This window comes from Mycobacterium sp. RTGN6, assembly GCF_033804605.1.
Lineage (GTDB): Bacteria > Actinomycetota > Actinomycetes > Mycobacteriales > Mycobacteriaceae > Mycobacterium.
The window spans coordinates 114,482-226,643 of the sequence record NZ_JAPZKZ010000001.1; the positions used below are offsets into that span (position 1 = coordinate 114,482).

The 112,162-nt window shown below is 67.3% G+C and carries 111 protein-coding genes, 2 tRNA genes and 2 pseudogenes (1 of these 115 only partly in view); 68 read left to right on the forward strand and 47 right to left on the reverse strand.

Translation table 11 applies throughout. The features are described 5' to 3' along the window. Positions 1–93: 93 nt before the first annotated feature. Positions 94–783: a DUF998 domain-containing protein gene (locus SLQ33_RS00490; RefSeq protein ID WP_319451823.1), complete on the forward strand. Its 690-nt coding sequence runs from the start codon at positions 94–96 to the stop codon at positions 781–783. Here the strand turns inward: SLQ33_RS00490 and SLQ33_RS00495 are convergent. Continuing rightward, positions 780–1,094 carry a type II toxin-antitoxin system VapB family antitoxin gene (locus tag SLQ33_RS00495; protein WP_319451824.1) on the reverse strand — a complete coding sequence of 105 codons (315 nt, stop codon included), beginning with the start codon at positions 1,092–1,094 and terminating at the stop codon, positions 780–782. The genes SLQ33_RS00490 and SLQ33_RS00495 overlap by 4 nt on opposite strands. A 170-nt stretch (positions 1,095–1,264) precedes the next feature. Between SLQ33_RS00495 and hrcA the strand changes: the two genes are divergently transcribed. The 8 genes from hrcA (at position 1,265) to era (ending at position 8,489) form a co-directional block, all read left to right on the forward strand. Beyond that, complete coding sequence (gene hrcA, locus SLQ33_RS00500; protein ID WP_319451825.1) at positions 1,265–2,296, forward strand: heat-inducible transcriptional repressor HrcA; 1,032 nt, start codon at positions 1,265–1,267, stop codon at positions 2,294–2,296. A 57-nt stretch (positions 2,297–2,353) separates the two neighbouring features. Beyond that, complete coding sequence (gene dnaJ / locus SLQ33_RS00505) at positions 2,354–3,496, forward strand: molecular chaperone DnaJ (protein WP_319451826.1); 1,143 nt, start codon at positions 2,354–2,356, stop codon at positions 3,494–3,496. Between the two features lie 6 nt (positions 3,497–3,502). Further along, a complete protein-coding gene (locus SLQ33_RS00510) occupies positions 3,503–4,252 on the forward strand; it encodes a 16S rRNA (uracil(1498)-N(3))-methyltransferase (RefSeq protein WP_319451827.1) in 750 nt (249 codons plus the stop codon). A gap of 100 nt (positions 4,253–4,352) precedes the next feature. Further along, complete coding sequence (locus tag SLQ33_RS00515; protein WP_319451828.1) at positions 4,353–5,387, forward strand: PhoH family protein; 1,035 nt, start codon at positions 4,353–4,355, stop codon at positions 5,385–5,387. A gap of 4 nt (positions 5,388–5,391) precedes the next feature. After that, complete coding sequence (gene ybeY, locus SLQ33_RS00520) at positions 5,392–5,928, forward strand: rRNA maturation RNase YbeY (RefSeq protein ID WP_319451829.1); 537 nt, start codon at positions 5,392–5,394, stop codon at positions 5,926–5,928. Next, a complete protein-coding gene (locus tag SLQ33_RS00525; RefSeq protein ID WP_319451830.1) occupies positions 5,925–7,205 on the forward strand; it encodes a hemolysin family protein in 1,281 nt (426 codons plus the stop codon). The genes ybeY and SLQ33_RS00525 overlap by 4 nt, the downstream gene beginning before the upstream one ends. Then, positions 7,202–7,516 (forward strand): cytidine deaminase, encoded by a 315-nt coding sequence (locus tag SLQ33_RS00530; protein ID WP_319451831.1) that lies wholly within the window; start codon positions 7,202–7,204, stop codon positions 7,514–7,516. The genes SLQ33_RS00525 and SLQ33_RS00530 overlap by 4 nt, the downstream gene beginning before the upstream one ends. 73 nt (positions 7,517–7,589) lie before the next feature. Continuing rightward, positions 7,590–8,489, forward strand: a complete 900-nt coding sequence (era, locus tag SLQ33_RS00535) for a GTPase Era (RefSeq protein WP_319451832.1) — start codon at positions 7,590–7,592, stop codon at positions 8,487–8,489. Between the two features lie 6 nt (positions 8,490–8,495). Here era and SLQ33_RS00540 read toward each other — a convergent pair whose 3' ends face one another. Both SLQ33_RS00540 and SLQ33_RS00545 read right to left on the reverse strand, forming a co-directional pair. Continuing rightward, entirely contained in the window at positions 8,496–8,981 is a 486-nt protein-coding gene (locus SLQ33_RS00540; protein WP_319451833.1) for a CAP domain-containing protein, read from the reverse strand. A gap of 11 nt (positions 8,982–8,992) precedes the next feature. Continuing rightward, positions 8,993–10,438 carry an amidase gene (locus SLQ33_RS00545; protein ID WP_319451834.1) on the reverse strand — a complete coding sequence of 482 codons (1,446 nt, stop codon included), beginning with the start codon at positions 10,436–10,438 and terminating at the stop codon, positions 8,993–8,995. A 71-nt stretch (positions 10,439–10,509) separates the two neighbouring features. Between SLQ33_RS00545 and recO the strand changes: the two genes are divergently transcribed. From recO to SLQ33_RS00560, 3 genes are read left to right on the forward strand one after another with little or no spacing between them, the layout of a single operon-like run. After that, positions 10,510–11,355 carry a DNA repair protein RecO gene (recO, locus tag SLQ33_RS00550; protein ID WP_319451835.1) on the forward strand — a complete coding sequence of 282 codons (846 nt, stop codon included), beginning with the start codon at positions 10,510–10,512 and terminating at the stop codon, positions 11,353–11,355. Next, a complete protein-coding gene (locus tag SLQ33_RS00555; protein WP_319451836.1) occupies positions 11,300–12,187 on the forward strand; it encodes a decaprenyl diphosphate synthase in 888 nt (295 codons plus the stop codon). The genes recO and SLQ33_RS00555 overlap by 56 nt, the downstream gene beginning before the upstream one ends. Further along, entirely contained in the window at positions 12,184–12,633 is a 450-nt protein-coding gene (locus tag SLQ33_RS00560) for a hypothetical protein (RefSeq protein WP_319451837.1), read from the forward strand. Before SLQ33_RS00555 ends, SLQ33_RS00560 begins: the two co-directional genes overlap by 4 nt. A 3-nt stretch (positions 12,634–12,636) precedes the next feature. Here SLQ33_RS00560 and SLQ33_RS00565 read toward each other — a convergent pair whose 3' ends face one another. Next, positions 12,637–13,032 (reverse strand): Fur family transcriptional regulator, encoded by a 396-nt coding sequence (locus SLQ33_RS00565; protein WP_319451838.1) that lies wholly within the window; start codon positions 13,030–13,032, stop codon positions 12,637–12,639. Then, positions 13,029–13,382, reverse strand: coding sequence for a metalloregulator ArsR/SmtB family transcription factor (locus SLQ33_RS00570; RefSeq protein ID WP_319451839.1), 354 nt, complete (start codon positions 13,380–13,382; stop codon positions 13,029–13,031). The genes SLQ33_RS00565 and SLQ33_RS00570 overlap by 4 nt, the downstream gene beginning before the upstream one ends. 30 nt (positions 13,383–13,412) lie before the next feature. Between SLQ33_RS00570 and SLQ33_RS00575 the strand changes: the two genes are divergently transcribed. Both SLQ33_RS00575 and SLQ33_RS00580 read left to right on the forward strand, forming a co-directional pair. Further along, positions 13,413–14,855: a glycine--tRNA ligase gene (locus tag SLQ33_RS00575; RefSeq protein WP_319451840.1), complete on the forward strand. Its 1,443-nt coding sequence runs from the start codon at positions 13,413–13,415 to the stop codon at positions 14,853–14,855. 157 nt (positions 14,856–15,012) lie between these two features. Then, positions 15,013–15,900 (forward strand): hypothetical protein, encoded by an 888-nt coding sequence (locus SLQ33_RS00580; RefSeq protein WP_319451841.1) that lies wholly within the window; start codon positions 15,013–15,015, stop codon positions 15,898–15,900. A 69-nt stretch (positions 15,901–15,969) separates the two neighbouring features. On the opposite strand, the gene SLQ33_RS00585 is transcribed toward SLQ33_RS00580, so the two are convergent. Both SLQ33_RS00585 and SLQ33_RS00590 read right to left on the reverse strand, forming a co-directional pair. Then, positions 15,970–17,949, reverse strand: coding sequence for a TPM domain-containing protein (locus SLQ33_RS00585; protein ID WP_319451842.1), 1,980 nt, complete (start codon positions 17,947–17,949; stop codon positions 15,970–15,972). After that, the gene (locus tag SLQ33_RS00590) at positions 17,949–18,917 is read right to left on the reverse strand and encodes a GlxA family transcriptional regulator (protein WP_319451843.1); all 969 of its coding nucleotides are present in this window, start codon (positions 18,915–18,917) and stop codon (positions 17,949–17,951) included. The genes SLQ33_RS00585 and SLQ33_RS00590 overlap by 1 nt, the downstream gene beginning before the upstream one ends. A 60-nt stretch (positions 18,918–18,977) precedes the next feature. Between SLQ33_RS00590 and SLQ33_RS00595 the strand changes: the two genes are divergently transcribed. The 4 genes from SLQ33_RS00595 (at position 18,978) to SLQ33_RS00610 (ending at position 23,691) form a co-directional block, all read left to right on the forward strand. After that, the gene (locus tag SLQ33_RS00595) at positions 18,978–20,060 is read left to right on the forward strand and encodes a hypothetical protein (RefSeq protein WP_319451844.1); all 1,083 of its coding nucleotides are present in this window, start codon (positions 18,978–18,980) and stop codon (positions 20,058–20,060) included. 39 nt (positions 20,061–20,099) lie between these two features. Further along, the gene (locus SLQ33_RS00600) at positions 20,100–21,359 is read left to right on the forward strand and encodes a deoxyguanosinetriphosphate triphosphohydrolase (protein ID WP_319451845.1); all 1,260 of its coding nucleotides are present in this window, start codon (positions 20,100–20,102) and stop codon (positions 21,357–21,359) included. Positions 21,360–21,390: 31 nt separating this feature from the next. After that, positions 21,391–23,319, forward strand: coding sequence for a DNA primase (dnaG, locus tag SLQ33_RS00605; protein WP_319451846.1), 1,929 nt, complete (start codon positions 21,391–21,393; stop codon positions 23,317–23,319). 66 nt (positions 23,320–23,385) lie between these two features. After that, positions 23,386–23,691: a hypothetical protein gene (locus SLQ33_RS00610; RefSeq protein ID WP_319451847.1), complete on the forward strand. Its 306-nt coding sequence runs from the start codon at positions 23,386–23,388 to the stop codon at positions 23,689–23,691. Here the strand turns inward: SLQ33_RS00610 and SLQ33_RS00615 are convergent. Further along, positions 23,688–23,936: a hypothetical protein gene (locus SLQ33_RS00615; RefSeq protein ID WP_319451848.1), complete on the reverse strand. Its 249-nt coding sequence runs from the start codon at positions 23,934–23,936 to the stop codon at positions 23,688–23,690. The genes SLQ33_RS00610 and SLQ33_RS00615 overlap by 4 nt on opposite strands. A gap of 158 nt (positions 23,937–24,094) precedes the next feature. On the opposite strand from SLQ33_RS00615, the gene SLQ33_RS00620 reads away from it, so the two are divergent. Beyond that, a tRNA-Asn gene (locus SLQ33_RS00620) sits at positions 24,095–24,170 on the forward strand. 20 nt (positions 24,171–24,190) lie between these two features. Here SLQ33_RS00620 and SLQ33_RS00625 read toward each other — a convergent pair. The 3 genes and pseudogenes from SLQ33_RS00625 to SLQ33_RS00635 all read right to left on the reverse strand — a co-directional run. Further along, a pseudogene (locus SLQ33_RS00625) lies at positions 24,191–25,222 on the reverse strand (PGRS repeat-containing protein); the annotation flags it as partial. 599 nt (positions 25,223–25,821) lie between these two features. Further along, positions 25,822–26,190: a DsrE family protein gene (locus tag SLQ33_RS00630; protein ID WP_319451850.1), complete on the reverse strand. Its 369-nt coding sequence runs from the start codon at positions 26,188–26,190 to the stop codon at positions 25,822–25,824. Between the two features lie 125 nt (positions 26,191–26,315). Further along, entirely contained in the window at positions 26,316–27,383 is a 1,068-nt protein-coding gene (locus tag SLQ33_RS00635; protein ID WP_319451851.1) for an alpha/beta fold hydrolase, read from the reverse strand. 90 nt (positions 27,384–27,473) lie between these two features. Here SLQ33_RS00635 and SLQ33_RS00640 point away from each other — a divergent pair, with 90 nt between their 5' ends. Then, positions 27,474–27,953, forward strand: coding sequence for an LppP/LprE family lipoprotein (locus tag SLQ33_RS00640; RefSeq protein ID WP_319451852.1), 480 nt, complete (start codon positions 27,474–27,476; stop codon positions 27,951–27,953). A gap of 6 nt (positions 27,954–27,959) precedes the next feature. Here SLQ33_RS00640 and SLQ33_RS00645 read toward each other — a convergent pair whose 3' ends face one another. Continuing rightward, the gene (locus tag SLQ33_RS00645; protein ID WP_319451853.1) at positions 27,960–29,918 is read right to left on the reverse strand and encodes an acyl-CoA dehydrogenase; all 1,959 of its coding nucleotides are present in this window, start codon (positions 29,916–29,918) and stop codon (positions 27,960–27,962) included. Between the two features lie 101 nt (positions 29,919–30,019). Between SLQ33_RS00645 and SLQ33_RS00650 the strand changes: the two genes are divergently transcribed. Then, on the forward strand, positions 30,020–30,751 hold the full coding sequence (locus SLQ33_RS00650; RefSeq protein WP_319451854.1) for a VIT1/CCC1 transporter family protein: 732 nt from the start codon (positions 30,020–30,022) through the stop codon (positions 30,749–30,751). A 32-nt stretch (positions 30,752–30,783) separates the two neighbouring features. Then, the gene (locus SLQ33_RS00655) at positions 30,784–31,206 is read left to right on the forward strand and encodes an ester cyclase (RefSeq protein ID WP_319451855.1); all 423 of its coding nucleotides are present in this window, start codon (positions 30,784–30,786) and stop codon (positions 31,204–31,206) included. On the opposite strand, the gene SLQ33_RS00660 is transcribed toward SLQ33_RS00655, so the two are convergent. Further along, positions 31,195–32,079 (reverse strand): helix-turn-helix transcriptional regulator, encoded by an 885-nt coding sequence (locus SLQ33_RS00660; protein WP_319451856.1) that lies wholly within the window; start codon positions 32,077–32,079, stop codon positions 31,195–31,197. The two genes, SLQ33_RS00655 and SLQ33_RS00660, sit on opposite strands and share 12 nt — an antisense overlap. 155 nt (positions 32,080–32,234) lie before the next feature. Here SLQ33_RS00660 and SLQ33_RS00665 point away from each other — a divergent pair, with 155 nt between their 5' ends. The 4 genes from SLQ33_RS00665 to SLQ33_RS00680 are packed head-to-tail and all read left to right on the forward strand — an operon-like array spanning position 32,235 to position 34,793. After that, complete coding sequence (locus SLQ33_RS00665; protein ID WP_319451857.1) at positions 32,235–33,011, forward strand: SDR family oxidoreductase; 777 nt, start codon at positions 32,235–32,237, stop codon at positions 33,009–33,011. Between the two features lie 17 nt (positions 33,012–33,028). Beyond that, positions 33,029–33,763: an SDR family oxidoreductase gene (locus SLQ33_RS00670; protein WP_319451858.1), complete on the forward strand. Its 735-nt coding sequence runs from the start codon at positions 33,029–33,031 to the stop codon at positions 33,761–33,763. Positions 33,764–33,786: 23 nt separating this feature from the next. Then, positions 33,787–34,011 (forward strand): hypothetical protein, encoded by a 225-nt coding sequence (locus tag SLQ33_RS00675; protein ID WP_319451859.1) that lies wholly within the window; start codon positions 33,787–33,789, stop codon positions 34,009–34,011. Next, complete coding sequence (locus tag SLQ33_RS00680; protein ID WP_319451860.1) at positions 34,008–34,793, forward strand: hypothetical protein; 786 nt, start codon at positions 34,008–34,010, stop codon at positions 34,791–34,793. The genes SLQ33_RS00675 and SLQ33_RS00680 overlap by 4 nt, the downstream gene beginning before the upstream one ends. Before the next feature lie 2 nt (positions 34,794–34,795). Here the strand turns inward: SLQ33_RS00680 and SLQ33_RS00685 are convergent, their stop codons facing one another. Both SLQ33_RS00685 and SLQ33_RS00690 read right to left on the reverse strand, forming a co-directional pair. Next, positions 34,796–35,206 carry a DUF6632 domain-containing protein gene (locus tag SLQ33_RS00685; RefSeq protein ID WP_319451861.1) on the reverse strand — a complete coding sequence of 137 codons (411 nt, stop codon included), beginning with the start codon at positions 35,204–35,206 and terminating at the stop codon, positions 34,796–34,798. Positions 35,207–35,293: 87 nt separating this feature from the next. Continuing rightward, on the reverse strand, positions 35,294–35,740 hold the full coding sequence (locus SLQ33_RS00690) for a MarR family winged helix-turn-helix transcriptional regulator (protein ID WP_319451862.1): 447 nt from the start codon (positions 35,738–35,740) through the stop codon (positions 35,294–35,296). 102 nt (positions 35,741–35,842) lie between these two features. On the opposite strand from SLQ33_RS00690, the gene SLQ33_RS00695 reads away from it, so the two are divergent. Together SLQ33_RS00695 and SLQ33_RS00700 are read left to right on the forward strand one after the other, a co-directional pair. Then, positions 35,843–37,879 carry an ATP-binding cassette domain-containing protein gene (locus SLQ33_RS00695; RefSeq protein ID WP_319451863.1) on the forward strand — a complete coding sequence of 679 codons (2,037 nt, stop codon included), beginning with the start codon at positions 35,843–35,845 and terminating at the stop codon, positions 37,877–37,879. Continuing rightward, a complete protein-coding gene (locus tag SLQ33_RS00700; RefSeq protein ID WP_319451864.1) occupies positions 37,876–38,709 on the forward strand; it encodes an energy-coupling factor transporter transmembrane protein EcfT in 834 nt (277 codons plus the stop codon). Before SLQ33_RS00695 ends, SLQ33_RS00700 begins: the two co-directional genes overlap by 4 nt. Here SLQ33_RS00700 and SLQ33_RS00705 read toward each other — a convergent pair. The 3 genes from SLQ33_RS00705 to SLQ33_RS00715 form a co-directional block, all read right to left on the reverse strand. Continuing rightward, positions 38,706–40,040: an ABC transporter substrate-binding protein gene (locus tag SLQ33_RS00705; RefSeq protein WP_413467540.1), complete on the reverse strand. Its 1,335-nt coding sequence runs from the start codon at positions 40,038–40,040 to the stop codon at positions 38,706–38,708. The two genes, SLQ33_RS00700 and SLQ33_RS00705, sit on opposite strands and share 4 nt — an antisense overlap. 91 nt (positions 40,041–40,131) lie before the next feature. Next, on the reverse strand, positions 40,132–40,959 hold the full coding sequence (locus tag SLQ33_RS00710; protein WP_319451865.1) for a carbohydrate ABC transporter permease: 828 nt from the start codon (positions 40,957–40,959) through the stop codon (positions 40,132–40,134). Then, positions 40,946–41,836, reverse strand: coding sequence for a sugar ABC transporter permease (locus SLQ33_RS00715; protein ID WP_319451866.1), 891 nt, complete (start codon positions 41,834–41,836; stop codon positions 40,946–40,948). The genes SLQ33_RS00710 and SLQ33_RS00715 overlap by 14 nt, the downstream gene beginning before the upstream one ends. A gap of 38 nt (positions 41,837–41,874) precedes the next feature. On the opposite strand from SLQ33_RS00715, the gene SLQ33_RS00720 reads away from it, so the two are divergent. The 4 genes from SLQ33_RS00720 to SLQ33_RS00735 are packed head-to-tail and all read left to right on the forward strand — an operon-like array spanning position 41,875 to position 45,997. After that, the gene (locus SLQ33_RS00720; RefSeq protein ID WP_319451867.1) at positions 41,875–43,392 is read left to right on the forward strand and encodes a TldD/PmbA family protein; all 1,518 of its coding nucleotides are present in this window, start codon (positions 41,875–41,877) and stop codon (positions 43,390–43,392) included. Beyond that, positions 43,389–44,759, forward strand: a complete 1,371-nt coding sequence (locus SLQ33_RS00725) for a TldD/PmbA family protein (protein ID WP_319451868.1) — start codon at positions 43,389–43,391, stop codon at positions 44,757–44,759. Before SLQ33_RS00720 ends, SLQ33_RS00725 begins: the two co-directional genes overlap by 4 nt. Before the next feature lie 8 nt (positions 44,760–44,767). Beyond that, a complete protein-coding gene (locus tag SLQ33_RS00730) occupies positions 44,768–45,586 on the forward strand; it encodes a carboxymuconolactone decarboxylase family protein (protein ID WP_319451869.1) in 819 nt (272 codons plus the stop codon). 6 nt (positions 45,587–45,592) lie between these two features. After that, a complete protein-coding gene (locus SLQ33_RS00735; protein WP_319451870.1) occupies positions 45,593–45,997 on the forward strand; it encodes a RidA family protein in 405 nt (134 codons plus the stop codon). Positions 45,998–46,001: 4 nt separating this feature from the next. On the opposite strand, the gene SLQ33_RS00740 is transcribed toward SLQ33_RS00735, so the two are convergent. After that, on the reverse strand, positions 46,002–46,826 hold the full coding sequence (locus SLQ33_RS00740; protein ID WP_413467542.1) for an LLM class flavin-dependent oxidoreductase: 825 nt from the start codon (positions 46,824–46,826) through the stop codon (positions 46,002–46,004). 122 nt (positions 46,827–46,948) lie between these two features. On the opposite strand from SLQ33_RS00740, the gene SLQ33_RS00745 reads away from it, so the two are divergent. Together SLQ33_RS00745 and SLQ33_RS00750 are read left to right on the forward strand one after the other, a co-directional pair. Next, the gene (locus tag SLQ33_RS00745) at positions 46,949–47,245 is read left to right on the forward strand and encodes a hypothetical protein (RefSeq protein WP_319451872.1); all 297 of its coding nucleotides are present in this window, start codon (positions 46,949–46,951) and stop codon (positions 47,243–47,245) included. Positions 47,246–47,348: 103 nt separating this feature from the next. Then, a tRNA-Ile gene (locus SLQ33_RS00750) sits at positions 47,349–47,422 on the forward strand. Positions 47,423–47,465: 43 nt separating this feature from the next. Here the strand turns inward: SLQ33_RS00750 and SLQ33_RS00755 are convergent. Beyond that, positions 47,466–47,822, reverse strand: a pseudogene (locus tag SLQ33_RS00755) (tyrosine-type recombinase/integrase); the annotation flags it as partial. 140 nt (positions 47,823–47,962) lie between these two features. Between SLQ33_RS00755 and SLQ33_RS00760 the strand changes: the two are divergent. After that, a complete protein-coding gene (locus tag SLQ33_RS00760) occupies positions 47,963–48,337 on the forward strand; it encodes a VOC family protein (protein WP_319451873.1) in 375 nt (124 codons plus the stop codon). Positions 48,338–48,865: 528 nt separating this feature from the next. Here SLQ33_RS00760 and SLQ33_RS00765 read toward each other — a convergent pair. Next, the gene (locus SLQ33_RS00765) at positions 48,866–49,315 is read right to left on the reverse strand and encodes a DUF6319 family protein (protein WP_319451874.1); all 450 of its coding nucleotides are present in this window, start codon (positions 49,313–49,315) and stop codon (positions 48,866–48,868) included. Positions 49,316–50,644: 1,329 nt separating this feature from the next. Here SLQ33_RS00765 and SLQ33_RS00770 point away from each other — a divergent pair. Both SLQ33_RS00770 and SLQ33_RS00775 read left to right on the forward strand, forming a co-directional pair. Further along, entirely contained in the window at positions 50,645–52,084 is a 1,440-nt protein-coding gene (locus tag SLQ33_RS00770) for a hypothetical protein (protein WP_319451875.1), read from the forward strand. A 114-nt stretch (positions 52,085–52,198) separates the two neighbouring features. Beyond that, entirely contained in the window at positions 52,199–52,825 is a 627-nt protein-coding gene (locus SLQ33_RS00775) for a dihydrofolate reductase family protein (RefSeq protein WP_319451876.1), read from the forward strand. Between the two features lie 3 nt (positions 52,826–52,828). Here SLQ33_RS00775 and SLQ33_RS00780 read toward each other — a convergent pair whose 3' ends face one another. Next, positions 52,829–53,755: a transglycosylase SLT domain-containing protein gene (locus SLQ33_RS00780; RefSeq protein WP_413467544.1), complete on the reverse strand. Its 927-nt coding sequence runs from the start codon at positions 53,753–53,755 to the stop codon at positions 52,829–52,831. Between the two features lie 14 nt (positions 53,756–53,769). Then, positions 53,770–54,396 carry a DJ-1/PfpI family protein gene (locus SLQ33_RS00785; RefSeq protein WP_319451877.1) on the reverse strand — a complete coding sequence of 209 codons (627 nt, stop codon included), beginning with the start codon at positions 54,394–54,396 and terminating at the stop codon, positions 53,770–53,772. Positions 54,397–54,591: 195 nt separating this feature from the next. Between SLQ33_RS00785 and SLQ33_RS00790 the strand changes: the two genes are divergently transcribed. The 6 genes from SLQ33_RS00790 (at position 54,592) to SLQ33_RS00815 (ending at position 60,923) form a co-directional block, all read left to right on the forward strand. Continuing rightward, the gene (locus SLQ33_RS00790; RefSeq protein ID WP_319451878.1) at positions 54,592–54,762 is read left to right on the forward strand and encodes a hypothetical protein; all 171 of its coding nucleotides are present in this window, start codon (positions 54,592–54,594) and stop codon (positions 54,760–54,762) included. A gap of 577 nt (positions 54,763–55,339) precedes the next feature. Beyond that, positions 55,340–55,798 (forward strand): hypothetical protein, encoded by a 459-nt coding sequence (locus SLQ33_RS00795; protein ID WP_319451879.1) that lies wholly within the window; start codon positions 55,340–55,342, stop codon positions 55,796–55,798. A gap of 52 nt (positions 55,799–55,850) precedes the next feature. Further along, complete coding sequence (locus tag SLQ33_RS00800) at positions 55,851–58,244, forward strand: AAA family ATPase (protein WP_319451880.1); 2,394 nt, start codon at positions 55,851–55,853, stop codon at positions 58,242–58,244. A 48-nt stretch (positions 58,245–58,292) separates the two neighbouring features. Next, positions 58,293–58,502: a hypothetical protein gene (locus SLQ33_RS00805; protein ID WP_319451881.1), complete on the forward strand. Its 210-nt coding sequence runs from the start codon at positions 58,293–58,295 to the stop codon at positions 58,500–58,502. A 43-nt stretch (positions 58,503–58,545) separates the two neighbouring features. Beyond that, positions 58,546–59,391 (forward strand): SDR family oxidoreductase, encoded by an 846-nt coding sequence (locus SLQ33_RS00810; protein WP_319451882.1) that lies wholly within the window; start codon positions 58,546–58,548, stop codon positions 59,389–59,391. Next, positions 59,388–60,923, forward strand: coding sequence for an FAD-binding protein (locus tag SLQ33_RS00815; RefSeq protein WP_319451883.1), 1,536 nt, complete (start codon positions 59,388–59,390; stop codon positions 60,921–60,923). The genes SLQ33_RS00810 and SLQ33_RS00815 overlap by 4 nt, the downstream gene beginning before the upstream one ends. A gap of 69 nt (positions 60,924–60,992) precedes the next feature. Here the strand turns inward: SLQ33_RS00815 and SLQ33_RS00820 are convergent, their stop codons facing one another. Beyond that, complete coding sequence (locus SLQ33_RS00820; protein ID WP_319451884.1) at positions 60,993–63,878, reverse strand: MMPL family transporter; 2,886 nt, start codon at positions 63,876–63,878, stop codon at positions 60,993–60,995. A gap of 73 nt (positions 63,879–63,951) precedes the next feature. Next, on the reverse strand, positions 63,952–65,055 hold the full coding sequence (locus tag SLQ33_RS00825; protein WP_319451885.1) for a dihydrodipicolinate reductase: 1,104 nt from the start codon (positions 65,053–65,055) through the stop codon (positions 63,952–63,954). Between the two features lie 186 nt (positions 65,056–65,241). Between SLQ33_RS00825 and SLQ33_RS00830 the strand changes: the two genes are divergently transcribed. From SLQ33_RS00830 to SLQ33_RS00840, 3 genes are all read left to right on the forward strand, one after another. After that, positions 65,242–66,225 (forward strand): LLM class flavin-dependent oxidoreductase, encoded by a 984-nt coding sequence (locus tag SLQ33_RS00830; RefSeq protein ID WP_319451886.1) that lies wholly within the window; start codon positions 65,242–65,244, stop codon positions 66,223–66,225. Positions 66,226–66,236: 11 nt separating this feature from the next. After that, positions 66,237–67,328: a dihydrodipicolinate reductase gene (locus SLQ33_RS00835; RefSeq protein WP_319451887.1), complete on the forward strand. Its 1,092-nt coding sequence runs from the start codon at positions 66,237–66,239 to the stop codon at positions 67,326–67,328. A 120-nt stretch (positions 67,329–67,448) separates the two neighbouring features. Then, a complete protein-coding gene (locus SLQ33_RS00840) occupies positions 67,449–68,645 on the forward strand; it encodes a cytochrome P450 (RefSeq protein ID WP_319451888.1) in 1,197 nt (398 codons plus the stop codon). Here SLQ33_RS00840 and SLQ33_RS00845 read toward each other — a convergent pair. Continuing rightward, a complete protein-coding gene (locus SLQ33_RS00845) occupies positions 68,642–69,943 on the reverse strand; it encodes a TetR/AcrR family transcriptional regulator (RefSeq protein WP_413467545.1) in 1,302 nt (433 codons plus the stop codon). The two genes, SLQ33_RS00840 and SLQ33_RS00845, sit on opposite strands and share 4 nt — an antisense overlap. A 374-nt stretch (positions 69,944–70,317) precedes the next feature. Here SLQ33_RS00845 and SLQ33_RS00850 point away from each other — a divergent pair, with 374 nt between their 5' ends. After that, positions 70,318–71,574, forward strand: a complete 1,257-nt coding sequence (locus tag SLQ33_RS00850; RefSeq protein WP_319451889.1) for a cytochrome P450 — start codon at positions 70,318–70,320, stop codon at positions 71,572–71,574. 8 nt (positions 71,575–71,582) lie between these two features. Here SLQ33_RS00850 and SLQ33_RS00855 read toward each other — a convergent pair whose 3' ends face one another. After that, the gene (locus SLQ33_RS00855; protein WP_319451890.1) at positions 71,583–72,101 is read right to left on the reverse strand and encodes a hypothetical protein; all 519 of its coding nucleotides are present in this window, start codon (positions 72,099–72,101) and stop codon (positions 71,583–71,585) included. A 306-nt stretch (positions 72,102–72,407) separates the two neighbouring features. Between SLQ33_RS00855 and SLQ33_RS00860 the strand changes: the two genes are divergently transcribed. Continuing rightward, positions 72,408–74,135, forward strand: coding sequence for a hypothetical protein (locus SLQ33_RS00860; RefSeq protein WP_319451891.1), 1,728 nt, complete (start codon positions 72,408–72,410; stop codon positions 74,133–74,135). A gap of 66 nt (positions 74,136–74,201) precedes the next feature. On the opposite strand, the gene SLQ33_RS00865 is transcribed toward SLQ33_RS00860, so the two are convergent. Genes SLQ33_RS00865 through SLQ33_RS00885 form a run of 5 tightly spaced genes read right to left on the reverse strand, consistent with a single transcriptional unit; the run spans position 74,202 to position 80,242 of the window. Continuing rightward, on the reverse strand, positions 74,202–75,674 hold the full coding sequence (locus tag SLQ33_RS00865; RefSeq protein WP_319451892.1) for a sodium:solute symporter: 1,473 nt from the start codon (positions 75,672–75,674) through the stop codon (positions 74,202–74,204). Positions 75,675–75,701: 27 nt separating this feature from the next. Next, the gene (locus tag SLQ33_RS00870; protein WP_319451893.1) at positions 75,702–77,318 is read right to left on the reverse strand and encodes a thiamine pyrophosphate-binding protein; all 1,617 of its coding nucleotides are present in this window, start codon (positions 77,316–77,318) and stop codon (positions 75,702–75,704) included. Then, positions 77,311–78,270 (reverse strand): agmatinase, encoded by a 960-nt coding sequence (speB, locus tag SLQ33_RS00875; protein ID WP_319451894.1) that lies wholly within the window; start codon positions 78,268–78,270, stop codon positions 77,311–77,313. The genes SLQ33_RS00870 and speB overlap by 8 nt, the downstream gene beginning before the upstream one ends. After that, entirely contained in the window at positions 78,267–79,826 is a 1,560-nt protein-coding gene (locus SLQ33_RS00880) for a purine-cytosine permease family protein (protein WP_319451895.1), read from the reverse strand. Before SLQ33_RS00880 ends, speB begins: the two co-directional genes overlap by 4 nt. 17 nt (positions 79,827–79,843) lie before the next feature. Continuing rightward, positions 79,844–80,242 carry a YybH family protein gene (locus tag SLQ33_RS00885; RefSeq protein ID WP_319451896.1) on the reverse strand — a complete coding sequence of 133 codons (399 nt, stop codon included), beginning with the start codon at positions 80,240–80,242 and terminating at the stop codon, positions 79,844–79,846. A gap of 227 nt (positions 80,243–80,469) precedes the next feature. Here SLQ33_RS00885 and SLQ33_RS00890 point away from each other — a divergent pair, with 227 nt between their 5' ends. Beyond that, positions 80,470–81,363 carry an Lrp/AsnC family transcriptional regulator gene (locus SLQ33_RS00890; protein ID WP_319451897.1) on the forward strand — a complete coding sequence of 298 codons (894 nt, stop codon included), beginning with the start codon at positions 80,470–80,472 and terminating at the stop codon, positions 81,361–81,363. On the opposite strand, the gene SLQ33_RS00895 is transcribed toward SLQ33_RS00890, so the two are convergent. From SLQ33_RS00895 to SLQ33_RS00905, 3 genes are read right to left on the reverse strand one after another with little or no spacing between them, the layout of a single operon-like run. Continuing rightward, positions 81,356–81,823, reverse strand: a complete 468-nt coding sequence (locus tag SLQ33_RS00895; protein ID WP_319451898.1) for a DUF5078 domain-containing protein — start codon at positions 81,821–81,823, stop codon at positions 81,356–81,358. The two genes, SLQ33_RS00890 and SLQ33_RS00895, sit on opposite strands and share 8 nt — an antisense overlap. Next, on the reverse strand, positions 81,810–84,737 hold the full coding sequence (locus SLQ33_RS00900) for an MMPL family transporter (RefSeq protein WP_319451899.1): 2,928 nt from the start codon (positions 84,735–84,737) through the stop codon (positions 81,810–81,812). The genes SLQ33_RS00895 and SLQ33_RS00900 overlap by 14 nt, the downstream gene beginning before the upstream one ends. Continuing rightward, positions 84,734–85,165 carry an MmpS family protein gene (locus SLQ33_RS00905; RefSeq protein WP_319451900.1) on the reverse strand — a complete coding sequence of 144 codons (432 nt, stop codon included), beginning with the start codon at positions 85,163–85,165 and terminating at the stop codon, positions 84,734–84,736. The genes SLQ33_RS00900 and SLQ33_RS00905 overlap by 4 nt, the downstream gene beginning before the upstream one ends. Before the next feature lie 213 nt (positions 85,166–85,378). Between SLQ33_RS00905 and SLQ33_RS00910 the strand changes: the two genes are divergently transcribed. Further along, positions 85,379–85,762: a DUF732 domain-containing protein gene (locus SLQ33_RS00910; RefSeq protein WP_319451901.1), complete on the forward strand. Its 384-nt coding sequence runs from the start codon at positions 85,379–85,381 to the stop codon at positions 85,760–85,762. Positions 85,763–85,774: 12 nt separating this feature from the next. Here the strand turns inward: SLQ33_RS00910 and SLQ33_RS00915 are convergent, their stop codons facing one another. After that, the gene (locus SLQ33_RS00915) at positions 85,775–86,974 is read right to left on the reverse strand and encodes a cytochrome P450 (protein WP_319451902.1); all 1,200 of its coding nucleotides are present in this window, start codon (positions 86,972–86,974) and stop codon (positions 85,775–85,777) included. Positions 86,975–87,127: 153 nt separating this feature from the next. Here SLQ33_RS00915 and SLQ33_RS00920 point away from each other — a divergent pair, with 153 nt between their 5' ends. From SLQ33_RS00920 to SLQ33_RS00930, 3 genes are read left to right on the forward strand one after another with little or no spacing between them, the layout of a single operon-like run. Continuing rightward, the gene (locus SLQ33_RS00920) at positions 87,128–87,748 is read left to right on the forward strand and encodes a TetR/AcrR family transcriptional regulator (RefSeq protein WP_319451903.1); all 621 of its coding nucleotides are present in this window, start codon (positions 87,128–87,130) and stop codon (positions 87,746–87,748) included. Continuing rightward, on the forward strand, positions 87,745–88,578 hold the full coding sequence (locus SLQ33_RS00925) for a MaoC/PaaZ C-terminal domain-containing protein (RefSeq protein ID WP_319451904.1): 834 nt from the start codon (positions 87,745–87,747) through the stop codon (positions 88,576–88,578). Before SLQ33_RS00920 ends, SLQ33_RS00925 begins: the two co-directional genes overlap by 4 nt. Continuing rightward, a complete protein-coding gene (locus tag SLQ33_RS00930) occupies positions 88,575–89,507 on the forward strand; it encodes an LLM class flavin-dependent oxidoreductase (protein WP_319451905.1) in 933 nt (310 codons plus the stop codon). Before SLQ33_RS00925 ends, SLQ33_RS00930 begins: the two co-directional genes overlap by 4 nt. Before the next feature lie 3 nt (positions 89,508–89,510). On the opposite strand, the gene SLQ33_RS00935 is transcribed toward SLQ33_RS00930, so the two are convergent. Together SLQ33_RS00935 and SLQ33_RS00940 are read right to left on the reverse strand one after the other, a co-directional pair. Further along, the gene (locus SLQ33_RS00935) at positions 89,511–92,039 is read right to left on the reverse strand and encodes a glycogen/starch/alpha-glucan phosphorylase (RefSeq protein ID WP_319451906.1); all 2,529 of its coding nucleotides are present in this window, start codon (positions 92,037–92,039) and stop codon (positions 89,511–89,513) included. Positions 92,040–92,141: 102 nt separating this feature from the next. Beyond that, positions 92,142–92,555, reverse strand: coding sequence for a hypothetical protein (locus SLQ33_RS00940; RefSeq protein WP_319452522.1), 414 nt, complete (start codon positions 92,553–92,555; stop codon positions 92,142–92,144). A 137-nt stretch (positions 92,556–92,692) separates the two neighbouring features. Between SLQ33_RS00940 and SLQ33_RS00945 the strand changes: the two genes are divergently transcribed. Then, positions 92,693–92,956: a hypothetical protein gene (locus tag SLQ33_RS00945; RefSeq protein ID WP_319451907.1), complete on the forward strand. Its 264-nt coding sequence runs from the start codon at positions 92,693–92,695 to the stop codon at positions 92,954–92,956. 6 nt (positions 92,957–92,962) lie between these two features. Here the strand turns inward: SLQ33_RS00945 and SLQ33_RS00950 are convergent, their stop codons facing one another. Beyond that, positions 92,963–93,703 carry an SDR family oxidoreductase gene (locus SLQ33_RS00950; RefSeq protein WP_319451908.1) on the reverse strand — a complete coding sequence of 247 codons (741 nt, stop codon included), beginning with the start codon at positions 93,701–93,703 and terminating at the stop codon, positions 92,963–92,965. A 65-nt stretch (positions 93,704–93,768) separates the two neighbouring features. Here SLQ33_RS00950 and SLQ33_RS00955 point away from each other — a divergent pair, with 65 nt between their 5' ends. The 6 genes from SLQ33_RS00955 (at position 93,769) to SLQ33_RS00980 (ending at position 100,137) form a co-directional block, all read left to right on the forward strand. Beyond that, positions 93,769–94,305 (forward strand): hypothetical protein, encoded by a 537-nt coding sequence (locus SLQ33_RS00955; protein ID WP_319452523.1) that lies wholly within the window; start codon positions 93,769–93,771, stop codon positions 94,303–94,305. Then, positions 94,296–94,505: a hypothetical protein gene (locus SLQ33_RS00960; RefSeq protein ID WP_319451909.1), complete on the forward strand. Its 210-nt coding sequence runs from the start codon at positions 94,296–94,298 to the stop codon at positions 94,503–94,505. Before SLQ33_RS00955 ends, SLQ33_RS00960 begins: the two co-directional genes overlap by 10 nt. 41 nt (positions 94,506–94,546) lie before the next feature. Further along, a complete protein-coding gene (locus tag SLQ33_RS00965) occupies positions 94,547–95,617 on the forward strand; it encodes a dihydrodipicolinate reductase (protein WP_319451910.1) in 1,071 nt (356 codons plus the stop codon). Between the two features lies 1 nt (position 95,618). Beyond that, positions 95,619–97,370, forward strand: a complete 1,752-nt coding sequence (locus SLQ33_RS00970; protein WP_319451911.1) for an Hsp70 family protein — start codon at positions 95,619–95,621, stop codon at positions 97,368–97,370. 10 nt (positions 97,371–97,380) lie between these two features. Beyond that, positions 97,381–99,126 (forward strand): acyl-CoA dehydrogenase family protein, encoded by a 1,746-nt coding sequence (locus SLQ33_RS00975; protein ID WP_319451912.1) that lies wholly within the window; start codon positions 97,381–97,383, stop codon positions 99,124–99,126. Positions 99,127–99,240: 114 nt separating this feature from the next. Next, the gene (locus SLQ33_RS00980) at positions 99,241–100,137 is read left to right on the forward strand and encodes a slipin family protein (protein WP_319451913.1); all 897 of its coding nucleotides are present in this window, start codon (positions 99,241–99,243) and stop codon (positions 100,135–100,137) included. On the opposite strand, the gene SLQ33_RS00985 is transcribed toward SLQ33_RS00980, so the two are convergent. The 3 genes from SLQ33_RS00985 to SLQ33_RS00995 all read right to left on the reverse strand — a co-directional run bounded on the left by SLQ33_RS00985 (position 100,114) and on the right by SLQ33_RS00995 (position 101,754). Next, on the reverse strand, positions 100,114–100,734 hold the full coding sequence (locus SLQ33_RS00985; protein ID WP_319451914.1) for a hypothetical protein: 621 nt from the start codon (positions 100,732–100,734) through the stop codon (positions 100,114–100,116). The two genes, SLQ33_RS00980 and SLQ33_RS00985, sit on opposite strands and share 24 nt — an antisense overlap. A gap of 94 nt (positions 100,735–100,828) precedes the next feature. Beyond that, positions 100,829–101,137 (reverse strand): hypothetical protein, encoded by a 309-nt coding sequence (locus tag SLQ33_RS00990; RefSeq protein ID WP_319451915.1) that lies wholly within the window; start codon positions 101,135–101,137, stop codon positions 100,829–100,831. Then, positions 101,128–101,754 (reverse strand): DJ-1/PfpI family protein, encoded by a 627-nt coding sequence (locus tag SLQ33_RS00995; protein WP_319452524.1) that lies wholly within the window; start codon positions 101,752–101,754, stop codon positions 101,128–101,130. The genes SLQ33_RS00990 and SLQ33_RS00995 overlap by 10 nt, the downstream gene beginning before the upstream one ends. A 92-nt stretch (positions 101,755–101,846) precedes the next feature. Between SLQ33_RS00995 and SLQ33_RS01000 the strand changes: the two genes are divergently transcribed. Continuing rightward, entirely contained in the window at positions 101,847–102,809 is a 963-nt protein-coding gene (locus SLQ33_RS01000; protein WP_319451916.1) for a GlxA family transcriptional regulator, read from the forward strand. A 3-nt stretch (positions 102,810–102,812) separates the two neighbouring features. Here SLQ33_RS01000 and SLQ33_RS01005 read toward each other — a convergent pair whose 3' ends face one another. Next, positions 102,813–103,901, reverse strand: coding sequence for an SAM-dependent methyltransferase (locus tag SLQ33_RS01005; protein WP_319451917.1), 1,089 nt, complete (start codon positions 103,899–103,901; stop codon positions 102,813–102,815). A 94-nt stretch (positions 103,902–103,995) separates the two neighbouring features. On the opposite strand from SLQ33_RS01005, the gene SLQ33_RS01010 reads away from it, so the two are divergent. Beyond that, positions 103,996–104,769, forward strand: coding sequence for an SHOCT domain-containing protein (locus SLQ33_RS01010; protein ID WP_319451918.1), 774 nt, complete (start codon positions 103,996–103,998; stop codon positions 104,767–104,769). Here SLQ33_RS01010 and SLQ33_RS01015 read toward each other — a convergent pair. Together SLQ33_RS01015 and SLQ33_RS01020 are read right to left on the reverse strand one after the other, a co-directional pair. Continuing rightward, the gene (locus tag SLQ33_RS01015; RefSeq protein ID WP_319451919.1) at positions 104,766–105,389 is read right to left on the reverse strand and encodes an MBL fold metallo-hydrolase; all 624 of its coding nucleotides are present in this window, start codon (positions 105,387–105,389) and stop codon (positions 104,766–104,768) included. The two genes, SLQ33_RS01010 and SLQ33_RS01015, sit on opposite strands and share 4 nt — an antisense overlap. Next, a complete protein-coding gene (locus SLQ33_RS01020) occupies positions 105,389–106,474 on the reverse strand; it encodes an S-(hydroxymethyl)mycothiol dehydrogenase (RefSeq protein WP_319451920.1) in 1,086 nt (361 codons plus the stop codon). Before SLQ33_RS01020 ends, SLQ33_RS01015 begins: the two co-directional genes overlap by 1 nt. Before the next feature lie 63 nt (positions 106,475–106,537). On the opposite strand from SLQ33_RS01020, the gene SLQ33_RS01025 reads away from it, so the two are divergent. The 6 genes from SLQ33_RS01025 to SLQ33_RS01050 all read left to right on the forward strand — a co-directional run bounded on the left by SLQ33_RS01025 (position 106,538) and on the right by SLQ33_RS01050 (position 111,784). After that, entirely contained in the window at positions 106,538–108,142 is a 1,605-nt protein-coding gene (locus SLQ33_RS01025; RefSeq protein ID WP_319451921.1) for a helix-turn-helix transcriptional regulator, read from the forward strand. A 90-nt stretch (positions 108,143–108,232) separates the two neighbouring features. Next, positions 108,233–109,315: a class I SAM-dependent methyltransferase gene (locus SLQ33_RS01030; RefSeq protein WP_319451922.1), complete on the forward strand. Its 1,083-nt coding sequence runs from the start codon at positions 108,233–108,235 to the stop codon at positions 109,313–109,315. Between the two features lie 143 nt (positions 109,316–109,458). Then, the gene (locus tag SLQ33_RS01035) at positions 109,459–110,097 is read left to right on the forward strand and encodes a DUF4189 domain-containing protein (RefSeq protein ID WP_319451923.1); all 639 of its coding nucleotides are present in this window, start codon (positions 109,459–109,461) and stop codon (positions 110,095–110,097) included. Between the two features lie 10 nt (positions 110,098–110,107). Then, positions 110,108–110,932, forward strand: coding sequence for a serine hydrolase domain-containing protein (locus tag SLQ33_RS01040; RefSeq protein ID WP_319451924.1), 825 nt, complete (start codon positions 110,108–110,110; stop codon positions 110,930–110,932). A 116-nt stretch (positions 110,933–111,048) separates the two neighbouring features. Continuing rightward, a complete protein-coding gene (locus tag SLQ33_RS01045) occupies positions 111,049–111,561 on the forward strand; it encodes a DUF3145 domain-containing protein (protein ID WP_319451925.1) in 513 nt (170 codons plus the stop codon). Positions 111,562–111,622: 61 nt separating this feature from the next. Further along, positions 111,623–111,784 (forward strand): hypothetical protein, encoded by a 162-nt coding sequence (locus tag SLQ33_RS01050; RefSeq protein ID WP_319451926.1) that lies wholly within the window; start codon positions 111,623–111,625, stop codon positions 111,782–111,784. Between the two features lie 4 nt (positions 111,785–111,788). Here SLQ33_RS01050 and SLQ33_RS01055 read toward each other — a convergent pair whose 3' ends face one another. Continuing rightward, positions 111,789–112,076: a DUF1905 domain-containing protein gene (locus tag SLQ33_RS01055; RefSeq protein WP_319451927.1), complete on the reverse strand. Its 288-nt coding sequence runs from the start codon at positions 112,074–112,076 to the stop codon at positions 111,789–111,791. An 11-nt stretch (positions 112,077–112,087) separates the two neighbouring features. Continuing rightward, positions 112,088–112,162, reverse strand: partial view of a diacylglycerol kinase gene (locus SLQ33_RS01060; protein WP_319451928.1) — the final stretch only. The gene runs 822 nt beyond the window's last position; the window shows 75 of its 897 coding nt (coding positions 823–897); its start codon lies off the right edge, out of view; it ends in the stop codon at positions 112,088–112,090.

Sequence of the window (112,162 nt, forward strand, 5' to 3'; positions counted from 1 at the left end):
TCGAGTAGTGCTCGCAGCAGCGTCGATCTCGCATCGCTGACGGCTGCGCTAATTTGCTGCGCGACGTAGCGCGCTGCTCTAGCGTTGACACCCGTGGGGGGCTCGTCAACTAGTCGTGCCGTGGCGGCCGGTGCGACGCTGTGGGTCGTCGCAGCGGTCTGGTACTTCGTCGCGGAGGCGATCGCCGCCGCGGCCCTCCCTGGCTACGACTACGTCGTCGACTACGTCAGCGTGCTCGGCGCCCCTTACGTGTCGCCGCGAGCTGCGCTGATGAACGCCGCGTTCGTCGTGCAAGGGCTGTTCTTCCCGGCGGCCGCGATGTTGGTGATGAGCCGAACTGGGGTCCGAAAGTCGTTGCCGTTCCTCGTGTTCGCGACGCTCACCGGTGTGGGCAACGTACTCGTCGGTGTCATCCCCGCAGGAATCGGTTCGGATTGGCATCTGGCCGGGGCGGTGTTGGCGATTGCCGGCGGCAGCGCCGCGATCCTCACAGGCACGCTGGTGCTCTGGCGTGAGATTGCCTCCACGACATACATGCTGGCGTCGGTCGCGCTCGGCGCCACCGGCCTGTTCAGCGGCACGATGCTGGCAGTACACGCGCTGCCGATCGGACTCTGGGAACGCGGCGGCATCTACCCGATCCTCGTCTGGCAGACGCTCACCGCGTACGCGGTCTGTCGTCGAGCCAGCACCGCGCGATCGCGACCGCGAGCAAATTCCAACTCGACACCAGCACGTCGGCTACCGCCAGGCACGCTCGCGGTGGGGGACGGCAGCGACTAAGTCTGCTCGGCCAGCGGCCGGTCCATGTCGAACACCCGCGCGTGCAGCACGGTGCGGTTGCGCAGCGCGGCCCGGACGGCGCGGTGCAGCCCGTCCTCGAGATAGACGATGCCTTCCCAGCGCACCGCGTGGGGGAACAGATCGCCGTAGAAGGTGGAGTCCTCCGAGAGCAGTCGGTCCAGCGCCAGCACGGTCGTCGTCGTCACCAACTCGTCGAGCCGAATTTGCCGAGGCGGGATCTGCGCCCACTGCCGATAGGAAAGGCCGTGGTCGGGATACGGTTTGCCGTCACGAACACCCTTGAAGATCACTGGCGCCGCTTCGCTGATTCAGTCCCCCGAAACCTCGGTTTGGGCATGTCAATGAGGTTAATCCCACATCGGCACGTTGTCCTCACCATCGGGTCAGCGCGCCGCCCGGCGTGCTGGGTCGGTGTCGGCGCAGCTGGTAACCGTAAAATGGGTGCGAATGGAGGTGAACGATGAGTAGTGCCGACGACCGTCGGTTCGAAGTGCTGCGCGCTATCGTCGCCGACTTCGTGACCACCAAGGAGCCCATCGGCAGCAAGGCGCTCGTCGAGCGGCACAACCTCGGCGTGTCCAGCGCCACCGTGCGCAACGACATGGCGGTGCTCGAGGCGGAGGGTTATATCGCCCAACCGCACACCAGCTCGGGCCGCGTGCCCACCGAGAAGGGCTACCGAGAGTTCGTCGACCGGCTCGACGACGTCAAGCCACTGTCGACCAGCGAACGCCGCGCCATCTTGTCCTTCCTCGAGTCCGGCGTCGACCTCGACGACGTGTTGCGGCGCGCGGTGCGGCTGCTGGCGCAGCTCACCAGGCAGGTCGCGATCGTCCAGTACCCGACGCTGTCGTCGGCCTCGGTGCGGCACCTCGAGGTGGTCGCGATGACGCCGGCGCGCCTGCTGCTGGTCGTCATCACCGACGCCGGCCGCGTCGATCAGCGCATCGTCGAACTCGGCGACGCCCTCGACGAACATCAACTCGGCCAGCTGCGGGACCGCCTCGCTTCGGCCCTTGAGGGCAAGCCGCTGTCGGCGGCGACCATCGCGGTGTCTGACCTGGCCGTCCAGCTCAACGGGGAGGGCGGGCTCGGGGACGCCGTCGGCAGGGCCGCGACGGTGCTGGTGGAGACGCTCGTCGACCACACCGAGGAACGCCTGCTACTCGGTGGCACCGCCAACCTGACCCGCAACACCGCGGACTTCGGGGGTTCGCTGCGTTCGGTGCTCGAGGCGCTCGAGGAGCAGGTCGTGGTACTCAAGCTGCTGGCCGCCCAGCAGCAGGCCGGTAAGGTCACGGTGCGCATCGGCCATGAAACCGAGGCCGAGCAAATGGCGGGCACGTCGGTGGTGAGCACCGTCTACGGCAGTTCGGGCAAGGTCTACGGCGGGATGGGTGTGGTGGGACCCACCCGTATGGACTATCCGGGAACCATCGCTAACGTCGCCGCAGTTGCTCTATACATCGGCGAGGTCTTGGGCACCCGCTGACGGGTGCGAGTAACCGCCGCCACAGCGGCTTGAAGAGGCATTGAGAAGGGTTGAGGCGTGGCACGCGACTACTACGGCCTGCTCGGGGTGAGCAAGGGCGCGAGTGACTCGGAGATCAAGCGCGCCTATCGCAGGCTCGCTCGCGAGCTGCACCCGGACGTCAACCCCGACGAGGGCGCCCAGGCGCGTTTCAAGGAGATCAGCGCCGCCTACGAGGTACTGAGCGATCCCGAGAAGCGCCGGATCGTCGACCTTGGCGGCGACCCGCTGGCCACCGCGGGCGGTCCGGCTGGCGGTGGGTTCGGCGGATTCGGTGGGCTCGGCGACGTCTTCGAGGCGTTCTTCGGCGGCGGCGCGGGTACGCGCGGGCCGGTCGGGCGGGTCCGGCCCGGATCGGACTCGCTGCTGAGGCTGCGGCTCGACCTGGCCGAATGTGCGACCGGGGTGGCCAAGCAGGTCACCGTCGACACGGCCATCCTCTGCGACCTGTGCCATGGCAAGGGCACGCATGGCAACTCGACGCCCGTCACCTGCGACACCTGTGGTGGCCAGGGCGAGGTGCAGTCGGTGCAACGGTCGCTGCTCGGCCAGGTGCTGACGTCGCGGCCGTGTCCGGTCTGCGCAGGCGTCGGCGAGGTGATTCCCGACCCGTGTCACCGGTGCGGCGGCGACGGCCGCGTCCGGGCCCGGCGCGAGGTCAGCGTCAAGATCCCGGCAGGCGTCGGCGACGGCATGCGGGTCCGATTGGCCGCGCAAGGCGAGGTCGGCCCCGGTGGTGGGCCGGCAGGAGACCTTCACGTCGAGATCCACGAACGCCCGCACGACGTGTTCATCCGCGACAACGACGACCTTCACTGCACGATCTCGGTGCCCATGGTCGACGCGGCGTTGGGCACCACCGTGACCGTGGACGCGATCCTCGACGGTCCCACGGACGTCACCATTCCGGCGGGCACGCAGCCCGGTGCGGTCATCTCGATGCGTGGGCACGGCATGCCGAACGTCCGGACGGGGGTGCGCGGCAACCTGCACCACCACGTCGAGGTCGTCGTGCCCGCCCGGCTCGACCACCAGGACATCGAGATCTTGCACAAGCTCAAGGAGCACCGCACCCGGGACGCGGCCGAGGTGAAGTCGGCCAACGCGGCGTCGGGTGGAGGGTTGTTCAGCCGCCTGCGTGAGACGTTCACCGGCCGCTGAGTTCGCGTGAGTCGCGCTCTGTTCTACGTCGACGCGCTTCCTGCCGTCGGTGGGTTGGCTGTCGTCGACGGTGACGAGGGATTTCACGCCTCCAACGTGCGGCGCATCCGGCCGGGCGAGGAGCTCGACCTCTCCGATGGTGTTGGCACGGTTGCGCACTGCACCGTTGAGGACGCGGTCAAGGGCAGGTTGTCGGCACGGGTCGACAGCGTGCGCACGGTCGCCACGCCGACGCCGCCCGTCACCGTCGTGCAGGCGCTGCCCAAGTCCGAGCGCTCCGAGTTGGCGGTCGAATTGGCCACCGAGGCCGGCGCCGACGAGTTCCTGGCGTGGCAGTCCGAGCGGTGCGTCGCCCGGTGGGACGGGGCTGATCGCATCGACAAGGGGCTGCGACGCTGGCGTGCGGTGGCCCGGTCGGCGGCTCGGCAGTCGCGACGCCCGTACATTCCCGAGGTCAGCGCGGTGGTGTCCACGCCTGAGTTGGTGGGGCGCGTCGAGGTTGTCGTGGCATCGGGGGGAGTGGTGTTGGCCCTGCACGAGTCCGCCACCGAGCCACTGGCGGACGTCACGCTCGGGCAGGCCGATTCGCTGATGGTGATCGTCGGACCCGAGGGTGGAATCAGCGACGACGAGCTCGCCGATTTGCGCACCGCAGGGGCGCTGGCGGTGCGGTTGGGGCCGAGCGTGCTGCGGACGTCGACCGCCGCAGCCGTCGCGCTGGGTGCGCTGGGGGCGTTGACGCCGCGGTGGCGGTAGCCGGAGCCAGGGTTAACCATTGGGGCGTGACGGTCGTCGGCGGTAAACTGGCAGACGAGCACAACCGGCTAGAACAAAGGAAGCAGGCACAGACCTCCACGTGACATCCCGCGAGACAAGCGCCGCCGCGTCGACCGTACGCAGCAGCATCAATGTTCCGCCCGACCTCGTGGTGGGCCTGCTCGGTTCCGCCGACGAGAATCTGCGCGCGCTCGAACGACTCCTGACCGCCGACGTGCACGTGCGCGGCAACGCCGTGACGCTGTCCGGCGATCCCGCCGACGTGGCGCTGGCCGAGCGCGTCGTCTCCGAGCTGGTGGCCATCGTCAACGGTGGTCAGACGCTTACTCCCCAGACCGTCCGACAGAGCGTGTCCATGTTGACCGGCGACGGAGACGAGTCACCCGCCGAGGTGCTGACGCTCGACATTCTCTCGCGGCGCGGCAAGACGATTCGGCCCAAGACGCTGAACCAGAAGCGCTACGTCGATGCCATCGACAAGCACACCATCGTGTTCGGCATCGGCCCGGCGGGCACCGGCAAGACGTATCTCGCGATGGCCAAGGCAGTCAACGCGCTGCAGACCAAGCAGGTGTCGCGCATCATCCTGACCCGCCCCGCGGTGGAAGCCGGTGAGCGCCTTGGGTTCCTGCCCGGCACGCTGTACGAGAAGATCGACCCATACCTGCGGCCGCTGTACGACGCGCTGCACGACATGATGGATGCCGAGCTCATCCCAAAGTTGATGAGCGCCGGGGTCATTGAGGTCGCGCCGCTGGCATTCATGCGGGGCCGCTCGCTCAATGACGCCTTCATCATTCTCGACGAGGCGCAGAACTCCACCGCCGAGCAGATGAAGATGTTCCTGACCCGCTTGGGTTTTGGGTCGAAGATCGTCGTGACGGGTGACGTCACGCAGGTCGACCTGCCAGGGGGTGCCACGTCCGGACTGCGGGCGGCGGCGCGCGTCCTCAGCGACATCGACGACATCCACTTCGCCGAGCTCACCAGCGCCGACGTCGTCCGACACAAGTTGGTGTCCGAGATCGTCGACGCCTACGCCAGATCCGAGGAACCGACGGCGATGAACCGGGCCGAGCGCCGAGCCTCACCCGGCCGACCGCGACGGTCATAGCACCATGACCATCGAGGTATCCAACGAGTCGGGCATCGACGTCTCCGAGACCGAGCTCGTCAGCGTGGCACGGTTCGTCATCGCGCGAATGGACGTCAACCCCGCCGCCGAACTGTCGATGGTGCTGCTCGACACCGCGGCGATGGCCGACCTGCACATGCGGTGGATGGACCTGCCTGGCCCCACCGACGTGATGAGCTTCCCGATGGACGAGCTCGAGCCCGGCGGCCGCCCCGACGCGCCGGACCCCGGCCCGTCGATGCTCGGCGACATCGTGTTGTGCCCCGAGTTCGCGGCTACCCAGGCTGAGAAGGTCGGACATTCGTTGGGTCAGGAGTTGGCCCTCTTGACGGTTCACGGTGTGCTGCACCTGCTGGGCTACGACCACGCCGAACCGGACGAGGAGAAGGAGATGTTCGCCCTGCAACGCCAACTACTGGAGGAGTGGGTGGCTGATCAGGTCGAGGCCTATCACGTCGACCGGCAGAGCGAAAAGGACCGACGACTGCTCGACGGGTCGCGGTACTTCGACGAACAGTGACCGGATTGGCTCCACTTCTCGGCGCGGTCGCGCTCATCCTGCTCGGCGGGTTGTTCGCGGCCATCGATGCCGCCATCAGCACGGTCTCCATGGCGCGTATCGAGGAGTTGGTCCGCGACGAGCGCCCGGGTGCGGTGCGCCTGCTGCGCGTCGTCGACGAACGCCCCCGTTACATCAATCTCGTAGTGCTGCTTCGTATTACGTGCGAGACGGCCGCGACGGTGCTGCTGGTGGCGTACCTGTTCGAAGGCCTTGGGCTGCGCTGGGGGCTGGTCGGCGCGGCGGGGATCATGGTGGTGGTCAGCTTCGTCGCGGTCGGCGTCGGACCACGAACGCTCGGGCGTCAGCATGCCTACTCGATCGCCTTGTTGGCCGCGCTTCCGCTGCAGGCGATCTCGGTGCTCTTGGCGCCGATCAGCCGACTGCTGGTGCTGATCGGCAACGCGTTGACGCCGGGGCGCGGGTTCCGCAACGGCCCGTTCGCCTCCGAGATCGAATTGCGGGAAGTCGTCGACCTGGCGCAGCAGCGTGGCGTCGTGGCGGATGACGAACGGCGGATGATCCAGTCGGTGTTCGAGCTCGGTGACACACCCGCACGCGAGGTGATGGTGCCGCGCACCGAGATGGTGTGGATCGAATCGGACAAGACCTCGCGTCAAGCCACGTCGCTGGCCGTGCTTAGCGGGCACTCCCGAATCCCCGTGATCGGCGAGAACGTCGACGACGTCGTCGGTGTGGTCTATCTCAAGGACCTGGTGCAGCAGGCGTATTCGGCCAACGACGGCATCGACACCAGGGTCGGCGAGTTGATGCGCCCGCCGGTGTTCGTGCCCGACTCCAAGCCGCTGGACGAACTGCTGCGGGAGATGCAACGCGACCGCAACCACATGGCGCTGCTTGTCGACGAGTACGGCGCGATCGCAGGCCTGGTCACCATCGAGGACGTGTTGGAGGAGATCGTCGGCGAGATCGCCGACGAGTACGATACCGACGAGGTGGCCCCGGTGGAGGAGTTGGGCGACAAGAACTTTCGAGTGTCGGCGCGGCTGTCGCTCGAGGATCTGGCCGAGCTCTACGAACTCGAGCTCGACGACGAGCTCGACGTCGACACGGTCGGCGGATTGCTTGCGCACGAACTCGGCCGGGTGCCGCTGCCCGGGGCCGAAGTGACCTGGGATAGGTTGCGGCTGCGCGCGGAAGGCGGCGCCGACCACCGCGGTCGGGTGCGCGTCGGCACCGTGCTGGTCACGCCCGCCGAACCCGAGGGGGAGTCATGAGCCTCGATGCCGAGGACTCGAAGCTGGTGGTGCTCGCACGCGGCGCGATGGCCCGCGCCGAGGCGGGAAGTGGCGCCGCGGTGCGGGATCTCGATGGCCGTACCTACGCGGCGGCGCCCGTCCCCCTCGACGCGCTGACGTTGACGGCGCTGCAGGCCGCGGTCGCCGCGGCGGTGTCCAGCGGCGCCGCGGGACTGGAGGCCGTCGTGCTGGTCGGCGGCTCTGAAGACGACGCGGGAGTGGCCGCGGTGCGCGAACTGTCCGCCGACGCTGCCGTCATCGTCACCGACCGCGCGGGAAACCTCCAATGATCGCCGAAACTGCGGGGAGATCACCAAATTACGGATTTTCGCGATCTCACCGCAGTCTCGACGAGGCTGCGTGATGACCGAATTCCGCTCCGGCTTCGTCTGTTTCGTCGGACGGCCCAACACCGGTAAGTCGACGTTGACCAACGCGCTCGTCGGCGCGAAGGTCGCCATCACGTCGAACCGGCCGCAGACCACGCGCCACACCATCCGCGGCATTGTGCACCGCGAGGACTTCCAGATCATCCTCGTCGACACCCCCGGTCTGCACCGCCCGCGCACGCTGCTGGGGGAGCGACTCAACGAGTTGGTCAAGGGCACCTACTCCGAGGTCGACGTCATCGGCCTCTGCATCCCGGCCGACGAGACGATCGGACCAGGAGATCGCTGGATCTACCAGCAGATCCGCACCATCGCGCCCAGGACCACACTCGTCGTGATCGTGACGAAGACCGACAAGGTGAGCAAGGAGAAGGTCGCCGCGCAGCTGCTGTCCGTCAGCGAATTGACCGACGGCACGGCGGAGATCGTGCCCGTCTCGGCCACCACGGGTGAACAGATCGACGTGCTCATCGACGTGCTCGTCGCGCAGCTGCCACCCGGGCCGGCGTTCTATCCCGATGGCGAGCTGACCGACGAGCCCGAGGAAGTGCTGATGGCCGAGCTCATCCGCGAGGCCGCGCTCGAAGGCGTGCGCGACGAATTGCCGCACTCGCTGGCCGTGGTGATCGACGAGGTGAACCCGCGCGAGGGCCGTGACGACCTCATCGACGTGCACGCCATCCTGTACGTCGAACGCGACAGCCAGAAGGGCATCGTGATCGGCAAGGGTGGTGCGCGACTGCGAGAGGTCGGCACCGCCGCCCGCGTTCAGATCGAGAAGCTGCTCGGCACCAAGGTCTATCTCGACCTACGCGTCAAGATCGCAAAGAACTGGCAGCGCGACCCCAAACAGCTTGGCCGGCTGGGCTTTTAGGCGTGGCTATCCGGGCTGGCCGTACACCGCGACGGCGACGCTGCGGTCCAGGCTGTTCACCGACCAGACGCCGATCTGGGAGTTCGCGCAGTTCGACATGATCGCCATGTAGTCGGGCCGGTAGTACCACTGGTTCATGATGTCGACGCCGTTGATCGCCAGCGCCGGGTTGATCGCGACGGTCTCGGAGACGACGCCCGTGAAGCCGGCGGCATTCGCCCGGCTCTGGGCCGTCGAACCGTCCGAGCCGATGTCGCCGTCGAGGGCGCGGTTGTTCAGCACGTCGTTGGCGTGCCACTCGGCGGCCAGCCGTAGCTGCGGATTGATCTTGATTTCCGTCGAACAGCCGTGCTGATGCTGGACGGTGTAGACGTTCGCCACCACGCCGTCGTTGAGCCGCTTGTTGTCGGCGTTTGCCGTCGGCATGGCAACTATGGCGGCACCCGTGACGGCGAGCACCGGGAGCACCCGCCAAACAACGCTGACCTTCATGTATGTGGACACTACGCGACGGAGTCGTTCCACCAAACCTCTGGCTGCTTGGTAACCCACCCGCTGATGGCCTCGAGTTCGGCAGCGAGCGAGATCAACATGGGCTCGCTGTTCGCCGGACCCATCAGCTGCACGCCGATGGGCAGCCCCTCGGAGGTGAAGCCGGCGGGGACGTTGACCGACGGCCAGCCGACCAGATTCCATGGCCACGTCACGGGACAGGCCTTGATCATGGCCCGGTCAGTGGACAGTCCGCCGCGCCGGTCGAAGTCGTGCACACCCGGCGGGGGCAACGCAGTGGTCGGGGCCAGCACCACGTCGGCCACGTTGAAGATCCACCCGATCCGGCGCTGAGTCTGGGCTTCGCGGGCCCTGGCCTTGCGCAGCGCTTGCTGGGAGAGCAGCAGCCCCATCCGCATATTGCTCGTGGTGCGCTTATCCAGCGCGACCGTCGGCCCGAGCCGGTCCGCCCAATCCAGTAGCCCCGACGTCGACCGCGACAGGAAGTTCCACGACATGCGCAGTCCGTAATCGGGATCGGCGGGCGTGATGCTGTGCCCGAGGTCCTGAAGCTGGCTGGCGACCGAATCCAGGGCGGCGTGAATCTCGGGGTGCAGTTTGGCCCGGAACCCGTTGAACGGGAACTTCGTGGACACCGCGACCGTCAGTGGGCCCGGCGCCTGGCCGACGTACTCCGACGCGCGCACCGCGGGCGGTTTGTGCAGATCGCCATCGGCGTTGCCGGACGCGGCGTCGAGCACCAACGCCGCGTCGGTGACCGTGCGGGCGAGCACGCCATTGACGGTGATGCCGTTGAACGCCTCTGGCAGCGGCCACGTCGAGATGCGGCCGCGCTGCGGCTTGATCCCGACGAGGTGCGTCCACGCGGCCGGAATGCGGACGCTGCCCGCGCCGTCGGACCCGATCGCCGCTGTCACGAGTCCCGCGGCGACGGCGGCCGCGCTGCCGCCCGACGAACCGCCCGGCGTGTGTTCGCGCGACCACGGATTGCGGGTGTGGCCGAACGCCGGGCCGCTGGTGAACGGCCACTGCCCGAGCTCGCACGTATTGGTCTTGCCGACGATGATCGCTCCCGCGGCCCGTAGCCGGCGCACCACCTCGGCGTCCGCCGCCGCGGGCGCACCTTCGTACGACGTGCCGAACCGCGTCGGCACCCCTGCCACGTCGACGTCGTCCTTGACGGCGATGGGAATGCCGAGCAACGGAAGCTCTTCTCCCGCGGCGCGTTTGCGGTCAGCCTCCGCAGCGTCGGCGAGGGCCTGGGTGCGGAGCACCACGCGGAAGGCGTTGAGCGTGGGTTGGCTCTGCTCGATCGCGTCCAATGCGCGGGTGACGAGGTCGACGGAAGTGGCCCTGCCGCTAGCGAGCCGATATAGCTGCTGCGTCAGGGTAGGAAAGTTTCCGGTTTTAGCGGAGGAGGACGGAGACTGGACCATGTTGATACCGAGGATAATCGGTGCGGCCGAGCCTCACGGACGATGTCGGCTCACGGTGCAAGACTGTCGGGATGCGGTTGTACCGGGATCGGGCGGTGGTGCTGCGACAGCACAAGCTCGGCGAGGCCGACCGGATCGTGACCCTACTCACCCGCGATCATGGTCTGGTCCGCGCCGTGGCCAAGGGCGTGCGTCGCACCCGCAGCAAGTTCGGGGCGCGGCTGGAGCCGTTCGCGCACATCGACGTCCAGTTGCACCCCGGCCGGAACCTCGACATCGTCACCCAGGTGCAGGCCATCGATGCGTTCGCCAGCGACATCGTCAGCGACTACGGCCGCTACACCTGTGGGTGTGCGGTGCTGGAGACCGCCGAGCGGCTCGCGGGCGAGGAACGGGCTCCCGCACCCGCGTTGCACCGCCTCACCGTCGGCGCGTTGCGGGCGGTGGCCGACGACAACCGGCCGCGGGAGTTGGTGCTCGACGCCTATCTGTTGCGGGCGATGGGGATTGCTGGTTGGGCACCCGCCCTCACCGAGTGCGCCCGCTGCGCGGCGCCCGGCCCGCATCGGGCGTTCCACGTCGGCGCGGGTGGCAGCGTGTGCGTGCACTGTCGCCCGTCGGGCTCGGTCACGCCGCCGCAGGGAGTGCTCGACCTGATGAGCGCGTTGCACGACGGCGACTGGGAGGTCGCCGAGGCGTCCTCGTCGTCACACCGCAGCCAGGCCAGCGGACTGGTGGCCGCCCACCTGCAATGGCATCTCGAGCGCCAGCTGCGGACGTTGCCGCTGGTCGAGCGGGTCTATCGGATCGATCGCACGGTCGCTGACCAGCGTGCAGCCCTGGTCGGGCAGGATATTGCGCATGGCATCCAAGCGAGCGGGGAAGACCAGCTACCCACAGCTGCCGCCGGCGCCTGACGACTATCCGACCTTCCCTGACACGTCGACGTGGCCGGTGGTGTTCCCCGAGCTGCCGCCAAGGACCAACGGCCCGTTCTCCCGCCCGCCGCAGCACACGTCGAAGGAGTCGGCACCGCTGATTCCCCAGGGCCAGGTGCCCAACCACGTGGCCGTCGTCATGGACGGCAACGGCCGCTGGGCCACCCAGCGCGGGCTCGGTCGCACCGAGGGGCACAAGATGGGCGAGGCGGTGCTGATCGACATCACCTGCGGCGCCATCGAAATCGGCATCAAGCACCTGACGGTGTATGCGTTCTCGACCGAGAACTGGAAGCGCAGCACCGAGGAGGTGCGCTTCCTGATGGGGTTCAACCGCGAGGTGGTGCGGCGGCGCCGGGAGAACCTCAACGCGATGGGCGTGCGGATGCGCTGGGTCGGTTCGCGACCTCGCATGTGGCGCAGCGTCATCAAGGAATTCGACATCGCCGAGCAGATGACGGTGAACAACGACGTCATCACGATCAACTACTGCGTCAACTACGGCGGGCGGACCGAGCTCGTCGAAGCGGCCAGGCAGATTGCCGAGGAAGCCGCGGCGGGCAAGCTCAACCCGAGCCGCATCTCCGAGGCCACGATCGCCAAGCACCTGCACCGCAACGACATTCCGGACGTCGACCTGTTCATCCGCACCTCGGGCGAGCAGCGGGCCAGCAATTTCATGCTTTGGCAGGCGGCGTACGCCGAGTACGTCTTCCAGGACAAGCTCTGGCCGGACTACGACCGCCGCGACCTTTGGGAGGCGTGCGTGGAGTACGTCAACCGGAACCGGCGCTTCGGGCGAGCCGAATGACGAGCCTCCAGCAGCGGCTCTCGGCGGTGCTCGCCGAGGTGACCACCTTGATCGACGAAGACGACGACGGGCTGACCGTCAGCCACGACGGCACGGTGGCGTCATTGCGGGTGGTGACGATCGCGGACGGGTTGGAGATGGTGTCCCTGACCCAGCCGTTGGCGTGGGATCTGCCGCTGACCAACAAGACTCGCGAAACCGTCGCCGAGCACGCGAGCAAGACGATGCTCGGCACCGTCGTGCTGGTGGAGAAGACCGTCGAGGCTCCCGTCAACGGGGAGACGCAGAAGGGGGCGAAGCGTCGGTCGCCCGCGAAGAAGACGGGGGACGTGCTGCTGCGCTACAACTTTCCCGCCACCGGGTTGAGTGACGAGGCGCTGCGCACGCTGATCCTGTTGGTGCTCGCCACCGGACAGGACGTGCGCGACGCCCTTGCGCCGAGCTAGCGCTCACCCCTTCGCGCAGTCACCACACACGCCGAAGATCTCGATGGTGTGGCTGACGTCTGAGAAGCCATGCTCGCGAGCGACTTCGGCGGCCCACGTCTCGGCCGCGCCGCCCGCGACCTCGACGGTGGCGCCACACGCCCGGCACACCAGGTGATGGTGGTGGTGCGCCGAGCAGCGCCGGTACACCGACTCACCGGTGTCGGTGCGCAGCGTGTCGACGAGGTCGGAGGCCGCCATGGACTGCAACGTGCGGTACACGGTGGTCAGTCCGATGTTCTCGCCTCGGCGGCGCAGCTCGTCGTGAAGCTCCTGCGCCGAGCGGAACTCGTCGACGTTCTCCAGTAGCGCCGAGATCGCCGCGCGTTGCCGTGTCGCGCGAACTACCGTGCCGCTCAACGGGGTTCGGGGTCCGTGTACTCGGCGGCATGTGCGACCGCGGCCAACACGATCTCCGCGAGATGGTGGTCGACCAGCCGGTAGTGCACCTCGCGGCCGGTGCGTTCGCCCGCGACTACGCCCGCGGCCTTGAGGATGCGCAGGTGTTGGCTCACCAGTGGTTGCGGCACCGCAAGGGCGTCGACGAGCTCGTGCACGCAACGTGACGACTCGCGCAGTTGGAGCACGATCGCGATCCGCACCGGCGCTGCGAGTGCCCGCAGCAGTTCCCCCGCGGTGTCGAGTACGACGCCGTCGTGCTGGACGTCGCTGCTGTCCGCGGGAACGGCCAAGTTGGAAACCGTTTTCATTATGGGCTCAGCGTACATGCGCGGTTTCGCATGTCAACGGGGTCGCGGTCGTGGACCGGCCCGGCCAGCTCGCTACGCTGTCAACCCGTGGCTTCCATCATCGACACCGTCGCGAATCTGGCGAAACGCCGTGGCCTCGTCTTCCAATCCGGCGAGATCTACGGCGGCACGAAGTCGGCGTGGGACTACGGGCCATTGGGCGTCGAGCTCAAGGAGAACATCAAGCGGCAGTGGTGGCGGTCGGTGGTCACCGGCCGCGACGACGTCGTCGGCCTGGACAGCGCGATCATCCTGCCGCGCGAGGTGTGGGTGGCCTCCGGTCACGTCGAGGTGTTCAACGATCCGCTCGTCGAGTGCATGAACTGCCACAAGCGGCACCGTCAGGACCACCTGCAGGAGGCGTACGCCCTCAAGAAGGGCCTCGACGACCCGGACGCCGTGGCGATGACGGAGATCGTCTGCCCCGACTGCGGCACCAAGGGACAGTGGACCGAGCCGCGCGACTTCAACATGATGCTGAAGACCTACCTCGGGCCGATCGAGACCGAGGAGGGGCTGCACTATCTGCGGCCGGAAACCGCGCAGGGCATCTTCGTCAACTTCGCCAACGTGGTCACCACCGCGCGCAAGAAGCCACCGTTCGGAATCGGCCAGATCGGCAAGAGCTTCCGCAACGAGATCACCCCGGGCAACTTCATCTTTCGCACCCGCGAGTTCGAGCAGATGGAGATGGAGTTCTTCGTCGAGCCCTCGACCGCGCCGGAATGGCACAAGTACTGGATCGACACGCGGCTGCAGTGGTACGTCGACCTCGGCATCGACCGTGACAACCTGCGCTTGTACGAGCACCCACTGGAGAAGCTGTCGCACTACAGCGCCGGCACCACCGACATCGAGTACAAGTTCGGCTTCTCGGGCAACCCGTGGGGTGAGCTCGAGGGTGTCGCCAACCGGACTAACTTCGACTTGTCCACGCACTCAAAGCATTCCGGTGTCGACCTGTCGTTCTACGACCAGGCCACCGAGGAGCGCTACGTGCCGTACGTCATCGAGCCTGCGGCGGGTCTGACGCGGTCGCTGATGGCGTTCCTCGTCGATGCCTACACCGAGGACGAGGCGCCCAACGCCAAGGGCGGCGTCGACAAGCGCACGGTGCTGCGATTGGATCCGCGGTTGGCGCCGATCAAGGCTGCAGTCCTTCCGCTGTCGCGGCACGCCGACCTGTCGCCGAAGGCCCGCGATCTGGCGGCCGAGCTGCGCAAGTCCTGGAACGTCGAGTTCGACGACGCCGGCGCGATCGGTCGGCGGTATCGCCGCCAGGACGAGATCGGCACCCCGTTCTGTGTGACGTTGGACTTCGACTCGCTCGAGGACCAGGCCGTGACGATCCGCGAACGCGATGCCATGACGCAGGAACGGGTGGCGCTCGACGCCGTCTCCGACTACCTGGCCGTGCGACTCAAGGGCTCCTAACGTCCTCCGGCGAGCGCGCGTGTTTGCGGGCGACACGCCGGTCGGGTACCCGACTTTGCGCGCGCTCGCGCGGCGCCGTCGTCCACAGTTGCGCCGTCATCCACAGATGCGCCGCGCTGCCTATCGGCCGTCGTGACGCGCGACAACGCTCCTGGTCATGGACGACCAACTACGTCAGTTGCTTGACGCGCGTGGTGGCGTAGCGACATCGGGCGAATTGCTGACGGTGCTCAGCCGCAGCCAACTCGACACGCGGATAGCCAGCGGTCAGCTGATCAAGGTCTGGACGGGCATCTACACGGCTGGCGAGCCCGACGTGTTGACCCGCCTGCGCGGTCTCGACCTGCGCGTGGGGGCACCGGTGGCGATCTGCCTTGGCACAGCGGCAGCGGCGTACGGCTTCGACACCGAGGAGGACGACGACCTCCACGTCCTCACGCCGCCGCGCCACCTGCTGCGAGCCTCCGACGGATTGAAGGTGCACCGTCGCGAGGGCGCACCGCTCGTAATGGTCGACGGCAGGCGCGCAACCGCCCCGGCATGGACGGCAGTGGAGGTGGCACGCAGTCTTCGTCGTCCGCGGGCGCTGGCCACCTTGGACGCCGCCCTTCGCAGCGGGACATGCGATCGCCAGGGCATGCACATGGCTGCGGTGGAGCAGTTCGGACGGCGCGGCATCGTCGCTGTGCGGGAATTGATCCCACTGGCGGCAGGCGAGGCGGAGTCGCCGATGGAGAGCGAGGCCAGGCTGGTGATGATCGACCACGGGCTGCCCACGCCGAAACTTCAATTCGAGATCATCGACCTCAGCGGGCGGACGTGGCGGGTCGACTTCGCTTGGCCGGATCGCAAACTCGCCGTCGAGTACGACGGCTTCGACTTCCACAGTTCGCCCGAGGCCTTTCGTCGAGACCGCCAGAAGCGGGCCGCGTTGCGAGACCTCGATTGGTCGGTACTGGCGATCGTTGCCGACGACGTGAGGCATAGGCCCTATGAGATGTCGCGCAGCATCGCGTCGGAGCTCACACGTCCGTTGGCTGCGTGAGCGCGCGCAAAGTCGGGTCGATGACCGGCGTGTCGCCCGCAAACACGCGCGCTCGCCGGAGGACCGAGGCTAGAAGCGGCCGCCGCCGCCTCGGAAGCCACCGCCCCCGCCGCCCGACCCGCCGAACGACGTCGAGCTCCATCCGCCACCGATGCTTCCGCCGAGGCCACCGCGCAGCGCCCCGGACAGGATGTTGCCGATGATGATGCCGCCGAGCATCGCGCCCGTGTCGCTGCCGCCGCCATAGCGTCCCGCGTACGAACGCTGTGCCGCGCTGACGTCGGAGTTGGCCATCGACTGGGCCTGGGAGGCGAGCATCGCCGCGCCGTTGGCATGCGCGATAGCCTCCCCGAGGTTCGTCGCCCGCTTAGCCTGCGCCGCGTCCAGCTGCCGCACCGCTTCGGCCAACCGGGTCCTGGCTTCGGGTCCGATGCTGCCGCGCCGCGTGTCGATGAAGTCCGACACCCCGCGTACCCGCGACTGCGCGGAGAACAGCGCCTGGTCGAAGGCGCGGCTCAGCTTCTCGGCGGTGGCGCGCTCCTCGCTCACGGCGGCGAGCAGCCGGTCGAGTTCGGCGTCGGCCTGGGTGAGTTGGGTGAACGCTCCGAGCGGATCGGCGGTCCCATTGGCTTGCGCGGCGGTGACGGCCTTGACCGCGGCGTCGCGCGCGGCGCCCAGTTCGGAGCCGTGCGGCACGTTGTTCTGCGCCAGTTGGGCTGCCGCGTTGTTGATGCCGGACTGGATGTCGGCGATGGCGGCGGGCAAGCCGGCGACGGCCCGGTTGATGTCGGTGGCGGCGCTGTCGATCGCGTCGAGCATCGTGCGGGCCTGGCCGAGCGCCGACTCCGCCGCCCGCACGGCATCGACGAGCCCGCTCTGGCGGTCAGCCGGACGGGCGACCAGCGTGCGGGCGTTGGTGATGTTCTGGTCGGCGAATGCCAGCCTCTGCTTGGCGACGTCGACGTTGGTGGCGACCGACGCCAGCGCGGTGTCCGCGTACTGCGTGCGCAGGCTCGTCAGGGTCTGTTGCGCCGGCTCGATGCGTGCGGTCAGGTCGACCATCTGCTGGGTCATCGTGTCGAGCCGCGACGGCGCATTGATGATGAGGTCGCGCAGCGCCTGGAATGCGTCGCGTTGCGCGTCGAGCTCTCGGTCGGCCTTGGCCGCGGCGACGACGACGCGGGTGAGCAGATCGCGCCGCGCCTGTGGTGTCTCCGGAACCGCGTCGTCGAGGATCTGGCGCACGTTGAAGGCTTGTGCCAGCGTCGTTTTCGCGTTCGTCACCGCGGCCGTGAACGGCGCCGTGTCCTTCTCGCCGAACTCCTCGACGGCAAGTGTCAGTTCGTTGTCGCTGGTGCGCACCGCGTTGTCGACGTCCACGACCATCGACTTGGAAAGATCGTCGAGCGTGTCGAGGTTCAACGACGCGAGGGCACTGGGGTCGGCCGGGTCGACGCGCCGCGCGGCTTCGAACTCCGCCTCGCGGCGCTTGCGGCGGCGCCGCCGTGACCAGAGCACCAGCGCCAGCAAGACGAGGGCGACGATCGCCAGGAACACCAACACACCGACCCACGGGATGGGGGTGGCCGGCGGTGGGTACAGCCCATTCGCGGCCGCCACCGCGGCACCTGCCCAGTCGCTGTTGCGCAGCTTGGGCTCGATCTGCCCGACCCGCAACGTGTCGACGTCCACCCCGGGGGCCGTGGTGTCGGGCACCTGCAGGGAGTACTCCCTGGCGGTGGTGGCGATCGCGAGGATCACGTCACCGGGCTGAAGGTTGCTGAGATTGAACGTGTTTCGTGCCCAAGCGTCGGGCTGCTGGTTGGAGAAGTCGTCGACGTAGACCACCCACAACCGGATGCGCTGGGAGTTGTAGAGCTCGTCGACGGCGTTCTGCACCCCGGACAGCTGCCCTCCCGTGAGCACCCCCGCGCGATCGCTGACGTAGTTCGAGAGCCGGAACGGCGGCTCCGCGGTCGCATTCGGCGCGAACAGCACGCCCACGGTGAGCACCGCGAGGAGCAGGCGGAGGAAGCGGGAAGTGCGCATCATGTCAATGTAGTGACCGGGCCGACCGCCCCGCGGCGTGACGCCCGTAGCGGCTTCCGCAAGGCCGCGGCGCTGGCGTAGCCCACCAGCGGCGCGATCTGGTCGAGCGTCAGCGACGTCGTCTGGCGCAGGTGGTGGGCACGCTCGACACGCAGCCGCTGCACGAGCGCGTACGGGGTCACGCCGAGCCGGTCCCGGACCCGACGCTCCAGCGTGCGTCGCGTGGTCCCAATGGCGTGTGCCGCCTCCGGAATGCTGATGTCGCGCTCCAAGTTCGCGCGGACCCACGCTTCGAAGTCCATCACGAGCGCGTCGGCGGTCGCGAGGTAACTCTGTGCGGCGCCAACGCTTCTGGCCGGTCGCTCGTCGAACAGCAGTAGCGCGGCCGTGGCATCGGCCAGCTGCGCACTGACCGACGCCACGATGTGCATCGCCAGGTCGATGTGCGCGAACGCCGCCCCGGCGGTGGTGATCGATCCGTCTGCGATCACCATCTGCGACATGTCGAGGGCGACGCGCGGGTAGCGGCGGCGGAACTCGTCGACCAGCCACCAACTCGTGGTCGCGTGCCGGGCGTCGAGTACGCCCGCGTCGGCGAGCAGGAACGTGCCCGTGCAGGCCGCGGCCAGTGGCAGCCCAGAGCGAGCCCACTCCCGAACGGCGTTGCGCGCCGCGCGTACGTCATCGCGGAGCAGGACGTCGACGATGCCGCCGGGAGTGTTCATCGTCAGGGCGGGTACCACCAGCAGATCAAGCGCGCCAAGGTCTTCGGTGGTGAGGTCGATGGGCACGAGCAGTCCGCCCGCGGTGCGCACGGGTTCGGAGTCGGTCCCGACGGTCGACACCTCGAAGGCGGGGAGGTCGCGGTCGATCTGGAAACGGGCGGTGTTCGCTCCGCGCAGCACGTCGAGAATCGTCACCAGGCCCGAGTCCCAACACGCCGGGACCGCCATGACGCCGACATGCATGTCGCAAATGCTACGCGGCTTGTCGCGATCGATGCCGGACCGCTCCCTAGCGTCAGCGCCATGACGAATGCACTGATCGGCGACCAACCCCGCCACTTCGACCGGCTCGGCCTCACCGAAGGCGTCATCGCCGACTGGGAGGACGGACTGCGCACTGCCGCCGCCGACGGCACCTTCGAATGGTGGTACTTCGACGCGCACCTCGACGACGGGTCGACCGTCACCGTCGAGTTCCACACCAAGCCGCCCTACGTCTCGCCGAAGGCGCCGCTGACACCCTTCGTGTTGGTGACCCGTACCGACGCCGCGGGCGGGCGGACCGACTGGACCCATGTGGGCGCGCCCGAGGACTTCGCGGCCGCCGAGCGCGACTGCGACGTCGCCATCGGCGCGAACACCTTCCGCCGCGACGCCGACGGATATCGCATCCACGTCGAAATCGACGACCTACGAGCAGATTTCACGCTGCGTGCCGAGGTACCGCCGTGGCGGCCTGCCACCGGACATGCGTTCTTCGGTACCGACGAGGAGCACTACATCGCCTGGCTGCCGACGGTGCCAAGGGGTGCCGTCGAAGCCTTCATGACGGTCGCCGGAAACACCCAGCACCACGTCGGCACCGGATACCACGACCACAACTGGGGCAACGTTGCACCGCGCAAGGTGCTCGACCATTGGTACTGGGGTCGCGCCCGCGTCGGCGACTACACCGTCGTCACGCTGATGTTCGTCAGCCACGACCGATTCGCCAAGGCGCCGCTACCGGCCGTCATGGTGGCCAAGGACGGCGCCATCCTCGCATCGGCGGTGGGTGCCGACCAGGTCGCGTTCACCGGTGGACAGGTGGTCACGCACGCGGAAACCCAAGTGCCTGTGGACAAGCGGCTCGAGTACCGCGTGAAGGAGGGGGACGATTCGTTCACCGTGGTGTTCGACCACCGCCGGGACGTGTCAACGCTCGACTTCGGGACCGCCGGAGCCTATCTGCGCTTCATCGGCGACGTTTCCGTCGACCACCGCAACGGCGACGACGTGTCGACCGCATCCGGCCAGACGCTGTGGGAACTGCTGTACTTCGGCGAGCGCACCCGCCTCGACTCCTCACCCGTACCTCAGAACGTGCTCATCGGTCATCAGGCGTGATGGCCGAACGACGGTGCCGTGCTGGCAGACTGTGCGTCAGTGATCACGTCCCAGCACGACCCCTACGACGACTTCGACCGGCAGCGCATGGTGGTCGAGGCGCGCAAGGGTGCCGCGTTGCCCGGCACCGACACCGAGCACCGCACCGACTTCGCCCGCGACCGGGCGCGGGTGCTGCACAGCGCGGCGTTCCGGCGGCTGGCCGACAAGACGCAGGTCGTCGGCCCGCGGCATAGCGAGACGCCGCGCACACGACTCACGCACTCGCTGGAGGTCGCGCAGATCGGACGAGGCATGGCGGTCGGGCTGGGCTGCGACCCGGACCTCGTCGAACTTGCCGGGCTCGCCCACGACATCGGGCATCCGCCGTACGGGCACAACGGCGAGCGAGCGCTCAACGAGCTCTCCGTCGACTTCGGTGGCTTCGAGGGCAACGCCCAGAACTTCCGCATCCTGACCCGGATCGAGCCGAAAGTGCTTGACTCCCAGGGGCGTAGCGCGGGGCTGAACCTCACCCGCGCCGCGCTCGACGCCGTCACGAAGTATCCCTGGTACCGGGCTCCCAGCGGGGGCAAGTTCGGTTTCTACGCCGACGACGAACCCGCCGCGTCCTGGGCCCGCATCGGCGCGCCTGAGCGCAAGCCGTGTCTCGAGGCGCAGGTGATGGACTGGGCCGACGACGTCGCGTACTCGGTGCACGACGTCGAGGACGGCGTCGTGTCCGGCCGCATCGACATGCGCGTGCTCGCCGACGACGACGCCGCCGCGGTGCTCGGCAAGCTGGGCGAATCGCACGGCATGGGCGCCGGGCTCATCGCCGCCGACCTGACGGCGGCCGCGCAGCGCCTGTCCGCACTGCCGGTGGTCGCCGCCGTCGGCAAGTACGACGGCACCCTGGCCGCGTCCGTCGCACTCAAGAAGGTGACGAGCGAGTTGGTGGGACGATTCGCATCGGCCGCCATCGCCGCGACCCGCGAGGCCGCCGGCCCCGGTCCGCTGGTGCGCTACCAGGCCGAGCTGCGGGTGCCCGCGCTGGTCCGGGCCGAGGTGACGGTGCTGAAGATCCTGGCGTTGCAGTTCATCATGTCCGATCCGCGCCACCTCGAACTGCAGGCCCAGCAGCGGGACCGGATCCACCGAGTCGCCGAGTTCCTGCTGGCGCGGGCGCCGTCGACCCTTGACCCGATCTTCGTGCCGGACTTCAACGCCGCACCCGACGACGGTGCCCGGCTCCGGGTGATCCTCGACCAGATCGCCTCGTACACCGAGGGCAGGGTAGAGCGAATCGAACCGGAGTAGCCGGGTCGGTCCAGGTGCATAGACTGACCCAATGCCAGACGCGGCGAGGAGCGAAGCGACCCGGGGTCGGGGGCGGATTCCCGATCGCGACATCGCCGCCATTCGTGAACGCGTCAACATCGAGGACGTCGTCGGTGACTACGTTCAGCTGCGCCGCGCAGGCGTCGACTCGCTCAAGGGGCTGTGCCCGTTCCACGACGAGAAGTCGCCGTCGTTCCACGTCCGGCCGAACCACAGTCACTTCCACTGCTTCGGCTGCGGCGAGGGCGGCGACGTCTACGCCTTCCTGCAGAAGATCGAGCACGTCACGTTCGTCGAGGCCGTCGAGCTGCTCGCCGACAAGGTTGGCTACACCGTCACCTACACCGGCGGCTCGACCACCAACGTCCAACGCGACCGCGGCAGCCGCAGCAGGCTGATCGCCGCCAACGCGGCCGCACAGGAGTTCTACGCCGAGGCGTTGCAGTCGGCGGAGGCCGCGCCGGCTCGCCAGTACCTGGTGGAGCGCAACTTCGACGCCGAGGCGGCCAGGCAGTTCGGCTGCGGGTTCGCGCCGTCGGGGTGGGACACGCTGACGAAGCACCTGTTGCGCAAGGGATTCGAGTTCAAGGAGCTCGAGGCGGCCGGGTTGTCCAGGGAGGGCCGCCGCGGGCCGATGGACCGCTTCCACCGTCGGCTGCTGTGGCCCATCCGGCCGTCGACGGGCGAGGTCATCGGCTTCGGTGCGCGTCGGCTGTTCGACGACGACACCATGGAGGCCAAGTACGTCAACACGCCGGAGACGGTGCTGTACAAGAAGTCGAACGTCCTGTTCGGCCTCGACCTGGCCAAGCGCGACATCGCCAAGGGTCACCAGGCGGTGGTCGTCGAGGGCTACACCGACGTGATGGCGATGCACCTGTCCGGCGTCACCACGGCCGTCGCGTCGTGCGGCACCGCGTTCGGCGACGAGCACTTGTCGATGCTGCGCCGACTCATGATGGACGACAAGTTCTTTCGCGGCGAGCTGATCTATGTGTTCGACGGCGACGCGGCGGGCCGCGCGGCCGCGGTGAAGGCGCTCGAGGGCGAGCAGAACCTGGCCGGCCAGTCGTTCGTCGCCGTCGCCGACGACGGCATGGACCCTTGCGACCTGCGGCTGAAGTCGGGGGAGGCGGCGCTGCGCGACCTCGTCGCCCGTCGAACTCCGTTGTTCGAGTTCGCGATTCGCACTGCGCTGGCCGAACACGACCTCGACAGCGCCGAGGGGAGGGTCGAGGGCCTGCGCCGCTGCGTGCCGATGGTCGCCAAGATCAAGGACCCGACGCTGCGCGACGAGTACGCTCGCCAGCTGGCCGGGTGGGTCGGCTGGGCCGACGTCGCCCAAGTCATCAGCCGGGTGCGCGAGACCGCCAAGCCAGGGGCCGCCGCGCCGCGGCGCGAGGGGCGTCGACCCGCCGCCGCCGAGGGACCCGTCGTGACGCGCCCCGACCCCCGCGATCCCACGCTGTGGCCGCAGCGTGAGGCGCTCAAGGCCGCGCTGCAGTATCCGGCGCTCGCAGGCCCGGTGTTCGACACGCTGCACGTCGACAGCTTCACTCACGCCGGGTACGCCGCGGTCCGGATGGCCATCACCGCCGCCGGGGGCATGTCGGCCGGGCTGTCCGGTGGCGACTGGATCGAGGCCGTCCGGGCGCAGGTGACGGCGCCCGAGGCCGCAGGCATGGTCAGCGAACTCGGAGTCGAGTCCATCAAGGTCGACGACGACGAGCGGCTACCGCGCTACGTCGGCGGGGTGCTGGCCCGACTACAGGAAGTGTCGGTCGGCCGCCAGATCGCCGAGATGAAGTCCAAGCTGCAACGGATGTCGCCGGTCGAGCAGAGTGACGACTACAACGCCTTGTTCGGCGACCTCATCGCCCTGGAGACGTACCGAAAGAGCCTGCTCCAGCAGGCCAGCGGCGACGACCTTACTGCGTAGCTGCGCCCGTCGCGCTATGGTGGGTGCGCTGTCCAACTGCACGTTCACGCATGGAGGGGCCCGTACATGACCATCCGAGCACACCGACTCGTCGCCGCAGGCGCGCTGACGATCGCCGCCGTGGCTGCTCCGATCGCGATTGCCTTGACGAGCGGCGGCGTCGCCGCGACCATCGCGGGACCCCCATGCCTGGCGACAGTCACTTCCAACGGCGGCGAACCCGTGTGCGTGAGCGTCTCCAACGGCAACGGCATCAACGTGGGCACGCCTGACTTCGGCATCTACGGACCCAACTCGGGCACGGTGCCCGGTGGCGGCATCGGAGTCACCACCGGCAACCTGCTGCCCGGCCAGACCTGGCGCTCGCCCTAGCGCCTGTCCGAGCGCGTTTCGGGCTGTAGCACCGAGGTCGTTGAGTCGATCGGCGTCAGCGTGACCATCGTCGGATCGGGGGACACCCGATCGGCCACCTTGCGGCGCCCCGCGTCGATGATCGCCTTGGTCTTCGGGCTTTCGGTGATCGCCTTGTAGGTGCCCGCGAGCTGCTCGTAGCGACGACGGCCCGCCTTGGCGCCCAAGACGTAACCCACGGCCAGGACGGCGGCGAATCGGATCACAGGACTCCTCCCTCGTGACGCTGCATCGTGTCCATCCTGCCTCACTCCACCGGTGCCGCGCTGCCGGGCAGACGTCGGTATCCGAATTCCAAGTCAGGCGGTTGGTGCGCTAGAGTCTCCTTCGGTTCCGCGGGCTCAGTCTGCGTGCCGACAGCCAATCCCCTGTAGCTCAATTGGCAGAGCTTCCGACTGTTAATCGGACGGTTCCTGGTTCGAGTCCAGGCGGGGGAGCCAGTTGAGAGCGCTTTCGGCTAGCCGTCGTTGCCGTCGGCTCCGTTCGAGGTGCTGCCGGAGCCTCCCGCGCCGCCGGGACTACCGGGGCCACCGTCGCCTCCGCCGCCTCCCGTGCCCGCGCTTCCGGTCGAGCTTCCTCCGCTGCCCCCGCCGCCGTAGCCGCCGGGAGTCCCGTTGCCGCCGCTACCGCCCCTGCCGCCCTTGCCAGGACCGGTGCTGCCAGTACCGGCGCCGCCATGGCCACCTGATCCTCCCGCGCCGGCCGTGGCGTCACCCCCGGCGCCGCCGTTGCCGCCGCCGGCGTCTGTGCCTGCGGAGTTGCCGCCAGCTCCGCCGTTGCCCGCGTTGCCGAAGCCGGTCGCATCCCCGCCGTCTCCGCCTGAACCGCCGGAGCTCAGATTGAGCTCACTCTGCGAGTTACCGCCCGCGCCGCCACCGCCACCTCCGGCACCGCCGTCGCCGCCGTTTCCGCCCGCACCGCCGGTGGAACCACCTTTGTAGCTGTCGCCGCCGCCGCCCGCCCCGCCCGTACCACCGGCCCCGCCGATGCCTGCGTCGCCGCCGTTGCCGCCGTTGCCGCCATTGGCGGAGGCGGTGTTCGCCGTTGCGGTACCGCCGGTGCCACCGGTCCCGCCGTTGCCGGCGAGTATGCCCGCGTTTCCGCCGACACCGCCGTTGCCACCCTTCGCGGTGCCACTCGCAATCTGATCCGCCGTGCCACCCGAGCCGCCTGCGCCGCCATTGCCGACCAGCATGCCGCCGCTGCCACCGTTGCCTCCGTCGCCGCCGGTGGCAGGGGTCGTGGCGTTGGCGTTGGCGTAGTAGCCGCTGCCGCCTGCGCCGCCGTTGCCGAACAGGCCCGCATTGCCGCCGTTACCGCCTGCCCCGCCGTTGATGGCGTCACCGCCGCGGCCGCCGTTGCCGAACAACAGTCCCCCGTTGCCACCGTTCTGGCCGACGCCGCCCATGGCGCCGTTGCCGATGAGTAGACCGCCGTTCTCACCCGGCTCGTCACCGTTGCTGACGAACACGGCGATGAAGGCCCCGATCATGCTGCCGAAGTCCGCCCCACTGGGGGCGACGAGGTTCGGGCTGATGTCGATCGTCGGCAATGACACCGACGCGCCACCCACCCGTTGGGCGACCGCGCGCTTCGGCGCGCTTCCCGTCTGCGTCGTTGTCAGCCGCGCATAAACCGTTGGTACAGAACCATTTTCCGCTACCTCAACTTGCGAATCGTGATGTATGGCAATGCCGCCGCCGGCCGCATGGGGCACGAACGCAACCGGCGCCGCGCCGCCTAAGCCCGGACCGCCGTGAGGGCTCGAGGCGACGGCGCGCGGGATACCGGCTGCCGCGTAGCGGGAGTTTGGCGTGCTCAGCGCCGCCGCAACGGTCGTGCGGTCGCCAGAGCGTTCCGTTGCCGCGGTGTGCGTCTCGCCGGCAGCGCTGGTGCCCGCAACGGCCAGCACGCCTGCGGCCACAGCCGCGGTGATTGTCGAGTACTGCATGGCATATTCACCTCTGTCATGGATGGGTTGACCAATCGGCCAAAGACCTTGAAATTGCAGGGTTTCGGGCTGCTGACCGGCTCAGTGTCCGGTCAGCAGCCCGGGGCGTGCGGCCACGAGACCGCACCCCCGTCGTCGCTTCAATAGCTGAACGTGGTGGCTCCGTCGCCGATCCAGCTCCACAGCTGAACGGTTCCGCCGACCTCGGCGCCCCGGATGAAGTTGCCGGAGTCGAGCTTCTTGGCCTGCACGCACAGCGGGCAGACCAGGTAGCGGCCTCCGGCCCGCTCGTAACGTTCCATGAGCTCGGCCAGCGGCGGGCAGCCCTCGCATGCGGTCGCGACGCCGACTTCCGGCACCGCGAGGCGCACCGCCTCCTTGGTCAGGAACATCATCGTCGGGCGTCCCGCCTCGGCGGCGCCGAGCGCCACCAGGAACGCCACGGTGACCTTCTCGGGATCCTCCAGACCGGTGGTGAGGCTGATGGCGGCCTTGTTTTCGCTGTTCATGTCGTCCTCCTGTTGGTTGTCGTTGTGACGAGGAAGACGTTATGAAGGTTGGGGGCCCGCGGAATCGGTGCCGACCGCCGTGTTTGGCGCTCGAGACGTGGCCGCGATGGCGGCTGGCACGCAGGTCAGTTACTGAGCAACCGGGCGACGGCCGCGGCGCGCGCCGACCTCCCGGTGAGGCCGAGCTTGGTGTAGATGCTGGTGAGGTGTCGCTCCACGGTGCGAACGGAGAGCGCCAATTCCTTGGCCACCTCCGCGTTGTCACGACCCTGCCCGACCAGCCGCAGTACGTCGAGCTCACGGCTGGTGAGGGTGCGCAGTGCCGCTGGCGTGCTGGGAGCCGAAAGCCCCTCGGCGGCAAGGAAACTCGCTACCTCCTCGACGAACACCGGCCATGCCGGCTCGTCGGCGAGGGTGATGTGGTTGTCGCTGTCCAACGTCACGAGCCGGGCCTGAGGGATCTGCGAGGCGAGCTCGCGAGCCTCCGCGAATTGGTTCATCCGGTCGCCTCTGGCGTGTATCACCATGGTGGGCAAGGTGACTTGGGACAGCAGGGAGCTCACGTCGGCATCGGCGCGCGCACCGCGCGACCGGATCGCGTTCTCCGTCGACGTCGCGCGGGCCTGCAGTGCGTCCAGCCAGCGGGCCTGCTCCTCGGAGGCGCCGGGGATCATGAGTTGGGTGAAGACGCGGCGGAAGGTGCTGTCCGGCCGCGCCCAACCCACCTTGATCAGCTGCTGGAAGGTCTGTTCGAGCTCCAACTGCTCGGGGTCGGGCGTCCTGGCGCCGTAGGTGCCGTACAGAAGGAGTCGGCTCACGCGATCCGGATGCCGGACGGCGTACGTGATGGCCACCGGTCCGCCCTGTGACATGCCGACCATCGCGCACCGGTCGAGCCCCGCGGCGTCGACGACGGCTTCGAGGTCCGCCACGTTGGCCTCCAGGCCGAACTCGGACACGTTCCAGTCCGACATCCCGAAGCCGCGCTCGTCGTAGCGGATCACGGTGGCCAACCGACCCAAGTCGAGCAGGAAGTGCCGCCACACCGGGCTCTCCCAGTCGAACTCGAGGTGGCTCAGCCAGCACGTCGTGAGCAGCAGCGGCGGCCCCGAGCCGTGGATCGCGTACGCGATCCTGGTGCCGTCCGAACTACGGCAGAACCGGACCTCCTGCGGAGGTGCTTCGGGCGGCATGGTCGAAGCCTAAATGGCTGGCTGTGAGTTCGCTGTGGTTGTGCGGGTTTGCTCGGCGTGCTCGGGCACGGCCACCCGTAAGCTCGTGTCATGCGACTTGTCAGCAGTCTCGCAGCCGTAGCCTCGATGGCCCTGATCGTCGCCGGTTGCGGATGGAGCCCGCCGAGCGCGCCGCCGACGAAGGCCGACACCTGCACGGCCGCAGAAGGACCCACCGCCGACACGGTGAACTACGAACTCGCCAAGCTCGGCGCTGGCTTGAAGGAAACGGCGCGCGGCCACACCACGAACTGCAGGCTGTACTGGGTTCAGATCAGTCCGACGGACACCGCGCCGGACCGCCCGCAGCAGGTGTTGTTCTTCGACCACAACTCGCCGATCGGCACGCCGACGCCCGAGCCACGGCCCTACGTCGCCGTGGTGTCGTCGAACGAGGACACCGTCACCGTCCAGTATCAGTGGGCGCAAGGCAGCGACGAGCCCTGCTGCCCAACCGGTATCGGCACCGCACGCTTTCAGGTCGGTGACAACCTGACGCTCAAGGCGCTCGACCCGATCCCTGGCCCCTGACCTCGCTCAGTCGGCGTCCTTTGATTCGTCTTCGTCGGCGTCGGGAATGTGCTCGGGGTGCAGCATCTCGGCGTAGCGCAGCTGCTCGGGCACTCCGAAGCCGTCGACCAGCAGCTCAGCGTGCGGCCGGAGCTTGCGGCACCTCTCGTTGATCGCGCGGGTGACTGCCTTGGCGCGCTCGGTCGACAGGAAGCGGTGCTCGACGAACCAGGCCTTGTCGCCCTCGATGACCGATAGCGCGTACAGGTCACACACCAGCCCGAGGATCTCGCGGGCCTTCGGGTCCTCGCACGTGTCGATGCCCGCGACGAACGCCTCCAGGATGACGCGGTCGATGTGGGCCTGCGCGGTGTGCAGCACGTGGTCCTGCACCGAGTTGAAGGCGTCGAACGGCGACATCTCCTTGGCCTTGCCCTGCAGCCGGCGCGCCACCGAGGACAGCATGTACTCCTCGCGGTCCTCGAACATCGCGACCTGAGTGCCGCGGTTGAACAGCGAGCCCTCCTCTTCGTTGTCCTGCCGGGTGTCGAGGATGGTCTGCATGATGGTTTGCGCCGCAGTGCGCTTCAGTACCCGTTCGCCAGCGAAGTTCGCCGCGAAGCGCACCCATTCCACCGGGCTCATGCCCTTGACGTCATCGGCGTAGGCGGTCAGCAGTTCCTTGGCCACCAACTGGGTGAGCACGTGGTTGTCGCCCTCGAACGTGGTGAACACGTCAGTGTCGGCCTTGAGCGCGATCAGCCTGTTCTCGGCGAGATACCCTGCGCCGCCGCAGGCTTCGCGGGCCTCTTGGATGGTGCGGGTGGCGTGCCAGGTTTGGGCGGCCTTCAGACCTGCTGCGCGCGACTCCAACTCGCGCTGCTCCTCGGCATCGGGGTCGTCCGACGTCTGCAGTTCATGGCATTTGGCCACCAGCTCGTTCTGGGCGAACTGCAGGGCATACGACTTGGCGATCAACGGGAAGAGCCGACGCTGATGCACGAGGTAGTCCATGATGAGCACTTCTTGGTCGTCGCCAGGTGCCTCGAACTGCCTGCGCTCCAACGCGTATCGCGTCGCGATGTCGAGCGCCACCCGCGCGGCCGCGCCAGCACTGCCGCCGACGGTCACCCGACCGCGGATGAGCGTGCCGAGCATCGTGAAGAACCGCCGCCCCGGGTTCTCGATCGGCGACGAGTACGTGCCGTCGGGGGCGACGTCGGCGTACTTGTTCAGCAGGTTCTCCCGCGGGACGCGGACGTTGTCGAACTGGATGCGGCCGTTGTCGACGCCGGGCAACCCGCCCTTGTAGTGGCAGTCGGACGTCGTGACGCCGGGCAGGTCGTTGCCCTCTTCGTCGCGCAGCGGAACGACGAGGCAGTGCACGCCGTGGCTGGTCGGCTTGCCGTCGACGTCGGTGATCAGTTGCGCGAACACTGCTGCCACCCTTGCCGTTTGGGCGGCACCGCCGATGTAATCCTTGCGTGACGTGCGGGTGGGGGAGTCGATGACGAACTCCTCCGTCGCGGGATCGTAGGTGGCCGTCGTCTCCAGGGCCTGGACGTCGCTGCCGTGGCCCGTCTCGGTCATCGCGAAGCAACCCAGTAGCTCGAGGTTGATGATCTTCTTCACGTAGGCCTGGTGATGACGCTCGGTGCCCAGGTTCTCGATGGCCCCGCCGAACAGCCCCCACTGCACGCCAGCCTTGACCATCAGCGACAGGTCCGACATCGCCAACATCTCGATGCGGGTGACGGCCGCGCCGACGTCGCCGTTGCCGCCGTGCTCCTTCTTGAACCCGTCCTCGGCCGCGCCCCTGGCAGCCATGATCTTCAGCTGCTCGGCGACCTTGGTCCGCGCGATGACGGTGTTGGGCGTGTAGTGCGGCCGGAAGATCTCACCGGCCAGTTCCTGGCGTACACCGTTCTTCACGTCGCGCCAGCGACCGTCGAGGGCGTTGCGTAGGTGATCCGCAGTGGTGGTCATAAGTCGACGGTAGCCAACAACGCGCAGCGGGAAACGTGATGTCGCAAACCCAGGCGATCCTGACTTCGCCGGCCAGGGACGGGAGGCGTTGAATCATCCGCATGACCGAGTCGGACCCCTCGTCGTCGACGGACGACCTGCCGCACCAGATCGATCACCAACACGCCGACGTGACGGGAGGCTGGCTGCGCGCGGCGACGTTCGGCGCCATGGACGGCCTGGTCAGCAACACCGCGCTCATCGCAGGCGTCGCCGCGAGCGCCAGCTCTCATGCCGTGCTGCTGGCGGGTGCCGCCGGTCTGCTGGCCGGGGCGTTCTCGATGGCGCTGGGCGAGTACACGTCCGTGACGACCGCCAACGAGCAGATCGAATCGGAGGTCCGCGTCGAGCGTCGGGCGTTCCGCAAGCACCCGCGGGCCGAGCGCGCCGAACTGGTAGCGATGTTGATGAACATGGGCATGACGCGGGAGACGGCCACCACGGCGACCGAAGAGGTTCACCGCGACGAGAACAAGGCGCTGAACTTCCACCTCGTCCAGGAGCTCGGGGTGGACCCAAGCGAACAGCCGTCGCCGTGGGTGGCGGCCGGATCGTCGTTCCTGATGTTCGCGATCGGCGCGATCATCCCGCTGATTCCCTATCTCGCGGGTTACCCGTCGCTCTGGGCGGGGCTGGTATGCGGCGGCATCGGATTGGCCGTGGCGGGCGCGGTGGCGGCCCGGTTCACGCGAAAGGCGCTGTGGCTGGGCGGGGTTCGACAGTTGGTGTTCGGTGCTATCGCGATCGGTGCGACGTACGCTGTCGGCACGCTCATCGGAACGACGGTGGCGTAGCGCATCAGGATCGACAGAAGGGCGGCCAGTAGATGACCAATCCAGCGGAGGCGGCCAAGGCGGTGGTCCGCCGCAACACCGAACAAGTCCAGGGCCAAGGCGATTTCGCGCTATTCGACGAACTGTTCGCCGACGACTTCGTCGACCACACCCCGCAGCCCGGCACGACGCCCGACAAGGCCGGCGTTCGCGTGCTCTACAACCGACTGCGCGACGCGTTCCCCGACTTCCGACCCGAGATCCATTGGCAGACCGTCGACGGCGACATCGTGACTACCTTCAAGACCTACCACGGCACCCAGCTCGGCGACTTCCTCGGCATCGCCCCTACCGGCAAGGCCATCCACTTCGAAACGGTCGACGCCATGCGAGTCCGCGACGCAAAGATCACCGACCACTGGGGAGTGGCCAACCTGTACTCCGTCTTGCAGCAGCTCGGGCAGCTACCCACCTGACCGCGTGGACTGCTCGCTGCGGCGTTCACCCTCGTGCCAGTTCGCGAGCAGCCGCAGCGCCGTTTCGTCGGCCGATCCGGGTTCGGTGGTGTAGACGATGAGGACCTGATCGGGGTCGCCAGATGGGTTCAGCGCCTGGTATTTGACGGTGAGTTCGCCGACCAGCGGATGGTGGTAGGCCTTGGTTCCCGTGGTCCGGCGCTCCACGTTGTGCTTGGACCACCAGGACCGAAACTCGACTGACCGGATGGACAACTCGCCCACCAGTGCCGACAGCTTCTCGTCGTCGGGGTAGCGGCCCGCATCCAGGCGCAGCATGGCGACGGTGTCAGCCGCTACCTCGTTCCAGTCGGCGTAGAGCTCACGGGCGTGCGGATCGAAGAACACGAACCGCGCCTGATTGCGCAGCGGGGCGGGAAGTTCACGGAACTCGGTGATGAGCGCGCCCGCCAATCGGTTGTGCGCCAACACGTCGAGCCGCCGGCCGAGTACGAACGCCGGCGACGACACCTGGTCGAACATCTCCAGCAGTCGCAGCGTCGCGGGATCCACCGATTGCGGCCGGGGCCGCCGTTTGCGTTGCGCCGCTTCCGGCTTGGCCAGCAGGTGCAGGTGTTGGCGTTCGGCATCGTTGAGTTGCAGAGCGGCGGCCAACGCGTCGAGCACGTCGGTGGACGCGCTGGGGCTGCGGCCCTGCTCCAGGCGTGTGTAGTAGTCGACGCTGACTCCGGCGAGCCTGGCCAGTTCCTCGCGCCGCAGCCCTGGCACACGGCGACGCGCGGACTGGCCGTCCAATCCCGCGTCCTGCGGCGTGAGTCGGGCGCGTCGGGCACTGAGGAATTCCGCCAGTTCGGAAGCCTTCCGGTCGCTCATGCCAATCAGTCTGCCGTGCCGCGGCCCCGCCGTCGGTGCTTAGGGTGGCCCATCTTGTCCCCCGATAGGTCGGGCCAGCCTGACCCGGAAATGAGGCCGTTCGGAGATGTTGTGTCGGTGGTACTCATCAACCACTCTCGAAAGGGACGAAGCACATGTCCACAGTCATCACCACGACCCCGCTGGCGGGGCGCGTCGCCGTCGTCACCGGGGCCTCCAGCGGTATCGGCGAGGCTACCGCGTTCCGGTTGGCCACCCTGGGCGCCAAGGTCGCCGTCGCGGCGCGCCGCGCGGACAACCTCGAAGCCCTGGCGGCTCGCATCACCGCCGCCGGTGGCACCGCGCTCGTGCTGCCCCTCGACGTCACCGACCGGTCGGCCGTCAACGCGGCAGCCCAGCAGGTCGCGGATCGGCTTGGCCCGGTCGATCTGGTCTTCAACAATGCCGGTGTTCAACTGATCTCACCGATCGACGACCTGAGGGTCGACGATTGGCAGCAGCAGATCGACCTCAACATCACCGGCGTCATGAACGTCATCGGTGCGTTTGTCCCGAAGCTCATCGACTCGGCCGCGCAGGGCAATCCCGCCGACCTCATCACCACCTCCTCGATCGCGGCCACCCGGGTGCTGGAGAAGTTCTCGGTGTACTCGGCGACCAAGGCCTACATCAGCCAGCTGACCAGGCTGCTGCGCGTCGAACTCGGCCGAAAGATGGTGCGCGTGTCGACGATCGAACCTGGGATGGTGGATACCGAACTACCGCTTCACGTCACCGACCCCGACGCCATGCGGCTGATGGCGGACCTCATCAACGACATCGACGTGCTCACTGCCGCCGACGTAGCCGAGACCGTCGCCTTCATCGCGTCGGTGCCCCGCCACGTCAACCTCACCGAAATCACCATCCTGCCCACCCAGCAAGCCGTCTAGCGAAAGGCAACACCACCATGAGCAAGAACCCGAAGACGGTGCTGATCACCGGCGCCAGCAGTGGAATCGGCGAAGCCACCGCACTGCGGCTCGCCGAGGACGGCCACCGGCTGTTCCTCGGCGCCCGCCGCACCGAACGGCTCGAGGCCTTGGTCGAGCGAATCCAGGCTGGCGGCGGGACCGCGTCGTTTCGTCGGCTAGACGTCACCGACGCCGCCGACGTCCAACGATTCGTCGCCGACGCCACCGAGACCTATGGCGGAGTCGACGTGATGATCAACAACGCCGGTGTCATGCCGCTGTCCGCCCTTGCGGAGAACAAGGTCGACGAATGGAACCAGATGATCGACGTGAACATCCGTGGCGTGCTTCACGGGATCAGCGCCGTCCTTCCGGTGATGCGGGCCCAAGGTGGCGGACACATCGTCAACGTGGCCTCCATCGGCGCCCACGAGGTGGTACCGACCGGGGCCGTGTACTGCGCCACCAAGTTCGCGGTCTGGGCCATTTCGGAGGGGCTGCGCAAGGAACACTCCGGCGACATCCGGGTCAGCGTCATCTCGCCGGGGGTGACGGAATCCGAACTCGCCGACTCGATCTCAGATGCGCAGGCCCGCGACGCCATGCGCGAATACCGGGCCCTTGCGATTCCCGCGTCGGCGATCGCCGACGCCATCGCGTTCGCCATCGGGCAACCCCCCGAAGTGGACGTCAACGAGATCATCGTGCGGCCCGCCGCCAGCACGCAGTAGTCGCCATTGCCTAAGGTTGCGGCGTGGGCCTCTACCGAGTGAGCGGATGGTTCGTCAATCACGAGTATCGCTACTCGGGGATGGCGGAACTCGTCGTCGAGCGCGACGTCGCACCCACCGCGGCGGAGGCCGAACCGATGTTGTGGCCGCTGGCTGACGCTCAACTCAGGCAGGCGTACCCGGAAACCCAGGGCGATTCGCTGCTGCGCAATGAGTTCACCAGCGTGGACGTGCGGGCGCAACCGTGAGCTGGGATGCCATCGCACTCGTCCTCGGACTGATCGTCGTCATCGGGCTCGCCGCGCTCATCAGCCCGCTGGCGCAACAGCCCGATCCGGCGATGGCGTGGGAGGCCAGGACGGCCGTCGGATTCACTGCGCTGTCGTTCGTCGGACCGTTCTGGCTTGCGCAGGGCATCGTCACGTTCGTGGCGTCGTCCGCCGACGGCGGCATCAGGCCGGCGTGGCTGTGGGTGTGGTTCGCGGCGGCTCCCTTGGTGGGCGCGTCACCACCTGCCGCCGCGTTGGCAAGAGCACTTCGACGGGCACTGCCGCGAAGTTCCGGGCCCACGCATTCGAGTCGCGGGGCGGCGGCCGTGCAACAGGAGGCGAACTTCGCCTGGGCCGCAACGGTTGCCGAGCCCGGCTGGGAGTTGCGCCGTACCCCACCGCTTCCCGTCTCATGGCCGCCGAATGTCGGAGGGCCCGCGGTGTGGCTGTGCTACGCCGAACGGACGGACACGCCGCACACGTTCGAGGTCGCCGCACCGTGGGCGCGGATCACACTGGCGCTCGGCGACACGGCCTGGCCCGTCGTCGAACGGCTGTCTGAGGCGGTGGAGTCGCTGGGAGTGCAAGCGGTGCAGCCACTCTCGTCAGTGGGAGGCGCAACGGCGCGGGGGTCACTCCTGGACGCGGTGTACCAGGGCGATCCCAAAGCCAGGCTCGCAATGGCGTTGCAGGACTGGCGCACTCGTAATGGTCTGGTCGCCGCGCACTCGGCTATGAAAGGGCACCTGCCACCCGGCTGAGCTCAGCGTGCAGGAATCGGCGCTGCAGCAGACTGTTTGAGGCCGGACGACAGCACGAGCGCCGACAGGACGGCGGCGATCAACAGCAGCGCCGGGACGTCGCCCACCAGGTGTCCCATCTGGTGGGTGCCGCCGAAGGACTGCACCGCCATGATTGCGGCGTGTACGACGCTGGACCACACGGTGAACCAGATCAGGCTCAGATTGGCCCGTGGGTTTCGTGCCGCGTTGAGCAGGAAGACGCCCAGCGTCGCGTACAGGCCGACGATCATCATGAAGTAATCGGATTGGTGGGGTGCGCCGGAATGCCATGCCCACCCAGACGGCCAGACCACGGCCAGGGGATAGAGCAGGAGAGCAAGCGCGCCAAAGACCGCGAGCGCGAGCTGAAGAAGTTTGTAAGCGGATGGCATTGCGCCCTCCCGAGTGAGTTCCGTTGCGACAGTCTAGATACGTAGGCACTCGTCCCAAAGGTTCAAATGCAGCACAGTTGAGCTGTCTCAGCGGTGTTGTTGCGCGTCCTCGAGCATGTCGCGCATGACGCGGACGGCGTCGGCGAGCGCTTGACGGTCCGCGGCGTCGAGGCGCTCGAGGTACGGGTCGATGACGGCGGCTCGATCAGCGCGGACCTGGGCCAGCGCCGCGGTGCCCGCTTCCGTGATGCTGATCAGGACTGCCCTGGCGTCGGCGGGATCGCTGGCCCGCGAGACCAGGCCCGCGTCCTCGAGTCGGCGCACCTGGGTGGTCATGGTCGGCTGGGAACAATGGTCGAGGGCGGCGAGGTCGGAGATCCTTGCGGTGCCTTGATCGTCGATGGTCGACAGCAGCCGGGCCTGCGCGAATGGGAGTTGCATCCGCACGCGCTGCGTCGCCAGTCGGTTGATTCGGGCGACCACGGACAGGAGTTCCGCGGCGAGCGCGGTCTCGGTCGTGGATGACGGAGGCATGTGCCAAGGTTACATAGAATTCCTATGTAGAACAAAGGCGACGCTCCGTGGCTGCCGTCACAGCTGAGCGGCCCTCCAATGGGCGGCTGGCAGAATCGGGAGATGGCACCGGTCGAGTCGAACGCGCTTCGACGCACTGGGCCGCTTCAGCCCACCGAACTCGCGCACGCCGCCGTGATGGCGGCACTCTGTGCGGCGATCGCCGTCATCGCCGTCGCCGTCCCGTTCGCCGCGGGCATCTCGCTGCTGGGGACCGTGCCGATGGGTCTGCTCGCGTACCGCAACCGGCTTCGCGTCGTCGTGGCGGCCACCATCGCCGGCGGCGTCATCGCCTTCCTCGTCGCGGGTATGGGCGGCTTCATGACGGTGGTCGACTGTGCCTACATCGGCGGGTTGACGGGCATCCTGAAGCGCCGCGGCCGGGGCGCGCCGACGGCATTCGTCGCGGCGCTCGTCGCGGGCACGGTCTTCGGCGTGTTCGGCGTAGCGGCCCTGTTGCTCTTCTCGCGGCTGCGCACGCTGATCTTCGAGACCATCACCGCCAACGCCGAGGGTGTCGCCACCGTGCTCGGCTTCGTCCCGGCCTTCGAGCGGGTCGGGCAGATGCTGCGCGACGGCACGGCGACGATGCTGCAGTACTGGCCGCTGCTCATCGTCGGGACGTCGATATGGAGCATCACGTTCGTCACCATGGTCGGATGGTGGGCGCTGTCCCGCGTGCTGGCCAGGTTGTCCGGCGTGCCCGATGTGCACAAGCTCGACTTCGTCGACGACGCCCGGCCCGTCGCGCCGGTGCCCGCGGCGTTCCGCGACGTGCGCTTCCGCTATCCGAGAGCCCGCCACGACGCGGTCGGGCCGGTGACGTTGACCGTCGAACGCGGTGAGCACGTCGCGATCACGGGCGCCAACGGTTCGGGCAAGACGACGTTGATGCTGCTGCTGGCTGGCCGCGAGCCAACGGCGGGCACGTTGGAGCGGCCCGGCGCCGTCGGCCTTGGCCGGTTCGGTGGTACCGCCGTGGTGATGCAGCACCCCGAGAGCCAGGTGCTGGGCACCCGCGTCGTCGACGACGTCGTGTGGGGGCTTCTGCCTGGCGTGACCGTCGACGTGGACCGGCTGCTCGGCGAGGTCGGGTTGGACGGGCTCGGCGAACGCGACACCGGCGGGCTGTCCGGCGGTGAGTTGCAGCGCCTGGCCGTGGCCGCCGCGCTGGCGCGTGAACCTGCGCTGCTGATCGCCGACGAGGTCACCAGCATGGTCGACCAGAAGGGCCGCGACGGACTCGTCGGCGTCCTGTCGGGGCTGACCAAGCACCACGACATGTCGCTGGTCCACATCACCCACTACAACGACGAGGCCGACTCCGCCGACCGCACCGTCAACCTCACCGGCAACCTGGACAACGTCGAAATGGTCACCACCACGCCCGCGCCCTCGGCCACGGCGGCTCCCGTCCACCATGCGGGCGAACCGATGCTCGAGCTCCGCGGCGTCAGCCACGAGTACTCCCGCGGAACCCCATGGGCGTCAACGGCGTTGCGCGACATCGACTTCGTCGTCCACGAAGGCGACGGCCTTCTGATCCACGGGTTGAACGGTTCGGGGAAGTCGACGCTCGCGTGGATCATGGCCGGGCTGCTCGCGCCGACGGCTGGAAGCTGCCTGCTTGACGGCGAGCCCGTGTCGGATCAGGTTGGCGCCATTGCGATTTCGTTCCAGGCCGCACGGCTGCAACTGATGCGCGGCCGCGTTGACCTCGAAATCGCCTCGGCCGCAGGCTTCGACTACCACAACCACCGCCGCGTCGAACACGCGCTCGCCACGGTCGGACTCGATCCAGCGCTGGGGTTGCGCCGCATCGACCAACTCAGCGGCGGTCAGATGCGCCGCGTCGTGCTGGCGGGGCTGCTGGCCCGCTCGCCGCGCGCCATCATCCTCGACGAACCGCTGGCCGGGCTGGACGTCGCCAGTCGCCGCGGCCTGCTGACCCTGCTGGAGGACCTGCGCCGCAACACCGGCCTGACGGTCATCGTCATCTCGCACGACTTCTCTGGACTGCAGGAGCTGTGCCCGCGCACGCTGCACCTGCACGACGGCGCGCTGACCCCGGTGCCGACCATCGCGGGCGGTGCGTCGTGACGTCGCCGAACCGGCAGCGCAGGCCGGTGGTGCTGTTGCGGCCGGTGCCCGGTCACTCCGCCGTGCACGGGCTGTGGGCGGGAACCAAGCTGATGGTCGTCGCCGGAATCGGCTTGCTGTTGACCTTCTATCCGGGCTGGATTCCGATCGGACTGGTCGCGGCGCTGGTGCTGGGGACCGCGTGGCTGGCCCGAGTGCCGTGGGGTGCGCTGCCGTCGGTGCCCTACTGGGTGTGGATCCTCGTGTTCCTCGGCGGGGTGACGACTGTGTTCGCCGGCGGGGCCCCGTATCTCACCCTCGGAGGTGTCACGGTCGGTTTCGGCCAGCTACTGAACTACCTGCGCATCACGTGTCTTGCGATCGTGCTGCTCGGGCTGGGCGCGCTGGTGTCCTGGACCACCAACGTCGCCGACGTGGCTCCCGCGGTGTCGAAGCTGGGGCGGCCGCTGAAGGCGCTGCGGATTCCGATCGACGACTGGGCCGTCAGCCTCGCGCTCGCGCTGCGGGCCTTTCCCATGTTGATCGACGAATTCCGCGTCCTGTTCGCCGCGCGCAGGCTGCGGCCGAGGGATCCGGCGAGCACCCGCCAGGAACGCCGGCACCGCTGGGGCGCCGAGCTCATCGACCTGCTCTCCGCAGCCATCACCGTGGCGCTGCGGCGGGCCGACGAGATGGGCGACGCGATCACCGCACGCGGTGGGGCGGGGCAGCTGTCCGCGCTGCCGTCGCGCCCGAAATGGGCTGACGCCGTTGCTCTTGCGATCGTGCTGGCGATCTGCGCGCTGTCGCTCTACGTGGAGCTCGGCACGTCGCTGGCCACCAGCGCCTAAGGCTGAGCGGCGGAGTTCGCGGCGGTCTGGGCGGCGGCCACACTGTCCGCAACGTCGCGGCGGCCAAGGAACATCTCGTCGAAGTACGGCTTGAACGCCTGGTAGCCCGCCGCGAAACCCGGGCCGCCAGGGGCCGCGATGCGTGGGCCGTCGAGCACCCGGAAGAACGGCCGCACGTCGACGCCCCGGTTCGCCCAGTAGGCGAAGTAGCCGGGCTGCGCCGCCGTGACGGCCGGGATGGCCGCGCCGTTGGCGCCGAGGTAGGTGTTGCCGCGTGCGCTGCCCATCCAGGCCAGCACCTCACGCACCGCGTCGGGATGGCGCGTCGCCGAATTACCCGCAGCGGCAATGCCATTGGTGACGCTGACCCGGCCCGTCGGCCCGGTGGGCAGCATCGTGACTCCCCACCGGAAGGTGGCCTGATCGGCGATGGCGGCCAGGTTGTAGGTGCCGGACTGGAACAACGCCATTCGGCCCTGCAGGAACTGGTTGCGGGAGAAGTCTCCGTTGTCGTTGGTGTCCGAGGCGGGCGGGGCGACGTGGTCGACGTTGATGAGGTCGACGAGGTACTGGAACGCCTGGGTGGCGGCGGCATTGCCGAACGCGAACCGGTCGCCGTCCTGGAAGACGCCGCCGGCCGAGCCCACGTAGTTCAGGTAGATGCCCTGCAGGTCGTTGGCGGCGTTGTAGCCCCACTGCCGGACGCGGGTGGGGTCGAATTGCGGTGTGTCGGCGTGGTTTCCGTTCGCGTCGACGGTGAGCCGCGACAGCAGCGGCCGCAGCGTGTCCTCGCCGCCTGGCGACCAGCGCAACCCCAAGAGCTCGGCAAGGTTCACCCCGGCCTCGTCGAGCAGGTCGGCGTTGAAGTAGACGGCGATGCCCGCGTCGGTGAGTTGCGGTACGCCCCACAGCTTCCCGCCGCGGCTGAACTGCTTGACCACGGTCCGTTCCCATTCCCGCGCCGCGGCTGGCCCGAGCGTCTTGCCGATGTCGAGCAGCCTGCCGTTGTCGGCGTATCCCGCGAAGTAGGCGTTGGACAACCAGAACACGTCGTCGGCGCCGCCACCGGCGACGTCGGTGCGCAGCGTGTCGAAGTACGACTTGTAGGCGACGACGTTGACGCGCACCTCGATGTCGGGATGCTCGCGGGTGAACTCCTCGAACGATGCGCGGTACGCCGCGGCCACCTGCTCGTCCCACAACCGCACGGTCACCACGGTGCGCCCGCCCGGTTCGGCCGATCGACCCAGCAGCATCGCCGCCACCAGCAGCACCGCGAACGTGGCCGCCAGGCCTGCGAAGAACAGCGTCGAGGACCTCGGTGGCTTCACGACCGCCCCCGACCCTTCGCCGAGACTGCGCACAGATCGCGAATTTCGCACAGATCGCGATCTGTCAGCAGTCTCGACGGGGGAGCGGGCTTCACTTGAGCCCCGTCACGACGATCGAGCGCACGATGTGGCGGCCAAACGCGACGAACAGCACGATCAGCGGGACGATCGCGACCGTCGTCGCCGCCATCACCAACGGCCACTGGGCGTCGTAGCGCGACTGCAGGCCCGCGGTCGCCACGGTCAACACCCGCCAGGTGTCCCCGCTGGTGATGACCAGCGGCCACATGAAGTTGTTCCACTGCGAGACGACGGTGATCAGCGCCAGCGTCACGAGAATCGGACGGCTCGCCGGGAGCACCACGTGCCAGATGACGTCCAGCGTGTTGGCGCCGTCGACGCGCGCGGCCCTGATGAGGTCGCCCGGAATGGTGCGGAAGTACTCCCTCAGCAGGAAGATCGCATACGGCGAGCCGAACACGAAGGGCAACACCAACGCCCAGAACGTGTTCCGCAGCCCCGCCTCCGCCATCATCAGGTACAGCGGCACCACCATCACCGTCGCGGGCACCATCAGCGTGGCGACGTACACCCAGAACAGCGCGTCGCGGCCGGGAAACTCCAGCCGCGCAAACGCATAGCCGGCCAGCACCGAGAACGTCAGCTGGCCCAGCACGATCACCGCGGTCATCAACGCCGTCACCACCAGTGCCCGGCCGAATCCCGCGTCGGCGAGCCCGAAGTAGTTCGCAAGGGTCGGCGGGGTGGGCAGCGACAACGGCGCCTCGGTGTTGAACTGCTCCGCCGAGGTGAACGACGTCAGCAGGCCCAACCCGAACGGCACCAGCGTGATCACCGCGGCGGCGAGCAGCAGCGGGTAGATCACGACGCCCGAGGCGACCCGGCTAAGTGAGGTCATAGCTGATCCGCCGCCGGAAGTAGAGCTGCTGGGCGAGCGTGACGCCGACGAGCAGGGCGAACAGGACGACGGCCATCACGGCGGCCCGCCCGACGGCTGCGGCACCGAAGGCCTCGGCGTAGATGCGGTGGGCCACCAGGTCGGTCCGGCCCGCGGGGCCACCACCGGTGAGCGCGTATACGGTGTCGAAAACCTGTGCCGCACTGACGATTCCGGTCACCAGAACGAAGAATAGGGTTGGCCGCAGTATTGGAAGCGTGATGCGGCGAAACCGTTGCCACGCGTTGGCCCCGTCGGTGCGGGCGGCGTCGTGGATCTCGCGGGGGATCGCGAGGATGCCGGCCAGGAAGAACAGCGTCACGTAGCCGACGTTGGTCCAGATCGTCACGGCCGAGACGACGGGCAGCGCGAGTTGCGGATCGGTGAGCCATTCGATGCGGTGACCCAGCACGGTGCTGACCGCGCCGTCGGTGGGGGCGAGGATCCAGCGCCACAGCACGGCGATCGCCAGTGGTGAGCAGATCCACGGCAGCACGTACAGCGTGCGGAAGAGCCCGCTGCCGGGAAGGTCGCGCGCCAGCATCGCGGCGGCGAACAGGCCGAGCACCGTCTGCACGGGCACCACCAAGGCGATGAACACCGCCGTCACCACGAGCGACAATCCGAACGACGAATCACTGAGCACCGATTGCCAATTGGACAGTCCGACGTACTCCATCGGGCTCAGCAGGTCCCACCGGTGCAGGCTCAGCCACAGCACGACAAGCATGGGCAGCAGCAAGAAAACAACCACGCCGAACAGGCTCGGCGCCAGCAGGGCATACGCGGTCGCGGTCCTACCCAACCGGCGCAGCCACACGTAGTCATTAAAGGTCATGCGCCCCCGCCGGGGTCGACCGCACTACGGTGGGACCCGTGACAGCGCGCCGAAGAGTGGATGCCGATTTCCTAGCGCTGCCGCGGCACGAGCTTGCCGACGCTGCGGTGTCGGCTGCGCTCGCCGCAGGCGCGAGCCATGCCGATCTGCGGGTACACCGCATCACCACCGAGCTCGTGCAGCTACGGGACCGGGAGTTGGAGACGTCGGTGCTCACGCGCGAGGTCGGGCTGGCGGTGCGGGTCATCGTCGATGGCACCTGGGGCTTCGCCTCGGCCGCGGAACTCGACGTCGTGGTGGCCGCCGAGACCGCACGACGCGCCGTGCGGGTTGCGACGACGCTGGCGCCGCTGAACGCCGAACGCATCGAACTGGCGCCCGAGCCGGTGTACAGCGACGTCACGTGGACCTCGGAGTACGAGCTCGATCCATTCGACGTCGCCGCCGCGGACAAAATCGGCGTGCTCGACGAGTACTCGGGCCGGTTGCTGGCCAGCGACGGCGTCGACCACGTGTCGGCTGCCCTGCACGCGGTCAAGGAGCAGATGTTCTACGCGGACTCGCTCGGCTCGTCGATCACGCAGCAGCGAGTCCGGGTGCTGCCCACGTTGGAGGCCATCGCCGTCGACGCGTCGGTGGGCACGTTCGACTCGATGCGGACCTTGGCTGCGCCGACTGCGCGCGGCTGGGAGGCCGTCGCCGGTGACGGCGTGTTCGACTGGACGACGGAACTGGCGCAGCTACCCGCCCTGCTGGCCGAGAAGGTCAAGGCGCCCAGCGTGGTGGCCGGCCCGACGGATCTGGTCATCGATCCGACGAACCTGTGGCTGACCATTCACGAATCCATCGGGCACGCCACCGAATACGACCGGGCGATCGGCTACGAAGCGGCGTATGCGGGCACGTCATTCGCGACGCCGGACAAGCTCGGCACGATGCGCTACGGGTCGCCGGTGATGAACGTGACGGCTGACCGGACCGTCGAGTTCGGCTTGGCCACGGTCGGTTTCGACGACGAGGGGGTGCGCGCGCAGAGTTGGGACCTGGTGCGCGACGGGCTCTTCGTCGGCTATCAACTCGACCGGGTGTTCGCGCCGCGGCTCGGGGTGGCGCGGTCCAACGGCTGCTCGTATGCGGATTCGCCGCATCACGTGCCGATCCAGCGGATGGCCAACGTGTCGCTGCAGCCCGGGCCCGAGGACCTGAGCACCGACGACCTGATCGCCCGAGTGCAGGACGGCATCTACGTCATCGGCGACAAGTCGTGGTCGATCGACATGCAGCGCTACAACTTTCAATTCACCGGCCAGCGGTTCTTCCGGATTCGCGACGGCCGGCTGGACGGTCAAGTCCGCGACGTCGCCTACCAGGCGACGACGACGGACTTCTGGGGCGCGCTGGAAGCCGTTGGCGGACCGTCGACGTGGCGACTCGGCGGCGCCTTCAACTGCGGCAAGGCGCAGCCCGGCCAGGTGGCACCGGTGAGCCACGGCTGCCCGTCGGCGCTGTTCCGCGGCATCAACGTGCTCAACACCCGCGAGGAGTCCGGCCGATGATCGGCGCACCCGAGGTCATCGAGCTCGTGCTCGCCGAGGCTGCCCGGTTGGGTGGAGCCGACGAGACCATCGTATTGGTGACGGACCGGTCGACGGCATCGCTGCGCTGGGCCGGGAACTCGATGACCACCAACGGGGAGTCGGTGAGCCGGGACACCACGGTGATCTCGATCGTGCGGCGCGGCGACGCCGCCTTCGTGGGCTCGGTGAAGTCCAGTGAGGTGGACCCCGCGTCGATCGGCGCGTTGGTGGCGGCGTCGCAACAGGCCGCCAACGCGGCGCCCGAGGCGCGCGACGGTGCCCCCGCCCTGTCCGGCGCGGGGCTGCCCGCCGATTGGGAAGCCCCGGTCGCCGCGACGAGTTGCGACGTCTTCGCTGGTGTCGCAAAGGGTTTGGCGTGCCGCTTCAAGGGCACCGACCGGCTGTATGGCTACGCCCGCCACGAGTTGGAGACCACGTTCCTCGCGACGTCGACCGGGGTGCGGCGGCGCTACACGCAGCCGACCGGTTCGGTGGAGGTCAACGCCAAGCGCGCCGACGCCAGCGCCTGGGCGGGGGTGAGCACGGCCGACTTCGTCGACGTACCAATTGAATCCATGCTCGACGACCTGGACCTGCGGCTGGGCTGGGCGGCCAACGTCGTCGACTTGCCTGCCGGGCGGTACGAGACGTTGATGCCGCCGTCGACGGTGGCGGACATGATGATCTACCTGACGTGGACGATGGACGGCCGCGGCGCTCAGGAGGGCCGTACGGCGTTGTCGGGGCCCGGCGGCACGCGGGTGGGGGAGCGGCTGACCGACCTGGGTGTGACGCTGTTCTCCGACCCGGCCGCACCCGGGCTGGAGTGTGCGCCGTTCGTGGCGACGACGAACTCATCGGAGCGAATGTCGGTGTTCGACAACGGAATGGACATCGACCGTGTCGACTGGTTGCGCGACGGCACGATCAACGCGCTGGCCTACCCGCGCGCCTCGGCGGCGGAGTTCGGTGCGCCCGTCGCGGTGGGGGCCGACAACCTGCTGATGACGGGCGGCACGGCGAGCCTGGCGGACATGATCGCGGCCACCGAGCGCGGACTGCTGCTGACGACGCTGTGGTACATCCGCGAGGTCGACCCGACCGTGCTGCTGCTGACGGGGCTGACCCGCGACGGCGTGTACCTGGTCGAGGACGGCGAAGTGAAGGGTGCGGTAAACAACTTCCGGTTCAACGAGAGCCCGCTGGACCTGCTGCGTCGTGCTACCGAGGTCGGCGTCACCGAAGTGACGCTGCCCCGCGAGTGGGGCGACTGGGCGACGCGGGCGGCGATGCCGTCGCTGCGGATTCCCGACTTCCACATGTCGTCGGTGAGCCAAGCGCAATAATCGCGAGCATGGACGCTGACGTTTACCGCATGCTGACGCAGCTGATCGCGCTGTCACCCACCGGCGACGAGGCGCTCAACGCGCTGGTGCGGGTGACGTGCGCCAGGGCACTGGGATTGCCCCCGTTGCCGTTCGAGGGGGAGCCGGCCGACGATCCCGTCGTCGCGGACTTCGCCGAACAGTTCGCCACCGACGTGTCGTCGATCAGCCCCGAGCAACGCCAGGCCTTCCTTGCGCTGGGCGACAGGGCATTTCGGGTGACTGCACTGATGTTCGTCGCCGACTTCCTGCCCCGTGTGAAGGCGGGACTCGGAGCGCTCGAGCTCAAGCCGGTCGAGGACCCCACGGCGTGGGACCACGCAGGCGATCCCGGCGAGCTGGTGCTCAAGCGCTTCGTCCCGATGGTCGGAGCGCTGCGCTCGCTGGACCCGGTGACGACGGAGCTGGTCCGCCTGCGTGGGGCGGCCCAGCACAACTGCCGGTTGTGCAAGTCACGGCGCGAGGGTGCTGCGCTGGAGGCAGGCGGCAGCGAATCGATGTACGACGACATCGAGCGCTACGAGGCGTCGGTCCTGCTCGACGACCGGCAGAAGGTGGCGCTGCGGTACGTCGACGCGCTGATCTGGACGCCGTCGGCGATCGACGCCGACGTGGCATCCGGGATCCGCGAGCACTTCTCCGAGGCCGAGGCATTCGAAATCACGCTCGACGTGATGCGCAACGCCGCCAACAAGATCATGGTCGCCTTCGGCGCCGACGCGCCACGCGTGACCGAGGGCGTCGAGCACTTCCTGCTCGGCGTCGACGGCCAGCCCGTGTACAGCTGAAATGCCATGACACCGAGAATCAACCGCTACAACCCCGAGAACCTCCACAGCACACCGGGATACCACCACGTCACCGTCGTCGAGCCGGGCCGGCTGGCGTTCTTGGCGGGCCAGTGCCCGTTGGACGTATCCGGTGCGCTCGTCGGAGTCGACGACCTCGCTCGTCAGATAGATCAGGTAGCGGACAACGCCGCGGCGGCGCTGGCCTCGGTTGGCGCACAACCGGATCAGGTCGTCCGGTCGATCATCTACGTGGTGACCGACGACCAGGCGGTGCTGGCCGCCGCCTGGAGTCGGCTGTGTGAATCGGTCATCGGGCCCGCGTTCACCAGCGCAAGCACTCTGCTGGGCGTGGCGCAGCTCGGCTTCACTGGCCAACTCGTCGAAGTAGACCTCACGGCTGCGCTCTGAAGCGTCACCGAAGCAACGGCTGCACGTGCGCGCCGATGGTCCGGATGAACTCGACGGCGCCCGGCCCGGTCGGCGGCTGCAGGACGACGGTGTCCGCGCCTGCGGCGATCCATCGGCGGGCGCCGGCCGCGATGCGCTCGGGAGTTCCGCGCACGACGAGGTCGTCGACGTCCTCCGTCCGCTTGTCGTCGAGTTCGCACTCGACGTAGACGACGACGTGGTGTGGTCGCTCGCGTCCGACGATCGCCGCAGCCTCCCGAACGCCGTCCGGTGAGGTCCCGGACGTCAGGACCGTGCCCGCCGCCAACTCGGCACTCAGTTCGAGCGTCTTGGGTCCGGTCGCTGCGAAGAGAAGGTCCACGTCTGTCGTTGGCGGCCAGGCGAGTTGGACGTCGGAGAGGGTGACGTAGCGACCCGAAACGGTGACGGCCTCCCCGCGCAGGAGTGCCGACAGCGCGGTGGCGTATTCGCGAAGCAGGGTCAGCGGTGACGCGACGCGGGCGCCGACCTGGTCCATCCAGATCTGAACGCCGTGACCCACGCCGATGCGAAGTCGGCCGGGGAACGTTCGCTCGAGGGTGGCAATCTCCATGGCGGTGATCGCCACGTTGCGCAGCGGTACGGGCAGTACGCCAACGCCGACGACGAGGCGGCTGCTGTTGGCCAGCGCGACCGCGGCGGCGGTCAACCCGCCGTGGAAGAAGCAGTCCTCCCAGAGCCACAGTTCGTCGAGGCCGACGTCGTCGGCGATCCTGGCGGCATCGGCCAACGATTCGGGCGGGTTCTCGGGCCTGAACACGCACCCCACGCGGGGCGACGGAGCTGTCATGCGGCCATCATCCGATCTCCACGCGATCTCCACACTTCCTCCAAGCTCGACGACTCCCGCGCGAGCAGGCTGATGAGCATCAAGAACTTGGCCGACGACGGCCTCAACCAGGGAGACAAGTCATGAAGAAGTTCGCCATCACCGCCGCCGCATTCGCTGCCATCGCCGTCGGCGGTCTGGGGTTGGCCGCCAACGCGTCTGCCATTCCGCTGGCCGGCGAGCCTGCCGATCAGGCCGTCCGCGTGCTCGAGTCGGAGGGCTACACCGTGCGGATCAATCAGTCGGTCGACGTTCCTCTGTCCTCGTGCACCGTGCTCGGAGTCAGCGGTCTGCGCGGAACGCAGGAGAACGGCGTGCTGAAGGATCCCGGCAGCCTCAACGTCGCGTTCGTCGACGTGAACTGCCCGCCGCGTTCGTAGGCCACCCCCAACGGTCCGCCGCGCCCCCAACCTTGGGGGCGCGGCGGACCCATTTGCGGCTCGTCGCGTTGGTGCGTGGGAACATGGGTGCGCTTTCACGCACGGGGCGGTAGCTCAGTTGGTTAGAGCTGGGGACTCATAATCCCTAGGTCGCGGGTTCGAGCCCCGCCCGCCCCACTTCAGAGGGTAGATTTCAAGAGCGTTGTCGTCGAGTCGACGTTTATTCGACGTTAGTGGCCCGGTCCAGAAGCTCGGCCACCTCGATATGGCTCCGACCACGGGCCATGTAGCTGTCTTGCGTCATGGACACGTTGGTGTGCCCCAGGTGGTCGGCCCCGATCCGCGCTGACAGGCCACCCCCGTCGATCAAGGTGGCGACTGTCTTGCGGAAGCTGTGCGTCGTGACGCCGTCGGCACCGACCTGATCCCGCACATGCCGCCACTGCTTATTGAAGTTGTTCGGGTCTCGCCGAGTACCTGCCGTCGACGGAAAGATCATGGTTTGTTCGCCAAGGAACGGCAGGCGCCGCCGCGCCTTCAGACCGTCGACCGCGAGCCGGGGCAGCCGAAGTGTTCTCTTCCACTCCCGGGTTGTGCCGCGGCCGCCAGGTAGTGACCGACGCACCAAACCCAGGCATCTGTCACCCACTGCGTGACGGCCACCAACAGCGCACTGACCGTGCGATGAGTTCGCGAGCCCGGACCAGTCCTAACTGCATGACAAACGAAATATTCACCACCCTCCAATGCGTCGCGGTACCCGTCGCCGATCAGGACCGCTCGAAAGCCTTGTTTGAGGAGATCGGCTTCACCACGACGATGGACACTGAACTCCAGCCAGGCTTCCGTTGGATCGAGATGACTCCGCCCGCCGGTGGCACGTCGATCGCACTCGTGATGACCGGAAACGAACTACCGACTGGGATCGATACGGGCATCCGACTGCTCACCCGCGACGCGCGAGCCGCCTACGCCGCGCTCTCCGCGAAAGAACTCAGCGTGGGAGAGCTACTTGACTGGGAGTCGGTCCCTCTGATGTTCAGCTTCCGCGACTTCGACGGCAATCGCTTCTACGTCAGCCAGCACAACTAACGTCTCAGGCGTCGACTCTCTGGGCTCCGTACAAGTCGACGCAGTCACTGCCCCTTAATGGCGGCTCCGGATTTTGGTATGGCTGACGGGCCAGCCAGCATGCGTAAGACTCGCGCTAGGCGTTGCCGAAACCGCAGATGGTGTCACCGACGGAAGATGAGCGTCACCCGAAGTTGAACCGAGGGAGTGGACACCATCCGTCGGATCTTAAAGCTGACGAACGTGGTTGAAGGATAAGTACGAGCGTCAGGAAGCCCAAGGTGCGGCGTATTGGAAGGGGCTACATGTGCGACGCTTACCGGCAGCGATTCCATCAGACGCTGTCATTGCGCCTCAGCCCACTCTTTGGCCTGTCGCTGAGCAGCCTTCCGCGCTTCCTCCTGATCGCGCCCGAACACTTCCGACCCGATGCTCGTCCTGACTACGGCCCGCGTTGCATCGCGAACTTCGATCGTCGCCGCGGCGTAGTTGTACTTCTGGTATCGCAGAGGCGAACCAGACGCGGGCGAGTGGCTTGGTTCAGGGATCTCAGGCCAGGTCGGCGAGCGCCCTACGGGCGGCTTCGAGTTCGGCTTCGAGGGCGGCGACCCTAGCGGCCTGCTGGGAGCGCGCCTCCTCGATTACCTCGTCGATCGGGGTGGAGAGGTCTTCGTGGAGTTCCTTGGCCGCGCGGGAGACGGCGGCGGCCGCGACCGCGAGGTCGCGGGCCAAATAGGTTGTGCCCTGCTTGAGTTCGGCACGCCATTCGCCGTCGGCGGTACCGGTGACAGTGAGTGTTAGCTCGAGAGTCTTGGTCTTCTTGCCGGCCGCCTTCTTGGCCAGGACCTTTATGGGCTTCTCCCCGGCAGAAGCTTCAGCGGCGGGGGCGTCGGGCGCCGGCGCACTCCTAGGTGAGGTGCTCTCGACATAAGGAACTACGACGTCGGGAGCGTCGGAGTTGGTGGGCGGCGCTTCTGGTGCCAGAGTGTCTACAGTCATCGTTGCGGCGAACTCCTTCTGAAAGTCGCCCGCAGTGTGCGGGCTGGCGCTGAGAGCTATTAGAACACATGTTCGACTCTCGGGATGGACTCGCCGCGCACGTCCCAACTCGGACTAACGGTTCCACTAATCCGAGTTATCTAGTCAAGCCGGACTTAGCCAGCGCCTCGCCCTGGTTGACATTTCCGAGTCGGAGTCGTGCGGCGCTGTTTTGGGGCCGAACGTGGCTGTGCGCCACGTTGATCGCTCGCGAGCGCGCCTGTGCCGCGGACGGCCCCATCCACAACACGCGAGTGTCAAGGGATCAACCGCAACAAATCAGGACCATTATTCGGGATATCACAGCAAATTCCAGGCATAGGTACGCGAATGTGTCAATATGTCGACTGCGGGACGCTTAGCTCCCAGCAACCGTTAATCTGACGAGCCTGTCAAAATAAACCTGTCATCGATGTTTCTGCGCCGTACTCGATCTGTATTCCGCTCAATTGCTTCGCGACTACCGCGCCACCAGGGGCTACCTCGTCGGAGGAGGAGCGTGGCTGCCCCAACGCGGTCGTGGCTATGGCTACCACCATGCGACGAATCATCCTCGCCCTACTTTGCTCCGTGTGCTTCCGACGTTCAATGCTGGTCGCCGCATCCGGTATCCAAGACGCCAAATAACATGGTGTTCCTCGATATAACTGACTCCGAGACCGTCACGTGTCAATACGTCGTAGGGCTGAGGCACAGTAAGCTAGTAGCCCGTTGTCAGCCATCTGACCGGAACAAGGGAATGGCCGGATCTATCATTGCGCCTACGGCATGCGGTGGACGGGCAGCACCTCCTGCGGTATGGCTAACAGCAGCCGTTTCCTGACAATTCGTAGTGCGCGCCGCGGATCCGCGCGACGGCCCAGACGATAAGGACGATCACCGCCTATTTTCGTTCTACTTGAGCACCAACAATTCAGAGCTGAATTGCAGCCATTTGTACTTGAGACTCGCAGCCACGTCAGCTAACGTTCATCGATATCTCATTTGCGGAAGGCTTACATGAATCGGCGCTCTGTGGGACGCAGTAGTGGTCGGCATCGGCGATCAGCCGCGGCCAAAATTAGCGCCATCGTGGCCCAACCGACCGACTGCGGCCGACACCGCAAGGGGCACACTGAAATCCGCCAGCCGGAGTTCGCATTGCCTACGAGTCGACCAGTCTCTCGCCGCCGCCACGAGAAGCCACGTTCGGTAGGTCATCCGAGCTTCGCGGCCGCCGTTGCACTTGCCGGGGTTTCGGCCATCGTCGGCGCCTCGTTTGCGTCGGCCCCGAGCGACGAGGCGGGACGCGTGCAACTGAGCGCCGCACGCAATGCGGTGTCGCCCGACGTTCTGCTCGCAGCGGTCGTCCAAACGTTCTTTGGACCTGTGACGATCCTCCCGACGACACAGGCGGTCGATCCTGCCGTCTTCTCTGCCGCGATCGCGGCCCTAGTCGACGGCCACACGAACACGGTCAACACCCAAATGGCCGGCGCGAACGCCCTCAACATCCCTCTGTGGGTTCTGCCCGGAAGCACCGCCAACGCGGGCGGGGCAGTCAACAGCTCCGGAGGTCCCGCTGGCGGCACCAATGGCGCGGCCGGCGTCCTGGGGACCACCAACCAACTCGGTCCATTGACCTACATCCTCAACAACCTCGGAACCATTCGTTTCAGCAATCCACCGGACCCCACCGCGCCCGCCGGTAGCCGACCTGACTTCCACGCCGCCGACATGAATACGTGGTTGGCCGGGCTCGCCGGGGTTACCCAGAGCGCCGGCAGCACGGGCTGGATAGTCAACAACACCTTCGGCAGCAGCGACGGCGGCGTAGCGGATGCGACCGGCCTGCTGCAAACCGCGAACAACTTCGGTCCAGCCTTCTTCAATCTCAACGTGCTCAAGTCCCTGGCCTTCGTCCAGGCCCCGAACGGCACCGTCCTCCCCGATGGCCAGCTGGACGCCATCCATGCCACCGACATCGGGCAGTGGGCAGCCGGTATACCCGGGATCATCACGAACACTGGCACTACCGGTTTCGTGACAGACCGCGGCTTCGGCATCGGATACGGCACCGCGGGTTGGGTCGGTGGCCTGCAAACCACCACGACAATCGGTTCCTTCAGCTTTACCTTCGACTTCCTCCCGTCCATCGGATTCGGTGCCCCGCCGCCGACCATGACCCCGTTCGCCACCAGCCCACCACCGGCCACCCTCGTGAGTGCCGCCAGGACCAGCGCCGGCGACGAGGTGACGGCGTTCAAGGCGGCCGAGGCCGAGCCGACGGCCGAACCGTCGGAGGCTCCGGTACCGCACGCCACAACCGCCGTCAGCGAGGCCAAGCCGGCCGCCGATGACACCTCATCCACCGAGGCCGCTGCGCCGAAGAAGGCGTCGACGACAGCCCCGGCTACGACGACGACCACAGACCCCGCGAAGACGACCACCACGTCACCCGCGGGGGATGACCCCGTCAAGAAGGACCAGCCCACGCACACCAGCCACCAAAGACCCGCCGAAACCGAGAAGCCGGCCGATGCGACGGCATCCGACTCGGACTCGACGACTGCCAGTGCTTCACAAACGGCGGACAGTCCGAACGAAGCCACGGGCAAGCATGGCTCCGCCGACGATTCGGTGGGCAGACACCGCGCCGACGACGGACAAACGGGCAAGCATCGCTCGGACGACGGTTCGTCCAGCAGCCAAAGTGGCGGCGAGTCAAGCGAATCCAAGTCGGCCGGGTAGGAGCGCAAAGGGCGCCGTCGTCGGAGGTACGACGCTCATCGCCGCAGCGATGAGTCTGCCGGCGCGCACAGGTCTACCTCCTGACCGAGCCAACCAACTCATCAGGAGTAAGACATGGGCCTCATCGACATCGAGATGTTCGCGACCCTCGACCTCGTCGGGCAGGCGCCCGGCGGACCCGAAGAGGACCCGGAAGGTGGGTTCCCGTTCGGCGGCTGGCAGGCGCCCCTGATCGACGAGGTCACCGGGGCGCAGGTCGCTGCCGCGTACGAGGGCACGGATGCCCTCCTGCTCGGCCGGCGGACGTATGACATCTTCGCCGCCTACTGGCCGAACCAGGACGACGAGTTCGCCACGCTCTTCAACAACATCCCGAAGTACTTGGCGTCTCGCGGCAGGCCCGACCTCTCGTGGGCCGGGTCCACGCAGCTCGGCCCGGATCTGGCCGGCGCGGTGCGCGAGATCCGTGACCGGCACGAGCACGTGAAGGTCGTCGGCAGCCTGAATCTGGTGCAGACCCTGTTGCGCGAGAAGCTCTTCGACCGGCTCGACCTCTGGGTGCACCCGGTCGTGCTCGGCGTCGGGAAGAAGGTGTTCGACGGTGGCGCTGTGCCCACGAATATCACACTCCTCGAACCGCCGGTAGCCAGTTCGAAGGGCACCGTGTACCTGCGCTACGGACTCGCCGATGGCGCACCCGAGACGGGGGACATGAGCGCACCCGATCGCGGTGTCGGGTAGGAGTTATTGCGGGTGGTCGGCCAAGTAGGCGTCGACCGGTATCGGCGACGTCGACACGTAACCGACGGGCAGCAGTACGTCGCCGGCGGTCGTGCGGTAGTAGACGTCCCACCGGTAGTAGCCGCCGAACGCAGCGGGGTCGGCGGCCAGCACGGCGGCATAGTCATTGACAGCACGCACGTACCGGTCCGCGTTGTTGTACCGGAAGATGGCCGCATCGCGATCATTCGCAAAACCGTTGGCGGCCAGCATCCGACCCGCGGCCAGGATGCTGTCACGCGGCGAGTGGACGTCGCCGCCGTCGCCGTAGGCGTCGAATGTGGATGGCAGGAACTGCATGGGGCCTTGCGCACCGGCAGTGCTGAGCCCATCGATGCTGCCGAACCGGCTCTCGATCAGATTGATCGCGGCCAGGTAATTCCAGCCGACGCCGGACGCCGCCTCTGCTTCGCGGTAGTAATCGAGTAGCGCGTCGGCCGGGGCCGGAGGCACGATCCGCCACGCGGGGACCGTGTTCTTCACCTCCGTCATCGCGTACAGCTGACGTCGAGCGTCGACGTTGAGGTCGTAGGTCTCCAGAAGTGATGGCGGGATTCGGGGACGGGTGACCGAATCCCACTCCGTGTGGCGCCCGATGGCGCGGTACGCCGCCTGCTGGCGGCGTGCGGCGGCGGTGAACTCCGGCTCTGGCGTCGACGGGTCACGCAACGCCTGCTCGTCGGCGACGAGGTCGTCGGCCACTCGTGCTGGGTCTGACGAGATCGCGGGTTGTGCTCCGGCAGCCGTGGTCGCTTCGTCCATCATCTGAATTCGGACGGTCGCAGGAGCAGCCACCGTCGTCGGGGATGGAGGCACCGCCGGTGTGCCGTGACTGCAGCCGAGGAGTGCGCACATGCTGGTCGCGACGGCCAGCAACGCATGTCGATTCATAGCAACTTTCCTCTTCAGCCGAGGGCCGCAACCGCCATGTCGTAGATGGCTTTTGGCGCCTTCGAGGGGGAGCCCGCGTCGAATGGGGGATGCGGATCATATTCGATGGCAAGCTGAATGCACTGGGCCACTTCGGGTCCGGCGATCTTCGCGGCGAGGGTGAGGGCAAGGTCGATGCCGGAGGAGACGCCGGCGCCGGTCATGATCTTCCCTGAAGTGACCACGCGTTGTTCGGTTGGTTGGGCGCCGTAGGAGGCAAGGTCGTCGTAGGCGCTCCAGTGGGTGGTGGCGGGCAAACCGTCGAGCAACCCAGCCGCGCCGAGCAGTAGCGCGCCGGTGCAGACCGAGGTTGTCCACGTGGTGTGAGGGTGGGCCTGGCGGATCCAATCGACGATCGGGTGCCCGTCCGCGGCGTACTGGCCCGCGATGGGACCGCCGGGCACTAGCAGCACGTCCGGACGCGGCACGTCGGCGAACGTCGCGTCGACGCGCAGGTGCACCAGGTCGTTGTGGTCGTCGACGATGCCTGTGTGCTCGGCACAGATGACCAGCTCTGCGCCCGGCAGATAGGTGAGTACCTCGTAGGGGCCAATTGCGTCCAAGGCGGTGAATCCCTGGTAGAGGCCGAGGGCGATGATCACGACGTGCTCCTTTGTGCGTCAGCGTCACGTGCGCTCAGAATGACGACCGCGGGCCTGATCCCCACCGCTCGACCTTAACGTTCGACTGGTTCCTGCAACCCGTGTTCGCAATGCCCGCGCAACTCACGCGTCAACGTTCTGAGCGGGCGGTACGCGCGGAGCGCCTCTCCGTTGGTGCGCGTGAAAGCGGTCCAGATGAAGCGTTTGGCCAAGGTCTTCGGCTACCTCTGCGGGTTGGCCTTCGTCGTGCTCCTGGTCGTGATGATCGTGAACATGGTGAACAACAATCCATTCGTGAACTACGGGGTGATCGGCGTCGTATTGGCGGTGCTGGCCGTCGGTGCCGAACGGTTCGGAAACAGCTAGGGTCCTGCGGTTGGTCTTCGGGCGCGACTTCTGGCACACGCCTCCGTGGTTGCTGATCGGCCCTGGCGACATCGTGCAGAGCGCCCTTGGCCATGGGTTCGCTCACGGAATCATCGGAGAAGTGAGGGGCGCGGTGGGCCGCCAGTCGGGGGAGGGCAGCACCGCTAGCCGAACCCGCGCCGCCGCCCTCGTATGTTCCGCCCTCCGACGCCGTGCCGGGGGAGCAGTCGAAGCACATTGCCGCACTGCGTGACTCAGCGGCGCTCACCGACAGGGAGTACCTGTCCGAGAAGCGTCGCGTCGAAAGCGGCCAGCAGCGGACGGGCCAACGAGTAGCTACTCGGCTCGCAACCACGCCGCGCATCGATGGCGAGGTGGGCGGCGGTTTGGCGTGGTTGCTGGGCTCCGGCTCCCGCTGGAAGCGGGGAATCGAACGGTTGAAAGCCATATGTAGAGGCGCTAGGTTCAGGGGCGTCCGGGCGCGTCTGCTGGACTTTCGGGCCGTTGACCTCATCGGCCCTTCACAACTGTTCGTCGACTTGGTGCACGTCGGTGTGCCGACCGAGATTGAGGTGCCATGGGTAACGGCCAGCCGGATGAGGGTGAAGCACCGGTCATCGTCAGTGTCGCCGATGCGGCGATGCATATGTTCGACGCAGCGATCGAGACGCTGCCCGACCCCGAGGATCCAGAGTTCCCGTCCCGCTCGGCGGTGGTGTTGACGGGACTGCGCAAGCTTCTGGCTGCGCTGACGCAGGCGGCGAGCCGTAGCCGCGTCACCCCCGCCGTCATCGTCTCGCTCGCCAAAGTGCGCAACACCTACGACGACCTGATGACGAGGGCTGCCAACGCTCCCGGTGCGACCCTCGGTCAGACGCTCTACCTGACGCGCCGCAACGCGAAGCTGTCGGCGAAGGAGCTGGCCAACGGCGCCGGGTTGCGCGCCGACCTCATCGAAGCCATCGAGGCCGAGGAACAGCCGAGCGGCGACGAGGCCACCAAGATCAAGGAACTCATCGACGCCCTCGGCGGCTGAGTCACCGTCCGCGCGCCCCGGTAACGTAGCCGGGCGCGAGGGGGTGACGACGATGACGGTGCCGCAGGGGCCTCCGCACTTCGTCCTGACCGACGAGTTCAAGGATGCCCTTGAGCTATTTGCCGGCGGGCGGCACGTGTTCGTCACGGGCAAGGCCGGCACGGGCAAGTCGACCCTGATCCGTCGCTTCAGCTCCGAGACCGACCGCAACGTGGTGGTCGTCGCGCCCACGGGAATCGCCGCCCTGAACGTCGACGGCTACACCGTCCACCGGCTGTTCGGCTTCTCCACGACCACCACGATCGACGACGTTCGGACGGGCCGGTACTACCCCGGCCGGTTCGCCAAGACCCTCGCGTCGCTCGACACCCTGATCATCGACGAGGCGTCGATGGTGCGCGCCGACCTCTTCGACCAGGTGGCCGCGGCCCTCGAACGGTTCGGCCCCACACCGGGCACGCCGTTCGGCGGTGTGCAGATCGTGCTCGTCGGCGATCTGTACCAGCTTCCGCCCGTGGTCCACGAGGCCGAGGAGCGCTACCTCTCCGCACGCTACGAAACCCCGTACTTCTTCTCCGCCGAGCGCTACCGGTCCGAGGACTTCCCGACGATCGCGCTGACGACGGTGTTCCGTCAACTCGGCGACGACCGAATGACCTCAATTCTCAACGAGATTCGCGAAGGCGTCCTGGTCGGCCATGCGCGTGAGCAACTGAACGCGCGCACCGATCCGGACTTCGAGCCGCCCGACGACGAGTTCTGGCTCACCCTGGCCCCGACCAACCGACTCGTCACCGCCCGCAACCGGCAACGCCTCGAACGGCTACCCGGCGACGAAATCACCTACCTCGCCCGGACATCCGGCGACCTCAGCCTGTTCGACCCGCCGGTCGACGAAACCCTGCACTTCAAGGTCGGCGCCCAGATCATGATGCTGAACAACGACCAGCTCGACCGCTGGGTCAACGGCACCCTCGGGCGCGTGTCGGGCGCGCGGATGGACGACGGCCTGGTGGTCACGGTGGAGTTCACCGACGGTGAGACGGCGGACGTGAGGCCCTACACCTGGGAGGCGACCAAGCCCGTCGTCGACGGTGGGTCGCTGCGGCGCGAGGTCGTCGGCACCTACACCCAACTGCCGTTCAAACTGGCGTGGGCCATCACCATTCACAAGAGCCAGGGCCAGACGCTGGACCGCATGATCGTCGACCTCAGCGGCGGCATGTTCTCGTTCGGGCAGCTCTACGTCGCGCTCAGCCGCTGCACGTCCCTCGGCGGGCTCGTACTCAAACGGCCGGTGCTACCCAAGGATCTGCGGACCGACAAGCGCGTCGTCCGGTTCCTGCGCCAGACCGTGACCGACGACCGCCCCCGGAGGTACTGCGGGATAGGCATTCTCACCGTCGGCGACGAGGGGCGGATGTCCCGACCGCGACCGGTGGAACTCTGCGTGGCCTTCGACGACGGCACCGCGGTCACCAGCTTGATCAATCCCCAACGCGACCTGGCCGACGCCAGGCGGTCCTATGGCATCACGGTGTCCGACGTGTTGCTGGCGCCCACGCTCGCCGAGGCCTGGGAGGTCATCGCACCCATGCTCGCGGGCTGCACACCCGTTGGCGTCGGCATCGACGAGACGCTGGGCCTCGTCGACTTCGAACTCAAGCGGCTCGGGCTCGTCGTCCCGATGCCGCTTGGCGCCGACGTGCCGAAGTCGGCACTTGGGGCCGAACACCGCCGCGGTGTGGTTGCGGCAACAGCGCTCGAGCGGGCACGCGCGTCGCTGGAGGCGTTCTCACGTTCGGACTCAAGTGATTTGAGCTCGTCGGCGTTCGACGAGCCGGAACCGTCGGAGTCGTTCTCGGGGCACCTCGTCAGCCGAACCCCCGAGGTGGCCACGCCGGAGTCGGTGCACCTGCCGGGACTCTCGGCGCTGCTCGACGTCAGCAATCGCATCGGCGCGACCCTGCTGGGGCGCGCCGGTGCGCGGGAAGGGTACGTCGATGGCGATACGCCGTGGTATTCGGCGGCCCGGCTCTCGGTGGCCGACCAGTTGCGCGCCGCCGCGTCGCGGGCGCCGATGACGATGGAGTCGTTGGACCGGCTACGCGCGGTCGAGCTGTCGCTTGGCGTCGCCATCATCGACGAATCCGTTGAGGCGGCGCTCGTGGGCGACGACATCGCGGCCGTGCTCGAGCCGGGTGCGCGCGTGTGCTTCACCGGGACCGCAGAGGACGCGCACGGCAGGGTGGTGGCGCGCGACGAGATGGAACGCATGGCGGCTGCGGCCGGGCTGCGACCCGTGCCCTCGGTCAGCAAGACGCGTTGCGAGGTTCTGATCACCGCCGAGGTCGGCACACAATCGGGCAAGGCGCGCAAGGCCCGGGAGTGGGGCAAGCCGGTGTTCTCCGCGGCGGAGTTCTTCGCATGGCTTGGTCGAGCCTGACCGGAAAATCAGTTGCGCCGACGGAGGCGCCGCAATTGAATTGCTGTCATGGGCACGCGAAAGATGATCGGGCACAGCTGGAAGCAGCTGTGGTGTGTCGCCCAGCGCTCGCACGAGCGCGCCATCGAGCCCGGCTGGGACCAGCTGCAAATGAACGCGATCGGGTCGACGTGGGGTCGAGAGCGCATCCGGATGTCGGGCGTGGGTGCGGGCGTCGGCGACTGGTCGGCGACGATCGTCGCCGAGCTCACCCGCTGACTTTTCCGCACAGGCGCTGCCTCGGCGCGTATGGTCCGTCGCTATGAGCGACGGCGTCCCGCGCATCGACGACTGGAACCAGCTGCTCGAAGGGCGGGTCGCGGTGATCACCGGTGGCGGCGACGGCATCGGCGCGGGCATCGCCCGGCTGTTCGCGCAGCACGGCGCGCTCGTCGAGGTCGCCGAGCAGGACGAGGTGCGCGCCAATCGAATCCGTGACGAAGTCAGCGGGGACGGTGGTCGGATCCGCAGCCACGTCGTCGACGTCACCGCCGACGACGACGTGGCCCGGCTCGCCGAGGCGGTGCTCACCGAACACGGTCGGGTCGACGTGCTGGTGAACAACGTCGGCGACTACCGCCCCCTGGTGCCCTTCCACCGCTCCACTGCCGATTCGTGGCAGCAGATGTACGACGTCAACCTGCGTCACGTCTTCGCCGTCACCAGGGCTTTCGTCCCTTCGATGATCGAGGCCCACCGCGGCAGCGTCGTCACCGTGCACTCGGTGGAGGGCATGCGCGGCTATCCCAAGGATCCTGTGTACGGCGCCATGAAGGCCGCGGCCGCTCACTTCACCACCTGCCTGGCCGTCGACCTCGGCCGCCATGGCATCCGGGTCAACGGCATCGGGACCGACCTCGCCCAGACGCCGCAGGTCGACTATCTGACCGGATACGAGGACGTCGACGAGCTCTGGGCATCGTGGGCACCCGTGGGACGGGTGGGATGGCCCGAGGATCAAGCCCGGGTGGCGCTCTTCCTGGCATCTGACCAGTCCGCCTTCGTCACCGGTCACAACATTCCCGTCGACGGGGGCACGAAAGCCGGTGGCGGGTGGTTGTTCTCGCCGAGGGAGGGCCGCTTCGTCAACCGTTCGAGGCACTTGTGAAGGCGCTCGACGAAACGGTCGACGTCCTGGTCGTCGGCTCGGGGGGCGGGGGAGTGGCAGGCGCCTACACGGCTGCGCGCGAAGGACTCTCGGTGGCGCTCGTCGAAGCGACCGATCAGTTCGGCGGTACCACCGCCTATTCCGGGGGCGGCGGGATGTGGTTTCCGTGCAATCCGGTGCTCGTCCGGGCGGGTTGTGACGACACCATCGACGAAGCCCTGCGCTACTTCCGCAACGTGGTGGGCGATCGCACGCCCGCCGAACTTCAAGAGGCCTACGTGCGTGGCGGCGCAGCGCTGATCGAATACCTGGAACGCGACGAGCGTTTCGCGTTCAAGATCCTGCCGTGGCCGGACTACTACGGCGCGGTGGACGGCGCGCGCGCCGACGGCATGCGTCACATCGTCTCGAAGGCCTTGCCGGACAGCCGGCTTGGACGATTTCAAGGTCGAGTGCGTGGACCGCTGGACCACGAACGCCTCGGCGCACCACAGCCCGACTTGCTCACGGGCGGACGGGCGCTCGTCGGCCGGTTTCTCGCCGCGATGGCCGACGAACCCGCCGTGACGGTTCGCTTGAGCATGCGGCTCGTCGAGCTCGTCGTCGACGACGGCCACGTGATCGGCGGCATCGTGGACCACGCGGGAAACCGGCAGGTGATTCGGACCCGCCGCGGCGTGCTGCTCGCCGCTGGCGGATTCGAGCAGAATGCCGCGATGAGGGCCGAATACGGCGTCCCAGGAAGGGCTTCCGACACGATGGGCGCGCCGGGCAGCGTCGGACTCGCCCACCGGGCAGCCATCGCCGTCGGCGCGAGCACCGACCTGATGGACCAAGCCTGGTGGTCGCCCGGGTTGATCCACCCCGACGGCCGGGCGGCGTTCGCCCTGTGCTTCACCGGCGGCATCTTCGTCGACCGGGCCGGGCACCGATTCGTCAACGAGTCGAGTGCCTACGACCGGGCGGGCCGCGTCATCCTCGACGCGATGCGCGACGGCACCGTCGAAACTCCCTTCTGGATGGTCTATGACAGCCGGGCCGGAGTGCAGCCACCCGTCATGGCGCCGAACGTGTCGCTCTCGCCTGCGAGCGAGTACCAGTCCGCAGGCCTCTGGCGAGCGGCCGACACCTTGGCCGAGCTCGCGCACGAAATCGACGTTCCCGCAGCCGCTCTGGAGGACACCGTTCGTCGCTTCAACGAGCTGGCGCAGCGAGGCGTCGACGAGGACTTCGGCCGCGGCGACGAACCGTTCGACCGGGCGTTCGCCAACGGGGCCTCACCCCTGGTGCCGATCGACACGCCCCCGTACCGTGCTGCGGCGTTCGGGGTGTCGGACCTCGGCACCAAGGGCGGGCTGCGCACCGACGCCGACGCCCGCGTGCTGGACGCCGCGGACCAGCCGATCCCTGGCCTCTACGCGGCGGGGAACACCATGGCCGCGGTGTCGGGTACGGCCTATCCGGGCGGCGGGAACCCGATCGGGGCGTCGTTGTTGTTCAGCCACCTCGCGGCGCTGCACATGTCCCGGTAATCCCCCACGAGATCTGCACTGTGGTCGCTCAACGGCCAAATACACAGCCCTGGTGTAGAACTCGGCGAACTAGGAGGGTGTGCTAGTCGATCGCTCAGCGGCGGCCGGGAACGGCACCGGCAGCGGCCTAGTTCGGACGCGCTGCGGCCACCAGAACCAGCGGCCGAGTAGCGCCGCGATGGACGGCGTCATGAAGGCCCGGATCACCAGGGTGTCGAACAGCAGGCCCAGCCCGATCGTGCTGCCGATCTGCGCCACCACGGTCATCTCGCTGACCACCATCGACATCATCGTGAACGCGAACACCAATCCCGCTGCCGTAACGACGGATCCGGTACCACCCATGGCACGGATGATCCCGGTGCCGACGCCTGCCGGCAGTTCCTCTTTGAGCCTCGCCACCAGCAACAGGTTGTAGTCCGCGCCGACGGCCAACAGGATGATGACCGCCATGGCCATCACCATGAAGTGCAGCGGGACGCCCAATACGTGCTGCCACACCAGCACTGACAACCCGAATGATGCGCCGAGCGACATCACCACCGTGCCGACGATGACCGCCGCCGCGACGACACTGCGGGTGATGATCAACATGATGATGAAGATGAGCGTCAACGCGGCGATGCCCGCGATCACCAGGTCGTAGGCGTTGCCATCCTCCATGTCCTTGTAGACGGATGCGGTTCCGCCGACGTAGATCTTGGATCCTTCGAGCGGGGTGCCCTTGATGGCTTCCTTGGCGGCTTGCTTGATGGCGTCGATGCGTTCGATGCCGTCAGCGGACAGCGGATCGCCTTCGTGGCTGATGATGAATCTGACGGCGTGTCCGTCGGGCGAGATGAAGCTCTTCATGCCGCGTTTGAAGTCCTCGTTGTCGAAGATCTCCGGTGGCAGGTAGAACGAGTCGTCGTTCATCGCGTCGTTGAAGGCGTCGCCCATCGCCGATTGGTTCTCCGATGCCGCCGCCTGCTGATCCTGCTGGCCCTTCTGGGTGGCGTACTGGGTCAGCAACATCGACTTCATGTTCGTCATCGTCTCGATCTGCGACGGCATCAGCGCCTGCAACTGAGGCAGCAGAGCGTCGAGTCGTTGCAAGTCCGGAAGCAGGGCCTGGAAGTCGTCGGTCATGGTGTTGACGCCGTCGAGCAAGTCGAAGACCGACCTGAAGGCCCAGCAGCCGGGGATGTCGTAGCAGTGCGGTTCCCAATAGAAGTAACTACGGATCGGACGGAAGAAGTCGTCGAAATTCGAAATGAAGTCCCGCAATTCGGTGATGTCGACGGCGGTCTTTCCGAGCTTGAGCACCATCTCGTGCGTCGTCGCACTCATCTGGTCCATCAACGACATCATCTGCGTCATCATGTCGATGGTGGTCTGCATGTCGTCGGCCTGTTTCAGCAAGTCGGTCGACCGGTCCGCGTTGTACTTGCGGTTCATCTCCTGGCTGGTGTTGCCGAGGCTCATCTGCGCGGGGATGGTGCTGAACTCGATGGGCTTGCCGGTCGGACGCGTGATCGCCTGAACGCTTCCGATGCCGGGCACCCGGAAGACGGCCTTGGCGATCTTGTCGATCACCAGGAAGTCGGCCGAGTTGCGAAGGTCCTTGTCGCTCTCGATGAGCAGTAGTTCGGGGTTCAGCCTGGCCACCGAGAAGTGGCGTTCGGCCGCCGCGAAGCCCTCCTGGGCGGGCAGGTCGGCGGGTAGGTAGTTGCGGTCGTTGTAGTTGGGTTTGTAGCCGGGCAGGGTGAGCAGTCCGATCAGGGAGATCGCGACCGTCCCCAACAGCACGGGTCCGGGCCACCGCACGATGGCGGCGCCGATCTTGCGCCAACCACGAATCCGCATGGCGCGCTTGGGTTCCAGCATGGTGCCGAAGCGACTCGCGACGGTGATCAGCGCCGGGCCAAGCGTCAACGCGACCAACACGCCGACGGTCATCCCCACCGCCAGCGGGATGCCCAGCGTCTGGAAGTACGGCAGCCGGGTGAACGACAGGCAGAAGGTTGCGCCCGCGATGGTCATACCGGACCCGAGCACCACGTGGGCGGTGCCGTGGAACATCGTGTAGTAGGCCGACTCTCGGTCCTCACCCAGTGCGCGTGCTTCCTGATATCGCCCGACGAGGAAGATCGCATAGTCGGTGGCCGCGGCGATCGCGAGCGTGACGAGTAGTTGGGTGGCGAACGTCGACAGACCGATCAGGCCGTGGTAGCCCAGGAACGCCACCACGCCTTGTGCGGCAGTCAATCCGAGGAAGACCATCGCCAGCACCAGCAGCACGGTTCTGATCGACCGGTAGACGAGCAACAGCATCGTGATGATGACGCCCATCGTGGCGAACTCGATGAACTTCACGCTTCGGTCGCCGGCGATCTGCTGGTCGGCGGCCAGCGCGGAACCTCCGGTGACGAACACCTTGAGGCCCGGCGGGGGAGGCGTCCCATCGACGAGCTTCTTGACCGCCTCGACCGACTCGTTGGCCAGGGTCTCACCCTGGTTGCCCGCGAGATACACCTGAACGTAGGCGGCCTTGCCGTCGTCGCTCTGCGCTCCGGCCTCGGTCAGCGGATCGCCCCAGAAGTCCTGAACGTGCTCGACGTATTTCTTGTCGGCTTCGAGCTTGTCGAGGAGTTGGTCGTAGTAGCGGTGCGCCTCGTCGCCCAGCCGTTGGTCGCCCTCCAGCACGATCATGACCGCGCTGTCGGACTTGAACTCCTCGAAGACGGTGCCGACGCGCTTCATCGCGATCACCGACGGCGCCTCGTCCGGGCTCATCGACACCGAGCGCATCTGGCCGACGACCTGAAGCGGCGGCACGGTGATGCTCAGCAGGACGACGAGCCCGATCCAGCCGACGATGATCGGGATGGCCAACCGTCGAATCCACTTCGCCAACCCGGTGCGCTGCGCCTGCTCGGGGGCGGGAGCGGACTCAGTAGGTGTGACAGAGCTCATGATTAGCCCATCTTCACACATCGACGGATCGACCGGAGGGCCACAACGCGCGAGAGGGCGACCTCGGCGGCGCCTAGGTCGTGACGAACGCGCTCTTGGGAATGGTCAACGGCAGGTCGACGGAGCTCAGCAGCCCGGGTTCGGCGGCGACGACGTAGGGCACGGCGTTCACGACGCGCATCGCGGTGGCGACCATCGCGCCGGCCCCCGACGTCATGCCCTCGATGCCTGCGTGCCGCGGATCGCGCAGGCTCGCCGTGAGCGTGGCGTCGATGTCGGGCTCGCCGGTGATCACGACGCGGTAGGACAGGTCGCCGATACCCTTCGGCCAGTCCGGAGCGACGTCGTGTGCGAGCCGCGTGACGTGCTCGATGACGATCGCCTCGCGGCCGTCGACGACGCCGATGGCCTGCATCCGCAGCGCTCCGCACGTGCCCGCCTCGACGGTGCCCATCGCGACTTCGAGGGTCCGGTTGGTTGCCGCCCGGTCGAAGGTCTCGCGCACTTCTTGGATCTCGACGCCTAGCGCGTCGCCGATCAGCCGGAGCTGGCCCTGCCACTCGCCTGCGATCGCACCGGGAATGGCCACCCAGGGCTCGAAGTCCAGCGGTTGGCCGAAACCCATTCCGTTGATCATGATCTCGGGAACGCCGTAGTCGTCGTACAACCCGATCTCGTAGGAATGGATCTTCTCGATCGACGACGACTGCGTGCTGAGCACCAGAGGCAGGTAGTCGGCGGCGAAGCCCGGTTCGATGCCCGACGCGTACAGCGACGCCTGACCCTCCTTCGCGGCGGCCGCGAGTTGGTCGCGCCACTCCGCAGGCTCGTAAGCGTGCGGGTTGACCAGCCGGGTCGTGCTCGTCGTCACGACGTTGATGCCCGCACTCAATAGCTTCACGTAGTCGGGGATCGCCAGCGCGTCGCGTTCGGGCCCGCTGGCCGCGTAGATCACGCAGTCGGGCTTGAGCGCGATGAGCGCTTCGGCGTCGTTGGTTGCCGCGAGCCCGATCGGCTCCCCGTTGGCGAGCTCGCCTGCGTCCTTGCCGACCTTCTCCTCGGAGTGCACCCACACCCCGACCAGTTCCATGTCGGGTCGTCGGTCGATGGCTCGAATCGCGATCGACCCGATGCCTCCCGTCGCCCAGACCACTACGCGCTGCGAACCTGCGGCCATCGGGTCTCCTCGTCGCGCACTATCAGGGGTACCTAACGTTTGATCCGGAAGCTAACAGTCGGCGACGGACGTGGTCAAGTGATTGACGGGTGCCGTGCGGGTCCGGCCGTTGGGTGCGCTGCGAAAACCGACGGATGGAGAACAAAGGTTAGGTTATCGTGGGGCCATGCCGACGGACGCCCGCCGATGCTGACGCTCAGGTTCGACATGCGCGCCCCGCACTGGGCCGCGGAGCCCACTGACTTGTACGCCGCGGCCGTCGACATGTGCGCGTGGGCCGAGAATCGAGGTGCGATCGTCGCCGTGCTCTCGGAGCACCACGGCACCGACGACGGTCATCTGCCCACGCCGATGCTCTTGGCCGCGGCGATCGCGGCGAGGACGACCACGTTGCCGATACTCCTTGCCGCCGCGACGATTCCGTTGTGGGACCCAGTCCGGCTGGCCGAGGAGATGGCCGTCCTGGACCTGCTCAGCAGGGGGCGGGTCGGCTACGCCTTCGGCGTCGGCCATCGCGTTGAGGAGTATGAGCACTTCGGTGTCGACATGCGCCAGCGAGGTCGCCTCGCCGACGAGTACGTGGCGTTGATCCGCCGGCTGGTGTCGGGCGAGGCCGTCGAACATCGGGGCAGGCGGGTCCGCGTCACGCCCGCATGTGCGACTGCGGGTGGACCGCCCATGATGATCGCCGGAGGCAGCAGGGCGGCCGCCCGGCGTGCGGCCGCACACGGGCTTGGCTTCATCTGCCAAACCGATGCTCCCGAGCTCAAGGAGTTCTACGAGCAGCAGTGTCGGGCACGCGGACACCAGCCGGGAGCGGTTCAGTTTCCCGTACCCGGTGCTCCGACAGCAGCTTTCGTCACCGACGACGTGGATCGCGCCTGGTCCGAGTTGGGCCCACATCTGCTGCACGATGCCGTCATGGCGGCGTCGTATCGGCACGGCGACGATTCGGTGGCCAGTATCACCAGGGCTGACAGCGTGTCCGCGCTGCGCGAGTCGGGTGGTCCGTACCGAATCCTCACGGTCGACGAGGCGACGGCGTTCGTCCGGTCGGGGCGGCCACTGCCCCTTCATCCGCTGTGCGGCGGCGTGCCGCCGAAGCTGGCCTGGCGGTATCTCGAACTCGCGGTCGACGCAAACGCGCGTGCGACCACCCCAAGTGATTGAGGAGCCTGAAAGTGTCTCTGCCCCAACAGCCCTCCCGGCCTCTGCGCACCGTCGTGTGGGCAACGGGCGGAGTCGGGTCCATTGCGATCGACGCCATCCGGCGGCGACCGGATCTCGAACTCGTCGGCGTGTGGGTCCACTCCGACGAGAAGGTGGGCAAGGACGCCGGGGAATTGGCGGGCGGCGCACCGATGGGGGTGCAGGCTACCAACGACGCCGACGCACTGATCGCGCTGTCACCCGACTGCGTGGTCTACACCGCAAGCGGCCCCGACCGTGACGGCGCGGCGGTGCCGGACTACGTCAGGCTGCTGGAGGCGGGTATCAACGTGGTGTCGACGTCGTCGACCAGTTTGGTGTACCCGCCGTCATACTTCGCCCCGGATTGGCGGGCCGATCTCGAGCGAGCGGCCAAGGCCGGCGACTCGTCGTTGTACGTCTCCGGCATCTTCCCGGGCTTCGCCTCGGATCAGCTGGCGTTGCTCATGACGACGCAGTCGAAGAGCATCCGCACCATCACGGTCACCGAGGTCGCGCTCAACGACCACTACCCGGTCGCCGACGTGATGATGGACGGGATGGGCTTCGGCAGGCCGCTGGACTTCGAGCCGATGCTCAAGACGCCTGGCTTCATCGAACTGGCCTGGAAGGCGCCGATCGCCCTCATTGCGCAGGGGCTCGGCGTCGAGGTCGAGGAGGTACGTGGATCGCTGGATCGGCGATTGACCGACCGGGACATCGAGGTGGCGTTCGGCACGATTCCTGCGGGTACCTGCGGGGCCGTGCGTACGCGCGCGGCGGGGGTGGTCAACGGGCGGGAGGCGATCGTCGTCGACCACATCATCCGGATGGCCCGCCACGTCGGGCCCGACTGGTTGACCTCGGAGTTCGACGCGACCTACCGAGTGGACATCGAGGGCGACCCAGACATTCACTGCGCGATGACGTTGGGGGCGGCCGAGGGTCACGGTGCGGGCCACGCCGCGATGGCGTCGACTGCGATGCGGGTGGTCAACGCGGTGCCCTACGTCGTCGATGCGCCTGCGGGACTGCTCAGCTCGCTCGACATGTCGACGACGCTTCCGCGACACGTGTTCGAGTGATCACTGGAATTCATTGACGTGGTCCGCGTCCGCGTCCTACCGTGCGGTGAACAAATGTTAGGTAGCTAAGGAGCCGCCCGTGTTCACGCTGCACCTGAGCTCCGCGAAAGGGCCCATGCCGTGACGGGTGCCAGCGCGCTCGACGTGTACTACGACCCATTCGACTTCGACATCGACGACGACCCGTACCCGGTGTGGAAGCGGATGCGTGAGGAAGCGCCGCTCTACTACAACGAGAAACACGACTTCTACGCGCTCAGCCGCTACGACGACGTGTCGCGCGAGTTGCCGAACTGGGACACCTACCGCTCCGGCCGCGGCAGCACGCTGGACGTCATCAAGAGCGGTATCCAGGTTCCTCCCGGGGTGATCCTGTTCGAGGATCCGCCGCTGCACGACCTTCATCGCCGTTTGTTGTCAAAGGTTTTCACACCGCGCCGCATGGAGGCGATCGAGCCGTTGACGCGGCACTTCTGCGAGCGCGCGCTCGATCCGTTGATCGGCTCGGGGCGGTTCGACTTCATCGAGCACCTCGGCGCGTTGATTCCGATGCGCACCATCGGCTATCTGCTCGGCATCCCCGAAGCGGGTCAGGAGGCGATCAGGGACAACACCGACCGGGCCATCGGACTCAAGGACGGATCGTCCTACGTCGTCGCCGAGGACATGTTCGAGCAGGCATACCAGCTGTTCTCCGACTACATCGATTGGCGGGCCGAACATCCGTCCGACGACCTGATGACTCAACTGCTCACTGCCGAAATCGATGACGACGGCGGCAGCCGACGCCTGACGCGCACCGAGGTGCTCACCTACACCAGCATGGTTGCAGGCGCGGGCAACGAGACCACCACGCGCCTCATCGGATTCATCGGTCAGTTGTTGTCCGACCACCCCGACCAACGCCGCGAGCTCGCAGGTGATCCGTCACTCATCCCAGGCGCCATCGAAGAGGTGCTCCGCTACGAGGCACCCTCACCGGTTCAGGCCCGATACGTCGCCCGTGACACCGAATGCCGTGGCCAACGGATCGTCGAGGGTTCGATCATGCTTCTGCTCAACGGTTCCGCCAATCGGGACGAGCAGCGGTATCCCGACGGTGAGCGGTTCGACATCCACCGTGTTGGGGGACACCTGAGCTTCGGTCAAGGCCTGCACTTCTGCATGGGCTCCGCGTTGGCGCGGATGCAGGCACGGGTGGCGCTCGAAGAGGTGCTCAAGCGTTGGCCGGACTGGGAAGTCGACTACGCAGGCGCCAGCAAGGCACACACCAGCAGTGTGCGCGGGTGGGCGAAACTGCCGGTGGTCACCGGCTAACCCGAGGGCGCGACGACACCGCGTAGCACGGTATCCCTGATGTGCAGCAGTGATTTCCGCGTGCCGATGTCGCGCAAGATGTTCTCTGGGATCCACTTCAGCCCGATGGCGCACCGTGCCAACATCTCGCCCGGTGCATCGTCGATCTTGAGCTCGCCGGCCCGAATTCCCTTGGCGAGCAGCGACTTCGTCTGCTTCAACCGTTGCGGGAACTGCATGCTCGGGTTGGGTGCGTCGGGTGGGATCTGGCGCAGCCAGGCCAGCTGGATGCGAAACTCGTCACCGAACCTGTTCAGCGCGTTGGTGTTCACCCAGCTCAATGCGTCCAGCTTCTCCACCACCGACGAGTTGGAGCGGAAGACTGCCTGCGACCCCGCCTCCACCTTGTCCCCGAACGACTGCATGATCGAGACGAGGAGCTCGTCCTTGGACCGGATCAGCCGAAACACGGTGCCGTGACCGACTCCTGCCGCTGCGGCGATGTCCCGCACCGTGGTGCCTTCATACCCTCGGCGCCCGAACTCGGCGCGCGCCACCGCGCGAATGTGGGCGGTCTTGTCGTCGCCGTCGACGGGATCGTCGACCCAGTTGCCGATCACTTCGTCCGCGGCGCGGAACGCGGCGGACTGATCCAGCTCGGCGTCGGTGGGTCGACCGGTCGCCAACCCTTCCAACATGATTCGGCACAACAGGGTGGCCACCTGATCGGTGGGGGCACGGTGGCGCATGATGTCGAGCCCGACTTGCAGCATCGTCTGGGTCACCCGGTCGGCGAGCACTGCGAGGTCGACGTCGGATCGAACGTATCCGGCCCACCGCGCCGCTCGCAGCGTCTGGTACATCGCGTCCAGGATGGCGGTGGGCCTGCGCCGGGTCCACTCGTTGAGTTCGGGATTGGAACTCGGCGTTTCGTAGATCGACAGCTGCAGCGCGGCGCTGTGTGCGGTGGCACTTCGCGCGATCGCGGTGCCGAGGGCGGCTATCTGAGCGAAGCCGGGTCGGGTAGCGGGGTCGTCGAGCACGTCCATGCCGCGCTCGGCGACTCGGTCCAGATCGGTGTGATAGCGCCGGAGCAACTCGACCATGAGCGCCTCCTTGGACGCGAAATGGTGGTAGAGGCTCCCGGTTTGAATACCTGCTGCGCTTGCGATGTCGTGCATGGACGTTCGCAGCCCCGAGGTGGCGATCAACGATGCCGCGGTCTCGAGCACCTCGGCCCGGCGGGTGCCGTCGTCGTCACCGGGTTGGCCGGTGCGCTCGGGTACCGCCTTGGTGGCTTGGGATGGCCGTGGCGTCACCGGGATGCGCCCCGAAGCATGCTCACCGCTGCCGACTCCCGTCGCGATCGTGGCCAAACGGTCGGAATGGCCGAACGAAAGTTTGGTTAACGCTATCAGAAAGCGGCCGTCAGCCAGGTGCTCCGTGGCCGCCTCGGCTCGCCGGGTGCCTTGAGGCGCTGCGGCTCCGACAATAGGGTGTCGATCACGCCGGAGCAGCAGCGCTATCAGTTACGGTAGTTTGGACCAAGTGTTAGGTCAACTCGAAACCGACGGTGATAGGTTTCCGCTCGACGGGGATGGCCGACGGCGCCTATCGAACAAAAGTTAGGTTTGTTAGCCTTTCCCGATGTCGTAGGCGAGGCCGCCACGACGACGTCACGAGGAGCCGCCAGATGACCGAGCCGACCGTCGTCAGCCAGCCCGTCGACACCGAGGAACTGACGCAGGGCGTCAAGGATGCGCAAGCCAAGTTCGACGCAGGCATGGGTGCCGACGGCGAAGCGTCGCCCTACCCGATGCTCGCGGAACTGAGGACGGAGGCGGCGGTGCACCGCGGCTGGCCCGAGATGGGGATACCGCCCAGCCCCGAAGGCGCCCAGCAGATCTTCTCCGCCTACACGTTCGACGCGGTGAAGGCGGTCTTCACCGACAACGAGACCTTCAGCACCAAGTGCTACGAGGCCATCGTCCGTCCGCTCCAGGGCCCGACGATCCTGGAGATGCAGGAGCCCGAGCACGCGGTGTACCGCAAGCTTCACGAGTTCGCCTTCGCGAGGTCGTCGATGCGGCGCTGGGAGTCCGAACTCGTCCGTCCACTCGTCGAGCGGACGGTCGGCAGGATTCAGGACCGCAAGGGCGCCGACCTCGTCGAAGAGGTCTTCATGCCGATCCCGGTCAGGGTGATCGCCGCGCTCATCGGACTGCCGGAGTCCGACATCCCGGAGTTCCATCGGCTGGCCATCGACCTGCTGGGCTTCTACTCGGACATGGACGGGGCGCTGAAGGCATCCGCTCAGTTGAAGGAGTACTTCGTCGGAATCCTCGCCGACCGCAGGCGCGCGCCCAAGGACGACATGGTGACCGTACTTGCCGACGCCGAGCTCGACGGCGTCCGGATGTCCGACGAGCAGATCTACGGCTTCATGCGAAACCTGTTGCCCGCGGGCGCCGAGACGACGTCGCGGTCGACGGCCAGCCTGGCGCTGGGATTGCTCACCCACCCCGACCAACTCGCCGCGGTCGTGGCCGATCGCGGTCTGCTCCCGCAGGCGATCGAGGAAGGCATCCGGTGGGAGACGCCGCTGCTGAACTTCATGCGGGAGGCCACGCGCGACGTCGAGTTCTACGGAGTGCACGTACCTGCGGGTTCGACGATGTCGATGAACCTCGGGAGCGCCAACCACGACGCCGCGAGGTGGGATCGTCCCGAGGAGTTCGACGTCTTCCGGGATCGCAAGCCGCACATCGGTTTCGGACACGGCGCTCACGTGTGCCTCGGCATGCACCTGGCGCGCTTGGAGAGCACGATGATCTTCAACACCCTGTTCGACCGGCTGCCCGGGCTGCGGCTCGACCCCGACGCGCCGGCGCCCTACGTCGCGGGGACCTTCTTCCGCTCACCGCAGCACCTGAAGGTGAGCTGGGACTGAACGGGCGACTACCCGCGCGCCGACGCGATGAGCGGCTGCCCGTCGGCCGCCTGCAGTAGGCAGATGACGGTGCTGGGCAACGGGTTGTTGGACGTTCGGTCCTGCCGTGAGTCGATCAGGTACGTCACGGTGAACGTGGTGCCGGCGGATTGGCCCGCATAGGGGGTCAATCCCGCCGCGCACTCCTGGTTGGCGACGTCGGTGATGGCCGCGTTCACCGCGATCGGCGCCAGCAGGTACACCTCGGCTTGGTGCGGCGTCGCGCAGTCGACGAGCTCGGCGGTCACCTCACCGAACTCGACGGCGGGGACCGCGGCGACGCAGTCGCCGACTCCCAAGTCCACCCACTTCACCGTGCGCGGGCCTGGCGGCGCGAGCGCAGCCACAGCGGTCGTCGTGGTCGTGATCGTCGTCGCGGGTGCAGTGGCGCTGCTTTCGATGGCGTGGTCGCTCTGGCCGCACGCCGCCATCGGCACGGTCGCCACGCCGGCGCTCAGCAGCCAGAGGCGTCGAAGTAATCCCGCCATGCGGTGATCTTGCCTTCGCTCAGCGCGAACGTGCCCGTGACACGCGGCGAACGAGCGTGATGCGTAAACCGTTTCGTCGTTCGCATCACATTTCGGCAAACGTCGCTCCGCCGTGTAACGGATCCAAGGAGCCGACGATGAACGTACTGAGATTGAAGCAACACCTGCTGATCCCAGTATCGGCGTTGGGGGAGATGGCTGCTCGTGGCAGTCGTGGCGTAGCTCGCCACGCTCCTGAATCGAAGGAGTGGATGCGCGATGCGTACACCGCGGAAATTTAGCCCAAAGCGAAAAGCCGTTGCAGGCTTGACCACTGGCGTGGTCATCGCCATGACCGCCCTGACCGCAGGCCTTGCGCCCGCCGTAGCCGACCCGCGCCCCGACCCGGTAGTGCCGACGACGCCGGTCGTGGTCATCCCCGAGCAGCCGGCACCGCCCGTTGAGGAGCCGCAGGAGGCGCCCAAGCCGGCGCCTATAAAGGTGTCCGAGGCACCGCAAGCCCCAGTTGCCCCGCAAATCCCAGTGGTCCCGCCGGTCACTGTGGCACCGCCGGTCACTGTCGCGGAACCCGCGCCGGAAATCGTTGCGCCCGCGCCGCGCGTTGTCGAGGCGCCGGCGCCCGCACCGGAGCCCCAGGTCGAGGCGCCCAAGCCCGCGCCCCGATCGGTGCCGAAGTCCGCGCCTCCGAGTACGGTCGATGCCCCGAGCATCGCCGCCGTGCCGCCCAGTACTGAGAAGCCTGCGCCGCCGAGCACCGAGAAGCCGACGCTTCAGGACGTGCCCTCCTCGCCCGTCGAGCGCAAGCCGGTCACGTCGACGACGCAGAGTCCGACCACCGACGTGAGTTCGGCTCCGACCACGGTGAGCTCGGCTCCGACCACCGCCGGTGGCGCGACGCCGCAGTCCCCGGCATTCGCGCCGCCTTCGACCGGTGATCCGAGCCAGCCGTCGTCACCGGCAAGCGATGCGCCAACCACTGCAGCGCCAAAGTCTGAGCAGCCGGACGGCGAGCAGAGCTCGAGTGCGAACTCGGCTCCGTCCGCGTCGGTTTCGGCTGCCGCTCGAGCGATCAAGACCGAGAAGCCCCAGACGTTGGAGGCGCCAAAGGAGGACGTCCAGGTCGCCCTGAGCGCACCAGCCGTCGAGGCGAAGCCACTCCCGGCACCGAAAGACGACGTCGCCGCGTTCGCCAGTTCGCTGAAGATCTCCGACCGCACGCAGGACGACAGCGACGGCAAGAACGGCAACGGGCCGCGCGACAAGGATGATGTCTTCTTGCAAGGCAACAACCGCGATGGTCGCGACGGGCACGATGGCCGTGACTGGGACCGCAAGGTCAAGCAGTGGGACCCGCACTGGGTGCAGTACGACGACTACTACCGACCGGTGATCTGCAACCCGTACCGGCAGCCGGTCAGGATCGTCTACATCTACATGAACCAGCCGCGCATCGTGATCATCAATCCGTTACAGCGCGTCGTGCTCGAAGTGGCCCAGTACGCGGCGTACAGCTTCACCGCCGTCGTGGCCAACGCCGTCAACCAGGCGGTCAACGTGGCGGTCGGCAGCTTCTTCGGTGGTGGCTACTACCCGGGCTTCGGGATGCCGCTTCCTCCGCCTCCGCCACCGGTGCTGCGCTACGACAACGTGCCGGTTCAGGTGCGCTACTCGCAAGCGGTCTATCAGCCCTTCCGGGTTCAGCGGATCGTCGACGTCGGCCTCGACGCCCAGTACGGCGAGCACAAGGTGCTGCTCGACGGCGTCACCCCGGCGTGGGGCGCGTGGACTCAATCACCAACGGGTGAGCGCCAATTCGAGATCCACAAAACTCAACAGTTCCCGGGTCTGGACCAGCCGTCCGAGGGCCAGCTGCCCGGTGACTACCAGCTGCGGCTGGCGTCGGACGCCGCCCCGGCCGGTATGGACGCCAAGTCCATCTACATGGTGGTCGCGGCGGGTGTGCTCGCGGCGCTGAGCCTTGGCGCGGTGCTCTGGAGCGCCATGCTCGGACGGCGCAGGGGAACCCTTCGGTAGGAGGTCAGGTAGGAGGGGAATGACCGCCGAGTCGTGAACTCGGCGGCCATTCTCCTTTCGTGTAACTCAGCTCTCGGCTGTCGCCGCCGACGGTGCGGTGTCACGTCCGGCAAGCCGGTCGTCCCACACTGCAAGCACCTCGTCGGGAGTGCGCGGCGTCGCGAGGCTGCCGACGACATACGCGACGAGGCTGACCGCGAGCCCGAAGTAGATCGGTTCGTTGGCGAGCACTCCGAAGTAGAACATCGAGCCGAGCGTCACGACCGTGCCCGCCGCCATCGCCCACAGCGCGCCCGCCCCCGTGGCGCGCTTCCACAGGAAGCCGCCGAGGATGGGGACCAGGAGCCCGCCGACCAGGATGTCGTAGGCCACCGTCAGCGCCGCCACTACGTCGTTGAGCAGCGCGGCGATCACGATGACGACGATCCCGAGCGCGACGACGTAGAGCCGGTCGGAGTGCACGTCGCGCTCGGCGTTCTCCTCCTCGACCGAGTCGCGACCAATCACCCTGAGCAGCAACGGCTTCACGTCGGTCTTCGCGACGGTGGCCGTGGCGATCAGCGCCCCCGACGCGGTGGACATCATCGCCGCGACGGCGGCAGCCAGCACGATCCCGCTGATGCCGACCGGCAGGATGGTCTCCGCGATCTGGGCGTAGACGTCGTCCTTGGCCTCCACGTCACCCAGGAACGTCGACGCGGCCATGCCGATCAGGGCGCCTGCGACGCCGTACAACAGGCAGTAGATGGCCGCCGTCGTCCCGCCCCACTTTGCGACCTCGGGGGAGCGCGCGGTGAACACGCGCTGCCAGATGTCTTGGCCGATCAGCATTCCGAAGGTGTACACGACGAAGAACGTGACGATGGTGCCGATGCCGATGGTGCCAAGGCTGAACGCCGCGTCACCGGCGCGCTCGCGGATGCCGTCGAAGCCGCCTGCCCGGTGCCACGTGAACGGCAGCAGCAGGAAGAAGATGCCGATGGTCTTGAGGATGAACTGCACCATGTCGGTCAGCGTGATCGACCACATGCCGCCGATCGAGGAGTACAGCATGACGATGACACCGCCGATGATCACCGACAGCGTGCGGTTGGTGTCGAACAGCACGTTGAAGATCGTCGCGTAGGCGATGGTCGAGGTGACCGAAAGCATCAACGTGTATGCGGCCATGACGATCCCGGACGTCGACGTCGCGTCGACGCCGTAGCGCAGCTTCAGCATCTGAGCCACCGTGTACACCCGCAGCCGCTGGATTCGTCCGGCGAAGAAGAGGCTCAGCGCCAGCAGGCCGATCGCGATCGCGACCACCAGCCACATGCCGGAGATGCCGTACTTGTAGCCGAGTCCGACGCCGCCGACGGTCGACGCGCCGCCAAGCACGACGGCGGCCATCGTGCCGGTGTACAGCGCGGGGCCGAGGCGCCGGCCCGCGACCAGGAAGTCGGCGGAGTCCTTGGTCCGCGACTTGCCCCAGAAGCCGAACGCCAGCATGGCGACGAGATAGACGACGATGATCGCGATGTCGATGGGTTTGCCCATGATTGAGACTCCTTTGTCCAGGTGTTTTCAGAGGTGGGTGGGTGCGAACATGCGCAGCACAATTGGCAGGACCACGACGGCGGGTCCTGGCGTGGTGAAGGTGTCGGCGACGACTTGGCCGACGGTCTCGGGTGTCGCCACGTAGGCGGGGACGCCGAAACTCGCTGCGAGGGCAGCGAAGTCGGGCCGAGCCAGCTCGGTGGCGGTGGCCTGGCCGAAGGCATCGGTCATGTACTCGCGCAGGATTCCGTAGCCACCGTCGTCGACGATCAGCCAGGTGACGTCGGCGTCGTGTTGGCGAGCGGTGGCCAGCTCGGCGATCGAGTACATCGCGCCGCCGTCGCCCGAGACCGCGAACGTGCGACGGCCCGAACCGATGGCGGCGCCCAACGCCGCCGGGTATGCGAAACCGAGTCCGCCTGCGCCCTGTGCGGAATGGAAGCCGCCATCGCGCGGGTCCCAAGCCGACCACGCCCAGTACCCGGCGATCGTCATGTCCCAGAAGGTGTCCGAGGCGGGCGGGACGGCGGCGCGCAGGTCCCGCACCAGCGCGAGCTCGGCATGAAGATCCTGTCCGGCGAGCCTGTGCTCCACCGACTTTCGCAACTCGGCTGCGATCCGGGCACCGGCTTCTGCGTCCCGCCGCGACACCTGCTTCGCGAGCGCCTGCAACGCCTTGGCCGCATCCGCGTGGATGCCGAGCCCGGGGTGGTTGGCCTCGAGCACTCTCGGCTCGGCATCGATCTGGATCAACCTGCCCTGCGGTGCGAACGTGAAGTAGTTGCTCGTCACCTCGCCCATCGCCGTGCCAACGGTCAGCAGCACGTCGGCCTGCTCGAGAAGTTCTGTGGTGTGCCGGTCCTCGATCCACGAGGCCGCCGACAGCGGATGGTCGAAGGGGATGGCACCCTTGCCCCCGATGGTCGAAACCACCGGTGCGTCAAGTGCTTCGGCGAGCGCGACCAGAGCCTCCGGGCCGCCGGCGGAGCGCCGCACGCCGCCGCCGGCCAGGATCACCGGGCGCTCGGCCGACTCCAACAGTGCTGCCGCCTCGTCGATGAGCTCGGCGCGGGCGGGCCGCTCGGCGACGTGCGTCACCACCGACGTGACCGGCGGGACGTGGGTGGCGTCCAACAGCACGTCCTCGGGAACCTCCACCCATGTCGGGCCTGCCGGGGCCGACTGGGCCAGTCCCCACGCGTCGGCCAGAAGGGTGGGAATCTCGGCGGCTTCACGTACCACCGCGGTGCTCTTGGTGACGTTGACGGCACTGGCCTGCTGATCGTCGAGTTGGTGCAACATGCCCCTGCGCTGGCCGAGGCCGGACCGTGGCACCTGGCTGGTGATGACGAGCAGTGGCACGCCCGTGGCGTACGCCTCCTGCAATGCGCCCAGTGCGGTCAGCGCGCCGGGGCCGGTGGACAGAAACAGCACGCCGACCTCGCCGGTGGCTCGGGAGTACCCGTCGGCCTCGAAGGCCGAGTTGTTCTCTACGCGCGAGCTGACGAAGCGCAGCTCGCTTCGTCGGATCGCGTCGAAGAGTCCTAGCGCGTGCTGGCCGGGAATGCCGAACACGTGCGAAACACCCAGCGCCGTCAGGGTTTCTACGACGACGTCGCCGCCGTTTCGAATGTGCTCAGGCACTGCCTTGCTCCTCGTGGCGCAACGCCAGCAGCGACACCAGGTCGTAGGCCACGTGCGACGCCGCGACACCGGTGATCTCGGCGTGGTCGTAGGCGGGCGCGACTTCGACGACGTCCGCTCCGATCAGGTTGAGCCCACGGAAGCCACGCAGGATCTCCAGCAGTTCGCGGCTCGTCATACCGCCGGCCTCGGGCGTGCCGGTGCCCGGTGCGTGTGCGGGGTCGAGCACGTCGATGTCGATGGAGACGTACACAGGCCGGTCGCCGAGCCGCTGCCTCAGCTTGTCGATGACTTCGACGACGCCCTGGTAGTACACGTCCGACGAGGTGACGATGCCGAAGCCGAATCGTCGGTCGTCCTCGAGATCCTTCTTGCCGTACAGCGGGCCGCGGGTTCCGACGTGGCTGAGCGCCTCGGTGTCGAGCAGACCTTCCTCGACCGCGCGCCGGAACGGGGTGCCATGGGTGTACTCGGCGCCGAAGTAGGTGTCCCAGGTGTCCAGGTGCGCGTCGAAGTGGACCAGTGCGACGGGTCCGTGCCGGTTTGCCGCGGCCCGCAGCAGCGGCAGCGCGATCGTGTGGTCGCCGCCGATGGTCACCAGACGCGTTCCGTCGGCGGTCAATTCGAGCGCGGCCCCCTCGATGGTCTCGATGGCCTCACCGATGTTGAACGGGTTCACGGCGATGTCGCCCGCGTCGGCCACCTGGGCGATCTCGAACGGCGAGACGTCCATGGCCGGGTTGTAGGGCCGCAACAGCCGGGACGCCTCCCGCACGTAGGTGGGCCCGAAGCGGGCGCCCGGACGGTAGGAGACGCCGGAGTCGAACGGCACGCCGACGACGACGACGTCGGCCCTTGGGACCTGGTCGAGTCTCGGCAGCCGGGCGAAGGACGCGGGGCCGGCGAACCGTGGCGTCTTCGATGCGTCGATCGGGCCGATGGGCGCGCTCATGCGGTCACTTCCTCTGCGGTAGTTATGGTTTCGCGCCCGTCCGTCGACGTGATGGGCGTATTGGCGGCTGGCCCGGCGGGGACGAAGCGCGGTCCTTGCGGGCCGAACGCGTCGACCGGCTCGGGGAACGCCCACAGCAACGCGGGGTAGAGCACCGCGGCGAGCCCGAGTCCGACGGGGATGGAGAGATCGATGCCATTGGCCAGGTTGCCGAGCGGGCCGACGAACTGACCGGGGATGTTGACGAAGCCGATGCTGAGCGCCGCGGCGATCAGCCAGGCTCCGAGCCCGCGCCAGTTCCAGCCGTGCCTGAACCAGTACCGGCCGCCGCGCTGGCGCCGGTTGAACACCTGCAGTGCGTCCGAGTCGTACCACCCTCGCCGGACCAGCCAGCCGATCATCATGACGACCATCCAGGGTGCGGTGCAGGTGACGATCAGGACGGCGAACGTCGAAATGCTTTGCACCACATTGAAGGCGAACCGGCCGACGAAGATGAAGGCGATCGCGATGACGCCGATGAAGACGGTGGCCTGCACGCGGTTGAACCGCGGGAACACGCTGGAGAAGTCCAGCCCAGTGCCGTACAGCGCGGTGGTCCCGGTCGACATGCCGCCGATCAGTGCGATCAGACAGACCGGGACGAAGTACCAGCCCGGCGACACGGCGAGTAGCCCGCCGACGTAGTTGCCGTCGTCCATGAACTCCGATGCGTTGGTGGCGACGACGGTGGCGGTCACCAGTCCGAAGAGGAACGGCACCAGGGTCGCCACCTGGGCGAGGAACGCGGCAGACATCGACTTCCACGCAGGCGTTTCGCGCGGGATGTAGCGCGCCCAGTCGCCGAGGAAGGCCCCGAACGAGACGGGGTTGGACATGACGATCAGTGCCGCGCCCACGAAGGACGGCCAGAACAGCGCATTGGTTGCGGCGTCGGCGTCGGGGCCGAAGATGCCCGGATAGCTGGGATCGAAGGTACCCGCGAACGCGAAGATGCCGAGCAGGAACAGCACGGTGGCGGCGATGACGGCGATCTTGTTGACCAGCAGCATGAACCGGAATCCGTAGATACAGACGACGAGCACCAACAGCGCGAAGAGGCCATAGGCGACCGCGACGGAGAAGTCGTTCTGCGGCAACCCGATTGCGCGGTTCGCGCCGCCGACGAGCACGTCGCCCGAGCTCCACACCGAGATCGAGAAGAATGCGATGGCGGTCAGCAGCGACAGAAAGGATCCGATGACGCGGCCGTGCACCCCGAGGTGCGCCGACGACGACACGGCGTTGTTGGTGCCGTTGCGCGGACCGAACAGAGCCATCGGCGCGAGGATCGTCGCCCCGAGCACCAGCCCGAGCAGCGTCGCCAGCAGTGCGTCGCGGAACGACAGCCCGAAGATGATCGGAAAACTTCCGAGCACGACGGTGGCGATGGTGTTGGCCCCGCCGAACGTCAGCCGGAACAAGTCGAGCGGGCGGGCCGTTCGCTCCGCGTCGGGAATCGGTTCGACGCCATGAGTTTCGACCTCGGTGATCTTCGGGGGTGCGACGAGAGTCATGGTGGTTTCCGTTCTGCTCAGGCGCCGGCGGGCATGGGCGAGAGATGCTCGTGGACGGCCAGGAGGCGCTCGCCGTCGAGCACGAAGACGATGGACTCGCGCTCGCGCAAGGTGGTCTGCTCGCCGTCGACCGAGGTGACGGTGTCGCAGGTGTGAGTGAGCACGGCGAAGTTTCCGTACGTCTGCACAAGGCGATCGCTGCTGATGCAGGACACCACGCGCCACCCGGAGTCGAGCCAGGACGCCCAGACGGCCTCGTAGGCGGTGCGGTCTTCGAAGCGGCGGTCCTCGGGATGGAACACGAACGTCGCGTCGGGGGTGAAGCAGGCGAAGTACGCCGTCGTGTCGTTGGCCGCGAACGCCGCGATGAGGACGTCAGTTGCAGTCAAAACCTGGTCGCTGGTCAGCGCCGCCATGAGTGATCCTAGGTATGTGAATGTCCTGGAATGTGGTGTGCGTCACTCTATGAGCGTTGCCGACCGCTCGCAAGCAGTTCGCTAGTTACAGCGGTGTTTCGCATCATGATGTGCCAGCATTGAGCGACAGTTGCATACATAAATGGCGAGATGAGTTCTAATTGTGCTCGATACGTCGGATGCGGCGGGTCGAAAAATCTTTCGAGCAATTTGGCGGAAGGACGGCGATGGACGAGGTAGACGAGGCGATCGTCGAACTTCTCGAGGTGGACGGACGGCTGACGCATCGCGAGATCGCGCGCACGGTGGGGTTGTCCCGGTCCTCGGCCGCCGCCCGCGTACAGCGGCTGATCGCCAGCGGCCAGGTCGTCGTGCGCGGCGCGGTACACCCGGCGGTGATCGGCCGCGGTGCACTGGCCCATGTCAGCCTCGTCGTGAGTGGGCCCGCCGCTCCGTTGGCCGCCGAGATCGCACGGCGTGACGACGTGCCCTTCTTGTCACTCACCAGCGGACCGCACGGGCTCATCGCAGAAGTGCGGACCGCGTCCGCCCGCGACGTCGATCGCACCGTCTCCGAACTGCGGTCACTCGACGGCGTGACAGGCGTCGACACCTTGACCTACGTCGAGGTGATCCGTGACGTGATCGGGCCGGTCGGCGACGTGCGCACCGACGTCGACGACGTCGACCTGGCGCTGCTGCGGGCCCTGCAGGAGGACGGCCGCGCGACCTACGTAGACCTGGCGTCCGTCGTCGGGCTGTCCCCGGCCGGCGCGCGACGCCGCGTCGTGCGGCTGGTCGAGTCCCAGGTCGTCCGCGTCGGCGCCGTCGTCCGGCACTCGGGACAGGACCGTCAAAGCGCGATGGGACTCGGACTTCGGCTCGCCGGCGACGACGGTGAGGTCATCGCGGCCATCGCGGCGATGCCGCCAGTGATCTTCGTGGCGCGCACCCTTGGCCGCTACGACCTGCTGGTGACCGTGCGCAACTTCTCAGCCGCCCAACTCGTCGAGACGCTCGACGTGGTGAGGTCGTTGCCCGGCGTCAACGCGGTCGACAGCTGGGCGCACCTCGACGTCGTCAAGGAGAGCTACGCCTCTGGTTTCGGCGTGCCTACCTAGCGACCGGCCAGTCCCACACCGACATGTCGCCGCGCGGGTAGCTCATGCAGACGTCGGTGGCATGGGCGACGACGCCCTTGTTGTTGAAGAAGATCTTCGCCCAGTTGCCCCACCGCGTCGCCACCTGCTCGTAGTAGACGTTGGTCGCGGTGTCCTCGGAGTACTGGCGGCGAGCGGCGGCATCAAGTGAGTAGAACCAGTGGATCCGGTCCACGGCCATCTGCTGGATGTCCTCGGGCCGATTGCTCTTGTCCATCATGTACCGCTCGAAGTACACCGGGCTGGTGTCGCGCGCCGCAGCCAGGAACTGCTCTGCGTCGCAAGCGGTTTCGATCTGCCGTTTCGGGATCGGGAAGTCGTCCGTGGAATCGGCGGCAGCCGGGCTGGCGAAGATCGCCGACGCGACGCCAACGACAGCGGTGGCGAGACCACCCCGGACAGCTAGTTCACGCAGATTCATCGTGTGTTCCTCCTTGGCCGACGGATACGGGTTCGGGGTTCTTGTGTGGCGGGCTGGGCCACGGCACGGGTACGGGTCGCGATCGCACCTGCTGCGGCCACCAGAACCACTTGCCCAGCAGGGCCGCGATGGACGGCGTCATCAGCGAGCGCACGATCAACGTGTCGAACAATAGGCCGAGGCCGATCGTCGTGCCGACCTGTCCGATGACTGTCAGTTCGCTGACCGCCATGGACATCATGGTGAACGCGAACACCAGCCCGGCCGAGGTCACCACCGATCCGGTGCCACCCATCGCGCGGATGATGCCCGTGTTCAGGCCCGCGTGGATCTCCTCCTTGAACCGGGAGACCAGCAGAAGGTTGTAGTCGGCGCCGACGGCCAACAGGATGATCACCGACATCGCGAGCACCATCCAGTGCAGCTCGATCCCGATGAGGTGCTGCCAGATGAGCACCGACAGCCCGAACGAGGCGCCAAGGGACACCACGACCGTGCCGACGATGACCGCGGACGCCACCACGGCGCGGGTGATGATCAACATGATGATGAAGATCAGCGCCAAGGCGGCGATGGCGGCGATGATCAGATCCCAGTCGGAGCCGTCCTGCATGTCCTTGAACGTCGCCGCGGAGCCGGCCAGATAGATCGTCGAGCCCTCCAGCGGGGTGCCCTTGACCGCTTCCTTGGCCGCGTTCTTGATGGCGTCGATGCGTTCGATGCCCTCGGGGGTCAGCGGATCGCCGTCGTGGCTGATGATGAAGCGCACCGACTTGCCGTCGGGGGAGATGAAGTTCTTCAGGCCACGCTTGAAGTCCGCGTTGTCGAAGATCTCGGGCGGCAGGTAGAACGAGTCATCGTTCATCGAAGCGTCGAACGCCTCGCCCATGGCCTCCGAGTTCTCTTGTGCCGCAGCCATTTGGTCCTGCATGCCCTTTTGAGTCTGATACTGCGTCAGCATCATCGTCTTCATCGTCTGCATGGTGCTGATCATCTCGGGCATCAACGCGACCATCTGCGGCATGAGCGTGTCGAGGCGCTCCATCAGCGGCAGCAGTTCTTGGATGTCGTCCGTCATCGTGTTGATGCCGTCGAGGGTGTCGAACACCGATCTGATCGCCCAGCAGACCGGGATGTTGTAGCACTTCGGTTCCCAGTAGAAGTAATTGCGGATGGGCCGGAAGAAGTCGTCGAAGTTCGCGACGTTGTCCCGCAACTCCGCGATGTCGACGGTCATGTCCTTCATCTTCGTCACCATCGCGTGGGTGGTGGCTGCCATCTCCTTCGTGAGATTCGACATCTTCGTCATCGTGTTGATGGTCGTCTGCATGTCGTTGGCCTGGACCAGCATGTCGGCCATCCGGTCCATCATGTACTTGTGGTTCATCTTCTGGCTGGTGCCCTGCATGCTGATCTGGAACGGGATCGACGTGTGTTCGATCGGCTTGCCCTCGGGGCGGGTGATCGCCTGGACGCGTGAGACGCCGGGCACCCGGAAGATCGCCTTGGCGATCTTGTCGATGACGAGGAAGTCCGCCGAGTTGCGCAGGTCGTGATCGCTCTCGATGAGCATCAATTCGGGGTTCATGCGGGCATTGGTGAAGTGCCGGTCCGCTGCGGCGTAGCCCTCGTTGGCCGGCAGGTCGGTGGGCAGGTAGTTGCGGTCGTTGTAGTTGGTCCGGTAACCGGGCAGGGCGAGCAGTCCGATGAGCGACAGCGCGATGGTGCCCACCAGGATCGGGCCCGGCCAGCGGACCACCGCGGCGCCGATCTTGCGCCAGCCGCGCACCCGCAAGGCGCGCTTGGGTTCGAGCGTCTTGCCGAAGCGGGTCGCCAGGCTGATCACTGCGGGGCCGAGCGTCAATGCGGCCAAGACGCAGATGACCATGCCGATCGCCAGGGGCACGCCCAAGGACTGGAAGTACGGCAGCCGGGTGAACGAGAGGCAGAACGTAGCGCCCGCGATGGTCAGTCCGGAACCCAACACCACGTGCGCCGTGCCGGCGTACATCGTGTAGTACGCCTCTTCCCGGGTCTCGCCGAGACTTCGGGCTTCCTGATATCGGCCGATCAGGAAGATGGCGTAGTCCGTCGCCGCCGCTATCGCCAAGGTGACCAGCAGGTTGGTCGCGAAGGTCGAGAGGCCGATGATCTCGTGGAAGCCGAGGAACGCCACGAAACCGCGGGCGGCGGCAAGTTCGAGCACCACCATCGCGAGCGTGAGCAGCACCGTGACGATCGATCGGTAGACCAGCAGGAGCATGACGATGATGACGGTGAACGTCACCGCTTCGATCATCTGCATGCTGCGGTCGCCTGCGATGTGCTGGTCGGCCTGCAGCGCGGCCGGACCCGTCACGAAGGCCTTCATGCCGTCGGGCGGATGCAGGCCCGCCACGATGTTCTGGAGCGCCTCGACCGACTCGTTGGCCAGCGCCTCGCCCTGGTTGCCGCGCAGGTAGACCTGGACGTAGGCGGCCTTGCCGTCGTTGCTCTGCGACCCGGATGCGGTGAGCGGATCGCTCCAGAAGTCCTGAACGTGTTCGACGTGGAGTTTGTCCGCCTCGAGCTTCTTGATCATGTCGTCATAGAAGGCGTGGGCGTCGGCTCCGAGTGGCTCCTGCCCCTCCAGCACGATCATCGCCGAGCTGTTCGAGTCGAACTCCTGGAAGACCTGGCCGACGCGCTGCATCGCGATCATCGATGGCGCGTCGAGCGGCGCCATCGAGACCGACCGCATCTGCCCGACCGTTTCGAGCTGCGGCACGATCACGTTGAGTACGACGATGACGGCGATCCAGGCGAGGATTACCGGCACCGCCAGGGTCCGCAGTATCCGGGGGATGAACGGGCGTGCAGCGTGGCGCGTCGGCGGAAACTCCTCAGTGGGCGCATCCGTCGGCGAACCACTCATGCCGACTTCACCAGGCAGAAGGTCTGCGCATTCAATCCGTTAGAGGTGCGCTCGTCCTTGACTTCATCGTCGACGCTGATGCGGCACGTGATGGAACTGCCGTTGCCCTGCGCGACGATGTTGGGCGAGGCGGCCGGGTTGGTGGTGCTCAGCACGAGCGTCCACGGCAACGACGCTCCGTCCAGGCGCTGCGGCTTGGCGTCGAGGTCGAGGTAGTTGATGTCGGCGTAGGCGCCCGGATCGCCGAAGATCTCGTACTTGACCACTTTGGGGTTGAACGGTTCGGGATCGTCGGCGAAGTTCTTGGGGGTGACGATGATGCCTTCGGACCCGAAGAACGTCCTGACCCGATGCACTGCGAAGCCCGATATGGCAACCACGACCACGATGAGGAGTGGTATCCACGCTCGTTTGAGCAGGCCCGTCACATCTCACCCCGTTCTTCCTACGCGACAGCTTAGCCAACGTAACTGATAGATTAGCCTAGTTAAGTTATTGGGGGCGACCCTACCTCGTCGTCGCGCCGCACCGGAAACCCCCGGCCACGCCGACTGCCGAGCCAAAGGGATTGCCACACAAGTGAATCACGTAGTTAGAAGCTAGAGGTGAGCCAGCACATGGGTAGGAATAGAATCCGCTGGGTGAAGACAGTGATCTTGGCGACATTGGGCGCTGCGGCGATCGTCCTCGCGGCACCGGCACATGCCGACGTAGACACCGATTTCGCCAACGAGTTGCACTCCTATGGCATCTACGGCCAGAAGGATTTCAACGCGTGGATCGGCAAGATCGTCTGCAAGCGCATGCGCACGGGCCTGGACGCGAATGCGTACGAGGCCGCGACGTTCCTCAAGACCAACCTGAACAAGGACACCAACGAGCAGCAGGTTTACGACTTCCTCAGCGCCTCGATCAGGTACTACTGCCCCGATCAGCAGTCCGTGGTCGACCGGCTCGCCGGAGGGTCGGCGCCTGCGCTCGCGCCGGTGGCTGCGGGGGCGCCGCTGCCCGCCGAGCAGGGCTAGGTCTGGCCCAGGTCACACCCGCGCTGGCAGCGCGTCCCAGCCGCGCACCGCGGCCGTCGAGGTCAGGGTGGCGTTGGCCAGGTCGAGCTCCCACTCCGGGAACCGCTTGAGGATCTCGTCGAGCGCGATCCGACCCTCGAGGCGGGCCAGCGCCGAGCCAAGGCAGTAGTGGGCCCCGACGCCGAACGCCAGGTGTGACCGCGCCTCCCGGTGGATGTCGAACGCGTCGCCATCGGGTGGGAACTGGCGGTGATCCCTGTTGGCGGCACCCGTCAGCAGCAGTATCGCGCTGCCCTCGGGCACCGTCTGCCCGTAGTACTCGACGTCCCTCGTCACGTACCGGCCCACGTTTGGAGCGGGTGACTCGAAGCGCAGCAGCTCCTCGACGGTCTGCGGAATCAGCGATCGATCCGCCACGATGTCGCGGCGCTGATCGGGGTGGTCCGCGAGCACCTTGCCCGCCCAGCCGATCAGCCGAGTCGTGGTCTCGTTGCCCGCGGTGGCGACCACGTTCAGATAGATCAGTAGTTCGTCACGGGTAAGCCTTCGGGTGACGCCGTGCTCGTCGGTGAACTCGACCGTCAGCAGGTCGGTCATGATGTCGTCGGACGGGTGCTCGGCTCGCCAGTCGAGGTACTCGGCGAAGATCTGACCTGCGTCGAGGCCTTCGGACGCCATCTTCATGGGCTCGCCCGCCTCGGTCTTCATCTGCGCGTTGCCGTGGTCGCGGATGGCCTCCTGATCCGACTCCGGAATGCCCAGCAGCATCCCGATGGTCTTCATCGGCATCTGCGCGCCCAGGTCGGCGATGAAGTCGAACCGGCCTGTGCCGACCAGGGGGTCCAGGCTCTGTGCGCAGAAGGACCGGATCTTGTCCTCGAGCTCGGCGATCTTGCGCGGGGTGAACATACGGGCCACCAGCTTGCGGTGGATGTCGTGAACCGGCGGGTCCTCGAATACCAGCGTGCCGGGCGGAATCTCGATGTCCGACTTGATCAGCTCGAGGATGACGCCGCGCGCGGAGCTGAACGTCTGGTTGTCGACCAGTCCCTTGTTGACGTCGTCGAAACGGCTCAGCGCGTAGAAGTCGTGCTTCTCGTTGTAATACAGCGGCGCCTCCTCACGCAGCCGCCGGTGCACCGGGTACGGGTCGCTGTTGAGCTCCTGGTCGTAGGGATCGAAGTACACGTCCGCGGTATCGACGACCGTCATGGCCAACCTTCACTGTCGGGGCTGAGTTGCTCGGTGCACTGACAAATGTCAGTGCAGTCTCGTCGAGAGTCAACCTCAGATAGGGCTGTCGGTCAACATGATTCGCAAGGTTGGCTATTGACGAATGTCAATGGATGCAGCTAAGAAGGGAGCATGACGCGGTCCGACGGTGCGCGCGTGCGCAAGCCGAAGGGGCCGGACCTGCAGCGGCGCCAGACGCACCAGCGCATCTTCCGGGCCGCCATCGCCGAGTTCAAGCGTGCGGGAATGGGCGACGCGGACATCGGCGCCATCGTCACTGCGTCCGGGGTGGCTCGCGGCACCTTCTACTTCCACTTCCCGAGCAAGGAGCACGTGCTCCTCGAGCTCGAGCGACGCGAGGAGAAGCGCATCGCAGGCGAGTTGACCCGTTTCGTCCAGACCCCGCAGCCGCTGCCCGACATGCTGTCCGAAGTGGTGCGGGTGGTCGTCGCCGCGGAGCGCCGGTTGGGCGGGGCGTTGTTCAAGGACGTGCTGGCCGTTCACTTCTCGCCGATGCGTCCAGCCGATGACGAGTGGACCGACCACGAGATCATCGTCGTGCTGGTCGGGCAGATCGAGGCCGCAAGGGCGCGCGGTGACGTCGACCAATCGGTCGACGCGACGCTGTCCGCGATGTACTTCCTGCTTGGCCTGTACGCGCTGCTCACCACCACGCAGCGGTCGACGGCTTTGCGGACCTTCATGCTGGACAACTTCGTCACTCAGGTGTGGCGCGGCATGGAGGCGCGGTGACCCTGCGCGTCGAGCCCAAGCGTCACGGGCCCTTCCCCGGGGTGGTCGAACCGGCCCTCGTGGCGGCCTACGCCGATGCGACCGCCGACGACACCGCCGCGGTGCTCGCGGGCGCGGCGGTGCCCGCGGTGTTCCCCATCGTGCTGGCGTTCGAAGCGGGTGAGCAGGCCAGGGCCGACCTGCCTTCGGCCATCTGGGCGCGCGTCAGGGGCGGCGTGCACGGCGAACACGACGTCGTGCTGCACCGACCGTTGCGCCCCGGCGAGGTGATCGAGACGTGGACCGAGTTGTCCGCGGTGCGTACGGTGCGGCCCGGCACGATGGTGGTGGTCCACTTCGAGCACTATGGCGTCGACGGCGCGCTCGCCGTCGAGCAGTGGTGGTCCATGATCCTGCTCGGTCTCGACGGCGTCGCTGACCTCGGCGCCCTGCCCGCCGATCATCGGTTCCCGGAGTCGGCGCATGCCAATCCGCTCGGAACGGCGCACCAGCACGTCGCCCACGACACCGCGCGCAAGTACGCCGAAGTCTCCGCCGACTGGTCCGCTCACCACTTCGACATCGACGTCGCGAGCTCGGAGGGCTTCGACTTCCTGTTCGCCCATGGGCTGTGCACGATGGCGATGTGCGTGCACCGGGTGCTCGGCATCGTCGGCGTCGACGATCCGGGCCGGGTGGCTCGGGTGGCGGTGCGGTTCGCCTCGCCGACCCCGCTCGGCGGCGACGTGACCGTGCGCGCCTACGGTGCAGGAGCAGGGGTGGTCGTCTTCGACGCGGTCTGCGGCGATGCGAGCGTTATCACGCACGGCAGATTGGAGTTACGTCCATGACGGAGCTGGACATCGGGGTCTACGTGCCGCAGATGGGCTTCTCCTACGCCGACGTGCTGCACCGCGCCCAGCGCTGCGAGGAGCTCGGGATCGGCTCACTGTGGCTCTACGACCATCTGTACGGGCCGGGAGTGCCGAACATCGCCTCATTGGAGGCGTGGACGCTGGCGACGGCGCTGTTGAGCCGAACCGAGCGGCTCCGGGTCGGACACATGGTGCTGTGCAACCAGTTTCGCCACCCCGCGGTACTGGCCAAGATGGCGACCACGTTGGACCAGATCTGCGACGGACGCCTCGAACTCGGGCTAGGCAGCGGCTCGATCGAGGACGAGCATCTGCGCATGGGGCTGCCGTGGGGCACCTTCCGCGAGCGCTCCGAACGCCTCGGCGAGACCCTGGAGATGCTCACCCAGGCGTTCGCGAACGAGGCCATCGACTTCGAGGGCAAGCACTACACCGTCAAGGACATGCCGATCGTGCCCGGTCCGGTGCAGCGGCCGCGCCCGCCGATCGTCGTCGGCGGAGTCGGGGAGAGGTTCACGCTGCCGCTAGTTGCCCGGTACGCCGACGTCTGGAACGTACCCACCTACGCGCTTGGCGAATTGGAGCACAAGGTCGACGTGCTGCGCGCCTGCTGTGCCGACGTCGGCCGCGATCCGGCGAGCATCACGCTGTCGGTGGAGGCCGTGATGGCGCTGGCTCCCGACGACGCGTCGCTGCCCAGGGTCCGTGAGTTCGCCGAGAAGCGCTTCGGCGGACCAGGTTTCGGCCTGCGCGAAGGTGGCCTGGTGGGCACCGCACCCCAGATCGTCGACCGGATCAAGGAATGGCAGGCGCTCGGCTTCGGTCAGGTGGTGCTGTTCACCCACGATCGCGCGTCCGACGAGACGCTCGACCTGCTGGCGTCGTCGGTGATCAGCGAGCTCTGAGGATCAGAGCTTCACCGTCACCGGGCCGACGTTCCAGATGTCGTCGCAGTACTCCCGGATGGCGCGGTCCGACGAGAACTTGCCGCTCCGTGCCGCGTTCAGGATCGACATCCGCGACCACGCGTCGCGGTCCTGCCACGCCGCCGCCACCGCATCCTGGCACTCCACGTAGGACGCGTAGTCGGCCATCACCAGGAACGGGTCGTCGTGGACGAGGTTGTCCACCAGCGGGCGGAACACCTCGGTGTCGCCGTGCGAGAACTGCCCGGAGGAGATCAGCCCGAGCACCGCCCGCAGCTCGTCGTTGCCGTCGACGTAGTCGGCGGGGCGGTAGCCGTCGCGCTTGACCTGCTCGACCTCAGACTCGGTCAGCCCGAACAGGAAGAAGTTCTCCGCCCCCGCTTCTTCGCGGATCTCGACGTTGGCGCCGTCCAACGTTCCGATGGTCAGGGCGCCGTTGAGCATGAACTTCATGTTCCCGGTGCCCGACGCTTCCTTGCCCGCGGTCGAGATCTGCTCGGACAGGTTCGCAGCCGGGTAGATGAGGTGTGCGCTCTGCACGTTGAAGTTCGGCACGAATGCGACCTTCATGCACCGGTTGACGTCGGGGTCGTGGTTGATCGTCTCCCCAACGGCGTTGATCAGCTTGATGATTCGCTTGGCCATGAAGTAGCCGGGGGCCGCCTTGCCGCCGAAGACGTAGACCCGCGGTGCGAGGTCGAGTCCGGGGTTGAGCTTCAGCCGGTGGTACTGCCGGATGATGTGCAGCACGGAGAGGTGCTGGCGCTTGTACTCGTGGATGCGCTTGACCTGGATGTCGAACATCCACGTGGGATCCAGCTCAACGCCGATGGTGGAGTGAAGGTATTCGGCCAGCCGAGATTTGTTGGCACGCTTGATGTCTCGCCACTGCTGACGGAAGTCGGGGTCGTCGACGAAGGCTTCCAGGCCGCGCAGCCGGTCCAGGTCGGTCAGCCAGCCATCGCCGATCGTGCGGTCGATGAGGCCCCGCAGGCCCGGGTTGGAGAGCGCCAGGAAGCGGCGCGGCGTGACGCCGTTGGTCTTGTTGGAGAAGCGCTCTGGCCACAATTCGTAGAAGTCCTTCAGCACGCTGGCCTTCAGCAGGTCCGAGTGCAGTGCCGCGACGCCGTTGATGGCGTGGCTGCCGACCGTGGCGAGGTACGCCATGCGCACCGTCTGGCCACCCTCTTCGCCGATTATCGACATGCGCCGCACCCGGTCGACGTCTCCGGGGAAGTGGGCCCGGACCTCGTCGAGGAAGCGGCTGTTGATCTCGTAGATGATCTCGAGATGCCTCGGCAACGACTCCCGGAAGAGGCCCAACGGCCACTTCTCCAGGGCTTCCGGCAGCAGGGTGTGGTTGGTGTAGGCGAAGGTGGCCACCGTGATCCGCCAGGCCTCGTCCCAGTCGAGCCGACGTTCGTCGACCAGGATCCGCATGAGCTCCGCGACGCCGATGGACGGGTGAGTGTCGTTGAGCTGCAACGCGAACCGCTGGGGAAGTTCGTGCACCGAGGCGTCGGCCAGATCGTCCATGATGTGGACCACGTGCTGCAGCGAGCACGACACGAAGAAGTACTGCTGTAACAGACGCAGCCGCTTGCCCGCCTCGGGTTCGTCGTTGGGGTAGAGCACCTTGGTCACCGTCTCGGAGGTGACCTCCTCCTCAACCGCCTTGTAGTAGTCACCGGTGTTGAAGGCGTCCAACGCGAACGACTCGACGGCGCGAGCGCTCCACAGCGTCAGCACGTTGCAGGTATGGACGCCGTATCCCTGGATCGGCGTGTCGTAGGCGACTCCCTTGATGACCTGCTTCGGCAGCCAGCGCACGCGAACGGCGCCGGCGTCGTCGACGTACTGCTCGGTGTGCCCACCCCAGTTGACGAGGTAGTTCACGTCGGGTTTGGCGATTTCCCAAGGGTTTCCGTTCGCGAGCCAGTTGTCGGTGAGCTCCACCTGCCAACCGTCGGAGAACTCCTGCTTGAAGATGCCGAACTCGTAGCGGATGCCGTAGCCGATCGCGGGCCGCTCGAGGGTGGCCAGCGAGTCGAGGTAGCACGCGGCGAGCCTGCCGAGCCCGCCGTTGCCCAGCCCCGGCTCCGGTTCGCACGCCAGCACCTCGTCGAAGTCCTGGCCCAGCGAGTCCAGCGCCGCGCGAGCCGCGTCCTCGATCTTGAGGTTCAGCAGGTTGTTGCCGAGCTGCGGTCCCATCAGGAACTCCGCCGACAGGTAGCACGTCACCTTGCGCCCGAGGTCGAGGGAGGTCTGGGTGGACGCGACGCGGTTGTCCTGCATGCGGTCGCGCACGGCCAAGGCGAGTGCCCGGTAGTAGTGCTCGGTCTTCACGGCGGCCGCCGGGCGACCGATCGAGTACCGCAGGTGGTCGGTGATCGCCTCCCGCAGGTCCGCGGCATCCAGCCCGGTGCGGACGTGATCGTGGATGGCGTCGGCGGGAAGGTCAGCGGAAGGGTCGGCGGGGAGGTCTTCGTGGTTCTGAATGACGTCGGTCATCTCGTCCTTGCTCTCGGTCGCTCGCGGCGATCGCATTCTGACAGCGATGCGTGCACGTCCAAGGAGTATCCGTCGACGGCGACGTGAACGCGCGCCGACGAACTACATCCGCATCAGCGCGAACGTCCAGGTGTTGACGCCGCCCGGTGATCCGCTACAGCCGGCGTCGAACGTCGACTCCACGGTTCCGGCGAGTGTCACCGCGTCCCACGTATAGACGTCGTGGGCGGGAAGCGTGTAGCCCCAACAGATCACTCCGTCGGATGCGTCGTTGGCCATCGTGTAGGTCGAACCGACCAGGCGAGCGGTCCCGAAGAACTCCACACCCATCCGAAGGGGCCGGGGCGTGGCCGTCACGGCGACGCAGTCGGGCGCACAAGTGTTGATCGCCCACGTCCACGCATGCGTCGTGTAGCGGTTGGTCTGCAGCTGGTAGTTGCCCAACGGCATCGCTGCGGCCTGGGCGCTCGGCGCGTACAGCAGCGCGCTCAACGCGAGTGCGGCGCTCATCGCCATCGTCTTCACGGCTGTCACCCGTCGTCACGCGGATCTGGGCCCGGTCAGGATATGGCGCGCGACACACTCGCCGTGCGAAATGTCCACGAATGCCTACGATGTCGTCAATTCACGGGGTTCTGGCAGACGGAGGCGTGTTGGCGCAGCGGTGGGTCTACTGGGGGTCGGGCAGCGCCGACTGCTGGTGGAGCCGAGAACACTGGTGCAGCGGCCAGTGGCCCGACCGACTGGGGGACACCACCACCTTCGGTGGTTCGGTGCCCGAGGACGACGCGCGGGGCTCCGAGAGTGCCGCGGAGAACGCCATCGATGCGCGGATCCGCGACAGCGCCGCCTCGGACCACGAATGCTGGAAGGTCGGCACGCCGGCATTTCGCATCGAGTACAAGAAGATCGAGTAGCCGACCTCAGCCGGCGCCCTTGCCGTTGTCGACGCGATACACCGCACCGTGGACGGCCGCGGCGTCGTCACTGGCCAGGAAGGCGATGACGTTCGCGACGTCCTCGGTCTCCATGAAGCCGCGTGGTGATGCGATGCGCAGGATGAGGTCCCAGTCGGCGCCTTCCGGCGCGCTGAATTCGGTGGTCTGGGCGGTGGGCATGCCGCCAGGACAGACCGCGTTGACGCGCAGCTTCTCCTTGGTGAACTCGACCGCGAGCGCCCGGGTCAGCCCGACCAGGCCGTGCTTGGCGGCGCAGTAGCCCGCCGAGTACACCTCGCCCTCGACGCCGGCGATCGACGCCACGTTGACGATGTTGCCGCCCGACTCCAGCAGGTGCGGCAGCGCGGCCCGGCACAGGTAGAACGGCCCGTGCAGGTTCACCGCGAGGTCGCGCTCCCACTCCTCGTCGGTGACGTCGCGCGTGTGGCGCATCTGGTGGAACCCCGCGACGTTGACCAACACGTCGAGCTTGCCGAACGCGGACACGCAGTCGTTGACCGCCTGACGGCACGCCGCGGGACTGGTCACGTCCACCGAGGCGAACTCACCGCCGGGCACGTCGGCGAACACCGCGGCCATCCGCTCGGCGTCGCGCGCGATTCCGAAGACCGACGCGCCACGTTCGGCGAACAGCTTCGCCGTGGTGGCCCCGAGGCCGGCCGACGTTCCGGTGATCAGGGCGACCTTGCCCTCGAGTGCGTTCATGGCTGCACCTTCTCATGCCGGACAAATTGCAGCCGTTGCTGCACGAGACTGCGATACTGCTCGACATGTGGATCACCCGCGCCCTCGCCGTGGCCGCCGCGTTCGCCAGCGTGTTCCTGGGATTCGCCGGACCCGCCCGGGCCGACCAGGTGCTGGAGGGCGTCTACACCTATGCGCAAGAGGGCGTCATCCCGACGACCTGGACCATCTACCCGAGCTGCGTGCCCACCGTCGGCGACCTGAGGGACAACCTCGAACTGCCCGTCGCGTGCCGCCTGCACGTCGCACCAACGCCGTCGACACAGGTGAATGGCGGCGACGCACGCCTGACCGGTGGCCGATGGCAGTTCTCCACCAACAAGATGGACGGCATGACGTGTCCGGACGGCGTCAGCAAGGCCCCCATCTTGGAGACGTACACGTTCGACGACGTCACGATGACCGGAACCCGCTCGGTGTCCTACAACGACGTGTGCAACGGTGCGGTCTCCGCCAACATCGTGACCTACCCCTTCACGCTGGCGTTCAAGGAACCACTGTCGATCCCCAACGACCGCTACCCGCTCTATTGTGAGCCGGGCGGCCTGAAGCGGTGCTTCTGAGCGTCGAGGGGCTGGTCTGCCAGCATTGCGAAGGCGCGGTCGAGTATCGGCCGTGGGGAGACCTCGTCGCGATCGCCGACGACGACAAGTTGGTCAACTACCGGGCTGTCTGCGTCGCCAACTGCCAGCGGTTCCGCGAGACCGCCGAGGCGGTCGCGGGCCCGGAGGGCGAGTACTCCGTCTGGGAGTCCCGGTACTGAGATGCAATGAGTCCTGACCCGAAAGAGGTAGCTGACCGCCCATGAGCAAGCGCATCGTGATCTGGGGTACTGGTTTCGTCGGCAAGATGGTGATCGCGGAGGTGATCAAGCACCCGGTCTTCGAACTGGTCGGGGTCGGCGTGAGCAACCCAGAGAAGGTCGGCCGCGACGTCGGCGAGCTCTGCGGGCTCGCGCCGCTCGGACTGGCCGCCACCGACGACGTCGACGCGCTCATCGCGCTGAAGCCGGACGCGCTGGTGCACTACGGACCCACGGCCGCGCACGCCGACGACAACATCAAGCTGATCACCCGGTTCCTGCGGGCGGGCATCGACGTGGTCTCCACGTCGATGACGCCGTGGGTGTGGCCGACCATGAAGCTCAACCCGCCGAACTGGATCGAGCCGATCACTCAGGCGTGCGAGGCGGGCCAGTCGTCGTGCTTCACCACCGGCATCGACCCCGGGTTCGCCAACGATCTCTTCCCGATGACGTTGATGGGGCTGTGCGGTGAGGTCCGCAAGGTACGTGCGTCCGAGCTTTTGGACTACACCAACTACGAGGGCGACTACGAATTCGAGATGGGCATCGGCAAGCCACCGGAACACCGGCCATTGCTGGAGAACTCGGACATCCTCGTCTTTGCTTGGGGCGCAACGGTTCCGATGATCGCGCACGCCGCGGGCATCGAACTCGACGAGATCACCACGACGTGGGACAAGTGGGTCACGCCCGTCGAGGTCAAGACAGCGAAGGGGCTCATCCCGCCGGGCAACGTCGCCGCCGTCCGGTTCACCATCAACGGCGTGTATCAGGGGCAGACGCGCATTCAGCTCGAACACGTCAACCGCGTCGGCGACGGCTCGGCGCCCGACTGGCCGACCGGCAACGAGAACGACGTGTACCGCGTCGAGATCGAGGGCAGTCCGAGCATCGTCCAGGAGACGGCGTTTCGCTTCACCGACGGCTCCGGGCGCGACGCCGCGGCCGCGGGTTGCCTGGCCACCGGGATGCGCGCGCTCAACGCCGTACCGGCCGTCAACGCGCTCCCCGCCGGCTGGGTGACCCCACTGGAGCTGCCGCTGATCGCCGGGGAAGGCACAATTCGTTAACGTGGCAGATGGGATAGGCCTTTCGGTCGGCTCGGCAAACCTGACGGCGGTTCACGTCGGCAGGGCAGCGGTGACGCGCGCGGCGGTGCTGACGCAGTATCCGCACCGGCCGCCGGAGGTCGGCGTGCCAGGCGAGAACCCGAACCTGACCGAACGCGGCCTGATCCTCACCGACTTCGTCGACCGCGTCGGCGACCCCATCGCCATCGTCGCGCCCGACGGTTCGTCGCATCGCGCCGAAGTCGTCATGGCCGACGCTCTGCGCGCGCTCTTCCAGACCCTGGTCGGCGGCCAACCGTCGGCCGAACCGATCGGCGTGACCTACCCCGCTCACTGGCGACCCGCCGCGATCGAGGCCCTTCGTGGCGCGCTGGCCGCCGTCCCGGAGTTCCGTTCGCCGACGCCTGCGCTGCTGGTGTCCGATGCCACCGCGGCGCTGACGGCGTTGCAGCACGAGCCCGGGGTGCCTGCCCGAGGCGTCATCGCGGTCTGCGACTTCGGGGCCAGCGGAACAAGCATCACACTCGCCGACGCCGCGCAGGGCTTCGCGCCGATCGGACCGACCGTGCGCCACGACGACCTGTCGGGCGATCTGATCGACCAGGCGTTGCTCACCAGGGTCATGTCCGACCTGTCCGCGGCGGGCTCGGTCGACCTGTCCGGCACCTCGTCCATTGGCTCACTCACCCGGTTGCGGGCGCAGTGCCGGGGTGCCAAGGAACGACTGTCGACGGCGTCGGTGACGTCGCTGGCGGCGGACCTGCCCGGCTCCGGCGGCGAGGTCAGGATCACGCGCAACGAGCTCGACGACGCCATCCGGGCCCCGCTCGACGGCTTCGTCGCCGAACTTCAGGAAACGTTGCGGCGCAGCGGTATTCGATCGACCGACCTCGTCGCCGTCGCATCGGTTGGCGGTGGGGCCCGCATCCCGATCGTCACGACCACACTCTCCGAACACCTGCGCGTGCCCGTCATCACCGCGGCCCAGCCCGAACTGGCAGCGGCGATCGGCGGCGGGTTGAAGGCCGTGCGAGGCACTGCGCCGGAGGGGGCGACGTCGCTGGCGCCCGCCGCCGCAGCCGCCGCGGCATTGACGCCTGACCCGCCCGAGGCGCCGATGTCGAGCACCTTTCAGGCGTTGGCCTGGTCGGACGCCGACGACGTTCCCGAGGTGGCGCCGCCGACCGAGGACTACGGCGACTTCGGCGGCGACTACGACCGCGGTGCCGACGCCGGCGACGCCGCGCGTCCCCGGCTGGCGTTCGAAGAGCCCGAGCCGGAGGCGCCGGTAGCCGCCCCCGTGCCGTGGTTCCGACGCTCCGGGGTGATCGCGGGCGTCGTGCTGTTGGGCGTCTTCGCGGCAATCGCGGCGGCCGTCCTGTTCGTGTTTCGCAGCGACCCGTCATCCGAGCAGACGGGCGTCACGACGTCGGCCACCCCGACCACGACGACGTCGCCGCCCGCGCCCGCACCGTCCACCGAGCCGCCGGCCGCCACGCCCCCGCCAGCCGCACCGCCGCAGGAGACCAGGACGCTGACGCGGCAGGTGCCGCCCCCGGTCGTCACCGCGACCGAGGCCCCACCCCCGGCCGAACCGCCACCGTCCTCCGAACCGCCACCGCCACCACCCAGCGAGGAACCGCCCCCGCCCGTCGAGTCGAGCACGCCACCGCCCTGGTCGCCGACGGCGCCGTACCCGACCATCCCGGGTCTGCCGTGGGTTCCTGCACCGGTGCCGCCGCCCGGCCCCTAGGTTGAAACGCATGACTGAGACCGACGGGTTGCTCTTCGATCCGAATACGTACGACCCACAGGAGTTCGACACCGAGACCCACAGGTTGCTGCGGGCCACGATCGACTTCTTCGAGGGGCAGGGCAAGAAGCGCATCCTCGACGACGACCTGAAGGCGCAGTGGCCTGCCGACTTCGTCGAGTTCGTGAAGCGGGAGAAGCTCTTCGCGACGTTCCTGACGCCGTCGGAGTTCGCGGACGGGAACCCGGACAAGCGCTGGGACGGGGCGCGAAACGCCGCGCTGGCCGAGATCCTCGGCTTCTACGGCCTGACCTACTGGTACACCGAGCAGGTCACCATCCTCGGGCTCGGCCCGGTCTGGCAGAGCGAGAACAAGGACGCCAAGCTCAGGGCCGCCGACGACCTCGAGGCCGGTGAGGTGATGGCGTTCGGGTTGTCCGAGCGCGAGCACGGCGCCGACGTCTACAGCACCGACATGGTGCTCACCCCGGCCAGCGAGGAGGACCGCGCGAACGGGATCCTCTACCGGGCGTCGGGGGAGAAGTACTACATCGGCAACGGCAACGTCGCGAGCCTGGTGTCGGTGTTCGGCAGGCGCGGCGACGTCGAAGGTCAGGACGCATACGTGTTCTTTGCCGCCGACAGCCGCCACGAGAACTACCACCTGATCGACAACGTCGTGCACATGCAGATCTACGTGAGCACCTTCCGGCTGGAGAACTACCCGGTGCGCGCCGAGGACATTCTGCACAGCGGCGTGGAAGCCTTTGCCGCAGCACTGAATACGGTAAACGTCGGCAAGTTCAACCTGTGCTCGGCGTCGATCGGCATGGCCGAGCACGCGTTCTACGAGGCCATTACCCACGCACAGAACCGCATCCTCTACGGCAACCCGGTCACCGACTTCGGCCACGTGCGGGCCAACTTCGTCGACGCCTACGGGCGGCTGGTCGCGATGAAGCTCTTCAGCAAGCGCGCCATCGACTACTTCCGCAGCGCGAGCCTGGACGACCGGCGCTACCTGCTGTTCAATCCGATGACCAAGGCGAAGGTCACGATGGAGGGCGAGACCGTCATGCGGTCGCTGCACGACGTGATCGCCGCCAAGGGCTACGAGAAGAACACCATGTTCCGCGAGGTCGCCCAGCTCATCGGCTGCCTGCCCCGACTCGAGGGCACGGTGCACGTCAACGTCGGCCTGGTGCTCAAGTTCATGCCGAACTACATGCTCAATCCCAAGGAATACCCGGAGATTCCGACTCGCAACGACGCCGCCGACGACATGTTCTTCTGGAATCAGGGACCCACTCGCGGTGCGGGGGCGATCCAGTTCGCCGACTGGACCCCGGCGTATGAGAATCACGTGCACGTCCCGAACGTCGCCCTGTTCTACGAACAGGCCAAGGCGTTCCGGGAATTCCTCCTGACCGCGGCCCCCGATGCCGAGCAGGCGAAGGACCTCGACTTCCTGCTGAACGTCGGGCACCTGTTCTCGCTGATCGTCTACGGCCAGCTGATTCTCGAGCAGGCGGCGCTGACGGGGCTCGACGACGACGTCGTCGATGCGATCTTCGACTTCCAGATCCGCGACTTCAGCACGTACGCCGTTGCGCTGCACGGCAAGCCGACGTCAACGCAGGCGCAGCAGGACTGGGCGGTCGGCGCGATCCGCAAGCCGCTGCCCGACGCGGAGCGCTTCGACCGGGTGTGGTCACGCGTCAAGGCGTATGACGGCGCCTACGAGATGGCGCCCTGACCGCGGCGGTGCCAGAATTGGAGCATGGACTCGGGCCCGTCGGGGCCGGAGAACGGTCGGATGCCGTTCTGACCTCTGAGCGCCGGTGGCGATCTCGGGCGGAATGGAGACATCATGATCACCACCTACCTGCTGGCTGCCGCGGCCGGCCTTCTCCTGCTCTGGCTCGGGCAGAACATTCGCGTCGTAAAGCAATTCGAACGAGGCGTCGTCTTTCGATTCGGACGGGTGCAATCGGGCATCAGGGGTCCCGGACTCACGATGCTGGTGCCCATCGCCGATCGCCTCCAGAAGGTGAACATGCAGATCATCACGCTTCCGGTACCTGCCCAGGACGGCATCACCCGAGACAACGTGACCGTCCGGGTGGATGCCGTCATCTACTTCAAGGTGGTGGACCCGGTGCGCGCAGTGGTCGACGTACAGGACTACAGGTCCGCCATCGGTCAAGTGGCGCAGACGTCGCTGCGCTCGATCATCGGCAAGAGCAACCTGGACGACCTGCTGTCCAACCGCGAGCGACTCAACCAGGGCCTGGAGTTGCTGATCGACAGCCCGGCACTCGGCTGGGGGATTCACATCGACCGCGTGGAGATCAAGGACGTCGTCTTGCCCGATTCGATGAAGCGGTCGATAGCGCGTCAGGCCGAGGCGGAGCGCGAGCGACGAGCAAGAGTCATCACCGCCGACGGCGAGTTCCAGGCGTCGGAGAAACTGGCGCTGGCGGCCCAGGTGATGGCTGAGCATCCGGCGGCGCTGCAACTGCGCCTGCTGGAGACCGTCGTCGAGGTTGCGGCGGAGAAGAACTCCACCCTGGTGCTGCCCTTCCCCGTCGAACTGCTCCGGTTCCTCGAACGGTCCACCCCACGGGAATCCGAGCACACCGAGGACGCCATGACGGCGCACTCAGTCGCGGCATCGGACCCGCCGCAACTGAGTGCCCCGAACGCTCCCGACGATCTGCTCCCGGACCTGCTAGCCGTGAAATCAGGCCATCTCGGGAACCCGTAGGTGGGCGATTACCAACTCGAAGTCGTGCTCTTCGGTGATCCGGGCGGCCGCCTCCTCGGACACCGAGCCCTTTAGTCGGTCCATCTCGGCGTGGTTGCGCTCCATCACGTCGGCGCTCTCGTAGGCCACCGACGACACGCCGCGGCCCGACGTCCTGTTCACCAACAAGCTTGCGCTGCAGTGCCCTTCGATTTCCTGCATTGCGGGAAGGGCCGCCTTGAAGACCTCGATACCCGCGTCCACCTGGTCGCGATCGACGTTGGCCCAGGTGACGCGAACGCAGGCGCCCTCACCCGCGTCGTGGTCGCGATGCAGCACCGCGATCTCCCATTCCTCGATGGTGGGGCTGCCGCCGCCGAAGATCTCCGCGGCGCGGCTGCGGACCTCCTCAACAGCCGATGCGCTCGCGCGCCTCGCGTCCTCGGACTCCCAGGCGCTGGTAGTGATGCAGCGGCCGGATGAACGGTCGGCCAACAGGGACAAGCCAACGTAGCCATCCAGGCCCTCGAGCAAGGGCATCACTTCGTCGCGGACGTAGGCGATGCCTGCGTCTATGGATGAGGGTGTTGCCTCCATGGTTGTCGTTCGTGCGTACACAATCTGCCTCCTCTAGACGGGGCAGCGTCGAGACGGCGCCGCCGTCGGGTCTTATCGTCCTCCCCTGGAAAGCGGGTGGCAATGTGCCGACGTGTCAATTGCGACCGCGACGCCGAGTGCCGTTCACCGCCGAGCGGGGCAACCGGCCGGCCTTCGAATGCCCGGTCAATCGGTCGCCATCGACGGTGACGTCGAAGTCGAGGTTCAGCCGCATCGGCTTGGTCACCGACTGCCGCCACGTCGCCCGTGCACCGTCGATGGCGAGGTCCTGCAACGCCACGGTCTCGTCCCTGAGCGTCGCCGAACCAGTCAGCGCGCCAACGGATTCGGTGAATACGTAGACCACGGAGAGCGATCCGATCGGCGTCTTGATCGCCACATCCCATTCGCCGATCAGCTCCACACCGTTCCCCTTCGCTCGTACTCGAACAGTTCCTCGACGGCCAGCGCCACGCGCGGTCCATAGCTGCGCTCGAGCAGGTGCAGCGCGAGGTCCAGACCCGACGTCACGCCGCCCGCGGTGACGAGGTCGCCGTCGTCGACCACCCGCGCCGCCACGGCGTTGACACCCGTCGCCTCGAGCACGTCCATGCCGAGGTGATGGGTGACGGCGTTGCGTCCCTCGATCAGCCCGGCCATCGCCAACGCGAGCGAGCCGCCGCACACGGTGGCCACCGTGATGTTGGGGTTCGCGAACGCCTTGCGCATCAAATCGACGGCCCCGGTCTCACCGAACCGGGCCAGCAGCACGGGGATGGTGTCGATCTCGTCGGGGTCACCGTCGATGGGCCCGCTGGCTCCCGGCACGATCACGTATCCGGCCTTCGTCGGGTCCAGTCCGGCGGTCGCGTTCAGCACCAGCCCGCGGGTGCCGCTGACCACCGGGCGTGGTCCCTCGGCCGACACCAGCACGACCTCGAGCTCGCCTCCGACCGCGTCGCTACCCGCGGCGAGCACTTCGAACGGGGCGATGACGTCGAGCGGGTCGAACCCGTCGAACAAGACGAGCTGCGCATGCATCAGGCCATGGTCGTCGGCCCGGGTCCGCGTCACCAGTGACCAGAACGCCATGTATCGACGGGATCTTGCCAGCCTTTGGTAGCGTGCCGCTCATGCACACCGTCGCCGTGCTCGCGATGCCCGACACCATCGCGTTCGACCTGGCCACACCAGTCGAGGTCTTCGGCCGGGTCGAATCGGGCACCGGCGAAGCGTGCTATCGGGTCATCGTGTGCGGGACCGATCCGGTCGTCACCGCGGGGCCGTTGCGCATCGCCACCGACCACGGGCTCGACGCGCTCGAAGACGCCGACACCATCGTCGTGCCGGGACGCAACGACGTCGCCACGGCGCCACCGCACACCGCGATCGAGGCGTTGGTGGCCGCCTACGCCAGGGGTGTGCGTATCGCGTCGATCTGTTCGGGCGCCTTCACCCTCGCCGCGGCGGGCCTGCTCGACGGCAGGCGGGCGACCACGCACTGGGTGGCGGCCGACCACTTCCGCGCTGCGTTCCCCGCGGTGCACCTGGATGCCGACGTGCTGTACGTCGACGACGGTCAGGTGCTCACGTCCGCCGGGGCGTCGGCCGGGCTGGACCTCTGTCTGCACATGGTGGCTCGCGACTACGGTGCTGCCGTGGCCGCCGACGCCGCGCGGTTGGCGGTCGCGCCGCTGCACCGCAGCGGCGGTCAGGCCCAGTTCATCGTGCGCAATCGCCCGGCCGCCAACGGCATTGCGGAACCAACGGGACTCCACGACGTGCTGGCCTGGATCGAACGGGAAGCGCACCGCGACCTCGTGCTCGCAGACATCGCCACGCAGGCCGCGGTGAGCGTGCGCACCCTGAACCGGCGCTTCCAGGACGAGACGGGGCAGACCCCGATGCAGTGGTTGACCGGCGTCCGGGTCCGTCATGCCCAGCAGCTGCTCGAGACCACATCGGCGGGGGTGGAGCGCATCGGTCGCGACGTCGGCTTCGCGTCGCCGGCCAACTTCCGCGAACAGTTCCGCAGGCTCACCGGGGTTTCCCCGCAGAGCTACCGCAACACCTTTCGGGAACGGGCGGCAAGCTGACGGTCACTGGCCCGTGGTGCGCTGACTCTTCTCGATGACGACCTGGGCGAGGGGAATCCGCACAGGTGCGGGCGCGGCGGCGAGTCGGGCGGCGATGCCCGCCTCGAGCTTGTCGAAGAACGGCGACGTCGGTTCGGCACGCTCCTCGGTGAGGGCGGTGGCCAGGGTGGGAAACAGGGCGGCCCGCAGGAACGCCGCCCACTGAGCGCCGAAAGTCGTTTCCTTGCCATCGCTTTGGAACTGCTTCCAGAAGCGGTCCTCGGCGTCGAAGGTCTCGAGTTGGACGATGGAGAGCTTCTCGAACGTTCCAGACGGTGCGAACGGCGATTCGAAGTCCTTGGGGCGACGTCCGACGATCGGTATCGACATCGCGCTCAGCTCGTCCTCAGTGACCACACCGTCGTGCGACAGTTCGTCCAACGTCGCCGTCATGGCGTCGAGCAGGGGCCGAAACCCCAACTCGCCGTCTTCGTCGACGCCCAGAGTGGTCACCACCAGCCGCCCGCCCGGGCACAGCTCGCGACCGCGGAACGCGACGAACTCGTGCCAGTCAAAGGAGGCCTGCCGGGCGTGTGCGGCGCGGGAGTCCTGGTCGCCGCTGTAGGCCGCCAGCAGATGGTCACTCGCGGGCACCGGCCGGCCCAGCCAGTGCAGCGCCCACGACGACCAGGCCAGGTTCACGCTGTTCGACGGCAGGATCTGCGAGTAGTACGACCGCCCGACGGCCGACGCGAACGAGGCGGGGTCCCGCTTCAGATAGCTGTCCGGGTCGGCGGTCAGCGTGCGGAACAACGCGGTGAAGTCGTTCTCCGGCACGTCGGTGTGGGTCACCAGGATCGAATGCTCGGGCCGGGTGCGCTTGCGCAGCACCGCGATCGCCGCGCAGATGGGCAGCACCGAGTTGTGCCCGGTCCCGGCACCGTAGTCGGCGATCACGATGGGGCGCGGCGAGCGGGGGATCGGCACCACTTCAGCCGACTGTTCGAAAAGCGTTATAGCCTCCGGCAATCCGGCCGCCTTCAGCCGCGAACTGGCGCTGTACCAGCCGCTGTCCTTGGCCTCGGGACGCACCACGACGCTCGATTCGCGCATACACAGACGGTAGTGGTCGGACCTGGGTGCCGCCCGACAGTTGCACGGAGAGTTCTGATCGCCGCTCCGGCGGCACCATGAAAGACTTCGCTGCATGAGTCGCGCGTTCGGGCCACGGATCCTGACCACCGTTGCCGTCCTCACGATGGTGATCGCCGGCATCGGGTTCGTCGTCACGCTGATACTCAACGCGTTCGTCTTCGACGAGTACGACGCGTACGGGGAGGTGCCGATTCCAGGTTCGAGCAGCCTGCACCTGCCCGCCGGCGACGTCACCGTCACCTTTCACACGATCGTCATCGGCGGGACCAACGGCGGCGGCGGCTTGCCCGTTCCGCCGCTGAAGTACCGCATCGGTGCGCCAGAAGGTGTCGCTGAGCCGCAGCTGACGGAGGACTACGGCACCACGACCACGGTGAACAACGACGCCCGAATCCGCATCGGAACCCTGCACGTCCCCGTCGAGGGCACGTACGACGTCAACCTCGACGGGAAAGTCAGCGCCTACCTCAACCCGACGCTCGCCTTCGGCCACGGAAGCAGCTACGGCAACCTGCCGTGGATCTTCGCCGCGATCTTCGGCATCGCCGTCGTCGACCTCGTGATAGCCCGGGTGTGGGCGGCGCGGGTTGCGCGCAGGCCCGTACCGGTGCCCGGCTACCCCGCTCCGTCACCGGGGTTCGGCGTGACGAGCTGGGACGCGCCCCCCGCCTACGTCCCGCCGGTCCAGCAGTCCGCGTCGTATACCCCGACCGACGACGGTGTCCGGGTCGAGCAGCTGAACACCCTTGCCCGGCTCCGTGATTCGGGTGCACTCACCGAGGACGAGTTCCAGGCCGAGAAGCGACGGATCCTCGACGGGCATTAGTGCCCCCTGGTCACCCATTGGTCGTAGTTGACGAGTTCGTCGCCAATTCTGGTGGTGTCGCCGTGGCCGGTGTAGACGACGGTCTCGTCGGGGAGCATGCCCAACCGCTGCGAGATCGACGCCAGGATGGTGGGGAAGTCGGAGTAGGACCGTCCGGTGGCGCCTGGTCCGCCCTGGAACAAGGTGTCGCCGCTGATCACCGCGTTGAGGTCGGGCACGTACCAGCACACCGACCCCGGCGAGTGTCCCGGGGTGTGCAGGGCGCGTAGTTCGACACCGCCGACGGTGAGCGTGGCACCGTCCTCGAACGAGCGAAAGTCCTTGTCCGGATGAGTCATCCGCCACAACACGTCGTCGGCAGGATGCAACAGCACCGGAGCGTCGAGCGTCTCGCCGAGCTCGGGTGCCACCGTGACGTGGTCGTTGTGTCCGTGTGTGCACACCACGGCGACGACGTTGCGGCCGCCGACGGCCTCGACGATCGGGGCCGCGGTGTGTGCGGCGTCGAACACGATGACCTCGGAGTCGTCGCCGATGAGCCAGATGTTGTTGTCGACGTCCCAGCTGCCGCCGTCGAGTTCGAACTTGCCGCTGGTGACGAGGCGCTCAATGGCGACCACTAGAGCATCACCACCGAGCGCAGGACCTCGCCGGCGTGCATGCGATGGAATGCCGACTCAATGTCTTCTAAGCCGATGCGCTCGGAGACGAATCGTTCCAACGGGAGTCGACCCTGGCGGTAGAGGCTGATCAGGGTGGGGAAGTCGCGCTCGGGTAGGCAGTCGCCGTACCAGGACGACTTGAGGGTTCCGCCGCGGGAGAAGAAGTCGACCAGCGGTATCTCGAGTGTCATGTCGGGGGTGGGCACGCCGACGAGCACCACGGTGCCGGCCAGGTCGCGGGCGTAGAAGGCCTGCTTCCACGTCTCGGGCCGACCGACCGCGTCGATGACGACGTCGGCGCCGTTGCCGTCGGTGAGGTCCTGGATCGTCTCGACGACGTCGAACTCCTTGGCATTGATGGTGTGAGTGGCGCCGAAGTCGCGGGCCCAGTTGAGCTTCTGGTCGTCCATGTCGACCGCGATGATCTTCTTGGCGCCCACCAGCGCGGCGCCCGCGATGGCTGCATCACCCACGCCGCCGCAGCCGATCACGGCGACGGTGTCGTTGCGGCCCACGTTGCCGGTGTTGATGGCGGCGCCGATGCCCGCCATCACGCCGCACCCCAACAGGCCGGCCACCGCGGGGTCGGCCTCGGGATCGACCTTCGTACACTGGCCCGCCGCGACGAGTGTCTTGTCGGCGAACGCGCCGATGCCCAGCGCCGGGGTCAGTTCGGTGCCGTCGGTCAGCGTCATCTTCTGCTCGGCGTTGAACGTGTCGAAGCAATACCACGGGCGGCCTCGCTTGCAGGCCCGGCACTGCCCACATACCGCGCGCCAGTTCAGGATCACGAAGTCACCCGGTGCCACCGCCGTCACGCCGGGCCCAACGGACTCCACGGTGCCCGCGGCCTCGTGGCCGAGCAGGAACGGGTACTCGTCGTTGATGCCGCCCTCGCGGTAGGTCAGATCGGTATGACACACCCCGCAGGCGATCACGTCGACCACCACCTCCCCAGGACCCGGATCCGGTATCACGATGTCGACCAACTCGACGGGTTGCTTCTTGCTCCTGGAGATCACGCCACGCACGGTCTGACTCATGGCTACAACTTAGTGGGACGGGGCTAGCGAGCGGTCGATCAGGCTGGTGTGATGTGTTTCGACATGAATGTTCTGACCGATCACCTCGCCGAGGCGCGTAGCGCGCATCAACGCCGCGACTGGGGCGCCAGTTACGCGGCGTTCGTGCGCGCCGATGGCGTCGGCCCCATGGCCCTCGACGACCTCGACGCCTATGCGACCGCGGCCTGGCGACTGGGCCACGGCCGGGAGGCGGTGCGGCTCGCGGAACAGGTGTACAGCCAGATGGTGCGGACCGATCCGGCCGCTGCCTCGATGAAGGCGCTCGACATCGGCTTGGAATGGCTGACGCGCGGCGACGTGAACATCGCCAAGGGGTGGATGAACCGCGCCCGCCGGCTGATCGGCGACGCACCCGCGGGCCCGACGCACGGCTACCTCGCCTACCTCGACGCGATCGTGGCGGTGCTGGACCAGAACGTCGACGAGCTCTCCCGGCGCGCGGCGGCGATGCGCGACATCTGCGCGCCGCTCGACGACCCGTCGCTCACGTCGCTGTCATTGGTGACACAGGCGCTTGCCGCGTTCTACGAGGCCAGGGTCTCCGACGGGTACGCCTTCGTCGACGAGGCGATCCTGCCGCTGCTGGCCGGTGAGGTGCGCGTGGAGTGGGCGGGTGACATCTACTGCGTGGTGCTGCACCTGTGTCACAAGCTCGCCGACCTGCCGCGGATGCGAGCCTGGACGGACTCGATGGAGCGCTGGTGCGACGTGCACAAGACGGCCACCTACTACCGGGTGTGCGACGTACACCGGCTTCAGCTTGCGTCGGCCGACGACGACTACCGGCGGCTGGAGAACGAATTGCTCACCGCCAGTGCGGCGTTGGAAGGCGTCAACTCCTGGGTCGGGGGAGAGGGGTTCTACCAACTCGGCGAGGTCCGGCGTTTGCGTGGCGACTCCGAGGGTGCGCTGGCCGCGTTCGCGAAGGCGCGCAGCCTCGGCGTCGACCCGCAACCCGGTGAGGCGCTGCTGCGGTGTCGCACGGGTCAGACCGAGGTGGCGTGGACCGACCTGCGGGTCGCGTTGTCCGGGGTGGGCCGGCTGGACCGGATGCGGATGTTGCGGGCCGCGGTCGAGGTGGCGTTGGCGCGCGACGGCCTCGACGAGGCCGAGCAGCACTGCCGCGAGCTCGAGCAGGGCGCCGACGCCTTCGACACCCCCGGCTACCGGGCCTGGGCGGCACACGCCCGGGGAGCGGTGCTGGTCCGCAGGGGCGAACACGCCGCCGCGCTGGTGAGCCTTCAAGCCGCGCTGCCCGAGTACCGCACGCAGCGGTCGCGCTATGAGACGGCCGAGGTGTACGAGTGGATGGCCCTGGCGCACAGAGGCATTGGCGAGAATGACGCGGCGGCCGCTGACATCGCCACCGCGGAGAACATCTACACCCAACTCGCCGTCGAACCCAGCGGCGTCTGCGGTCGGGGCACGCCTGGCGGGCTGACGCGCCGCGAGCTCGAAGTGCTCCGCGGCATCGCGGGTGGCGCCACCAATCGTGCGCTGGCCCAGCAGATCTTCATCAGCGAGAAGACGGTCGGCCGGCACCTGGCCAACATCTACGCCAAGCTCGAAGTCTCGTCGCGCACCGCGGCGGTGGCATGGGCGCGCACGAACAACGTGCTGCAGTAGCCGCTCTGCATCATTTGCACCACACGCGGCGGCGAAGTTACACACTTTGGCCGATAACGAGGGCGGCCGCTCCGGTCTAGCGTTTGAGCCATGACGACATTGAACGAATCCCCGGCTGCCTCAACGGACACCACCGAGCAGTTCGCCGAACGGATCGTCGGAGCGATCGACAGCGCCAGCCTGGCCATCCTGCTGAGCATCGGGCATCAGACCAAGCTGTTCGACACGCTGGCCGAACTCCCGCCGGCCACCAGCGCGCACATCGCCGATTCGGCCGGGCTCAACGAACGCTACGTGCGGGAGTGGCTGGGCGGTGTGGTCGCCAGCCGGATCGTCGACTACGACCCGACGACGCAGACGTATTCGCTCCCACGGCATCGCGCGGCGGTGCTGACCCGCGCTGCCGGGCCGGAAAACCTCTCCCGCGTCGCCCAGTTCATCCCGCTGCTCGGCGAGGTCGAGCAGAAGGTCATCGGCTGCTTCCAGACCGGCGGCGGGTTGTCCTACAGCGAGTATCCGCGCTTCCACAAGCTGATGGCCGAGGAAAGTGGCGAGGTGTTCGACGCCGCACTGGTCGACGCCGTCCTGCCGCTGGCCGACGGGCTGCCGGAACGGCTTCGCGCCGGTGCGGATGTCGCCGACATCGGTTGTGGCAGCGGGCACGCCATCAACGTGATGGCCCAGGCGTTCCCCGCCAGCCGGTTCACCGGCGTCGACTTCTCCGAGGAAGGCCTTGCGGTCGGCGTCGCCGAGGCGAAGAGCCGTGGGCTCAGCAATGCGACGTTCAGCGCCCAGGATGTGGCGAAGCTCGACGCCGTCGAAAGCTACGACGTGATAACGGTTTTCGACGCTATCCACGATCAGGCTCAGCCCGCGCAGGTGTTGGCCAACATCCATCGCGCATTGCGGCCGGGCGGGACTCTGCTGATGGTCGACATCAAGGCTTCGAGCCAACTCGAGGACAACATCGGCGTCCCGCTGGCGTCGTACCTGTACACCGTCTCGACGATGCACTGCATGAGCGTGTCGCTGGGCCTGGACGGCGCGGGATTGGGTACCTGCTGGGGTCGCCAGCTGGCCACGTCGATGCTCGCCGATGCCGGCTTCGGCGAGGTGACGGTCAACGAGATCGAGTCGGACCCGTTCAACAACTACTACGTCGCCCACAAGTAGGCGAGCTGACGCGGCGGTGGAGGACCTGATCAGCAGCCCGCGAAAATGACGTTCTGAAAAATGTGAGGGACTGACCGACCCTGCTCGCTCCTACCTGTAACCGCGGCCCATCGGGGGTTCCGGAATCAGTCAAGGAGCAACCCATGAGCACCATCAACAAGCCCACCGCGGCCGCCATGCTCGTCGCTGCAGGCGCTGTCGCCTTCGCCGGCCTGTTCGCAGCCGCACCTGCCAATGCCGCCGATGCTTATGTCGCCCTGTCCTATTCGTTGGGCAGCAAGGTGTCGGGCATGGCGGTCGCCGGATCCGAGGCCGCGGCGCGCGACGCGTCGCTGCAGAACTGCCAGGACAACGGTGGCGGCGGCTGCGTGACGTACGTGATCGCCAAGAACAGCTGCGCGGCCATTGCCATCGGCACCGACCCGACGCTGCACCAGGAGTACTCGACCGCGATCCACTCGGTCGTCGAACTGGCGCGCAAGCAGGCGCTGGCGGCGAACGGTGGCGGCGTCATCGGAGCGTCGGGCTGCACGACCAGCCAGCCAACCGATCCGTATGGGGATCCGCCGCAGTCGCCGCCGTCGGACACGCCTCCTTCGGATCCGACGCCTCCACCGCCGGCTCCCGTGGAGCACGACTACGACAACGACGGGCTGAGCAAGCACGACGAGCTCTTGACCCACCACACCAACCCGTTCCTGGCCGACACCGACTTCGACGGGGTCTTGGACGGTACCGAAGTCACCAACGGCACCAACCCGCTGAATCCGCGCTCGCACTAACATCCAGCGGGTGAGCCCGCTGGACGTGTTATCGGAGTGGCCGGTCCCGACCGTCGCAGCAGCGGCGGTCGGGCCGTCCGGCGTTCTGGTCCAGCACGGGGACGTCGATCACGTGTTCGCGCTGGCGTCGGTGACCAAGCCGCTCGTCGCGCGCGCGGTCCAAGTTGCCATCGAGGAGGGCGTCGTCGACCTCGACACCCCTGCGGGTCCACCGGGGTCGACTGTTCGTCATCTGCTGGCACACGCGTCGGGCCTGTCGATGCGGTCGGCCGACGTGATCGCGGCACCGGGCACCAGGCGGGTCTACTCGAACTCCGGTTTCGAGGTGCTCGCCGAGACCGTGCAACGGGCCTCCGACATCGACTTCGCCGACTACCTGCGCGAGGCGGTGTTCGAACCACTCGGAATGTCGTCGTCGCGCCTGGTCGGCGGGGTCGAGGCCGCCGGATTCGGCGTCGAGTCCTGTGTGGCCGACCTGGCCATGTTCGCGGGGGACCTGCTTCGTCCCAGGTTGGTCTCTGCCGAGCTGCATTCCGAGGCGACGACCGTGCAGTTCCCGGGGTTGGCCGGCGTGTTGCCGGGCTTCGGCGTGCAACGGCCCAACGACTGGGGGCTGGGCTTCGAGCTCAGGGACGGAAAGTCGCCGCACTGGACCGGGTCGGAGAACTCGGGTGCGACGTTCGGGCACTTCGGCCAGACGGGCACGTTTCTGTGGGTCGATCCGGCCGCTGACCTGGCCTTGGTGGTGCTCACCGACCGCGTGTTCGACGAGTGGACCTACCCCTTGTGGCCTGCGATCTCTGATGGAGTGCTGAGAGAATTCGGAGCACACTAGCGCAACAGAGGCCCCACAAGGCACAATGGACACGCGCGACACAACTGCATCGTTACCTTTCGGAACCGCCAGAGCGTTGGGGAAGACGTCCCTAGTGGAAGCCGAAGGAGCAGATGATGCGTGCGTCGAACCAATTTGCCGACGCGACGACAGGCGTGGTGTACGTCCACGCCTCACCCGCGGCGGTGTGTCCCCACGTCGAGTGGGCGCTTCAGTCGACCCTGTCGGCGCGAGCGAACCTCAAGTGGACACCTCAACCGGCCATGCCGGCACAGCTGCGCGCCATCACCAACTGGCGCGGGCCCGTCGGGACTGGTGCTGCGCTGGCCAACGCGCTGCGCTCGTGGTCGGTGTTGCGCTTCGAGGTGACCGAGGACCCCAGTGAAGGCGTCGACGGCCACCGCTGGTGCCACACCCCACAACTCGGGTTGTGGAGCGGTGCCATGAGCGCCAACGGCGACGTGATGGTCGGCGAGATGCGGCTGCGCGGGCTGATGTCCTCGGGCGCCGACACCCTCGCCGCCGAACTGGATACGGTGCTCGGCACTGCGTGGGACGAGGCGCTGGAGCCCTACCGCGGCGGCGGCGACACCGGTGAGATCAGCTGGCTCAACCGCGGGGTCGGATAGCCGGACGGGCGTAGGGTCGCTGTGTCCGAATGGACAGTCGCGACGACGAGAGGGGACGCCGATGCCCGACGAGAAGTTCCACGTGGATCCCGCCAACGATCCCACCCCTGGGGTGCCCGGGCACGCGCTGCCGGACGACGCCAGTGAGCCTCACCCGCTGGCGGATCCCGCGAACGATCCGACTCCGGGGGTAGCCGGCCACGCGAAGGACGACGACGAGTAAGCGCTCAGCTGCCGACGGATAGCCGCACGCGCACGACGTCGCCGTCGTCGATGCCTTCCGGTCGGCGTAGCGCCACCTTGAGCGGGACCAGGTAGACGTCGTCCCGCGGTATCAACGACGTGCCGACCTCGGTGGCGCCGATCCTCACTCGCGCCGGAATGACGCCCCAGCCGTAGGACAGTTCGGCGGCATGGTCGTGCAGGAACGCGTCGACGTCGTCCGGCGTGGAGACGAAGAAGTACGGCGCAGGTCCGCGCCACTGGAACACCTCGGCGTCAAACTCCCAGTCCATCGCCGCCGAGATTACGGTCGTAGGAGCTTCAGCGCACCCGAGACCGCCGATACTTCGACCGGCAGCGGGCACACGTACTCGCCGTC

Bases quoted from the DNA above. Each gene is read 5' to 3' on its own strand.
- SLQ33_RS00900 (WP_319451899.1), bottom strand. From the start codon at position 84,737: ATGAGTGGTTCGCCGACGGATGCGCCCACTGAGGAGTTTCCGCCGACG.
- SLQ33_RS00880 (WP_319451895.1), bottom strand. From the start codon at position 79,826: ATGACTCTCGTCGCACCCCCGAAGATCACCGAGGTCGAAACTCATGGC.
- SLQ33_RS00890 (WP_319451897.1), top strand. From the start codon at position 80,470: ATGGACGAGGTAGACGAGGCGATCGTCGAACTTCTCGAGGTGGACGGA.
- era (WP_319451832.1), top strand. From the start codon at position 7,590: ATGACCGAATTCCGCTCCGGCTTCGTCTGTTTCGTCGGACGGCCCAAC.
- SLQ33_RS00555 (WP_319451836.1), top strand. From the start codon at position 11,300: ATGGCATCCAAGCGAGCGGGGAAGACCAGCTACCCACAGCTGCCGCCG.
- SLQ33_RS00595 (WP_319451844.1), top strand. From the start codon at position 18,978: ATGACGAATGCACTGATCGGCGACCAACCCCGCCACTTCGACCGGCTC.
- SLQ33_RS00640 (WP_319451852.1), top strand. From the start codon at position 27,474: ATGCGACTTGTCAGCAGTCTCGCAGCCGTAGCCTCGATGGCCCTGATC.
- SLQ33_RS00760 (WP_319451873.1), top strand. From the start codon at position 47,963: ATGACAAACGAAATATTCACCACCCTCCAATGCGTCGCGGTACCCGTC.
- SLQ33_RS00545 (WP_319451834.1), bottom strand. From the start codon at position 10,438: ATGGTCCAGTCTCCGTCCTCCTCCGCTAAAACCGGAAACTTTCCTACC.
- SLQ33_RS00540 (WP_319451833.1), bottom strand. From the start codon at position 8,981: ATGAAGGTCAGCGTTGTTTGGCGGGTGCTCCCGGTGCTCGCCGTCACG.
- SLQ33_RS00530 (WP_319451831.1), top strand. From the start codon at position 7,202: ATGAGCCTCGATGCCGAGGACTCGAAGCTGGTGGTGCTCGCACGCGGC.
- SLQ33_RS00580 (WP_319451841.1), top strand. From the start codon at position 15,013: ATGGACGACCAACTACGTCAGTTGCTTGACGCGCGTGGTGGCGTAGCG.
- SLQ33_RS01005 (WP_319451917.1), bottom strand. From the start codon at position 103,901: ATGCGCGAATCGAGCGTCGTGGTGCGTCCCGAGGCCAAGGACAGCGGC.
- SLQ33_RS00610 (WP_319451847.1), top strand. From the start codon at position 23,386: ATGACCATCCGAGCACACCGACTCGTCGCCGCAGGCGCGCTGACGATC.
- SLQ33_RS01030 (WP_319451922.1), top strand. From the start codon at position 108,233: ATGACGACATTGAACGAATCCCCGGCTGCCTCAACGGACACCACCGAG.
- SLQ33_RS00725 (WP_319451868.1), top strand. From the start codon at position 43,389: ATGATCGGCGCACCCGAGGTCATCGAGCTCGTGCTCGCCGAGGCTGCC.
- SLQ33_RS01000 (WP_319451916.1), top strand. From the start codon at position 101,847: ATGCACACCGTCGCCGTGCTCGCGATGCCCGACACCATCGCGTTCGAC.
- SLQ33_RS00965 (WP_319451910.1), top strand. From the start codon at position 94,547: ATGAGCAAGCGCATCGTGATCTGGGGTACTGGTTTCGTCGGCAAGATG.
- SLQ33_RS00635 (WP_319451851.1), bottom strand. From the start codon at position 27,383: ATGCCGCCCGAAGCACCTCCGCAGGAGGTCCGGTTCTGCCGTAGTTCG.
- SLQ33_RS00940 (WP_319452522.1), bottom strand. From the start codon at position 92,555: ATGGCGATGAGCGCCGCACTCGCGTTGAGCGCGCTGCTGTACGCGCCG.
- SLQ33_RS00710 (WP_319451865.1), bottom strand. From the start codon at position 40,959: ATGACCTCACTTAGCCGGGTCGCCTCGGGCGTCGTGATCTACCCGCTG.
- SLQ33_RS01045 (WP_319451925.1), top strand. From the start codon at position 111,049: ATGCGTGCGTCGAACCAATTTGCCGACGCGACGACAGGCGTGGTGTAC.
- SLQ33_RS00715 (WP_319451866.1), bottom strand. From the start codon at position 41,836: ATGACCTTTAATGACTACGTGTGGCTGCGCCGGTTGGGTAGGACCGCG.
- speB (WP_319451894.1), bottom strand. From the start codon at position 78,270: ATGAGCGCGCCCATCGGCCCGATCGACGCATCGAAGACGCCACGGTTC.
- SLQ33_RS00575 (WP_319451840.1), top strand. From the start codon at position 13,413: ATGTCAACGGGGTCGCGGTCGTGGACCGGCCCGGCCAGCTCGCTACGC.
- SLQ33_RS00865 (WP_319451892.1), bottom strand. From the start codon at position 75,674: ATGGGCAAACCCATCGACATCGCGATCATCGTCGTCTATCTCGTCGCC.
- SLQ33_RS01025 (WP_319451921.1), top strand. From the start codon at position 106,538: ATGAATGTTCTGACCGATCACCTCGCCGAGGCGCGTAGCGCGCATCAA.
- SLQ33_RS00850 (WP_319451889.1), top strand. From the start codon at position 70,318: ATGACCGAGCCGACCGTCGTCAGCCAGCCCGTCGACACCGAGGAACTG.
- SLQ33_RS00765 (WP_319451874.1), bottom strand. From the start codon at position 49,315: ATGACTGTAGACACTCTGGCACCAGAAGCGCCGCCCACCAACTCCGAC.
- SLQ33_RS00800 (WP_319451880.1), top strand. From the start codon at position 55,851: ATGACGGTGCCGCAGGGGCCTCCGCACTTCGTCCTGACCGACGAGTTC.
- SLQ33_RS00805 (WP_319451881.1), top strand. From the start codon at position 58,293: ATGGGCACGCGAAAGATGATCGGGCACAGCTGGAAGCAGCTGTGGTGT.
- SLQ33_RS00695 (WP_319451863.1), top strand. From the start codon at position 35,843: ATGGCACCGGTCGAGTCGAACGCGCTTCGACGCACTGGGCCGCTTCAG.
- SLQ33_RS00645 (WP_319451853.1), bottom strand. From the start codon at position 29,918: ATGACCACCACTGCGGATCACCTACGCAACGCCCTCGACGGTCGCTGG.
- SLQ33_RS00830 (WP_319451886.1), top strand. From the start codon at position 65,242: ATGCTGACGCTCAGGTTCGACATGCGCGCCCCGCACTGGGCCGCGGAG.
- SLQ33_RS01010 (WP_319451918.1), top strand. From the start codon at position 103,996: ATGAGTCGCGCGTTCGGGCCACGGATCCTGACCACCGTTGCCGTCCTC.
- SLQ33_RS00955 (WP_319452523.1), top strand. From the start codon at position 93,769: ATGTGGATCACCCGCGCCCTCGCCGTGGCCGCCGCGTTCGCCAGCGTG.
- SLQ33_RS00660 (WP_319451856.1), bottom strand. From the start codon at position 32,079: ATGAGCGACCGGAAGGCTTCCGAACTGGCGGAATTCCTCAGTGCCCGA.
- SLQ33_RS00630 (WP_319451850.1), bottom strand. From the start codon at position 26,190: ATGAACAGCGAAAACAAGGCCGCCATCAGCCTCACCACCGGTCTGGAG.
- SLQ33_RS00570 (WP_319451839.1), bottom strand. From the start codon at position 13,382: ATGAAAACGGTTTCCAACTTGGCCGTTCCCGCGGACAGCAGCGACGTC.
- SLQ33_RS00585 (WP_319451842.1), bottom strand. From the start codon at position 17,949: ATGCGCACTTCCCGCTTCCTCCGCCTGCTCCTCGCGGTGCTCACCGTG.
- SLQ33_RS01035 (WP_319451923.1), top strand. From the start codon at position 109,459: ATGAGCACCATCAACAAGCCCACCGCGGCCGCCATGCTCGTCGCTGCA.
- SLQ33_RS00790 (WP_319451878.1), top strand. From the start codon at position 54,592: ATGAAGCGTTTGGCCAAGGTCTTCGGCTACCTCTGCGGGTTGGCCTTC.
- SLQ33_RS00825 (WP_319451885.1), bottom strand. From the start codon at position 65,055: ATGGCCGCAGGTTCGCAGCGCGTAGTGGTCTGGGCGACGGGAGGCATC.
- SLQ33_RS00855 (WP_319451890.1), bottom strand. From the start codon at position 72,101: ATGGCGGGATTACTTCGACGCCTCTGGCTGCTGAGCGCCGGCGTGGCG.
- SLQ33_RS00690 (WP_319451862.1), bottom strand. From the start codon at position 35,740: ATGCCTCCGTCATCCACGACCGAGACCGCGCTCGCCGCGGAACTCCTG.
- SLQ33_RS00590 (WP_319451843.1), bottom strand. From the start codon at position 18,917: ATGCATGTCGGCGTCATGGCGGTCCCGGCGTGTTGGGACTCGGGCCTG.
- SLQ33_RS00975 (WP_319451912.1), top strand. From the start codon at position 97,381: ATGACTGAGACCGACGGGTTGCTCTTCGATCCGAATACGTACGACCCA.
- SLQ33_RS00665 (WP_319451857.1), top strand. From the start codon at position 32,235: ATGTCCACAGTCATCACCACGACCCCGCTGGCGGGGCGCGTCGCCGTC.
- SLQ33_RS01055 (WP_319451927.1), bottom strand. From the start codon at position 112,076: ATGGACTGGGAGTTTGACGCCGAGGTGTTCCAGTGGCGCGGACCTGCG.
- SLQ33_RS00775 (WP_319451876.1), top strand. From the start codon at position 52,199: ATGGGCCTCATCGACATCGAGATGTTCGCGACCCTCGACCTCGTCGGG.
- hrcA (WP_319451825.1), top strand. From the start codon at position 1,265: ATGAGTAGTGCCGACGACCGTCGGTTCGAAGTGCTGCGCGCTATCGTC.
- SLQ33_RS00745 (WP_319451872.1), top strand. From the start codon at position 46,949: ATGAAGAAGTTCGCCATCACCGCCGCCGCATTCGCTGCCATCGCCGTC.
- SLQ33_RS00915 (WP_319451902.1), bottom strand. From the start codon at position 86,974: ATGACGGTCGTCGATACCGCGGACGTGTACTTCGATCCCTACGACCAG.
- SLQ33_RS00795 (WP_319451879.1), top strand. From the start codon at position 55,340: ATGGGTAACGGCCAGCCGGATGAGGGTGAAGCACCGGTCATCGTCAGT.
- SLQ33_RS00950 (WP_319451908.1), bottom strand. From the start codon at position 93,703: ATGAACGCACTCGAGGGCAAGGTCGCCCTGATCACCGGAACGTCGGCC.
- ybeY (WP_319451829.1), top strand. From the start codon at position 5,392: ATGACCATCGAGGTATCCAACGAGTCGGGCATCGACGTCTCCGAGACC.
- SLQ33_RS00895 (WP_319451898.1), bottom strand. From the start codon at position 81,823: ATGAATCTGCGTGAACTAGCTGTCCGGGGTGGTCTCGCCACCGCTGTC.
- SLQ33_RS00920 (WP_319451903.1), top strand. From the start codon at position 87,128: ATGACGCGGTCCGACGGTGCGCGCGTGCGCAAGCCGAAGGGGCCGGAC.
- SLQ33_RS00560 (WP_319451837.1), top strand. From the start codon at position 12,184: ATGACGAGCCTCCAGCAGCGGCTCTCGGCGGTGCTCGCCGAGGTGACC.
- SLQ33_RS00810 (WP_319451882.1), top strand. From the start codon at position 58,546: ATGAGCGACGGCGTCCCGCGCATCGACGACTGGAACCAGCTGCTCGAA.
- SLQ33_RS00740 (WP_413467542.1), bottom strand. From the start codon at position 46,826: ATGACAGCTCCGTCGCCCCGCGTGGGGTGCGTGTTCAGGCCCGAGAAC.
- SLQ33_RS00820 (WP_319451884.1), bottom strand. From the start codon at position 63,878: ATGAGCTCTGTCACACCTACTGAGTCCGCTCCCGCCCCCGAGCAGGCG.
- SLQ33_RS00655 (WP_319451855.1), top strand. From the start codon at position 30,784: ATGACCAATCCAGCGGAGGCGGCCAAGGCGGTGGTCCGCCGCAACACC.
- SLQ33_RS00980 (WP_319451913.1), top strand. From the start codon at position 99,241: ATGATCACCACCTACCTGCTGGCTGCCGCGGCCGGCCTTCTCCTGCTC.
- SLQ33_RS00735 (WP_319451870.1), top strand. From the start codon at position 45,593: ATGACACCGAGAATCAACCGCTACAACCCCGAGAACCTCCACAGCACA.
- SLQ33_RS00685 (WP_319451861.1), bottom strand. From the start codon at position 35,206: ATGCCATCCGCTTACAAACTTCTTCAGCTCGCGCTCGCGGTCTTTGGC.
- recO (WP_319451835.1), top strand. From the start codon at position 10,510: ATGCGGTTGTACCGGGATCGGGCGGTGGTGCTGCGACAGCACAAGCTC.
- SLQ33_RS01050 (WP_319451926.1), top strand. From the start codon at position 111,623: ATGCCCGACGAGAAGTTCCACGTGGATCCCGCCAACGATCCCACCCCT.
- SLQ33_RS00670 (WP_319451858.1), top strand. From the start codon at position 33,029: ATGAGCAAGAACCCGAAGACGGTGCTGATCACCGGCGCCAGCAGTGGA.
- SLQ33_RS00730 (WP_319451869.1), top strand. From the start codon at position 44,768: ATGGACGCTGACGTTTACCGCATGCTGACGCAGCTGATCGCGCTGTCA.
- SLQ33_RS00780 (WP_413467544.1), bottom strand. From the start codon at position 53,755: ATGAATCGACATGCGTTGCTGGCCGTCGCGACCAGCATGTGCGCACTC.
- SLQ33_RS00930 (WP_319451905.1), top strand. From the start codon at position 88,575: ATGACGGAGCTGGACATCGGGGTCTACGTGCCGCAGATGGGCTTCTCC.
- SLQ33_RS00885 (WP_319451896.1), bottom strand. From the start codon at position 80,242: ATGGCGGCGCTGACCAGCGACCAGGTTTTGACTGCAACTGACGTCCTC.
- dnaG (WP_319451846.1), top strand. From the start codon at position 21,391: ATGCCAGACGCGGCGAGGAGCGAAGCGACCCGGGGTCGGGGGCGGATT.
- SLQ33_RS00935 (WP_319451906.1), bottom strand. From the start codon at position 92,039: ATGACCGACGTCATTCAGAACCACGAAGACCTCCCCGCCGACCCTTCC.
- SLQ33_RS00995 (WP_319452524.1), bottom strand. From the start codon at position 101,754: ATGCATGCGCAGCTCGTCTTGTTCGACGGGTTCGACCCGCTCGACGTC.
- SLQ33_RS01020 (WP_319451920.1), bottom strand. From the start codon at position 106,474: ATGAGTCAGACCGTGCGTGGCGTGATCTCCAGGAGCAAGAAGCAACCC.
- SLQ33_RS00650 (WP_319451854.1), top strand. From the start codon at position 30,020: ATGACCGAGTCGGACCCCTCGTCGTCGACGGACGACCTGCCGCACCAG.